Source organism: Phenylobacterium sp. (assembly GCF_035539035.1).
GTDB lineage: Bacteria > Pseudomonadota > Alphaproteobacteria > Caulobacterales > Caulobacteraceae > Phenylobacterium.
Genome location: NZ_DATLJI010000014.1, coordinates 56,441 through 165,759, shown reverse-complemented (window position 1 = coordinate 165,759; position 109,319 = coordinate 56,441). Strand labels below are relative to the sequence as shown.

Annotated in this window: 111 protein-coding genes (1 of these 111 cut by a window edge); 46 read left to right on the top strand and 65 right to left on the bottom strand. The window is 71.6% G+C overall.

What is annotated here, in order from left to right; translation table 11 throughout:
* The first annotated feature begins 69 nt into the window (after positions 1-69).
* Positions 70-471 (top strand): hypothetical protein, encoded by a 402-nt coding sequence (locus VM685_RS10380; protein WP_325460075.1) that lies wholly within the window; start codon positions 70-72, stop codon positions 469-471.
* A gap of 76 nt (positions 472-547) precedes the next feature.
* On the opposite strand, the gene VM685_RS10375 is transcribed toward VM685_RS10380, so the two are convergent.
* The 9 genes from VM685_RS10375 to VM685_RS10335 form a co-directional block, all read right to left on the bottom strand.
* A complete protein-coding gene (locus VM685_RS10375) occupies positions 548-1,051 on the bottom strand; it encodes a F0F1 ATP synthase subunit B (RefSeq protein ID WP_325460074.1) in 504 nt (167 codons plus the stop codon).
* Positions 1,051-1,674, bottom strand: coding sequence for a hypothetical protein (locus tag VM685_RS10370; RefSeq protein WP_325460073.1), 624 nt, complete (start codon positions 1,672-1,674; stop codon positions 1,051-1,053). The genes VM685_RS10375 and VM685_RS10370 overlap by 1 nt, the downstream gene beginning before the upstream one ends.
* Before the next feature lie 68 nt (positions 1,675-1,742).
* The gene (locus tag VM685_RS10365; RefSeq protein ID WP_257815053.1) at positions 1,743-1,970 is read right to left on the bottom strand and encodes a F0F1 ATP synthase subunit C; all 228 of its coding nucleotides are present in this window, start codon (positions 1,968-1,970) and stop codon (positions 1,743-1,745) included.
* A gap of 52 nt (positions 1,971-2,022) precedes the next feature.
* Positions 2,023-2,808 (bottom strand): F0F1 ATP synthase subunit A, encoded by a 786-nt coding sequence (locus tag VM685_RS10360; protein ID WP_325460072.1) that lies wholly within the window; start codon positions 2,806-2,808, stop codon positions 2,023-2,025.
* Positions 2,809-2,823: 15 nt separating this feature from the next.
* Complete coding sequence (locus VM685_RS10355) at positions 2,824-3,183, bottom strand: F0F1 ATP synthase assembly protein I (protein WP_325460071.1); 360 nt, start codon at positions 3,181-3,183, stop codon at positions 2,824-2,826.
* A 171-nt stretch (positions 3,184-3,354) separates the two neighbouring features.
* Positions 3,355-6,798: a chromosome segregation protein SMC gene (gene smc / locus VM685_RS10350; RefSeq protein WP_325460070.1), complete on the bottom strand. Its 3,444-nt coding sequence runs from the start codon at positions 6,796-6,798 to the stop codon at positions 3,355-3,357.
* Positions 6,799-6,815: 17 nt separating this feature from the next.
* Positions 6,816-7,430, bottom strand: a complete 615-nt coding sequence (locus tag VM685_RS10345) for a DsbA family protein (RefSeq protein ID WP_325460069.1) — start codon at positions 7,428-7,430, stop codon at positions 6,816-6,818.
* Entirely contained in the window at positions 7,430-8,050 is a 621-nt protein-coding gene (locus VM685_RS10340; RefSeq protein ID WP_325460068.1) for a DsbA family protein, read from the bottom strand. The genes VM685_RS10345 and VM685_RS10340 overlap by 1 nt, the downstream gene beginning before the upstream one ends.
* Before the next feature lie 104 nt (positions 8,051-8,154).
* Positions 8,155-8,706, bottom strand: coding sequence for a DUF721 domain-containing protein (locus tag VM685_RS10335; RefSeq protein ID WP_325460067.1), 552 nt, complete (start codon positions 8,704-8,706; stop codon positions 8,155-8,157).
* Positions 8,707-8,820: 114 nt separating this feature from the next.
* Here VM685_RS10335 and mutY point away from each other — a divergent pair, with 114 nt between their 5' ends.
* Positions 8,821-9,867, top strand: coding sequence for an A/G-specific adenine glycosylase (gene mutY, locus VM685_RS10330; protein ID WP_325460066.1), 1,047 nt, complete (start codon positions 8,821-8,823; stop codon positions 9,865-9,867).
* Here the strand turns inward: mutY and VM685_RS10325 are convergent.
* The 6 genes from VM685_RS10325 to VM685_RS10300 form a co-directional block, all read right to left on the bottom strand.
* Positions 9,851-11,008 carry an MFS transporter gene (locus VM685_RS10325; protein ID WP_325460065.1) on the bottom strand — a complete coding sequence of 386 codons (1,158 nt, stop codon included), beginning with the start codon at positions 11,006-11,008 and terminating at the stop codon, positions 9,851-9,853. The two genes, mutY and VM685_RS10325, sit on opposite strands and share 17 nt — an antisense overlap.
* 97 nt (positions 11,009-11,105) lie before the next feature.
* Positions 11,106-12,185: a site-specific DNA-methyltransferase gene (locus VM685_RS10320; protein ID WP_325460064.1), complete on the bottom strand. Its 1,080-nt coding sequence runs from the start codon at positions 12,183-12,185 to the stop codon at positions 11,106-11,108.
* Between the two features lie 17 nt (positions 12,186-12,202).
* Positions 12,203-12,472: a hypothetical protein gene (locus VM685_RS10315; protein WP_325460063.1), complete on the bottom strand. Its 270-nt coding sequence runs from the start codon at positions 12,470-12,472 to the stop codon at positions 12,203-12,205.
* Between the two features lie 882 nt (positions 12,473-13,354).
* Positions 13,355-14,032: a ribonuclease HII gene (locus tag VM685_RS10310; RefSeq protein ID WP_325460062.1), complete on the bottom strand. Its 678-nt coding sequence runs from the start codon at positions 14,030-14,032 to the stop codon at positions 13,355-13,357.
* Positions 14,025-14,618 carry a DNA-3-methyladenine glycosylase I gene (locus VM685_RS10305; protein ID WP_325460061.1) on the bottom strand — a complete coding sequence of 198 codons (594 nt, stop codon included), beginning with the start codon at positions 14,616-14,618 and terminating at the stop codon, positions 14,025-14,027. The genes VM685_RS10310 and VM685_RS10305 overlap by 8 nt, the downstream gene beginning before the upstream one ends.
* Positions 14,619-14,709: 91 nt before the next feature.
* Positions 14,710-15,555, bottom strand: a complete 846-nt coding sequence (locus tag VM685_RS10300; RefSeq protein ID WP_325460060.1) for a folate-binding protein YgfZ — start codon at positions 15,553-15,555, stop codon at positions 14,710-14,712.
* A 60-nt stretch (positions 15,556-15,615) separates the two neighbouring features.
* Between VM685_RS10300 and VM685_RS10295 the strand changes: the two genes are divergently transcribed.
* Positions 15,616-16,611 carry a glycosyltransferase family 9 protein gene (locus VM685_RS10295; RefSeq protein WP_325460059.1) on the top strand — a complete coding sequence of 332 codons (996 nt, stop codon included), beginning with the start codon at positions 15,616-15,618 and terminating at the stop codon, positions 16,609-16,611.
* Positions 16,604-17,938, top strand: coding sequence for a dihydroorotase (locus tag VM685_RS10290; protein ID WP_325460058.1), 1,335 nt, complete (start codon positions 16,604-16,606; stop codon positions 17,936-17,938). Before VM685_RS10295 ends, VM685_RS10290 begins: the two co-directional genes overlap by 8 nt.
* On the opposite strand, the gene VM685_RS10285 is transcribed toward VM685_RS10290, so the two are convergent.
* Positions 17,935-19,158 carry a serine hydrolase gene (locus VM685_RS10285; RefSeq protein WP_325460057.1) on the bottom strand — a complete coding sequence of 408 codons (1,224 nt, stop codon included), beginning with the start codon at positions 19,156-19,158 and terminating at the stop codon, positions 17,935-17,937. The genes VM685_RS10290 and VM685_RS10285 overlap by 4 nt on opposite strands.
* A 246-nt stretch (positions 19,159-19,404) precedes the next feature.
* On the opposite strand from VM685_RS10285, the gene VM685_RS10280 reads away from it, so the two are divergent.
* From VM685_RS10280 to VM685_RS10265, 4 genes are read left to right on the top strand one after another with little or no spacing between them, the layout of a single operon-like run.
* Positions 19,405-19,755, top strand: a complete 351-nt coding sequence (locus VM685_RS10280; RefSeq protein ID WP_325460056.1) for a YciI family protein — start codon at positions 19,405-19,407, stop codon at positions 19,753-19,755.
* 48 nt (positions 19,756-19,803) lie between these two features.
* Positions 19,804-20,970, top strand: coding sequence for an RNA polymerase sigma factor (locus VM685_RS10275; RefSeq protein WP_325460055.1), 1,167 nt, complete (start codon positions 19,804-19,806; stop codon positions 20,968-20,970).
* A gap of 53 nt (positions 20,971-21,023) precedes the next feature.
* Positions 21,024-22,805, top strand: coding sequence for a feruloyl-CoA synthase (locus VM685_RS10270; RefSeq protein WP_325460054.1), 1,782 nt, complete (start codon positions 21,024-21,026; stop codon positions 22,803-22,805).
* Positions 22,802-24,343: an acetolactate synthase large subunit gene (locus VM685_RS10265; RefSeq protein WP_325460053.1), complete on the top strand. Its 1,542-nt coding sequence runs from the start codon at positions 22,802-22,804 to the stop codon at positions 24,341-24,343. The genes VM685_RS10270 and VM685_RS10265 overlap by 4 nt, the downstream gene beginning before the upstream one ends.
* Before the next feature lie 3 nt (positions 24,344-24,346).
* On the opposite strand, the gene VM685_RS10260 is transcribed toward VM685_RS10265, so the two are convergent.
* The 6 genes from VM685_RS10260 to VM685_RS10235 all read right to left on the bottom strand — a co-directional run bounded on the left by VM685_RS10260 (position 24,347) and on the right by VM685_RS10235 (position 29,244).
* A complete protein-coding gene (locus VM685_RS10260) occupies positions 24,347-25,408 on the bottom strand; it encodes a sensor histidine kinase (RefSeq protein WP_325460052.1) in 1,062 nt (353 codons plus the stop codon).
* A 145-nt stretch (positions 25,409-25,553) separates the two neighbouring features.
* A complete protein-coding gene (locus tag VM685_RS10255; protein ID WP_325460051.1) occupies positions 25,554-26,861 on the bottom strand; it encodes a hypothetical protein in 1,308 nt (435 codons plus the stop codon).
* A gap of 156 nt (positions 26,862-27,017) precedes the next feature.
* Positions 27,018-27,485 (bottom strand): NfeD family protein, encoded by a 468-nt coding sequence (locus tag VM685_RS10250; protein WP_325460050.1) that lies wholly within the window; start codon positions 27,483-27,485, stop codon positions 27,018-27,020.
* A 2-nt stretch (positions 27,486-27,487) separates the two neighbouring features.
* On the bottom strand, positions 27,488-28,462 hold the full coding sequence (locus VM685_RS10245) for an SPFH domain-containing protein (RefSeq protein ID WP_325460049.1): 975 nt from the start codon (positions 28,460-28,462) through the stop codon (positions 27,488-27,490).
* A gap of 78 nt (positions 28,463-28,540) precedes the next feature.
* Positions 28,541-28,861 carry a hypothetical protein gene (locus VM685_RS10240; protein ID WP_325460048.1) on the bottom strand — a complete coding sequence of 107 codons (321 nt, stop codon included), beginning with the start codon at positions 28,859-28,861 and terminating at the stop codon, positions 28,541-28,543.
* Positions 28,862-28,890: 29 nt separating this feature from the next.
* A complete protein-coding gene (locus tag VM685_RS10235; protein WP_325460047.1) occupies positions 28,891-29,244 on the bottom strand; it encodes a hypothetical protein in 354 nt (117 codons plus the stop codon).
* Between the two features lie 117 nt (positions 29,245-29,361).
* Here VM685_RS10235 and VM685_RS10230 point away from each other — a divergent pair, with 117 nt between their 5' ends.
* Positions 29,362-29,940 carry a YbjN domain-containing protein gene (locus VM685_RS10230; protein ID WP_325460046.1) on the top strand — a complete coding sequence of 193 codons (579 nt, stop codon included), beginning with the start codon at positions 29,362-29,364 and terminating at the stop codon, positions 29,938-29,940.
* Here VM685_RS10230 and VM685_RS10225 read toward each other — a convergent pair.
* The 8 genes from VM685_RS10225 to VM685_RS10190 form a co-directional block, all read right to left on the bottom strand.
* Positions 29,937-30,920, bottom strand: coding sequence for a nitronate monooxygenase family protein (locus VM685_RS10225; RefSeq protein WP_325460045.1), 984 nt, complete (start codon positions 30,918-30,920; stop codon positions 29,937-29,939). The two genes, VM685_RS10230 and VM685_RS10225, sit on opposite strands and share 4 nt — an antisense overlap.
* Positions 30,921-31,001: 81 nt before the next feature.
* The gene (locus tag VM685_RS10220; protein ID WP_325460044.1) at positions 31,002-31,784 is read right to left on the bottom strand and encodes an SDR family NAD(P)-dependent oxidoreductase; all 783 of its coding nucleotides are present in this window, start codon (positions 31,782-31,784) and stop codon (positions 31,002-31,004) included.
* A 63-nt stretch (positions 31,785-31,847) separates the two neighbouring features.
* The gene (locus tag VM685_RS10215; protein WP_325460043.1) at positions 31,848-32,645 is read right to left on the bottom strand and encodes a 3-hydroxybutyrate dehydrogenase; all 798 of its coding nucleotides are present in this window, start codon (positions 32,643-32,645) and stop codon (positions 31,848-31,850) included.
* Positions 32,645-33,445 carry a peroxide stress protein YaaA gene (gene yaaA, locus VM685_RS10210; RefSeq protein WP_325460042.1) on the bottom strand — a complete coding sequence of 267 codons (801 nt, stop codon included), beginning with the start codon at positions 33,443-33,445 and terminating at the stop codon, positions 32,645-32,647. The genes VM685_RS10215 and yaaA overlap by 1 nt, the downstream gene beginning before the upstream one ends.
* Positions 33,446-33,494: 49 nt before the next feature.
* Positions 33,495-34,904 (bottom strand): FAD-binding oxidoreductase, encoded by a 1,410-nt coding sequence (locus VM685_RS10205; RefSeq protein WP_325460041.1) that lies wholly within the window; start codon positions 34,902-34,904, stop codon positions 33,495-33,497.
* 24 nt (positions 34,905-34,928) lie between these two features.
* The gene (locus VM685_RS10200; protein WP_325460374.1) at positions 34,929-35,810 is read right to left on the bottom strand and encodes an L-threonylcarbamoyladenylate synthase; all 882 of its coding nucleotides are present in this window, start codon (positions 35,808-35,810) and stop codon (positions 34,929-34,931) included.
* 17 nt (positions 35,811-35,827) lie between these two features.
* A complete protein-coding gene (locus tag VM685_RS10195) occupies positions 35,828-37,108 on the bottom strand; it encodes a cytochrome b/b6 domain-containing protein (RefSeq protein WP_325460040.1) in 1,281 nt (426 codons plus the stop codon).
* A 70-nt stretch (positions 37,109-37,178) separates the two neighbouring features.
* Positions 37,179-37,967 carry an SDR family NAD(P)-dependent oxidoreductase gene (locus VM685_RS10190; RefSeq protein ID WP_325460039.1) on the bottom strand — a complete coding sequence of 263 codons (789 nt, stop codon included), beginning with the start codon at positions 37,965-37,967 and terminating at the stop codon, positions 37,179-37,181.
* 144 nt (positions 37,968-38,111) lie between these two features.
* On the opposite strand from VM685_RS10190, the gene VM685_RS10185 reads away from it, so the two are divergent.
* Positions 38,112-39,854 (top strand): acyl-CoA dehydrogenase, encoded by a 1,743-nt coding sequence (locus VM685_RS10185; protein ID WP_325460038.1) that lies wholly within the window; start codon positions 38,112-38,114, stop codon positions 39,852-39,854.
* A gap of 87 nt (positions 39,855-39,941) precedes the next feature.
* Positions 39,942-41,771, top strand: coding sequence for an ATP-binding protein (locus VM685_RS10180; RefSeq protein WP_325460037.1), 1,830 nt, complete (start codon positions 39,942-39,944; stop codon positions 41,769-41,771).
* On the opposite strand, the gene VM685_RS10175 is transcribed toward VM685_RS10180, so the two are convergent.
* Positions 41,768-42,949, bottom strand: a complete 1,182-nt coding sequence (locus tag VM685_RS10175; RefSeq protein ID WP_325460036.1) for an amidohydrolase family protein — start codon at positions 42,947-42,949, stop codon at positions 41,768-41,770. The genes VM685_RS10180 and VM685_RS10175 overlap by 4 nt on opposite strands.
* Positions 42,950-43,045: 96 nt before the next feature.
* Between VM685_RS10175 and VM685_RS10170 the strand changes: the two genes are divergently transcribed.
* Complete coding sequence (locus tag VM685_RS10170) at positions 43,046-43,582, top strand: DNA-3-methyladenine glycosylase (RefSeq protein ID WP_325460035.1); 537 nt, start codon at positions 43,046-43,048, stop codon at positions 43,580-43,582.
* Here VM685_RS10170 and VM685_RS10165 read toward each other — a convergent pair.
* Positions 43,579-44,061 (bottom strand): peroxiredoxin, encoded by a 483-nt coding sequence (locus VM685_RS10165; RefSeq protein ID WP_325460034.1) that lies wholly within the window; start codon positions 44,059-44,061, stop codon positions 43,579-43,581. The genes VM685_RS10170 and VM685_RS10165 overlap by 4 nt on opposite strands.
* 119 nt (positions 44,062-44,180) lie before the next feature.
* Here VM685_RS10165 and VM685_RS10160 point away from each other — a divergent pair, with 119 nt between their 5' ends.
* Positions 44,181-44,744 carry a YqgE/AlgH family protein gene (locus tag VM685_RS10160; RefSeq protein WP_325460033.1) on the top strand — a complete coding sequence of 188 codons (564 nt, stop codon included), beginning with the start codon at positions 44,181-44,183 and terminating at the stop codon, positions 44,742-44,744.
* Here VM685_RS10160 and VM685_RS10155 read toward each other — a convergent pair.
* The 12 genes from VM685_RS10155 to coxB all read right to left on the bottom strand — a co-directional run bounded on the left by VM685_RS10155 (position 44,741) and on the right by coxB (position 56,373).
* Complete coding sequence (locus tag VM685_RS10155; RefSeq protein WP_325460032.1) at positions 44,741-46,408, bottom strand: bifunctional diguanylate cyclase/phosphodiesterase; 1,668 nt, start codon at positions 46,406-46,408, stop codon at positions 44,741-44,743. The genes VM685_RS10160 and VM685_RS10155 overlap by 4 nt on opposite strands.
* Positions 46,409-46,442: 34 nt before the next feature.
* Entirely contained in the window at positions 46,443-47,054 is a 612-nt protein-coding gene (locus VM685_RS10150; RefSeq protein WP_325460373.1) for a GNAT family protein, read from the bottom strand.
* A gap of 35 nt (positions 47,055-47,089) precedes the next feature.
* The gene (locus VM685_RS10145; RefSeq protein WP_325460031.1) at positions 47,090-48,415 is read right to left on the bottom strand and encodes a pitrilysin family protein; all 1,326 of its coding nucleotides are present in this window, start codon (positions 48,413-48,415) and stop codon (positions 47,090-47,092) included.
* The gene (gene thrC, locus VM685_RS10140; RefSeq protein WP_325460030.1) at positions 48,390-49,781 is read right to left on the bottom strand and encodes a threonine synthase; all 1,392 of its coding nucleotides are present in this window, start codon (positions 49,779-49,781) and stop codon (positions 48,390-48,392) included. The genes VM685_RS10145 and thrC overlap by 26 nt, the downstream gene beginning before the upstream one ends.
* On the bottom strand, positions 49,781-50,539 hold the full coding sequence (locus VM685_RS10135) for an SURF1 family protein (protein WP_325460029.1): 759 nt from the start codon (positions 50,537-50,539) through the stop codon (positions 49,781-49,783). The genes thrC and VM685_RS10135 overlap by 1 nt, the downstream gene beginning before the upstream one ends.
* A complete protein-coding gene (locus tag VM685_RS10130) occupies positions 50,532-50,891 on the bottom strand; it encodes a DUF983 domain-containing protein (protein WP_325460028.1) in 360 nt (119 codons plus the stop codon). Before VM685_RS10130 ends, VM685_RS10135 begins: the two co-directional genes overlap by 8 nt.
* A gap of 1 nt (position 50,892) precedes the next feature.
* Complete coding sequence (locus VM685_RS10125; RefSeq protein WP_325460027.1) at positions 50,893-51,762, bottom strand: cytochrome c oxidase subunit 3; 870 nt, start codon at positions 51,760-51,762, stop codon at positions 50,893-50,895.
* A gap of 109 nt (positions 51,763-51,871) precedes the next feature.
* Positions 51,872-52,483 carry a cytochrome c oxidase assembly protein gene (locus VM685_RS10120; protein WP_325460372.1) on the bottom strand — a complete coding sequence of 204 codons (612 nt, stop codon included), beginning with the start codon at positions 52,481-52,483 and terminating at the stop codon, positions 51,872-51,874.
* Complete coding sequence (locus VM685_RS10115) at positions 52,461-52,613, bottom strand: hypothetical protein (RefSeq protein WP_325460026.1); 153 nt, start codon at positions 52,611-52,613, stop codon at positions 52,461-52,463. The genes VM685_RS10120 and VM685_RS10115 overlap by 23 nt, the downstream gene beginning before the upstream one ends.
* Positions 52,614-53,594, bottom strand: coding sequence for a heme o synthase (gene cyoE / locus VM685_RS10110; protein ID WP_325460025.1), 981 nt, complete (start codon positions 53,592-53,594; stop codon positions 52,614-52,616). It lies immediately after the preceding gene.
* Between the two features lie 79 nt (positions 53,595-53,673).
* On the bottom strand, positions 53,674-55,332 hold the full coding sequence (gene ctaD / locus VM685_RS10105; RefSeq protein WP_325460024.1) for a cytochrome c oxidase subunit I: 1,659 nt from the start codon (positions 55,330-55,332) through the stop codon (positions 53,674-53,676).
* An 18-nt stretch (positions 55,333-55,350) separates the two neighbouring features.
* Positions 55,351-56,373, bottom strand: coding sequence for a cytochrome c oxidase subunit II (coxB, locus tag VM685_RS10100; protein ID WP_325460023.1), 1,023 nt, complete (start codon positions 56,371-56,373; stop codon positions 55,351-55,353).
* Positions 56,374-56,625: 252 nt separating this feature from the next.
* Here coxB and VM685_RS10095 point away from each other — a divergent pair, with 252 nt between their 5' ends.
* Positions 56,626-56,973: a DUF3140 domain-containing protein gene (locus VM685_RS10095; protein ID WP_325460022.1), complete on the top strand. Its 348-nt coding sequence runs from the start codon at positions 56,626-56,628 to the stop codon at positions 56,971-56,973.
* Here VM685_RS10095 and VM685_RS10090 read toward each other — a convergent pair.
* A complete protein-coding gene (locus VM685_RS10090; RefSeq protein ID WP_325460021.1) occupies positions 56,970-58,187 on the bottom strand; it encodes a serine hydrolase domain-containing protein in 1,218 nt (405 codons plus the stop codon). The genes VM685_RS10095 and VM685_RS10090 overlap by 4 nt on opposite strands.
* Before the next feature lie 72 nt (positions 58,188-58,259).
* On the opposite strand from VM685_RS10090, the gene VM685_RS10085 reads away from it, so the two are divergent.
* From VM685_RS10085 to VM685_RS10070, 4 genes are all read left to right on the top strand, one after another.
* Entirely contained in the window at positions 58,260-58,874 is a 615-nt protein-coding gene (locus VM685_RS10085) for a helix-turn-helix domain-containing protein (protein WP_325460020.1), read from the top strand.
* A gap of 59 nt (positions 58,875-58,933) precedes the next feature.
* Complete coding sequence (tldD, locus tag VM685_RS10080; protein WP_325460019.1) at positions 58,934-60,364, top strand: metalloprotease TldD; 1,431 nt, start codon at positions 58,934-58,936, stop codon at positions 60,362-60,364.
* 114 nt (positions 60,365-60,478) lie between these two features.
* On the top strand, positions 60,479-62,506 hold the full coding sequence (locus VM685_RS10075) for a TonB-dependent receptor plug domain-containing protein (protein ID WP_325460018.1): 2,028 nt from the start codon (positions 60,479-60,481) through the stop codon (positions 62,504-62,506).
* A 111-nt stretch (positions 62,507-62,617) separates the two neighbouring features.
* Entirely contained in the window at positions 62,618-64,669 is a 2,052-nt protein-coding gene (locus VM685_RS10070; RefSeq protein WP_325460017.1) for a TonB-dependent receptor plug domain-containing protein, read from the top strand.
* 98 nt (positions 64,670-64,767) lie between these two features.
* Here the strand turns inward: VM685_RS10070 and VM685_RS10065 are convergent, their stop codons facing one another.
* Complete coding sequence (locus tag VM685_RS10065) at positions 64,768-66,615, bottom strand: oligopeptide:H+ symporter (protein ID WP_325460016.1); 1,848 nt, start codon at positions 66,613-66,615, stop codon at positions 64,768-64,770.
* Between the two features lie 196 nt (positions 66,616-66,811).
* Here VM685_RS10065 and VM685_RS10060 point away from each other — a divergent pair, with 196 nt between their 5' ends.
* The gene (locus VM685_RS10060; RefSeq protein WP_325460015.1) at positions 66,812-67,333 is read left to right on the top strand and encodes a DUF427 domain-containing protein; all 522 of its coding nucleotides are present in this window, start codon (positions 66,812-66,814) and stop codon (positions 67,331-67,333) included.
* 189 nt (positions 67,334-67,522) lie between these two features.
* Positions 67,523-69,379 carry an Ig-like domain-containing protein gene (locus VM685_RS10055; protein WP_325460371.1) on the top strand — a complete coding sequence of 619 codons (1,857 nt, stop codon included), beginning with the start codon at positions 67,523-67,525 and terminating at the stop codon, positions 69,377-69,379.
* Here VM685_RS10055 and VM685_RS10050 read toward each other — a convergent pair.
* Positions 69,376-69,774 (bottom strand): GFA family protein, encoded by a 399-nt coding sequence (locus VM685_RS10050; RefSeq protein ID WP_325460014.1) that lies wholly within the window; start codon positions 69,772-69,774, stop codon positions 69,376-69,378. The two genes, VM685_RS10055 and VM685_RS10050, sit on opposite strands and share 4 nt — an antisense overlap.
* A gap of 1 nt (position 69,775) precedes the next feature.
* Entirely contained in the window at positions 69,776-71,131 is a 1,356-nt protein-coding gene (locus tag VM685_RS10045) for a glutamate--cysteine ligase (RefSeq protein WP_325460013.1), read from the bottom strand.
* 166 nt (positions 71,132-71,297) lie between these two features.
* On the opposite strand from VM685_RS10045, the gene VM685_RS10040 reads away from it, so the two are divergent.
* Positions 71,298-71,744 (top strand): VOC family protein, encoded by a 447-nt coding sequence (locus VM685_RS10040; RefSeq protein ID WP_325460012.1) that lies wholly within the window; start codon positions 71,298-71,300, stop codon positions 71,742-71,744.
* On the opposite strand, the gene VM685_RS10035 is transcribed toward VM685_RS10040, so the two are convergent.
* Positions 71,741-72,463 carry a 16S rRNA (uracil(1498)-N(3))-methyltransferase gene (locus VM685_RS10035; protein WP_325460011.1) on the bottom strand — a complete coding sequence of 241 codons (723 nt, stop codon included), beginning with the start codon at positions 72,461-72,463 and terminating at the stop codon, positions 71,741-71,743. The two genes, VM685_RS10040 and VM685_RS10035, sit on opposite strands and share 4 nt — an antisense overlap.
* A gap of 40 nt (positions 72,464-72,503) precedes the next feature.
* On the opposite strand from VM685_RS10035, the gene ppk2 reads away from it, so the two are divergent.
* Together ppk2 and VM685_RS10025 are read left to right on the top strand one after the other, a co-directional pair.
* Positions 72,504-73,265: a polyphosphate kinase 2 gene (gene ppk2, locus VM685_RS10030; protein WP_325460010.1), complete on the top strand. Its 762-nt coding sequence runs from the start codon at positions 72,504-72,506 to the stop codon at positions 73,263-73,265.
* 143 nt (positions 73,266-73,408) lie between these two features.
* Positions 73,409-74,608 carry a winged helix-turn-helix domain-containing protein gene (locus VM685_RS10025; RefSeq protein ID WP_325460009.1) on the top strand — a complete coding sequence of 400 codons (1,200 nt, stop codon included), beginning with the start codon at positions 73,409-73,411 and terminating at the stop codon, positions 74,606-74,608.
* Between the two features lie 34 nt (positions 74,609-74,642).
* Here the strand turns inward: VM685_RS10025 and VM685_RS10020 are convergent, their stop codons facing one another.
* Entirely contained in the window at positions 74,643-76,430 is a 1,788-nt protein-coding gene (locus VM685_RS10020; RefSeq protein ID WP_325460008.1) for an ABC transporter ATP-binding protein, read from the bottom strand.
* Between the two features lie 418 nt (positions 76,431-76,848).
* Here VM685_RS10020 and ubiA point away from each other — a divergent pair, with 418 nt between their 5' ends.
* Positions 76,849-77,781: a 4-hydroxybenzoate octaprenyltransferase gene (ubiA, locus tag VM685_RS10015; protein ID WP_325460007.1), complete on the top strand. Its 933-nt coding sequence runs from the start codon at positions 76,849-76,851 to the stop codon at positions 77,779-77,781.
* Here the strand turns inward: ubiA and VM685_RS10010 are convergent.
* The gene (locus VM685_RS10010) at positions 77,778-79,298 is read right to left on the bottom strand and encodes a sensor histidine kinase (protein WP_325460006.1); all 1,521 of its coding nucleotides are present in this window, start codon (positions 79,296-79,298) and stop codon (positions 77,778-77,780) included. The two genes, ubiA and VM685_RS10010, sit on opposite strands and share 4 nt — an antisense overlap.
* Before the next feature lie 164 nt (positions 79,299-79,462).
* Here VM685_RS10010 and VM685_RS10005 point away from each other — a divergent pair, with 164 nt between their 5' ends.
* Positions 79,463-80,404 carry a fatty acid desaturase family protein gene (locus tag VM685_RS10005; protein WP_414693361.1) on the top strand — a complete coding sequence of 314 codons (942 nt, stop codon included), beginning with the start codon at positions 79,463-79,465 and terminating at the stop codon, positions 80,402-80,404.
* Positions 80,405-80,658: 254 nt separating this feature from the next.
* Positions 80,659-81,321, top strand: coding sequence for a methyltransferase (locus VM685_RS10000; RefSeq protein WP_325460370.1), 663 nt, complete (start codon positions 80,659-80,661; stop codon positions 81,319-81,321).
* Between the two features lie 197 nt (positions 81,322-81,518).
* Here the strand turns inward: VM685_RS10000 and VM685_RS09995 are convergent, their stop codons facing one another.
* The gene (locus VM685_RS09995) at positions 81,519-81,986 is read right to left on the bottom strand and encodes an SgcJ/EcaC family oxidoreductase (protein WP_325460004.1); all 468 of its coding nucleotides are present in this window, start codon (positions 81,984-81,986) and stop codon (positions 81,519-81,521) included.
* A gap of 136 nt (positions 81,987-82,122) precedes the next feature.
* Positions 82,123-82,884, bottom strand: a complete 762-nt coding sequence (locus tag VM685_RS09990; RefSeq protein WP_325460003.1) for a LytTR family DNA-binding domain-containing protein — start codon at positions 82,882-82,884, stop codon at positions 82,123-82,125.
* A gap of 107 nt (positions 82,885-82,991) precedes the next feature.
* On the opposite strand from VM685_RS09990, the gene VM685_RS09985 reads away from it, so the two are divergent.
* The 3 genes from VM685_RS09985 (at position 82,992) to VM685_RS09975 (ending at position 85,346) form a co-directional block, all read left to right on the top strand.
* A complete protein-coding gene (locus VM685_RS09985; RefSeq protein ID WP_325460002.1) occupies positions 82,992-83,333 on the top strand; it encodes a VOC family protein in 342 nt (113 codons plus the stop codon).
* A 65-nt stretch (positions 83,334-83,398) separates the two neighbouring features.
* Positions 83,399-84,667, top strand: a complete 1,269-nt coding sequence (locus VM685_RS09980) for a S1C family serine protease (protein ID WP_325460001.1) — start codon at positions 83,399-83,401, stop codon at positions 84,665-84,667.
* A gap of 94 nt (positions 84,668-84,761) precedes the next feature.
* On the top strand, positions 84,762-85,346 hold the full coding sequence (locus tag VM685_RS09975) for a hypothetical protein (RefSeq protein ID WP_325460000.1): 585 nt from the start codon (positions 84,762-84,764) through the stop codon (positions 85,344-85,346).
* On the opposite strand, the gene VM685_RS09970 is transcribed toward VM685_RS09975, so the two are convergent.
* The 5 genes from VM685_RS09970 to VM685_RS09950 all read right to left on the bottom strand — a co-directional run bounded on the left by VM685_RS09970 (position 85,291) and on the right by VM685_RS09950 (position 88,884).
* Positions 85,291-87,213: a S9 family peptidase gene (locus tag VM685_RS09970; protein ID WP_325459999.1), complete on the bottom strand. Its 1,923-nt coding sequence runs from the start codon at positions 87,211-87,213 to the stop codon at positions 85,291-85,293. The genes VM685_RS09975 and VM685_RS09970 overlap by 56 nt on opposite strands.
* Before the next feature lie 68 nt (positions 87,214-87,281).
* Positions 87,282-87,725 carry a DUF1801 domain-containing protein gene (locus VM685_RS09965; RefSeq protein ID WP_325459998.1) on the bottom strand — a complete coding sequence of 148 codons (444 nt, stop codon included), beginning with the start codon at positions 87,723-87,725 and terminating at the stop codon, positions 87,282-87,284.
* Between the two features lie 18 nt (positions 87,726-87,743).
* The gene (locus VM685_RS09960) at positions 87,744-88,154 is read right to left on the bottom strand and encodes an SRPBCC domain-containing protein (RefSeq protein ID WP_325459997.1); all 411 of its coding nucleotides are present in this window, start codon (positions 88,152-88,154) and stop codon (positions 87,744-87,746) included.
* Positions 88,151-88,546: a DUF1801 domain-containing protein gene (locus tag VM685_RS09955; RefSeq protein WP_325459996.1), complete on the bottom strand. Its 396-nt coding sequence runs from the start codon at positions 88,544-88,546 to the stop codon at positions 88,151-88,153. The genes VM685_RS09960 and VM685_RS09955 overlap by 4 nt, the downstream gene beginning before the upstream one ends.
* Complete coding sequence (locus VM685_RS09950; RefSeq protein WP_325459995.1) at positions 88,543-88,884, bottom strand: metalloregulator ArsR/SmtB family transcription factor; 342 nt, start codon at positions 88,882-88,884, stop codon at positions 88,543-88,545. The genes VM685_RS09955 and VM685_RS09950 overlap by 4 nt, the downstream gene beginning before the upstream one ends.
* A gap of 128 nt (positions 88,885-89,012) precedes the next feature.
* Between VM685_RS09950 and VM685_RS09945 the strand changes: the two genes are divergently transcribed.
* Entirely contained in the window at positions 89,013-89,585 is a 573-nt protein-coding gene (locus VM685_RS09945) for a helix-turn-helix domain-containing protein (RefSeq protein ID WP_325459994.1), read from the top strand.
* Between the two features lie 27 nt (positions 89,586-89,612).
* Positions 89,613-90,017: a VOC family protein gene (locus tag VM685_RS09940; protein WP_325459993.1), complete on the top strand. Its 405-nt coding sequence runs from the start codon at positions 89,613-89,615 to the stop codon at positions 90,015-90,017.
* A 199-nt stretch (positions 90,018-90,216) separates the two neighbouring features.
* Here the strand turns inward: VM685_RS09940 and VM685_RS09935 are convergent, their stop codons facing one another.
* Positions 90,217-90,636, bottom strand: a complete 420-nt coding sequence (locus tag VM685_RS09935; RefSeq protein ID WP_325459992.1) for a DUF3597 domain-containing protein — start codon at positions 90,634-90,636, stop codon at positions 90,217-90,219.
* Between the two features lie 105 nt (positions 90,637-90,741).
* Here VM685_RS09935 and VM685_RS09930 point away from each other — a divergent pair, with 105 nt between their 5' ends.
* The 5 genes from VM685_RS09930 (at position 90,742) to VM685_RS09910 (ending at position 95,220) form a co-directional block, all read left to right on the top strand.
* Complete coding sequence (locus VM685_RS09930) at positions 90,742-91,029, top strand: DUF1330 domain-containing protein (protein ID WP_325459991.1); 288 nt, start codon at positions 90,742-90,744, stop codon at positions 91,027-91,029.
* Between the two features lie 32 nt (positions 91,030-91,061).
* Complete coding sequence (locus VM685_RS09925; protein ID WP_325459990.1) at positions 91,062-91,904, top strand: DUF6544 family protein; 843 nt, start codon at positions 91,062-91,064, stop codon at positions 91,902-91,904.
* 80 nt (positions 91,905-91,984) lie between these two features.
* Entirely contained in the window at positions 91,985-93,805 is a 1,821-nt protein-coding gene (locus tag VM685_RS09920) for a DUF885 domain-containing protein (RefSeq protein ID WP_325459989.1), read from the top strand.
* Positions 93,806-94,120: 315 nt separating this feature from the next.
* Positions 94,121-94,471, top strand: a complete 351-nt coding sequence (locus VM685_RS09915) for an MmcQ/YjbR family DNA-binding protein (protein ID WP_325459988.1) — start codon at positions 94,121-94,123, stop codon at positions 94,469-94,471.
* Positions 94,471-95,220 carry a VOC family protein gene (locus tag VM685_RS09910; protein ID WP_325459987.1) on the top strand — a complete coding sequence of 250 codons (750 nt, stop codon included), beginning with the start codon at positions 94,471-94,473 and terminating at the stop codon, positions 95,218-95,220. Before VM685_RS09915 ends, VM685_RS09910 begins: the two co-directional genes overlap by 1 nt.
* On the opposite strand, the gene VM685_RS09905 is transcribed toward VM685_RS09910, so the two are convergent.
* Positions 95,217-95,441, bottom strand: a complete 225-nt coding sequence (locus tag VM685_RS09905; RefSeq protein ID WP_325459986.1) for a hypothetical protein — start codon at positions 95,439-95,441, stop codon at positions 95,217-95,219. The genes VM685_RS09910 and VM685_RS09905 overlap by 4 nt on opposite strands.
* A gap of 46 nt (positions 95,442-95,487) precedes the next feature.
* Between VM685_RS09905 and VM685_RS09900 the strand changes: the two genes are divergently transcribed.
* Genes VM685_RS09900 through VM685_RS09880 form a run of 5 tightly spaced genes read left to right on the top strand, consistent with a single transcriptional unit; the run spans position 95,488 to position 99,904 of the window.
* On the top strand, positions 95,488-97,014 hold the full coding sequence (locus VM685_RS09900) for a UbiD family decarboxylase (RefSeq protein WP_325459985.1): 1,527 nt from the start codon (positions 95,488-95,490) through the stop codon (positions 97,012-97,014).
* A 55-nt stretch (positions 97,015-97,069) separates the two neighbouring features.
* The gene (locus VM685_RS09895; RefSeq protein ID WP_325459984.1) at positions 97,070-97,471 is read left to right on the top strand and encodes an MAPEG family protein; all 402 of its coding nucleotides are present in this window, start codon (positions 97,070-97,072) and stop codon (positions 97,469-97,471) included.
* A 37-nt stretch (positions 97,472-97,508) separates the two neighbouring features.
* Positions 97,509-98,840, top strand: coding sequence for a TldD/PmbA family protein (locus tag VM685_RS09890; protein ID WP_325459983.1), 1,332 nt, complete (start codon positions 97,509-97,511; stop codon positions 98,838-98,840).
* A complete protein-coding gene (locus VM685_RS09885; RefSeq protein ID WP_325459982.1) occupies positions 98,837-99,628 on the top strand; it encodes a 3'(2'),5'-bisphosphate nucleotidase CysQ in 792 nt (263 codons plus the stop codon). The genes VM685_RS09890 and VM685_RS09885 overlap by 4 nt, the downstream gene beginning before the upstream one ends.
* A 30-nt stretch (positions 99,629-99,658) precedes the next feature.
* Positions 99,659-99,904 carry a DUF4170 domain-containing protein gene (locus VM685_RS09880; RefSeq protein ID WP_325459981.1) on the top strand — a complete coding sequence of 82 codons (246 nt, stop codon included), beginning with the start codon at positions 99,659-99,661 and terminating at the stop codon, positions 99,902-99,904.
* Positions 99,905-99,925: 21 nt separating this feature from the next.
* Here VM685_RS09880 and VM685_RS09875 read toward each other — a convergent pair whose 3' ends face one another.
* Together VM685_RS09875 and VM685_RS09870 are read right to left on the bottom strand one after the other, a co-directional pair.
* A complete protein-coding gene (locus tag VM685_RS09875) occupies positions 99,926-100,144 on the bottom strand; it encodes a hypothetical protein (RefSeq protein ID WP_325459980.1) in 219 nt (72 codons plus the stop codon).
* A 59-nt stretch (positions 100,145-100,203) separates the two neighbouring features.
* Positions 100,204-100,887 (bottom strand): fused DSP-PTPase phosphatase/NAD kinase-like protein, encoded by a 684-nt coding sequence (locus VM685_RS09870; RefSeq protein WP_325459979.1) that lies wholly within the window; start codon positions 100,885-100,887, stop codon positions 100,204-100,206.
* Positions 100,888-101,012: 125 nt separating this feature from the next.
* Between VM685_RS09870 and VM685_RS09865 the strand changes: the two genes are divergently transcribed.
* The 5 genes from VM685_RS09865 to lpxK are packed head-to-tail and all read left to right on the top strand — an operon-like array spanning position 101,013 to position 106,756.
* A complete protein-coding gene (locus VM685_RS09865; protein ID WP_325459978.1) occupies positions 101,013-102,785 on the top strand; it encodes an ABC transporter ATP-binding protein in 1,773 nt (590 codons plus the stop codon).
* Positions 102,782-103,486 carry a lysophospholipid acyltransferase family protein gene (locus VM685_RS09860; protein ID WP_325459977.1) on the top strand — a complete coding sequence of 235 codons (705 nt, stop codon included), beginning with the start codon at positions 102,782-102,784 and terminating at the stop codon, positions 103,484-103,486. The genes VM685_RS09865 and VM685_RS09860 overlap by 4 nt, the downstream gene beginning before the upstream one ends.
* Before the next feature lie 32 nt (positions 103,487-103,518).
* The gene (locus VM685_RS09855) at positions 103,519-104,481 is read left to right on the top strand and encodes a cation diffusion facilitator family transporter (RefSeq protein WP_325459976.1); all 963 of its coding nucleotides are present in this window, start codon (positions 103,519-103,521) and stop codon (positions 104,479-104,481) included.
* The gene (locus VM685_RS09850; protein WP_325459975.1) at positions 104,478-105,752 is read left to right on the top strand and encodes a 3-deoxy-D-manno-octulosonic acid transferase; all 1,275 of its coding nucleotides are present in this window, start codon (positions 104,478-104,480) and stop codon (positions 105,750-105,752) included. Before VM685_RS09855 ends, VM685_RS09850 begins: the two co-directional genes overlap by 4 nt.
* Positions 105,749-106,756, top strand: a complete 1,008-nt coding sequence (gene lpxK, locus VM685_RS09845; protein ID WP_325459974.1) for a tetraacyldisaccharide 4'-kinase — start codon at positions 105,749-105,751, stop codon at positions 106,754-106,756. The genes VM685_RS09850 and lpxK overlap by 4 nt, the downstream gene beginning before the upstream one ends.
* On the opposite strand, the gene VM685_RS09840 is transcribed toward lpxK, so the two are convergent.
* From VM685_RS09840 to phoB, 3 genes are all read right to left on the bottom strand, one after another.
* Positions 106,753-107,838: a phosphotransferase family protein gene (locus VM685_RS09840; RefSeq protein WP_325459973.1), complete on the bottom strand. Its 1,086-nt coding sequence runs from the start codon at positions 107,836-107,838 to the stop codon at positions 106,753-106,755. The genes lpxK and VM685_RS09840 overlap by 4 nt on opposite strands.
* 67 nt (positions 107,839-107,905) lie before the next feature.
* Positions 107,906-109,177, bottom strand: a complete 1,272-nt coding sequence (gene purD, locus VM685_RS09835; RefSeq protein ID WP_325459972.1) for a phosphoribosylamine--glycine ligase — start codon at positions 109,175-109,177, stop codon at positions 107,906-107,908.
* Positions 109,178-109,217: 40 nt separating this feature from the next.
* Positions 109,218-109,319: the 3' end of a phosphate regulon transcriptional regulator PhoB gene (gene phoB, locus VM685_RS09830; protein WP_325459971.1), read on the bottom strand. Its footprint extends 588 nt past the window's final position; only the last 102 of its 690 coding nucleotides appear in the window; its start codon lies beyond the right edge, outside the window; it ends in the stop codon at positions 109,218-109,220.

Genomic DNA, 109,319 nt, shown 5'->3' with positions numbered 1-109,319 from the left:
GCGTTCGCATATCGAGAGGGCGTGACGGCGGGAACCTCCCCAAGCCCCCGTGCGCTCTCGGGTACCAACATGTCACTCGTCTTGCCCTCGCCGCGCGCCCGTCGCGCTACGGACGATCTCGCGCCCGAGATCGTGGGCCGCCTCGTGCGAGGCGCTCTGGTGACGCTTGGCGGCCTGATCGTCTTGACCGGCGTGGTCATCGCCCCGATCCCCGGTCCGGGCGGCATTCCGGTGATCGCCGTCGGCCTGATCGTGATCCTGCGCAATTCCTACAAGGCCAAGCGTGTGTTCGTGCGCGCCCACCGCCGCTGGCCCAAGGTCGTTCACCCCATCCGCCGGCTGATGCGCCGCGAGCCGGAGATCGCCTCGGTGTTCTGGCAGCAGTACCTGCGCGTCGAGCGCTTCGCCCTGCCGAAGCGCTACCGTCTCGGCGTCCGCGGCCGCCGCCATCTGAAGCGGCAGTTCCGCTAGGTCGGCGCCGCATGGCCAAAGAAAAAGCCCCGGAGCACGCTCCGGGGCTTTCGTCGTTTTGGGGCTTTGACCGCCGCTACTGCAGCTTCGACGCCAGCTGGCCGATCGCCCGGTCCACGAGCGGATCGCTCTTGGCGGCGGCGACCCGGCCGGAGAGCACCTGCTCGGCCATCTGCACCGCCAGGTCGGCGGCGGAGGCGCGGACCTCGTCCAGCGCGCGGCGCTCGGCGTCGGCGATCTTGCGCTCGGTCATCGCCTGGCGGCGCTTGAGGCTCTCCTCCAGCTTCGCCTTGGCCTCGGCCTCGTAGGCCCGGGCCTGCGCCTGGGCCTGCTCCAGCATGGCCTTGGCGTCGGCCTCGGCCTTGGCGCGCTCCGCGCGCAGGTCGGCCAGCAGGCGCTCGGCCTCCTCACGGATCCGGGCGGCCTCGTCGAGATCGGCCTGGATGGTCTGGGCCTTGGCGTCGAGCATGCCGGCGACGGCCTTCGGGGCCTTGGCCACGAAGATCACAATCGCCAGGAAGATCAGCAGACCGACGCCGACCCAGAATTCGGCCTCGGCCGGGTTCAGGAAGGCGGGCATCAGGCGGCTCCTTGGCGGGTGGCCATGGCCTTGGCCTTGGCCTCGGCGGCCGAGGGCGCGGCCCCGGTCAGCTTCTCGACGATGGCCAGGGCGGTGTCCGTGGCGATGCCCTGGACGTTGGTCATGGCCTGGTCGCGCGTAGCGCGGATCCGGGCCTCGGCCTCGTCCATCTGGGCCGCGAGACGCTGGTCCTCGGCGGCCTGGCGCGCCGCGAACTCGGCCGCGGCCTTCGCCTGGGCGTCGGCCGCCACGCGGCGAGACTCGGCCCGGCCCTGGGCGATCTCGGCCTGGGCGGCGGCGGCCTGGGCGTCAGCCTCGGCCTGCACGCGGCGGGCTTCCTCGAGGGCCCCGGCGATGGTCTCGGCGCGCGTGTCCACCACCTTGCGAAGCCGGGGCACGAAGACCCGGGCCAGCAGGACGTAGAGGATCGCGAACAGGACCAGCAGCCAGATGATCTGGCCGCCCCAGTACTCGAACCGGAACTGTGGCAGGCCGCCGCCTTCGCCGCCGTGTTGGGCGACTTCGGTCGTGCCGGCCGGAACCTCGTGGCCGTGGACCGCTTCCGCGGCCTCGGCGGCGGGGTTGCCGTCGTGGTCACCCGTGGGGGTGGGAGTCGTAGCCATCGGAGGCAAGTGTTCCTAGGCCGCTGGCGGGCGGCTCCAAAGGCGGAGCCGCCGTGGGCGGAGCTGTCTTAGGCGGCGAAGAGGATCAGCAGGCCGAGCACGAAGGCCAGAATGCCCAGGGCTTCGGTCAGAGCCGCGCCGAGGATCAGGTTCGTGAACTGGCCGCCGGCCGCCGACGGGTTGCGGGTGGCGCCCTGCAGGAACCCGCCGAAGATGGTGCCCACGCCGATGCCCGCGCCGATCATGCCGAGGGTCGCGAGGCCAGCGCCGATGAACTTAGCCGCTTCCGCTTCCATGGTGTCCTAGTCCTAGATCAAGGGTTGAAAGTTTGAGGGTTGGATCCGGCCGTCAGTGGTGATGGCCGAGGTTGACCACGTCGTTGAGGTAGACGCAGGTCAGAACCGCGAAGACGAAGGCCTGCAGGAAGGCCACGAGGAACTCCAGCGCCGTCAGGGCGACGACGCCCGCCAGCGACAGGCCGGCGGCCGGGATGGCCAGCAGGCCCAGGCCGCCGCCGGCCGCGAGCGCGCCCAGGGAGACCACGAAGCCGGCGAACACCTTCAGGGCCACGTGACCGCCCAGCATGTTGCCGAACAGACGAAGGGCCAGGGTGACCGGGCGCAGGGCGAAGGAGATGAACTCGATCGGGGTGACCAGGATCAGCATGTACCAGGGCACGCCCGCCGGAACGAACAGCTTGTACATGGCCGCGCCGTTGCGGACGAAGCCGACGATCAGCACCAGCAGGATGGTCATGATGCCGAGCGTGGCGGTCACGGCGAGCTGAGACGTCGACGTGAAGACCAGGAACATGCCCAGCAGGTTCATCACCAGGATGAACAGGAAGATGGTGAAGACGTAGGGGAAGAACCTACGCCCCTCGTGGCCGATGATGCTCTCGGTGAGGTTGTCGATATAGCTGAACACCCCCTCGCCGATCATCTGCAGGCGGCCCGGCACCACGGTCGGGCGCGCCGTCACGGCGGCGAAGAAGGCCACGATCAGGCCCGCCGCGAGCGTCATCGCCAGCGTCGAGTTGGTGAACGCCATGTCGATCGTCCCGAGACCGGGGATCGAGAAATCCGGGAGGTCGACGATCTTCGTGACCTCGAACTGGTGCATCGGGTCGGCCATGCCGCCTCGAACTCCTCAATCTTCGTCTTCGTCGTCGAAGGGCAGGTCCTTGGGGGGACCGAATTCCTTCGCGACCTCGGCGGACATCTGCTGCGCAGAGCGCACCGCCATCCAGATCGACACGCCGAAGCCCACGAGGACCCCGACGATCATGCCCCAGGGACGGATGCCGAGGACCACGTCGGCGATCGCGCCGAACGCCAGCCCCACGAACACCCCGCCGATCAGCACGCCGATCAGGCGGTACCCATACCCCGACACCTTGGCGGCCGCGGCGTCGTGAGACACCTGCCGCACCTGGCGCGCCTCCAGAGCCTTCGCCCGGGCGTTCAGGCGCTGTAGCGCCTCATCACGCGATTCGTCCGGGTTCGACATGGGCGGTGCGCCAACGGCCCGCCGTGTCGCCACGGCGGAGGGGGGCTTGAAAGTCGCGCGGAACCTATAGACCGCGCTGCGGTGCGTCAAGGCTGGCCGGCCTCTATTTAGATCTTTGATTTTGCTAGCGTTCTAGCGCCGCCGCGACATTGCCGCAGCGGGACCCGGGGGCTACTGGGCCGCCATCGCCTCGGCTTGCCGCAGATCGACGCTCACGAGCTGCGAGACGCCCCGCTCGGCCATGGTCACGCCGAACAGCCGGTCCATCCGCGACATGGTCACCGGGTTGTGGGTGATGGCGATGAACCGGGTCTGGGTCCTGCGCCGCATCTCGTTGATCATGTTGCAGAACCGGTCGACGTTGGCGTCGTCGAGCGGCGCGTCCACTTCGTCGAGCACGCAGATCGGCGCGGGCTGAGCGAGGAACACCGCGAAGATCAGGGCCGAGGCGGTCAGCGCCTGCTCGCCGCCGCTCATCAGGCTCATGGTCGCCAGCCGCTTGCCGGGCGGGCAGGCGTAGATCTCCAGGCCCGCCTCCAGCGGGTCATCGGATTCGACCAGCCGGAGCTCCGCCTGGCCGCCCTCGAAGAGGGCCGAGAACAGCGTCTTGAAGTGCTCGTTGATGACGTCGAAGGCCGCCACCAGCCGCTCGCGTCCCTCGTGGTTCAGCTCGTCGATCCCCTGGCGCAGGCGGGCGATGGCCCCGGTCAGGTCGGCCTTCTCGGTGAGCATGCCCTGAAGGCGGGCGGAGAGCTCGGCGGCCTCCTCCTCGGCGCGCAGGTTCACCGGCCCGATCTGCTCGCGCTGGCGCTCCAGGTTGTAGAGGTGCGCCTCCATGCCGCCGGCGTCGCCGGGGATCGCCACCGCCTCGTCGGCCAGTTTCTTCGCCAGCTCCGCGGGCTCGACCTGGGCGGTCTCGCGGATCTGGGTCGTGACCTCGGTCAGGCGCTGGACGGCGGCCTCGGCGTGGGCGGCGAGGCTCGCCCGGACCTCCCGCGCCTCGGACGCCTGGGCCTCCGCCGCGCGCAGGGCCCGCTCGGCCTCGGCGCGCTCGTGCTCGGCCGCGGCCAGCGCATCGGAGGACTTGGCCCGCCGCGCCTCCGCGGCGGAGAGCTCGTCCAGCAACGTCGCGCGGCGGTCGGCCAGGGTGTCGGGCTGGGCCTTCACCCGCTCCAGCTCGGCGTGGGCCTTGGCGCGCGCCTGCACGAGCTGCTCCAGGCGCTTGGCCGCGGCCTGGGCGCGGCGGCTCCAGTCGTCGCGCTCGCGGGTCAGCTGCTCCAGCCGGCTGGCGCGGCCGGCCCGCTCGCGCACCTCAATGTCCAGGGCCGCGCGCGCGGCCGCGGCGGCCTCGCGGGCGGGACCGGCCGCGGCGCGGGCGGCGGCCAGCCGATCGGCGAGGTCGCTGGCCTCCCCGTCTCCGGCGGCGGTCTCCAGCACTGCCTTCAGCGCCCCCTCGACCTCGGCGAGCTCGGCCTCAAAGCGGCGGATCACGTCGTCCAGGGAGGCGGCGTGCGCCTCGCGGCGAGCGGCCTCGCGCTCGAAACGCTCCAGGGCGGCGCGCGCCTGGGCGGCCTTCTGCTCCAGCGGCGGCGGCTCGCGGCGGGCGTTGCGCAGGCCCTCCTCAGCCGCCTTCAGCCGGGCGGCGGCGGCCTGAGCGGCTTCACGCGCAGCCTTGGCCCTCGGCTCCAGCTTCTCGATCTCAGCCTCGACCTCGGCCAAGCGCGTCTTCTGCTCCAGCCGCACGGCGGCGGGCTTGGGCGCCTCGGCGCGGGCCGTGAAGCCGTCCCAGCGCCAGAGATCGCCTTCCCTGGAGACCAGCCGGCCGCCCACGGGCAGCTCGCCCTGCAGGCGGTCGCCGTCGGCCCGGTCGACCAGGGCCGTGAACTTCAGCCGCGCCGCGAGCGCCGGCGGCGCCTTCACCAGCGGGCCGAGCGGGGTCGCGCCGGTCGGCCAGGCCGGGGCCTCGGCGTCGCGACCGCCCCAGAAGGCTGGCGCCTTCGGATCGAGGGCGGCGTCCAGGTCGTCGCCGAGCGCGGCGGCCAGGGCCTTCTCGTAGCCGCGCTCGGGGCTCACCGAGTCCAGCGCCGGGGCGAAGCCGCCGCGGCGGGCCTGGGCCACCAGGCCGGCCAGCGCCCGGGCCTCGGCGGTCAGGCGGCCGAGCTGCTCCTCCAGCTTGCGGCCGGCGTCGCGGGCGGCGGCCTCGGCCTCGATGGCCCTGGTCCGCTCGTCCTCGGCGGCGTCGAGGGCGGCCCGGGCGGCGGCGAGCGCGGCCTCCGCCTGCTCCAGCTCGGTCCTGGCCTGGGCGGCCTGCGGGTTGGTGGCGGGCCCCAGCGCTTCGCGCTCCTGGCGCGCGTGGTCCAGGGCGCGCTTCGTGCGGGCGACCCGGCCCTGCGCCTCCTCCACGCGCTGCGCAGCGGCGCGGCGGTGGGCCTGCTCGGCGGCGGCCTGGGCGGCGAGCGCCTCGACCTCGGCGTCGGCGTCGGCGCGGGCGGCCTCGGCGGCCCGGGCGGCGGCCTCCAGCTCCGGCGTGCGCTCCGGCGCGGCGGCGATCGCGCCCTCCAGAGCGGCGATGTCCTCGGCCAGCCGCTTCAGGGCCGCGTCCGCATCCTCGACGATGTGCGCCTCGCGGGCGTTGTCGGCGTCGATCCGGGCGAGGTCGTCGGTGAGCCGTTTCAGCTCGGCGGCGTGGGCCTCGTCCTCGCGGTCCAGCCGGTCCTTGTCGATAGCCAGCTTGTGCAGGATGGCCGCGGCGATGGTCTCGGCCTCGCGCAGCGGCTTGATCGCCTCCTCGGCCGTGGCGGCGCGGGTGGTGGCGGCGGCGGCGGCGCGGGCGGTCTCCTCCACGGCCCGGACGGCGGCGGCGGCCTCGGCGCGCAGCCGCTCGGCCGCCTCGCGGGCTTCGTTCCAGCGGGCCACCAGCACCGCGCCCTGCAGGGCGCGAATCTCGGCCGACAGCTTCTTGTAGCGCTCCGCCTGCCGGGCCTCGCGCTTCAGGCGGTTGAGGTTCGACTCCAGCTCGCCGGCGACGTCCTCCAGCCGATTGAGGTTGGTCTCCGCCGCGCGCAGGCGCAGCTCCGCCTCGTGCCGGCGGGTGTGCAGGCCCGAGACCCCCGCCGCCTCCTCCAGGATCATCCGCCGGTTCTGGGGCTTGGCGGCGATCAGCTCGGAGATCTGCCCCTGGCGCACCAGGGCCGGCGAATTGGAGCCCGTCGAGGCGTCGGCGAACAGCAGCTGGACGTCCCGGGCGCGGACCTCGCGGCCGTTGATCCTGTAGGTTGAGCCCTCGCCCCGGTCGATCCGCCGGACCACCTCGATCACCGGGTGGTCGTTGAAGGCCGGCGGCGCGCTGTGGTCCGAATTGTCGATGGTCAGCGACACCTCGGCGTGGTTGCGCGAGGGCCGCTTGTCGGCGCCGGCGAAGATCACGTCGTCCATGCCGCCGGCGCGCAGCGACTTGGCCGAGTTGGCGCCCATGACCCAGCGGAGCGCCTCCAGCAGGTTGGACTTGCCGCAGCCGTTCGGTCCCACGATGCCCGTGACGCCGGGCTCGATCCGGAACTCGGTCGGATCGACGAAGGACTTGAAGCCCGAAAGGCGCAGCCGCTGGAAGTGCACCGCCCCCGCGCCCCTCCCTACTTCTTCCCGGCCGCGGCGATCGCCGCGTCCAGGTCGGCCAGGGTGTGGACGTCCACCGCCTTGCCGTTGACGAAGAAGCTCGGCGTCGACTGGATGCCGTCCTCGGTGAGCACCCGGCGGACGCGCGCGTCCATCGCCTGGATCTGGGCCTCGTCGCGCAGGCAGGCGTCGAACTGGGCGTCGCTGACGCCGTTGGCGCGGCCGATCTCCTGAAGCACCGGCTTGATGTTGCCGGCGGTCCAGCGGGGCTGGCTGCGGAACACCTCGTCGACGACCTTGAAGTACTTCGCGGGCCCAGCCCCGTTGCAGCGCGCCAGCAGGAAACCCGCCACCGCCACCTGCTGCGGCGGAGTGGGCAGCTCCTTCAGGGTGTAGTGGACCCGTCCGGTGTCGATGTACTTGGCCTTGAAGGCCGGGAAGACGGTGGCGTTGAACTCGGCGCAGTGCGGGCAGGTGAGCGAGGCGTACTCGACCACCGTCACCCGCGCCTTCGGATTGCCCAGGCTCATGTCGCCGGGCGCGGCCACGCCGGGCGCAGCCGCCGCCGGCCCGACCGCCAGCGCGGCGGCCAGGACCGCGGCGGCGAGGGCTTCGCGGCGGCTCCAGGCCATTACTTCTGCGCCTCGGCCACGGCGGCCTCGAGCTGGGCCAGGGTGACCTCGCCGGAGGCGATCTGCTTGCCGTTGATCACGAAGGTCGGCGTGCCGGTGATCTTGTCCTCGCGGACCGCGCGGGTGACCCTGGCGTCGAGCGCCTTGATCTCTTCCTCGTTGGTCAGGCAGGCGTTGAACTGCTCCTCGGTCAGGCCCGCCGACTGGGCGATGCGCAGCAGGACGGTGCGCACGCCCGCGGCGTCGCCGGTCTGGAACATCTCGTTCTGGTTCTGGAAGATCGCGTCCACGACGCTGAAGTACTTGTCCTTGCCGGCGCAGCGCGCCAGCAGGAAGCCCGCGGTGGCCACCTGCTCGGGCGGGGTCAGGAACTCCTTGAGCGTGTAGTGCACCTTGCCGGTGTCGATGTACTTGGTCTTGAAGGCCGGGAAGACCTCGTTGTTGAACTGCGCGCAGTGGCTGCAGCTCATGGAGGCGTACTCGACCATCTTCACGGGCGCGTTCGGATCGCCCATGGACATGTCGCCCTCGGCCGGGCCGGAGGCGCCGCCCTTGGAGCAGCCCGCCAGCGCAAGGCCCGCGACGGCCGCGGCGGCGAGGAGGAGACGACGGCTCAGCATGTTCGAACGCCCTCTGAAAGTCCGAATAAAGGATTAAAGCGCGATTCCCCGCGCTGCGGCGAACTGCCCCTTAGGCGATGGGACGGTGGCGGTTTTTAGTCAACCTACCGCTGGCGCCGCAGCACGCCGCGGCCCAGCGACATCAGCGCCTGTTTCAGCTTGCCCTCCGGCGCGGCGGCCAGATCCCGGGCCAGTTCCGCCTCCTGCGCCGCGTCGAGCGGCGGCAGCCGGCGCTTGGGGGCCGGCGCCTCTCCCACGTGCCGCAGCGGGCCCTGTACGATCCGCAGCTTCTGCACCGCCTCGGGCCCGAGGAACAGGTTCACCCGGGCGAGGATCTCGTGCGCCTGGTGCTGGATGATCGCGGCAGATGGCCCGGCCACCCGGATCTCCAGCGAGGAGGGCCCGCCGTTGCGGCCCTTCACCAGCTTCACCGGCTCGGTTCGCCGCGCGATCTCCACGCCGACGACCTCGCGCCAGCGGGCCTGCAGGGCGCCTGCGCCCTGCCCGAACTTGGCGTCCATCTCGCGGACTAGCTTGTTGAGGCCGCGGCCGGCCGGCGGCGGCGGCCGGTGCTGCGGCCGCGTGCGCTTCTCCGCCAGGATGCGGAGCGCCTCTTGCGGGGATGGGAGCGGCCGGCGGCGCATGAGGCCCACCATAGACCGTGATCCCCCGCCAGGCGAAGCGGAGAGCCGGGGCGGACGGTGCGACGCACGGCCCCTGGGTTCGGGATAGCCGCTGCGCGGCGTCCGGGATGAAAGTATGAGGGTGGGGTGAGCCCTCCGCCTCTCCGCCCCGCCCTCCTCGCCTGGTACGACGCCAACGCCCGCGACCTGCCCTGGCGCGTGCGGCCGCAGCACCACGCCGCCGGCGTGCGGGCCGATCCCTATCGCGTCTGGCTCTCCGAGGTGATGCTGCAGCAGACCACCGTCCCGCACGCCACGCCCTATTTCCTGAAGTTCCTCGCCCGCTGGCCCACCGTCACCGATCTCGCCAGCGCCCCGGACGCCGACGTCATGGCCGCCTGGGCGGGGCTCGGCTACTACGCCCGCGCCCGCAATCTGCTGGCCTGCGCCCGGGCGGTGGCGAACGACCACGCCAGCGTCTTTCCGGACACCGAGGAGGGTTTGCGCGCCCTCCCCGGCCTCGGTCCGTACACGGCGGCCGCGGTGGCGGCGATCGCCTTCGACCGGCCGGCCAACGTCGTCGACGGCAACGTCGAGCGGGTGATGGCCCGCCTGTTCGCCGCCGAGCAGCCCCTGCCCGAAGCCAAGCCCGAGCTGAAGCGCCTCGCCGCCGCCCTGGTGCGCGACGACCGGCCCGGCGACTGGGCCCAGGCGCTGATGGACCTCGGGGCCACCGTCTGCCGGCCCAAGCAGCCGCTGTGCGACCGCTGTCCGGTGGCCGCCCACTGCGCGGCGCTCGCCACCGGCGCGCCGGAGACCTATCCGCGGCGCATCGCGAAGGCCGAGCGGCCGCACCGCTACGGCGTGGCCTATGTCCTGACGCGGGGGGACGAGGTGGCCCTGGTCCGCCGGCCGCCGAAGGGCCTGCTGGGCGGCATGCTGGCCCTGCCCACCTCGGAATGGCGCGCCGAGCGCTGGAGCGATGGCGAGGCGCTGTCCGCCGCCCCGGCCGACGCCGCCTGGCGCGGCGTCGGCGAGGTGGAGCATGGCTTCACCCACTTCACCCTCACGCTGCAGCTGCTCCGCGCCGAGGGCGACGCTCCGGACGTGATCTGGAGTCCCCGGCGCGACCTGGACGCCCTGCCGAGCGTCTTCCTCAAGGCCGCCCGGGCCGGGCTCACGAACCTGCTCTAGCCTTCGGGAAGACGAACACCAGGATCGTCAGGCCGGTGAGCGACATGACCAGCGCGGCCGCCGGGATGGCGGGCACGCCGAATCCCGCCAGCGCCGCCCCGCCGAGCGCCGAGCCCAGCGCCTGGCCCACCGAGATCACCGAGCCGTTGAGCGCGAGCGCCACCGGCGCGCCCTCCGTCATCCGGATCAGCCGGTTCTGGATCACCGGCGTGATCGAGAACAGCGCCGTGGCCGCCAGGAAGATGGCGAAGGCGACCAGCAACTGGCTGGGCAGGCCGGGCGGCGCGGCGTGGTGGGTGGCGGCGAAGTGGGTGCTCATGGCCGCCGCCTGGATCAGGAAGCCCTGGATGATCCAGGCCTTGCCCGCGTCGCGGTCGGCGGCCCGGCCGCCCAGCCACAGGCCGGCGATCGAGCCCACGCCGATCATCGCCTGGAAGGCCCCGACGCCCGCCCCGGTCACCCCGGCCCCCACCCGCACGATCGGGGCGATGTAGAGGTTGAGCGTCATGTTGGCGGCGAAGGTCAGGAAGGTCGTGGCGTAGAGCGGCCAGATCGCCGGGACGTCCAGCTTGCCGCCGGTCCGCTTCGGCGGCGCCGGGACGCGGGGCATGAACAGCAGCACGCCCGCCAGCGCCAGTCCGGACAGCAGGGCCGCGAACAGGAAGGTCGCCCGCCAGCCGAACACCGAGCCGACCACGCTGCCCATCGGGATGCCGAGCACGAAGGCCAGCGTCATGCCGCCCGAGACCATGGCGATGGCCGAGCCCCGCCGCTCCGGCGGCGCGAGCTGGGCGGCCGCCACGCTGGCCGACGGGCCCGAGATCGCACCCGCCAGTCCGGCCAGGGCGCGGAGCACGAAGAGCGTGCCGAAGTCCGGCGTGAAGGCGCAGGCCAGGTGCAGCGCCATCCCGAGGCTCAGGCCCATCACAATGGTGAGCTTGCGGTCGAGCCGGCCCAGCGCCCAGGCTACGAACGGGCCGAGCACGGCGGAGGTCAGCACGAAGGCGGTCTGCAGCTGGCCGGCCACGGCGGTCGTGACGCCCAGGTCCGCCGCCATCACCTCCAGCAGACCTGCGAAGATGAAGGCGCTCGACCCGAAGGCGAAGGTCACCATGGTCAGCACGAAGATGCGCGGGTTCACGATCCCCGTCCGGCCACGGCCCTGGTCCCTCCCCGATCCTCCCCTCAGGTTGAGGAGGATTCCGCGGCCGGTCCAGTTAGAAGAACTGGGATGGCGCTCAGGCCGGCAGCTGGCTGCGCACCTTGGCCCGCAGCACGTCGATCGGGGCGAGCCCCGCATCGGACTTGAAGTGCCAGTAGGTCCAGCCGTTGCAGGCGGGCGCGGACTGCACCATGGCGCCCACCTTGTGGATGGAGCCGGTCAGCTCGCCCACCGCCAGCGAGCCGTCGGCGCGCACCCGCGCGGCGTTGCGGCCCTTCGAGCAGTAGAGCACGTCGCCCGGCCGCAGCAGGCCCGCCTCGACGATCTGGCCGAACGGGATGCGCGGCTCGGACTTCTTGGAGCCGGTGACCATCACCTCCTCGGGGGAGGCGGGGATCACCCGGGCGATGCGCTCCTTGGCCAGCTTCGCGTACTGTTCCTCGCGCTCGATGCCCACGAACCTGCGGCCCAGCCGCTTGGCCGCCGCGCCCGTGGTGCCGGTGCCGAAGAAGGGGTCGAGGATCACGTCGCCCGGCCGGGTGGAGGCCAGGATCACCCGGTGCAGCAGGGCCTCGGGCTTCTGGGTCGGGTGGGCCTTGGCGCCCGTCTCGTCCTTCAGCCGCTCCTCGCCGGTGCACAGCGGCAGGCTCCAGTCGGAGCGCATCTGCAGCTCATCGTTGGCCATCTTCATGGCGTCGTAGTTGAAGGTGTAGCGCTTGCCGCCCCGGCTCTTGGTCGCCCAGATCAGAGTCTCGTGGGCGTTGGTGAAGCGCGTGCCCTTGAAGTTCGGCATCGGGTTGGCCTTGCGCCAGACGATGTCGTTCAGGATCCAGAAGCCCAGGTCCTGCAGGGTCGCGCCGACCCGGAAGATGTTGTGGTAGCTGCCGATCACCCACAGCGCCCCGTCGTCCTTCAGGACGCGGCGGCATTCCTTCAGCCAGGCCTTGGTGAAGTTGTCATAGGCCTCGAAGCTCTCGAAGCGGTCCCAGTCGTCATCGACCGCGTCCACCTTGGAATTGTCGGGGCGCAGCAGGTCGCCGCCGAGCTGCAGGTTGTACGGCGGGTCGGCGAAGACCAGGTCGACAGAGCGGTCGGGGAGCTTCTTCAGCTCCTCCAGGCAATCGCCCTGGATGATGGTGTCCGGCACGAGGCTCATGCTGCCGCCTGAGAGAGTCATTCCGAATCCTCTCCGCTTAGCGTTAACGGCGCCTGAAAAAATATCCTTACCGGGACGTTAACGGGGTTGACGTACCGACGTTCGATCCCATCTCCATGCTTTAGCTTGGAGAATGCAGCTTGAGCGATATCGGTACCGCGAGGAGAGAACTCCTCGCCCTGGCAGATCAGATGGATGCTGATGGATATCCCGCCGGTGACGAAGTAAGGCGGATTGTGAACAATCTCCTCTTCCGCGCTCGCCCCGCTCGGAAGATGCCTGCTCATTCGCGTCGAGTGACGCCAGGCATCCGCGAGAGGATTATCCACTTGGCGGACACGACGGATATGCACTCGTCAGAGATTGCTGCGGCCGTGGGGGTGAACCCCGGACGGGTCTCCGAGGTCCTCAACGGACGCTAGCCGCTGAGCAACGGCAGTCTCCTTCGGATGCGATGTCCTTACTCAAGCGGAAGGGCGGCTATAATCCCCCTCCCGCTCGAGATTCCGCCTACACGGTGGGACCCACATCAATTCGGGGTAACCAGTCGCGCCCTTCTCCCAAACTAGCCATGCGTAGCCGGTTGCGGTGCTCGCGCGCTCATCAAGACGTCCTTTTACCATTGGCACACGCTCGACGAATTGGGCGAACTTGCTAGGTGGACTCTTACTGAAAATCGCATTGTACCTACCGGCACTTTCGAGAAACACGGTGCGAGCTAGGATTGCGACGCCTTTGCGGGCCACCGTCATTCCGCGGAGAACGAACTCTTCAGCCAACCTAAACGGAGGGTTCGTAATCACCCAGTCGACTGCATCTGCTTCGAATGGATAGTTAAGGAAGTCCCTTACCGAGCCGTACCCATAAACGTAGGCATCTGAGGATCGGACTTCGCCGAAGTATTCCTTCAGAACCTTCGCCATGTGGCCGACACCACACGCTGGCTCCAGGCAAGATTGTCGTTTGAACTCCTCCCGACCATGGCCCTTTAGTACGTGCTCAATGAGCGCGCGCGTCGCCCATGGGGGGGTCGGAAAATCGTCCGGGCTATCTTTCGGCTCCACCCGCTGAGCCATCACAGCGTGAGACGTATTCTGCATTGAAGAGCCCTTAGACGGAGCGGACTCCTTGCAGGATTATGGTTAATTTTGTCAGAACCACGGTTGGACCTATTCCGCCGCGCCGAACGGGAGCTCGTCCTGCAGGGCGTCGCCGAAGGCCTGCAGCGGGTCCTTGCCCATCAGGGCCAGCTTCACCGGGCCCCAGGCCATGCGGTGGATCGGCGAGGGGCCGAGCTCCAGCAGCGCCTGGGCGTGGATCGGCGCGCGGTAGCCCTTGTGGCTGGCGAAGCCATAGCCCGGGTAGACCGTGTCCATCTCCGCCATCAGCCGGTCGCGGGCGACCTTGGCCAGGATGGAGGCCGCGGCGATGGACTTCGACTTGGCGTCGCCGCCCACCACCGTCTTCACCTCGCAGGGCAGCTTGAAGCGGTAATTGCCGTCCACCAGCGCATGCGTCGGCTGCACCGCCATGGCCTCGATCGCCCGGCACATGGCCAGGCCCGTGGCGTGCAGGATGTTGAGGCTCGCGATCTCCTCGACGCTCGCGAAGCCGACGCCCCAGGCCACCGCCCGGGCCTTGATCTCGACCTCCAGGCTCTCGCGCGTCCTGGCGTTGAGCTTCTTGGAGTCGTCCAGGCCCTTCGGGTGCTTGCGCGGATTGGGATCGAGGATCACCGCCCCGGCGCACACCGGCCCGGCCCAGGGCCCCCGCCCCGCCTCGTCGACGCCGCAGACGATGGCGTCCACGAACGCCTTCTCCAGGAGGAAGCTCGGCCCCTTAGCCATGCGCGCAGCCCTTCACTTCGTCGTGCCGGAAGCAGCAGGTGAGGTGGTCGTTGACGATGCCCACGGCCTGCATCCAGGCATACACGATCACCGGACCCACGAACTTGTAGCCCCGCGCCTTCAGCGCCTTGGACACCTCGACGGCGAGCGGCGTCTGGGCCGGCACCTGGCCGACGTCCGACCAGGCGTTCTGCACCACCTTGCCGTCCGTGAAGCCCCAGCAGAAGGCGGCGAAGTCCTCGCCCTTCTCGCGCATGTCCAGGTAGGTGCGCGCGCTGGCGATGGCCGCGTCGATCTTGGCGTTGGAGCGCACGATGCCGGCGTCGGCCATCAGCCGGGCGCGGTCCACGTCGCCGTAACGGGCCACCTTCTCCGGATCGAAGCCGTCGAAGGCCGCGCGGAAGGCGTCGCGCTTGCGCAGGATGGTGATCCAGGCGAGCCCGGCCTGGAAGCCGTCCAGCACCAGCTTCTCCCAGAGCGCGCGGGAATCGTACTCCGGCACGCCCCACTCGGTGTCGTGGTAGGCCTCGTAGAGCGGGTCGCCGGCCATGCCGCGCCAGCCGCATCTCTGAAGGGGTGCCGTCATCGCCGGCACTCTCAGCCGAGCGCGCCCCGAACCTCAAGGGGCGTTCGCGCCGCATCGGCGGTTTCCGGCCGGCTTATCCCCAGCGGAGTGCTCAGCCCGGCTCGGTCGCCGCTTCGCCCACGGCGTCGGCCATCCAGCCAGGGACCTCGGCCCGGGCGGGGCGGCCATCGACGGTCAGCCCCGCGCCCAGCGCCCGGTCGAGCCGCAGCAGGGCGAAGGCGCGGCCCTCGGCGCCCGACAGCACCTCGCCGGCCCGCCGGTCGCCGGCCAGCACCTCGGTCCCAGGGGCCGGCGCGGGGCCCTCGAACACGATCGGCAGGATGCGGGACTTGATCTGGCCGCGCCGCTTCATGCGCGAGGTGGTCTCCTGCCCGACGAAGCAGCCCTTCTTGAAGTCGATGCCGTGCATCAGGTCGAAGTTGGCCTCGATCGGATAGAGCCGGTCCGAGCCCCAGTCGCGCGGGGCGGGCACGCCGAGCGCCAGCTTCTGCGCCTCGCGCTCGGCCTCCTTGACCGGCGTGGCGCCGGCCGGCGCCTCGGCGCCGTAGCCCCGCCATCCCAGTCCTGGATGGCGCGGGTCCTTGACCCATCCGGCCCCGGGCTCTGCCACCGGGTCCGCATCCGTCGCGAACAGGACCGACACCGGCGTGTCGTCGGTCGCCAGCTCCACCTTCGCCCGCAGCCGGTACATGGTCAGACGCTGCAGGATGGCGTCGCGGTGCTCGGCCTCGACGTCCAGCCAGCAGCCGTCCTCCCGCCCGACCACGAACAGGTCCCACAGCAGCCGGCCCTGTGGCGTGAGCAGGGCCCCGAACCGCGCCTCGCCCGGCTGGAGGCTCTCCACGTCCTGGGTGATCAGCCCCTGCAGGAAGCTCCGCCAGTCGGGGCCGGCCACGGCGATCAGGGCGCGGGAGTTCAGGGGCGCAAAGCAGGTCATGACGGCAATTTGGGACCGCGGGCGGTGGAGCGCCAGCGGCCAGGGTCCTATAGATGTCCGATGACGCGCGGGTCCTTCCCGATTCTGTTCATCACCGCGACCCGGATCGGCGACGCGGTGCTCTCGTCCGGCCTCGTCAGGCGGCTCGCCGACGAGATCCCCAACGCACGCTTCACCATCGTAGCCGGCCCGGCGGCGGCTCCCCTGTTCGCCGAGGTCCCGAACCTCGACCAGGTGATCGTCTTCGAGAAGGCCAAGAACGGCCGCCACTGGTTCGACCTCTGGCGCAAGGTGCGCCGCCGCAAGTGGGGCCTGGTGGTGGACCTTCGCGGCTCCGGCCTCTCGCGGTTCCTCTCCACGCGCCGCCGCGCGGTCTTCCGCAAGATCCAGGGCGAACCGGTCCACAAGGTGGTGGAGGCGGCCCGCACCCTGCGCATCGAGGACGAGCCCGCCGCGCCCTTCCTCTACGTCTCCGAGGAGACCGACGCCCGCGCCGCCGAGCTGCTGGCCGGCTACGGCCCGATCCTCGCCGTGGCCCCGGCCGCCAACTGGATCGGCAAGACGTGGCCGGTGGAGCGCTTCTCGCAGGTGGCCATGCGCCTGCTCGGCCCCACCGGTCCCATGCGCGGCGGCCGGCTGCTGGTCCTGGGCGGGCCGGAAGACGCCAAGGTCGCCCACCAGCTGCGCGACGTCGTCATGCGCAAGCAGCTCATCGACCTCACCGGCAAGGCCGACTTGCTCACCTCCTACGCCGCCCTGAAGCGCGCCCGGCTCTATATCGGCAACGACTCCGGGACGACCCACCTGGCCGCCGCCGCCGGGACGCCGACGCTCGCCCTGTTCGGCCCCTCCGACGAGCGGCTCTACGCCCCCTGGGGCCCGAACACGCGGGTGGTCCGGGGCCCGCGCAGCTTCGAGCAGGTGAAGAACGCCGACCCGCAGCTTTCCCAGCAGGTCTGCCACATGATGGACCTGAGCGTCGACGCCGTGGCAAAGGCGGCGGAGGAGCTGCTGGCCTCCACCGAACCCGCCCGCCGCGAGACCCGCCATGGCTGAAACCTATGACCTGATCGTTCGCGGCGGCGAGGTGGTGAACCACGCCGGCCGCGGCTTCGCCGACGTCGGCGTGCGCGGCGGCAAGATCGCCGCCATCGGCGACCTCTCCCACGCCTCGGCGGGCGAGGTTTTCGACGCCACGGGGCTTACGGTCATGCCCGGCGTCATCGACACCCAGGTCCACTTCCGCGAGCCCGGGCTCGAGTGGAAGGAGGACCTCGAGACCGGCTCGCGCGCCGCCGTGCTGGGCGGCGTGGTCGCCGTGTTCGAGATGCCCAACACCGAGCCCACCACCACCGACCCCGACCAGCTCGCCGACAAGCTCGCCCGGGCGCGCGACCGGATGCACTGCGACCACGCCTTCTACGTCGGCGGCACCCACGAGAACACGCCCTGGCTCGGCGAGATGGAGCGCCTGCCGGGTTGCTGCGGGGTGAAGGTGTTCATGGGCGCCTCCACCGGCACCCTGCTGGTCAAGGACGACGCCGGCGTGGAGGCCGTGCTGCGCAGCATCAGCCGTCGAGCCGCCTTCCACTCCGAGGACGAGTACCGCCTGGCCGACCGCCGGCCGCTGGCTCGCGAAGGGGACTGGACCAGCCACTACGAGGTGCGCGACGCCCAGTCGGCGATCCAGTCCACCGAGCGCCTGATCCGCATCGCCAAGTCGCTCGGCAAGCGCATCCACATCCTGCACGTCACCACCCGCGAGGAGATCGCCTACCTCGCCGCCCACAAGGACGTGGCCTCGGTGGAGGTCACCCCGCAGCACCTCACCCTCGCCGGCCCGGAAGCCTACGAGCGGCTGAAGGGCTACGCCCAGATGAACCCGCCGATCCGGGGGGCCGAGCACCGCGAGGGCCTCTGGGTCGGCATCGCCAACGGCGTCGCCGATGTGATCGGCTCCGACCACGCCCCCCATACCGCCGAGGAGAAGGCCCGGCCCTACCCGGCCTCGCCCTCGGGCATGCCGGGCGTGCAGACCCTGCTGCCGGTGATGCTGACCCACGTGGCCGAGGGCCGGCTGAGCCTGGAGCGCCTCGTCGACCTGACCAGCCATGGCGCCAACCGCATCTTCGGCCTGGCGGACAAGGGCCGCCTGGCGGTGGGCTACGACGCCGACCTGACCATCGTCGACCTCAAGGCCCGCCGCACCTTCCGGCACGAGGACATGGCCAGCCGCGTCGGCTGGACGCCGTTCGTGGGCATGGAGGCCAAGGGCTGGCCGATCGCCACCATCATCCGCGGGACCGTGGTCATGCGCGACGACGAGATCGTCGCCCCGAGCCTCGGCCAGCCGGTGCGGTTCCAGGAGACCCTGGCGGGCTAGTCCAGCGCCGCCAGCACGTCCTTGGCGAACCTGGCCTCGTCGAACCGCTTGCCGGCCGGGTCGAAGCCGCGGCGGACGACCACCACCTTCTTCGACGGCACGATCAGCACGTACTGGCCGCGGTTGCCGTTCATTCCATAGGTCCCCTCCGGCAGGCCCTGGGCTGGGCCGTAGAGCCAGAAGAACGCGCCATAGCCCGGGCCGCTGGGCGGCTGGGCGGGCGCGGGGGTCGCCACGAACTTCGACCAGCCCTCCGGCAGCAGACGCTCGCCGTTCCACACCCCGTCGTTCTGGTAGAGCAGGCCGAGCCGCGCGAGGTCGCGCGCCGTCGTCCACACCTGGCTGGACAGGATGAAGGCGCCCTGCCAGTCAGTCTCCGGCGTGGTGTGGGTCATGCCGATCTTCCAGAGCAGCTCCTGGAAGGGGAAGGCCAGCGCCCGCTCGCCGTCGCCGAGCGCCGCGCGCACGCTGCGCGCCGCCAGCAGGGTGTCGTTGTTGGCATAGCGGAACCGGCTGCCGGGCGCGGCCTCCAGCGGCATCCGCGTCGCCCACTCGGCGACCAGGCCGCCGCCGACATAGACCTCGTCCGTCCGGTTGCCCGGCCCGTCGGTCCACAGGCCTGAGCCCATGTTCATCAGCTGGGCGAGCGTGATCTGCGTCCGCGGGTCTCCGGCCCTCCACTCGGGGATGTTCGCCGGCGCGTCGGCCTTGACCAGGCCAAGCTGCACGGCCCGGCCGACAACCGTCGCCGTCAGGCTCTTGGCCGCCGACCAGGTCCGCTGCGGCGTGTGCAGCGTGAAGTCGTCCCGGTAACGCTCGGCGACGATCCTGCCGTCCTTCAGCACCACCACCGCCGTCGTCTGCGAACCCGGGCCGTAGGTCGCGCTGTCGAAGGCGTCCTGCGCCACGGCCGCCAGCTTCGCCGGGGTGCGCACCTTCGGATGGACGTCGCCGTCCGGCCAGCGCCGGCCGTCGGCGTCTGGGGCCTTGGCGTCGAAGCGCGGCAGGTTCGCTGCGGCCTCGGACGGCGCGCCGATCGCCAGCTGCGCGCAGCCGAGGTTCGGTCGCCAGGCCGCGATCCTGGGCGGCAGCTTCGCATCGAAGGCCACGCTCACCGTCTTCCGCTCGCGGTCGACCTGCGCCGGCAGGGTGCGGACCAGGGCCTGGTACTCCGGATAGATGCCCTCCAGGTCGTCGGCCGCGATCTGGGCCTCGCTCATGCCGGCGTTGAACACGCCGCTGCACAGGAAGGCCGCCTTGTAGCCCGCCGCCAGCGCCCGGACGTGCGGGTCCTCTGCGACGGGGTCTGGGCCTGGACCGCCGCCGGAGCCAGGACGGCGAGCGCCGCCGCCACGAAAATCGCACGCATTGCAGAAGGCTCCTGTCGAATCCGGCTTGGCCGCCGCGTCTCCCCGGTGACGCACGCATCCGCGTCGCGCAGACTTCAACCCCGGAGGGGACACCCGATGCAATACATGCTGCTCATCTACGAACCGGAATCCGCCTACGAGGGCGAGGCCGGGCAGGGCCTCCTGCAGGAGATCGTCGCCAGGCACTATGCGCTGGCGGAAGAGCTGCGCCAGAAGGGCCAGTTCAAGGACGGCTCCGGCCTGCAGGAGACCGCGACCGCGACCACCGTGGCCACGACCGGCGGCGCCCAGACGGTGCACGACGGTCCCTTCGCCGAGACCCGCGAGCACCTGGGCGGCTACTACCTGATCGACGTGCCGGACCTGGACGCCGCCCTCGCGATCGCCCGGCGCGTGCCGGTGGCGGACGGCGGCAAGGTCGAGGTGCGCCCGCTGGTCACCTACTGAGCCATGCAGGCGGCGGCGAAAGCGATCGCGGAGGCCCGACCGCGGGTGGTGGCTGCGCTCGCCGCCCGCCTGCGCGACCTGGACCTCGCCGAGGACGCCTTCGCCGAGGCCTGCGCCGCGGCGCTCATCGCCTGGCCGCAGCAGGCGCCGCGCGATCCCGCCGCCTGGCTGTGGCGGGCCTCGCTCCGGCGAGGCATCGACGCGAAGCGCCGGGCCGCCGTGCGCGAGCGGGCGGTCCACGACGCGCCGGCCCCGCCGCCCACGCCGGAGGAGGTCCTGATGGCCGACCAGCCGATCCCCGACGAGCGCCTGCGCCTGATCTTCGTCTGCTGCCATCCGGCGATCGGAGCCGACGCGCGGGCGGCGCTGACACTGAAGGTGGTCTGCGGACTCTCGACCGAGCGCCTCGCCCGCGCCTTCCTGGTCGCCGAGCCGGCCATGCTGCAGCGGATCACCCGGGCCAAGCGCAAGATCGCCGCCGCCGGCGTGCCCTTCGAGGTTCCCGGCCCCGCCGCCTGGCCCGAGCGGCTGGAGGCGGTGCTGGCGACGCTGGAGATCGCCTACGCCCAGGCCTACGAGGACGCCGCCCTGGCCGGCGAGACCGCCGGCTTCGCCGCCGAGGTCCTGCGGCTGTCCGGCCTGCTGGCCGAGCTGGTCCCGGACGACCCCGAGGTCCTGGGCCTCGCCGCCCTCGTCCGCTTCACCGAGGCGCGCCGCCCCGCGCGCCTCGACGACGCCGGCGCCATGGTCCCGCCGGAGGCGCAGGACGTGCGCCTCTGGCGCCGTGACCTCATCGCCGAGGGCGCGGCCCTGATGGCCCGCGCGGCGGACCTCGGCCGCAGCGGCCCGCGCCAGATCCTCGCCGCCATCCACGGCGCCCACCTCTCCCGCATGGAGACCAGGGCCACGCCCTGGGCCGACATCGCGGCGCTCTACGACGTCCTCCTGACCGTGCGCCCGACGCCGGTCACGCGGGTGAACCGCGCCGTGGCCCTGGGCGAAGCGTTCGGCGGCGAGGCCGGTCTCGCGGCCCTGGCCGAGATCGATCCCGAGCGGCTAGAGGCCTGGCTCCCCTGGCACGCGGCCCGCGCCGGCCTCTTCGCCAAGGCGGGCGACAGCCTCCGCGCCCGCGAGGCGCTGAAGGCGGCCCTGGCGCTGAAACCCGCCCCGGCCGAGCGGCTGTTCCTGGAGCGCCGGCTCCGCGCGCTCGGCTGAACCGCGCCCTTTCGCCTTTCCTTCCCCCGCGGCGCTTGGAATAAGGGCGGTCCATGGACGCCGAGCTCCGCATCGCCAACGCGCCCTTCCGCGACCCGCGCTACGCCCCGCGCCGGCTGGAGGTGGACCGGCGCGCCGGCGGCGAGATGGTGCTGACCAATCCGACGCCCGTCTCCACCCGCTTCCTGACCACCACCGCCTCGCTGGACCACTGGGCGCAGGCCGCGCCGGACCGGGTGTGGCTGGCCGAGCGCTCCGGCGACGGCTGGCGCACGATCACCTTCGCCGAGGCGCGCGAGCGGGTGTCCGTCCTGGCCGGCGGCCTGCGCGAACTGGGCGTGGTCGGACCCCGGCCGCTGCTGATCCTCTCGGCCAACGCCATCGACCACGCCCTGATCAAGTACGCGGCCATGAGCCAGGGCATGCCCGTGGCGCCGGTTTCGCCGCAGTACGGCCTGAAGGGCGCGAACCTCGCCCGCCTCACGCACGCGGTGGAAGTCCTGAAGCCCGCGGCCGTTTACACCGAGGACGCCGCCCTGTTTGGCCACGGGCTCGGCGCCGACTGCCTGGCCGGCCTGCCGGTGATCGCCGGCCGAAACGCCCGGCCAACAGACGTGCCTCTGGAGCGCCTGTTCGCCGCCGCCCCCGCCGCTTTCACGGCTGCGCCCGACGACCACGCCAAGTACCTGCTGACCTCAGGCTCCACGGGCCTGCCCAAGGCGGTGATCTGCCTGCACCGTAGCGTCTCGATCAACGCCGCCCAGATCGAGGCCTGCTTCGACGATCCCGAGCCGCCGGTGATGCTGCACTCCGCGCCCTGGAGCCACAGCCTGGGCGCCAACGCCATCCTTCACATGGGCCTGCACCGCGGCGGCACGCTCTACATCGACCACGGCCAGCCCACCGCCGCCCGCTTCGGCGAGACGATCCGCAACCTCCACGACGTCTCGCCCACCTACCAGAACATGGTGCCGGCCGGCTGGATGCTGCTGGTCGACGAGCTGGAGAAGGACGCGGCCCTGGCCCGCAAGTTCTTCGCCCATGTCCGCCTGCTGCAGTACGGCGGCGCGGCGCTCGGCCAGGCCACCGCCGACCGCATCCAGGCGGTCGCCGTGCGGACCGTCGGCGAGCGGATCAGCTTCGGCTCCGGCTATGGGGCGACCGAGACCGGACCCACCGCCTGCAACGTCCACTGGCCCAACGCCCGCATGGGGATGATCGGCCTGCCGATCCCGGGGACCTCGGTGCGGCTGGTGCCGGAAGCCGGCAAGCTCGACTTCCGGGTGAAGGGCCCGCAGGTCACGCAGGGCTACCTCGGCCGTCCGGATCTGGCCTCCAGCATCTTCGACGAGGAAGGCTTCTACGTCCTGGGCGACGCCGCGCGGCTGGTGGACCCCGAGGACCCGCGCGAGGGCATGGTCTTCGACGGTCGGCTGTCGGAGAACTTCAAGCTGGCCAGCGGCACCTTCGTGGGCGTCGGCGACCTGCGCATCGGCGCCGTGGGCGCGATCGGCGGTGCCGTCACCGACGCGGTGGTCTGCGGCGAGGGCCGCGAGGCCGTGGGCCTGCTGCTCTACCCCAGCCCGACCCGCAGCCGCGCCGAGATCGAGGCGGCGGTCCGCGAGGGCCTTGCGCGGTTCAACGCCCACGCCAAGGGCGCCGGCGGCCGGGTCGCCCGCGCCCTCGTCCTGCCCGACGCCCCCGACCCCAACGCTGGCGAGATCACCGACAAGGGCTACATCGCCCAGAGCCTCGCCCGCGCCCGGCGCAGCGAGGCCATCGAGCGCCTCTTCGCCGATCCCCCTCCTCCTGACGTGATGGTGTTTTCCGCATGAACGGCGCCGACGCCCTGATCTCCACCCTGGTGGCCAACGAGGTCACCGCCTGCTTCGCCAACCCCGGCACCAGCGAGATGCAGTTCGTCGCCGCCCTCGACGGGGTGCCGCAGATGCGCCCCGTGCTCTGTCTGTTCGAGGGCGTGGCCACCGGGGCCGCCGACGGCTACGGCCGCATGGCCGACCGGCCGGCCTGCACCCTGCTGCACCTCGGTCCCGGCTACGGCAACGGCCTGGCCAACCTGCACAACGCCCGGCGCGCCTTCACCCCGGTGGTCAACGTGGTCGGCGACCACGCCACCTACCATCGGCAGTACGACGCGCCGCTGAACTCCGACATACCGACGATCGTGAAGCCCAACTCGATCTGGGTGAAGTCGGCCGACGCGCCGGACAGCGTCGCGGGCCTCGCCGCCGAGGCGGTGGCCGCCAGCTACGGGCCGCCCGGCGGTCCGGTGAGCCTGATCCTGCCCGCCGACTCCGCCTGGCTGGAGACCACCTCCGAGCCGGTGATCGCCCAGAAGCCGACCCGCCCCGCGCCGTCCGGCCAGGCGGTGGACGCCGCCGTCCGCGCCATCAAGGGCGCGAAGAAGCCGGTCGTGCTGCTGGGCGGCCAGGCCTGCCGGGCCGAGGCGCTGAAGGAGGCCGCCCGCCTCGAGGCCGCCGGCGTCACCGTCTATACGGACACCTTCGTGCCCCGCCAGCCGCGGGGCGCCGGCGTCTTCCTGCCGAAGAAGATGCCCTATTTCGGCGAGATGGCGCTGGGCGAGCTGGAAGGCGTCGACCTGATGGTCTTCGTCGGCACGGCCATGCCGGTCGCCTTCTTCGCCTACCCGGACCGGCCGAGCGTGCTGATCCCCGAGGGCTGCGAGACCCTGACGCTTGCCGAGCGGTCCGAGGACTCCGTCGCCGGCCTCGCCGCCCTGGCCGAGGCGCTCGGCGCCCCGTCCGCGGGCCCGACCCAGCCGCTGTCGATCCCGGACGCCGCGCCGAGTGGCGGGCTGAACGCCTACTTCGCCGGCGCGTCCGTCGCCCGCCACCTGCCCGAGAACGCCATCCTCTGCGACGACGCCGTGACCTCCGGGACCGGCGTGGCCGCGGGCACGGCGACCGCCAAGCCGCACGACGTCCTGGCGCTCACCGGCGGCGCCATCGGCGCGGGCCTGCCGTTGGCCGTCGGCGCGGCGGTGGCCTGCCCCGACCGCAAGGTGGTGTCGCTGAACGGCGACGGCGCGGCGATGTACACGGTCCAGGCGCTCTGGACGATGGCCCGCGAGAACCTCGACGTGACGGTCGTGGTCTTCGCCAACCACACCTACCGCATCCTCAACGTCGAGATGACCCGCACGGGCGCGGGCCAGGCCGGGCCGCAGGCGGCCAAGCTCCTCGACCTGGGCGACCCGAAGATCGACTGGGTCTCGGTGGCCAAGGGCCTGGGCCTGTCGGCCGTCCGCTGCGAGACCGCCGAGGCCTTCGACCAGGCCTTCGCCGCCGCCATGGCCCAGCGGGGCCCGGCCTTCATCGAAGCCGTGATCTGACCCCTAGTCGGCGGCAGGCCGGAGCCGCTCCGAGAGCGGCGCGCGGATGGTGCAGACCAGACCCTCGGCGGGGAAGTCGAGCACCACCGATCCGCCCAGCTCGCGCGCGACGCCGCGCTCGAGCAGCCGAGAGCCGAAACCCCGCGACTGGGGCGGGCTGATCCGCCGGCCCTGGCTCTCCCGCCAGACGATCAGGGCTTCGCCGTCGCCGGCCGCCACCTCGATGTCCACCCGGCCCGCGCCGGCCCAGGCGCCGTGCTTGAGCGCGTTGGTGGCCAACTCGTGCAGGGCCATGCCCAGGCTGACGGCGACATTGGCGTCGAGCGCCAGGTCGTCCCCCTGGTACCGGTACGGCCGCCCGAAGTGGTCGAGCGTCCCGTCCGTCAGCTCGCGCAGCGAGGCGCTGGTCCATTCCCGCTTCACGAGCAGGTTGTGGGTGCTGGACAGCGCCATCAGGCGCGAGACGAAGGTGTCGCGGAAGTCCTCCCGGTCGTTGGCGTGGTTCAGGGTCTGGACGGCGATCGACTGGACCGTGGCCAGGGTGTTCTTCACCCGGTGGTTCAGCTCGTCGAGCAGCAGCTTCTGGCGCTGCTCGTGCTCGCGCATCTCGACCATGGTGGCCATGGCCGCGCGCAGCTCGGCCAGGGCTTCGTCGCGTTCGGCGATCCGCGCCTGCAGGGCGTCCGACGACGGGAGGGCGATCGCCTTCGGCAGAAGCGGCCACAAGGCCAGGGCGGTGATCACGGAGGCCGCCGCGGTCGCGGCCTTCACCAGCGCCTCCACCCCGTAGTCGGCGTGCCACAGGGTCCAGACCATCATGAAGTGGGTCACCCCGCACAGCATGATGAAGGCCACGAACATCCAGATCGCCCAGCCGAAACGGACGTCGCGGCGGTGGTACAGGAAGACGCCCAGCGCCAGCGGGATGGAGAAATAGGCGATGCCGATGAGGACATCGGACACCGCGTGGGTCCAGATCAGTTCGGGCCGCCAGAGCAGGCAGATGCCGTGCGGGCTCAGGGTGTCGGAGGCGAGGAACTGGCGTACGGCGTCGAGAAAGTTCATCCGATCCTCTGCGCGGCTCGTCCGGCTACAAACGGACAGAGCCGCCGGAAGCTGCCGCCGGTAGCCGATTCCTCAACCTGACCGCGCAAAGAAAAAGGCCCGCGGGCGAACCCGCGGGCCTCGTTCATCCAGGCTGGTGAGAGCCCTAGCTGTTGCCGGGCAGCTTGCAGCCGCCAGTGAAGGCGCAGCCCGTCGCCCCGATCGCGGTCACGGTCGGCGCGGTGTTGTACTCGATCATGTAGCCCTTCAGGCCATCGGCGCAGGCGACTTCCACGAGCGTGGTGCCCTTCTGCGTCTTGGCGGCCAGGCGCGAGTTCGACACCACGCAGGACTGCACGTTGTTCTTCTTCAGGTCGGCGGTCAGGCCGGCGTAGTCCACCGGGCCCAGGCCGCACTTATAGCCGGCCACCAGCGCGCGGCCGCAGTCGAGCACCTGGCCCTTGCCGCTGGCCGGGAAGATGCCCACGGCGCCCTTGCCGTCCTTGCAGACCATCTCCACGACTTCCTCGTTCCCGCGCATCGGGAACAGGGCGTACTTGTCGACGTCGCAGGTGGAGCCGGCGGCCTTGGCCAGCCGGGTGTAGAGGCCGGCCTGTTCGTTCTGCGCCTGGCGGGCGTCCGTCAGGGTGCAGCCGCCGAGCACGCCGTTGGCCTTGGCGCAGTCCCAGCTCTGGGCGACCTGGCCGTTGGCGATCTTGTAGATGTAGCCCTTGCCGTCCTGGCAGGAGGCCTCGAAGAAGTTCGCGCCGTCCTTGGAGGCGCCGACGAAGCGCCGGTCCTTCACCGCGCACTGCGTCGTGGCCGCGTACTTGTCCACCACCGCCAGGCGCGAGGCCTTGTCGGTGAGGGTGCACTTGATGTTGCCCTCGCTGTCATCGAAATTCAGGCAGTTCTGGGCCTGGGCTTCCTTCGTCGGATCGAACGGCGCCGACGCCAGCACGATGTAGCCCTCGCCGCCCTGGCAGGCGACTTCGATGTAGGTCTGGGTCTTGCCCTGGCCGATGCCGCGGGTGCGCTCGGGGACGCAGGCCGCGCCGGCCTTCTGCAGCATGGGGGTCAGCACCGACTTCGGGTCGCTGTTCGCCGCCAGCTTGCACGGCAGGGAGGCCTCCTTGGCGCCTTCCGGCACGGTGTTGGCCTCGATGCAGGTGAAGGCGCTGGCTTGTCCGCCGGCCGGGGCCTGCAGCACGAAGCCCATCCCCTGCTGGCAGGCCACTTCGTAGAAGTTGGTCGAGGTCTTCGCCTTCTTGTCTTCCTGCTTGCCGACGAAGCGGGCGTCGGTCACCTGGCAGTTCAGGCCCAGCGACTGGACCACCGCCGGCGCCTCGGCCATGCCCTGCTTGCGCTGGGCCTCGGTGACCGCATCACCCTTCTTGGCCTGCGACATGGCGGCGGCCGGGACCAGCACGGCGGTGGCCAGGGCCGCGACCAGTCCAAATGCTCTGGGCCTCATCTCAGAAATCTCTCCTGGGGTTTTCCTTCGGCGCGCACATAAGCGCCCCATAGTCCTCAGGGTCAAGATGAGCGGCGAACCCGGCCGAAGTGTGGCGCGGTTCCAATGGCTTAGGCCTTCCGCAACGCCCTCTGGGCGCCGTCCGGAAGACCCGTGTTACGGCGAAGCCCGGGCCTCGCGGACCTGCAGCCGCGTCCCGCTCACGCCGACGACCTCGACGTGGGCGCCGTCCTTGAGCCGCTCGCCCTCGGCGAGCTCGGCCGCCCACTCCTTGCCGTCGATGAACACCCGGCCCGCGCGGTTCTCGAAGGCCCCGACCGCCTCGCCCCGGTGCCCCAGCAGCCGGGCGATGTTGTCGTTGATGTCCTGGCCGGCGCCGATCACGGACCGCGGCAGGTACCGCCGCGCCGCCAGCGTCGAGACGATGGTCAGCGCCGCATAGAGCAGCAGGGCGGCCGGCAGCGACAGGCCGGCGAGCGCGGCGAGCCCGACCACGCCGGCCGCCGCCGAGGCCCAGAGCAGCCAGCCCGAGCCGGTGAGGATCTCGATGGCCAGCAACGCCGCGCCCAGCGCCGCCCAGGCCCAGAAGGGGTGCGCCAGATAGAGGTCGAGCAGCCCGTCCATGGTCAGGCTCCGGTCGGGGGCACGGCCGAGCCGCGGGGCGGCCTCGGGCGAGGCGGCGGCGCGGGCGGGCCGTCGGCCTGCACGGCCTTCACCAGTTCGCCGATGCCGCCGATGGAGCCCACCAGGGCGCTCATCTCGGCCGGGACGATGACCGTCTTCTGCTGCGGGCTCTCGGCCAGCTTGGCGAAGGCCTCCACATACCGCTGGGCCACGAAATAGTTGATGGCGTTCACGTCACCGCGGGCGATGGCGTTGGACACCATCTCGGTCGCCTTGGCCTCGGCCTCGGCCTCGCGCTCGCGGGCCTCGGCGTCGCGGAAGGCGGCCTCGCGGCGGCCCTCGGCCTCCAGGATCGCCGCCTGCTTGGCGCCCTCGGCGCGGGCGATCGCGGCCGACTTCTCGCCGTCGGCCTCGGTGATCACCGCCCGCCGCTCCCGCTCGGCCTTCATCTGCCGGGCCATGGCGTTGGTGATGTCCGGCGGCGGCTGCAGGTCCTTGATCTCGATGCGCGCCACCTTCACGCCCCACGGGCTGGTGGCGGCGTCGATGACGTTGAGCAGCCGCGAGTTGATCGCGTCACGCTGGAACAGCACCTCGTCCAGCTCCATCGAGCCGACCACGGTGCGCAGGTTGGTCATCGCGAGCTGGGTGATGGCGTAGGTCAGGTTGTCGACGCGGTAGGCGGCCGCCGCGGCGTCCATCACCTGGATGAAGACGATGCCGTCCACCTGGACCACCGCGTTGTCCTTGGTGATCACCTCCTGGCGCGGCACATCCAGCACCTGCTCCATCATGTTCACCTTGCGCCCGACGGTCTCGACGAACGGGGTGAGGAAGCTGATGCCGGGGGCGAGCGTCCGGGTGTAGCGGCCGAACCGCTCCACCGTGTATTCGCGCCCCTGGGGCACGATCTTGATCGCGCTGATCGCGACAATCACCGCAAGCGCCAGGAAGACGAGCGCGACAGCCAGTTCCATGACATCCCTCCCGAAGACCGGGACAGATTATCGACGGTCAGAGCTGCACGATACGGGAATCGAGAGCTGCTGCGCGGGTCAGCCGCGCGCCTTGCAGACCTTCTCGACCTTGTCGGCCAGGGCGTGACGTCCCTCGCTGACAAGTATCGCACGCGCCTCGTCGCAGCGGCCAGCCGCCAGCAGCGGGTCGACGCGGGCCTTCAGCGCCTCCCAGTCGCGGCCGCGCTCGACAGCGGCGACGCTCATCCGGGGCGGGACGCCTGCGCGGAGCGACGGGCAGGCGAGGGCCTGGCCCACCCGGCAGCCGGCGGGGTCGCGGTCCGCCGGGGCCGGCTGTCCGCCGGCGAAGCCTGGAGCCGCCAGGAGGCCCAGACCGACGAGAGCAACGAGTACGCGCATCGAACAGACCTCCTTTGGGGGACGAAACCTCAGCTCTTGCGGCAGGCCCGGCGGATCTGGGCGGCCAGATCGTGCAGGCCTTCGTTGGTGGCCAGCTTGCGCGCGCCGTCGCAGTCGCCCTGCTGCAGCGCCGCGTCGATCTTGTCGCGGGTGGTCTCCCACTTGCGCTTGTCGTCGCCGCCGACCGCCGAGCCCTTCCGCTCGGTGACGTAGCTCTCGAGCTGGCCGCGGCCCGGGCGCAGCTTGTCGGCTTCCAGGCGCTCGCGGGCGGTGATCTCCGGCTTCTCGGCCGTCGCCGGCGCGGTGGGGGCCGGCGCAGGATCCTGCGCGAACGCCGGCGCCGACAGGACCGCCACAGCAAGGGCCAGGACAACAGAACGCATCACCATCGCTCCACGGCGGGAAGGGTTTCCGCGAGGCTACCCCAATCCCGCCGCCGCAACCAGAGCGCACGCCGCCGCGCCATGCTCGCGCCCAGGTCCTGGGTCTGCTAGCGCACCATGATGCTCAGGAACCTGTCCCTGCCCGTCTTGCTGGCCACGCTCGCGCTGGCCGGCCCCGTCGTCGCCCAGGGCCCCAAGGCGGCTCCGGCCAAGGCGTCCCCCGCGAAAGCCGCGCCGGCGAAACCCGCCCCGGTCGCCGCCGCCGCCGGCCCGTTCAACGCCCAGGACCCGGCCTCCCTGTCCGGCCTGCTGAACGCCGCCGGCGCCAGGGCCCAGGTGGGCCAGCGGGACGCCGATGCGGTGCTGGTGACCGTCACCTCGCCGGCCGCGGACTTCACGGTCCAGTTCGTCGGCTGCGATGGGCAAGGGCGGACCTGCAAGGCCGCCCTGTTCGACTTCGCGGCCAAGTCGTCGTCGCCGACGCTCGCCCACCTCAACGGCTTCAACCAGAGCTCCGCGCTCTGCCGCACGCACCAGGCGCGGGGCGGCGTGGCCCACGTGACCTATTCGGCCCTGTTGTTCCGCGGCGACACGCGCCAGGAGATGACCACCCACGTCGACGCCTGGCGGGGCTGCCTCGGCGACTTCGCGGCCTTCCTGAAGGATCCGCCGGGCTACCTGGCGGCCGCGCCCTAGGCCGGGACCTTCGTCCGTCCGCGCAGCGCCGCCACCTGGTCGATGGCGGCCTCTGCCTCGGCCATGATCCGCCGGACGATCTCGCCGGCCGGCAGCACCTCGCGCACCCCGCCCGCCGACTGGCCCATGGCGAAGCAGGACTTGTCCGGATCGAGTCCCTCGATCTGGCCGCCGATGCCGCCCATGACGCCGGCGTTGTGCGAGATCATCGCCTGCATCGGGAAGGGCTGGATGTCCTGCGGACGCTTCTCCCAGTCCTCGACATACGGGTTCTTCTTCACCCGCATCGGCTTGCCGGAGTAGCTGCGGGTGCGGATGGTGTCCTCGTCGGACGCCTCCAGGATGGTCTCGCGGTAGAGCTCGCCGGCGTGCGCCTCCTTCGAGGCGATGAACCGGGTGCCCATCCACACGCCCACCGCACCCAGGCTCAGCGCCGCGGCCAGGCCTCGGCCGTCGTAGAGGCCGCCGGCCGCCACCACCGGGACCTTCACCGCCTCCACCGCCTGGGCGACCAGCGGCATGGTGCCCACCAGGCCGGTGTGCCCGCCGCCCTCGCCGCCCTGGCAGATCACCGCGTCGCAGCCGGCCTGCTCGGCCTTCACCGCGTGCTTCACCGCGCCGCAGACGACCATCACCTTCAGGCCCGCCTTCTTCAGCTTCTCCATGATCGGCATCGGCACGCCGAGCCCGGCCACGAAGGACGAGGCGCCCTCCTCGATGATCACGTCCACCGAGGCCGTCAGGCTCTCCGGGCTGGCCGCCAGGAGGTCGACGCCGAACGGCCTGTCGGTGAGCGTCTTCACCAGGCGCATCTGGTCGCGGATGAAGTCGGGCCCGCGCCCGGCCATGCCCAGCACGCCGTAGCCGCCGGCGTTGGACACCGCGGCCACGAGCTCGGCGTAGGAGACGCCGCCCATGCCAGCCAGCATGATCGGGTGCTGCACGCCCAGCAGGTCGCAAAGCTTCGTGTGCAGGGTCATCGCCATCCTCCCGTTGTGTCGTTGCCGCGGAGGATGGCGCCGTAGGTTATCGTTGGAAACCGTGACCCGAGGTCAGGCGCCTCAGAAGATCGTATAGCCGCCGTCGATCACGAAGCTGTCGCCGGTGTGGAAGCGCGAGGCGTCGGAGGCCAGATAGACGGCGATGCCCGAGAAGTCCGCGCCGTCGCCCCAGCGGCGCATGGGCACGCGCTTCAGGATCACCTGCTCGTTGAACTTGTCGTTGTCCTGGGCGCCGGCGGTCATGTCGGTGGCGATCCAGCCGGGCAGGATCGAATTGGCCCGGATGCCGTAGCGCGCGTACTCCACCGCCAGGCCCCGCACCATCGAGAGCACGGCGCCCTTGGTCGAGGCATAGGCCTCGTTGCGCGGAGCCCCATGGATCGCCGAGGTCGAGGAGGTCACCGCCAGCGAGCCGCCCGGATCGCCGGACCGCGCCCGCTCGACCATGTGCCTGGCGGCCTCGCGGAAGGTCCAGAACACCGCGTCCAGGTTCACCGTGGTGACCCGCCGCCAGCGCTCGGTGGTCATCTCCTCGAACGGCCCGCCGCCGCCGATGCCGGCGTTGGCGACGCAGAAGTCGAGCCGGCCGAAGGTCTTCAGGACCTCGGCGACGCCGGCCACCACGGCCGCCTCGTCCGCCACGTCCACCTTCTGCACGAGGACCTCGACGCCATGCGCCTTCAACGTCGCCTCGGCGCGGGCGTTCTTCTCCGGGTTCTGGCCCCAGATCGCCACCTTGGCGCCGGCCGCGGCCAGGCCCTCGGCCATGCCCAGGCCGATCCCGCCATTGCCGCCGGTGACCAGGGCCACCTTGCCCGTCAGGTCGAAGGGATTGAACGCCATGGCCTCCCGCTCCTTTTTCAAACAGTCGTTGGGAGAGGAAAGGCCCCGGTTACCCCACGGTCGTCAAGCCGCCGTCCAGCCGCCGTCGACGGTGAGCGCCGCGCCGGTGGTCCCAGCGCCCATGTCGGAGACCAGGTAGAGCAGCAGGCCGGCCAGCTGTTCGTACTCGATGAAGCTCTTGTTCGGCTGGGCGGCGAGGATGACGTCCTCCACGACCCGGTCGACGGCAATGCCGCGCGCCTTGGCCTGGTCGGCGATCTGGGCCTCCACCAGCGGCGTCTTCACATAGCCCGGGCAGATGGCGTTCACGGTGATCCCCTGACGGGCGACCTCCAGGGCACAGGACTTGGTGAAGCCGACGATCCCGTGCTTGGCCGCCACATAGGCCGACTTGAACGGCGAGGCGACGAGGCCGTGCGCCGAGGCCAGGTTGACGATCCGGCCGCGCCCGGCGGCTTTCATCACCGGCAGGGCCGCGCGGGTGGCGTGGAAGGCGCTGGTCAGGTTGATGGCGATGATCGCGTCCCACTTCTCGGGCGGGAACTCGTCCACCGGGGCCACGTGCTGGATGCCGGCGTTGTTGACCAGGATGTCCAGCCGCCCGAGCTCGCGCCAGGCGGTGTCGATCAGGTCCGTGATCTCGCCGGGCCTGGTCATGTCGGCGCCGTGGTAGAGCACCTTCACGCCGGTCTCGGCCTCGATCCGGCGCCGGTCGGTCTCGATCTGCGCCGGGTCGCCGAAGCCGTTCAGCACCACGTTCACGCCCTGCCGCGCCAGCGCCTCGGCCATGGCCTGGCCGATGCCGCTGGTCGAGCCGGTGACCACCGCCACCTGGCCGTCGAGGTTGTAGGGCGCGGGCATCAGTCGGCCTCCTTGCGGGTCTGGGCGGCCGGCGGCGGCTGCGGCCGGGCGAAGGTGTACTCGCTCTCGCTGGAGAGCTCGGGGACGAAACGGTAGCCGGCGACGTCGAAGCCCTTCAGCGCCTCGTGCCGGTCCAGCCGGTTGTCGATCGCCCAGCGGGCGAGCATCCCCCGGGCGCGCTTCGCGTAGAAGGAGATGATGCGGGCCTCGCCATCCTTCTCCTCCAGGAAGCGGCAGGACAGCACCGGCAGCTTCAGGGCCGCGCGGTCCACCGCCCCGAAGTACTCGCCGCTGGCGCAGTTCACGAGGGTCTTGTCGTTGTGGCCCATGGCGTCGGCGTTCAGCGCCTCGGCGATCTTGCCGCCCCAGAAGTCGTAGAGGCTCTGGCCGCGCTTGGTCTTCAGCCGCGTCCCCATCTCCAGCCGGTAGGGCTGGATGGCGTCCAGCGGCCGCAGCACGCCGTAGAGGCCTGAGAGGATCCGCACATGATCCTGCGCCCAGGCCAGGCCCTTCTTGTCCAGGGTGCGCGCCTGCAGGCCCGCATAGACGTCGCCGTTGAAGGCGAAGGCCGCCTGCAGCCCCTCCTCCGACGCGGGATCGAAAGCCTGGAAGCGCTCTCGGTTCAGCTTGGCCAGGGCGTCCGACAGGCTCATCAGCCGCTTCAGGTCGGCGGCGCGGAGCTTCTTCGTCACCTTGGAGAGCTCGGCCGTCTCGCTCCCGAGCTGCGGCGTCGTTACGGGCGCAGAAACCGGCGGCGCGCTGAAGTCGAGCGCCTTGGCCGGGGAAAGCACGATGAGCATCGCCGCCTCATAGGCTTCACCGCGGCGAGCGCCAACCCCCGCCCCGCCTTTAGAACAGGACCCGCGGGTTCATAATGCGCTTCGGGTCGAGCGCCTGGCGGATCGCCCGCATGGCGGCCACTTCCACCGGGCTCTTGTAGCGCAGGGCCTCGGCGGTCTTCATCGCCCCGAGGCCGTGCTCGGCGCTGATCGAGCCGCCCAGCCTGGCCACGATGTCGTGCACCTTCCGGCTGCCCTCGTCGCGCTTGGCGGCGTGTTCGGCGTCGGAGCCGCCGTCGGGCCGCAGCACGTCGTAGTGGATGTTGCCGTCGCCGGCGTGGCCGAAGGCGGCGATGCGGCAGCCCGGCGCGAACGCCTGCATGGCGGCGGTGGCCTCGGCCAGGAAGACGGCGACCTGGCTCACCGGCACGGCGACGTCGTGCTTCCAGGTGGCGCCCTCGGGCTTCTGGGCCGGCGACTGGTTCTCGCGGATCGCCCACAGCGCCTTGGCCTGGACGTCGGACTGGGCCACCACGGCGTCGCGGATCAGGCCGTCTTCCACGCCCGAGGTCAGGAACCGCTCCATGGCCGCCTCCGCCGAGCCGGGCTCGCCGGACGCGAACTCGGCCAGCACGTACCAGGGGTGCGACTCGGCCAGCGGGTCGCGCGTGCCGGCGATGTTCCGGAGCGCGAAGTCGACGCCGATGCGGGCCATCAGCTCGAAGGCCTCCACCGCCCCGCCGGTCTCCTCCCGGGCCCGCGCCAGCAGGCGGATGGCGTCCTCCGGCGAGCCTACGCCCAGCATGGCGACCGCCCGGCTCGCCATCACCGGATGCAGTTTCAGCGCCGCGGCGGTGACCACGCCCAGCGTGCCCTCCGCGCCGATCAGCAGCTGCTTCAGGTCGTAGCCGGTGTTGTCCTTGCGCAGCCGCTTCAGACCGTTCCAGACCTCGCCGGTGGGGAGCACGGCCTCCAGCCCCAGCACCAGGTTGCGGGCCATGCCGTAGCGCAGCACCTGGGTGCCGCCGGCGTTGGTGGAGACGAAGCCGCCCACCGTGGCCGAGCCTTCGGAGGCGAGGCCCAGCGGGAAGCGCCGGTTGGCCCCGGCGGCCGCCTCGTGCACCGCCGCCAGCGTGACGCCCGCCTCGGCCACCAGCACGTCGTCGAAGGCGTCGAGGTCGCGGATCGCGCGCAGCCGCTCGGTGGAGAGCAGCACCTCGCCCTGCGGGATCTGGCCGCCCACCAGGCCGGTGTTGCCGCCCTGGGTGGTGATCGGCACGCCGGCCTCGAAGCAGATCCCCACCACCGCGGCGACGTCCTCGGTGGTCTTGGGCAGGGCCAGGAAGGGCGTGGTCCCCACCCAGCGGTCGCGCCACTCCACGAGCTTCGGCGCGATGCGGTCGGCATCGGTGCTCCAGCCGCCCTCCCCCAGCACGGCCTTCAGGCGTGAGAGCACGTCGGAGGGAACGGGAACGGTCATGACGATGACGATAGCTCCTGCGCCCTAGCCCACAAACCCCGCGGCCCGGCGCAGGCGGTCGTTGATCGCCTCGCCGAGTCCGGTCTCCGGGATCGGGGCCACCGCGATGGCGGCCGGCCGGGTCCGGTCGGCGGCGCGCAGGTAGGCGAAGAGGTTGGCGGCGGCCTCGGCGAGGTCCCCCGTCGGGCTGAGGTTCCAGGGCCCCTGCCCCTGCGGGCCAAAGGAGAGCCAGGCCTCCCCCGGCCGCGGCGCGGCCGCCTCCAGCCGCACGGGCGCGTTCGGCGCGTAGTGGCGCGCCAGCCTTCCCGGCGAGCGCTTCGCGTCGGCCTCGGCCTCCGACAGGGGGCCGACGACGGCCTCGATCTCCGCGCGGGTGACGGCGCCGGGCCTGAGCAGCCGCGGCGCGTCCAGCAGGGCGACGACGGTGGATTCCAGACCCACCCGGCAGGGGCCGCCGTCCAGGGCCGCGGCCGCGGCCTCGCCGGTCTCCTCCACGGCGTCTTCGAACGTCGTCGGACTGGGCCGCCCGGAGCGGTTGGCGGAGGGCGCCACCAGCGGGCCGCCGAAGGCCTGGAGCAGGGCGTGGGCGATCGGATGCGCGGGCGCCCGGACCGCCACCGTGTCCAGCCCCGCCCGGGCGAGGTCGCAGACCGCGTCGGTGTCCGCCGCCGGCAGCACCAGGGTCAGCGGCCCCGGCCAGAACCGTTCGGCGAGAGCCAGGGCGCGGGTGTCGAAGCGGGCGATCCTGCGCCCCATGGCGAGGTCCGCCACATGGGCGATCAGCGGGTTGAAGCTCGGCCGGCCCTTCGCCTCGTAGACCTTCGCCACCGCCCGCGCCTTGGCGGCGTCGGCAGCCAGGCCATAGACGGTCTCAGTAGGCATCAGCACCAAGCCGCCGGCCCGCAGCGCCGCGGCGGCCTGCGCTATCCGCGCGTCGCCTTGAGGTCCACGCGCACCGTCACCACGGCCGGTATCTGGTCGGTCTTCGCCCACTCGCCCTGTCCCACGCCGAACGCCGTCCGGTCGAGGGTGGTTACACCGTGCGCCTCCGCCTTGTCGCCCTCGACGTCGAGGGTGAACGGCAGCGCCAGCGGTCGCACGACGCCGCGCAGTTCCAGCGTCCCGCGGGCCACGTAGCGGTCGCCGCCCAGCGGCTCGAAGCCCGTGGCCCGGAACACCGCCTCGGGATGGCGCCCGGCGTCCAGCCAGTCGGCCGAGGGCAGCACCTGGTCCCGCTGGGCGTCGCCGGTGACTGCCGAGGAGACGTCGATGATCGCGGTGACGCCCGAGCGTTCCAGGTCGTCCGGTCCGTAGAGCAGGCCTGCGCGCCAGCGCGTGAACCGCCCCTCGATCGGCCGTCCGCCCCAGCTCGTCGTGAAGCGGATCTCCGAGCCCGGCGCCACGCGCCAGCGGGCGAGGCCCTCGGCGGACCCCAGTGTGGGCGCAGCCGCCCCCTCCAGCGGCCCCTGCGCCTCGGGGGGCTCGGCGGCCGGGACGGATTTCGTCGGCGGCGACATCCCCGGGTGCGGCGGGTCGAGCACGCGCCCGAACGCCACCACCGCCAGGAAGGCGGCCAGGATGATCAGGACCCGAGGCTCAAGCCACCGGCCGGCCCGCGCGCCCGGCGCCATGCGGGCCAGCACCGGCTCGTCGCGGCTGAACAGCTGGTGCTTGAGCGCGCCCGCCACGTGCAGGCCCACGAGGACATAGGTCGCCTTGGCCAGCGCCTTGTGGGCGAACTCGGCGGTCCCGTGCCAGGCCTCCTTCGCCGCCGGCTCCAGGCCTGCGAGGCCCGGGACGTTGGGCCAGGGGAGCAGGCCGTAGAGGATGGTGGGCAGGCCGAGCTTGCTCGCCGAGACCATCGCCCAGCCGGTCAGCGGCAGGCCGATCATCACCGCGTAGAGCAGCACGTGGGTCACGCCCGCCAGCGCCTTTTCCCAGCGCGCCATGGTGTCCGGCAGCGGCGCCGGCGGGTGCGTGAGCCGCCAGGCCAGCCGCAGGAGGCTCAGCAGCAGGACGGTGATCCCCACTGACTTGTGGAGCTGGGTCACCTCGAACCGCTCCGGCGAGGGCGGCGCGTCCATCCGCCCGGCCAGCACCACCTGCAGCACGATCAGCGCCGCGATCGTCCAGTGCAGGACGATGGCGACGGTCGAATAGCGGGCGCTGCCGACCGCGCGCGGCGCGTGGGCCGGATCGCTCATGGGAAACCTCGGGGTGCTTCGGGGCGGCAAGGACACCCGCAAGCCGCCCCCGAGGTCAACCGCTGGCGGACTATTTCTGGCCCGAGCCCGGCTCGGCCATGCCGCGGTGCATCTCGGCGAGCGCGCTCTGCGGCGTCACCGCCGACATGGCCGCCTGGACCTTGTTCTTGAGCCCGGCCACCACGTCGCCCTCGCCGTGCATCATGGCGCGGTAGCCGACGCGGGCGACCATGGCGGGATCGTCCTTCTTGTCCGTGCCCACCTTGGTGTCCTGCAGGCCGGCGCGCTCGAAGAAGTCGGTGTCGGTGGGTCCCGGCATCAGGCAGGTCACCGTGACGCCGGTGTCCTTCAGCTCGTTGCGCAGCGCGAAGGAGAAGCTGTCGATGAAGGCCTTGGAGCCGTTGTAGACCGCCTGGAAGGTTCCGGGCATCAGGCCCGCGATGGATCCCGTGAACAGGATCCGGCCGCGGCCGCGCTCCACCATGGCGGGCGCGAGCTTCTGCACGAGGTAGATCGTGCCGGTGATGTTGGTGTCGACGACGTGCATCCAGTCCTCGACCGGCTGTTCGAGGAAGGCGTGGCCCAGGCCGTGGCCGGCGTTGGCCATCAGCACGTCCACCGGCCGGCCGGCCACCAGGGCCACGAGGCGGTCGACGCCGTCGCGCTCGGAGAGGTCGACCTGCAGGTGCTCCACGTTCACGCCGGTGGCGCGGAACGCCTGGGCGGCCTCGACGATCTCGGGCCGGTCGGCGGCGATGATCAGGTCGTGGCCATCCTCGGCGGCGAGCCTGGCCAGTTCGTAGCCGATCCCGGACGAGGCGCCGGTGATCACGGCGAGCGGACGAAGGTCTTCTGACATGGCGCAATCCCTCTTTGGCGGCGGCCTGACGCCGCCGTCCCGTCAGCCGGCAAAGGCGCGACGATGGAACGGGTTCCTACGGCCGACCTTTGACCCGGCCGCGCCTTGGCCTAAACAGCGGCGGCAGTTCGGAGCCCTGTTCCCATGACCTTCCGCGCGCCCGTCCGCGACCTCGCCTTCGCCCTCTCCACCGTCGGACACGACGCCCTGGTCCGGCGCGCCTTCCCCGATCTCGACGCGGACACCATCGCCGCGGTCCTGGAGGCCGCTGGCGGCTTCACCACCGAGGTGCTCGCGCCGCTGAACCGCCGGGGCGACCTGGAAGGCGCCAAGTTCGAGAACGGCGTGGTGCGCGCCGCCCCGGGCTTCGGCGAGGCCTACCGCCAGTTCGCCGAGCAGGGCTGGAACTCGCTGGCGGCCGATCCGGAGTTCGGCGGCCAGGGCCTGCCCAAGGCCATGGAGCTCGCCGTCTTCGAGATGGTGCATGCGGCCAACATGTCCTTCGGCCTCTGCCCCATGCTGACCCAGGCCGCCGTCGAGGCCCTGACCCTGCACGGCACCGAGAAGCAGAAGCGCCTCGTCCTGCCGAAGCTCGTCTCCGGCGAATGGACCGGAGCCATGGTGCTCACCGAGCCGCAGGCCGGCACGGACCTGGCGGCGCTCACCGCCCGCGCGGAGCCCGACGGCCAGGGCGGCTATCGCCTCTACGGCCAGAAGATCTTCATCACCTGGGGCGACCACGACGCCACCGACAACATCTGCCACCTGGTGCTGGCCCGCCTGCCCGACGCCCCGCCCGGGGTGAAGGGCATCAGCCTCTTCCTGACCTCGAAATATCTCCTGGACGACGAGGGGAAGCCGGGCGCCCGCAACGATTTCCGGCCGGCGTCCATCGAGCACAAGCTCGGCATCCACGCCTCGCCCACCTGCGTCATGCTCTACGAGGGCGCCCAGGCCGAGCTGGTCGGCGAGCTGAACCAGGGCCTGGCCCACATGTTCGTGATGATGAACGCCGCCCGCCTGCAGGTGGGCGTGCAGGGCGTCGCCATCGCCGAGCGGGCGTTCCAGCAGGCCCTGGCCTTCGCCCAGGAGCGCCGCCAGGGCCGCGCCGCCTGGGCCGCCGACGGCGCGATCTGGGGCCACCCGGACGTGCGCCGGATGCTGATGCTCTCCAAGGCCAAGATCGAGGCGGCCCGCGGCATCTGCCTGACCACCGGCGTGCTGGCCGACCTCGCCCGGCTGGCCGAAAGCGAGCAGGAGCGCGCCGCCGCCAAGGCCCGCCAGGAGCTGCTCACCCCGATCGCCAAGGCCTGGTCCACCGACGTCGGCGTCGAGGTCGCCTCCCTGGGCGTCCAGGTGCACGGCGGCATGGGCTTCATCGAGGAGACCGGCGCGGCCCAGCACTACCGCGACGCCCGCATCGCCCCGATCTACGAGGGGACCAACGGCATCCAGGCCCTCGACCTCGTCGGCCGCAAGGTCCCGATGGCCGGCGGCGCGGTGATGCGCGAGCTCTGCGCCGAGATGCTGGTCACCGCCCAGACCCTGACCGACGCGCCGGAGCTGGCGCCCGTGGGCCGCCGCCTCGCGGCCGGGGTCGCGGCCCTGGAGCGCGCCACCGACTGGGTCCTCGCCAACGGCGGCCCCGCCGCCCAGGCTGCCGCCACCCCCTACCTGAAGCTGGCGGGCGATGTGATCGGCGGCTGGATCCTGGGCCGCCAGGCGCTCGCCGCTTCCGGCGCCTCCGACCCGTGGCTGCAGGCCAAGCCGGCGCTCGCGCGGCTGTTCGCGGCCCAGGTGCTCAGCGGCGCCCCAGGGCTCGCCGATAGCGTGTGCGACGGCGCGGGAGACCTCGAATCCGTGCCGGCGGAGGCCCTTGCCGGCTGAGCCGGCCCCGCCACCCCGGGTTGAGCTACCGTCGTTCTCTTACGGTTTACCATTCCACCCTAAGCCCGCTCACATAGAGGGGGCGAGATGGACGCACGAAGCCAGGTCGGGACCGTGGGCGCGGGCGGCGACGCCTCGGTGGAGCCGGGGCAGAGCACCTATCAGCTGACACTGGCGGGCCTGATCCTTCCCCTGCCGGCGCACCTCGGCTTCAACGCCATCTCGGCTGCCTGCGTACTGATGCTCGGCCACCCGCTCGCCGCGGCCGTCCTGTTCGCCGGCGCCAGCGCCTTCGACGTCGTCCTCCAGCTGGTCCTGCGCCGCTGGCTGGCGGCCGCCTCCGTCACCGCGCCGGCCCGCGGCTTCCGCCAGCTCGCCGCGCTCAGCGTCGTCCGCGTGTGCGTCTACCTGGCCCCCGTGCTCGCCATCGCGCTCAGCGGCGGCGCTGGTGAGCTGATCTTCTTCGCCTTCCAGCTCTGCGGCATGGTCGCCATCGCCCTGTCGGCCGGCGCGCTGTCGCGGCTGATCTTCTGGTCCTTCGTCGCGCCCGCGCTCCTCGCCGCCGCGGTGCTGGTCGTCTCGCTGCTGCCGCCGGCGGTGGCGCTCACGGCCATGCTCAGCCTGGCCAGCATGACCCTGATCCTCAACCTGATCTCCCGGGGCATGTGCTACGCCACCCAGACCTGGCATGCGGCCTTCACCACCAACGTCGCCATGATGGCCGACCTCGCCGCCGCGCGCGACGAGGCCCGCCGCGCCCACCGCGCCAAGTCCGCCTTCCTGGCCACCATGAGCCATGAGATTCGCACCCCCATGAACGGCGTGCTGGGCATGGCCCAGCTGCTCAAGCGCGACGAGTGCGACCCCAAGCAGGCCCAGCGCATCGACACCCTGATCGACAGCGGCAAGTACCTGATGGGGATCCTCAACGACGTCCTCGACATCTCGAAGATCGACGCGGGCAAGCTGGAGATCGTCCGCGGCGCCGAGGACCTGCAGCTGTTCCTGGACCGCCTCGTGGGTTTCTGGGGCGGCCGCGCCCAGGAGAAGGGCGTCCGCCTGGGCCTGCAGGCGCAGGAGGACCTGCCGGAGTTCGTGCTGATCGATGCGCTGCGCCTGCGACAGGTGCTGTTCAACCTGCTGGGCAATGCGCTGAAGTTCACCGAGAAGGGCGCAGTCGACGTGCTGGTCGAGGCCCGCCCCTACGGCCCCCGCGCCGTCTGGCTGCGCCTTTCCGTGCGCGACACCGGGCCCGGCATCCCGGCCGAGCACTTCGAGGCCCTGTTCGACCGCTTCACCCAGGCCGACGGCTCCGAGGCGCGCCGGTTCGGCGGCACCGGCCTGGGCCTGGCCATCGCCAAGCAGCTCACCGACCTGATGGGCGGCCGCATCTGGGTGGAGAGCGAGCTGGGCTGCGGCTCCACCTTCCACGTGGAGATCCCGGTGGAGGTGGCCTCGGGCCCCCGCCTGCCCGCCGGCGCCGTCGCGGACGAGCCGCCGCCCTCCGACGCCCTGACCTTCCTGGCCGTGGACGACAATGCGGTGAACCTGCAGGTCCTGGAGCAGCTGCTGGGCAGCTTCGGCCACACCGTGATCCGCGCCGCCAGCGGCGCCGAGGCCCTCGAGCGCCTCGCCGTCCAGGCCTTCGACCTGGTGCTGATGGACATCCAGATGCCCGGCATGACCGGCGTCGAGGCCCTGCAGCGCCTGCGCACCGCCGCGGGCCCCAACCGCCACGCCCCCGTGGTCGCCCTCACCGCCGACGTCACCTCGGGCGGCCGCCAGCGCTACCTCGATCTCGGCTTCACCGAGCACGCGTCGAAGCCCATCCAGGTGGAGGAGCTTCTGGAGGTGGTGCTCCGCGCCCTCACCGCCGCCGACGAGGGCCGCCTCGAGGACGAGGCCGTGGCCGGCTAGGCCGCCGCCAGCTCCGGCAGGTCGTGCAGCGCCGGATCCAGGCCCCTGCCCATCAGGTCGATGAAGTTGTCGCGGTAGAAGGCGCGCTTCGCCCGGTCGCTGACGCCTGCGAGGCTGTCGTTGAACCGCTTCAGCGGATTGCGGCCGCCCTCCACGTGCGGGAAGTCCGAGGAGAACAGGATCATCTCCTCGCCGGAGTTGGCGATGATCCAGGCCACGTCCTCGTGCGGATAGGGCGTGACGCGAAGCTGGCGGCGCAGGATCTCCGAGGGCCTGGCCGACAGCTTCTGCAGCCGCTCCTCGCGCCCGAAGGCGGCGACGCCGGAATCCAGGAACTTCATCAGACTGGGCAGCCAGGACGCGCCGAGCTCGATCGCGCCCCACTTCAGCCGCGGGAAGCGGTCGAACACCCCGTCGATGACCAGGGCCGACAGGGTCTGCCAGACCGAAAGCGGGATCGCCATGAAGGTCAGGGAGGTGAAGTTCTCGTCGCCGCCGTGGAAGTCCTTCACATAGGGCAGGCCGTTCTCCAGGTAGTCCCGGTGCATCTTCTCCTCGCCGCCCACGTGGAAGAGGATCGGCAGGCCCGCCTCCTGCGCCAGCGCCCACAGCGGGTCGAGCTCCAGGTGGCTGGGCGAGAAGCCCGGCGGGTGGCGGGACGGGATGACCAGCGCCTTGGCGCCAAGGGCGATGGCCTCGCGGGCGATCTCCGGCGCCCGGGCCCGGTCGATCAGCGGCACATAGCCGGTGGCCAGCAGCCGGCGGTCCACCGAGCAGAACTCGGTCATCATCCGGTTGTGGGCGCGGGCGGCCTCGAGCGCGAGCTCGACCTCGCCCATCTGCTCCAGGCCGAAATTGGACAGGCAGGCGGTGGTGAAGACCAGCTGGCTCGCGAACCCCAGATAGTCGAGCGTCTTCGGCCGGTCGTCGGCCCGGAAGGCGCCCAGGGCCTCGTAGTTCTTGCGCAAGAGGATGTTGGCCTCGGCCCCGGCCCGGAACTCCGGGTCCTCGTGCTTCGCCGCGGCGTTGGCGAACCACTCGGGCAGCACGTCCTTGCGGCCGGTCTTCTCCACGAAGGCGTCCCGGAACTTCGGATCCAGGTACCGGTTCACCGTGCCCGGCAGCTCCATGACGTGACTGTCCGCGTCATGGATGGTTTGGCCCTCGACATACGGCATGCCACATCCTCCCTGATGGTTTCTTCTTCTGCCGACATTCCGCCTCTTCGAACTTCCCCGCGTCAAGACGCGGCTCGGCAGGCGGACCTTTGGCGGATGCATCCCGCGGCGGCGGCGCAGGCCCTGGTCGGGTGGGAGGTGCTGGTGGGCGGCGTCGGCGGCCGCATCGTGGAGACCGAGGCCTACCACCACGAGGATCCCGCCTCGCACAGCTTCACCGGTCCGACCGCCCGCAACGCGGTGATGTTCGGGCCGGTGAGCCGGGCCTACGTCTACCGCTCCTACGGCATCCACTGGTGCCTGAACTTCGTCTGCGGCGAGAGCCCCGGCAGTGCGGTGCTGATCCGCGCGATCGAGCCGACCCACGGCCTGGAGATCATGCGCGAGCGGCGCGGCCTCGCCGACCCGCGCGCCCTCTGCTCGGGCCCAGGCAAGCTCTGCCAGGCGCTGGCGATCACCCGCGAGCACGACGGCCTGCCGCTCGACCGCGCGCCCTTCGAGCTGCGGCCGGGCCGCGCCGCGGGCCTCGTCGCCGGCCCGCGGATCGGCATCACCAAGGCCGCCGAGGTCCCCTGGCGCTTCGGCGAGGCCGGCTCGAGGTTCCTCAGCCGGCCGTTTCCACGCGCTCGCTAGAGCTGCGCCAGCAGGTAGTCCGCCGACGAGACCTTGAATTCGCCGGGCTCCTCGACGTTCAGCTCCTTTACCACGCCGTCGTCGACGATCATCGAATAGCGCTGCGAGCGCGTGCCCATGCCGAACTTCGAGGCGTCGAAGTCGAGGCCCAGCGCGCGGGTGAAGTCGCCGCCGCCGTCGGCCAGCATGACGATGTCCTCGCCCACCGCCTGGTCCTCGGCCCAGGCGCGCATGACGAAGGCGTCGTTCACCGACACGCAGGCGATGGTGTCCACGCCCTTGCCCCTGATCTCGCCGGCCATCTGCTTGAAGCCCGGCAGGTGCTTGGCCGAGCAGGTGGGGGTGAAGGCGCCCGGCACCGCGAACAGCGCCACCTTCTTGCCGCCGAAGACGTCCTTCACGGACACCGGCCGGGGTCCTTCGGCCGTGGCCTGGGTGAGGGTGGCGTCCGGCAGCTTGTCGCCGACTTTGATGGTCATGGGGGCGTCCTCCTGGGGAATGGTCGAGCTGGGGAGATAGCGACAACTCCGCGCGCTTCAACCAAGCACGTGCGAACGGACCTTGAAAGCGCCGCGATCCGGTTCGAATGTCGGAGCCGATGGATGAAGGGATCTTCGCAGGCCAGCTCCTGATCGCCATGCCGGGCATCTCCGATCCCCGCTTCGAGCGGGCCCTGATCCTGGTCTGCGCGCATGACGACCGCCACGCCATGGGGCTCGCCGTGAACCGCCCCGTGGAGGGGCTGACCGTGCCCGACCTGCTGGCGCGGCTGGACATCGCCTCCGAGATCAAGGCGCCGCCGGATCTGGTGCTCATGGGCGGCCCGGTGGAGCGCGAGCGCGGCTTCGTCCTGCACACCGACGACTATGCCTCCGAGCACAGCCTGGAGGTCGCCGAGGGCCTGGCCCTGACCCCCACCCGCGACGCCCTCGAGGCCATGGCCCAGGCCAGCGGCCATCCGCGCCGCTCGCTGCTGGCGCTCGGCTACGCCGGCTGGGGCGCGGGCCAGCTGGAAAACGAGATCAAGGAGAACGTCTGGCTCACCTGCGATCCGGACGAGTCCCTGATCTTCGGCGCCGACCACGACCAGAAATGGACCCGCGCGCTCGGCAAGCTCGGCGTCGATCCCGAGCGCCTCAGCTTCGTGGCCGGTCGGGCCTAGCCGCGGGTGCCGCGGGCCATCACCGGGGCGGCGCCGTCCACATAGCTTTCGTTGAGGTAGACCTCGGCTTCCTGGGGTGAGAGCGCCGGCGCATAGCCGAAGCCCTGGCCGTAGTCGCAGCCCAGGCTCTGCAGCTGCCGGGCCATGCCGGCGTTCTCGACGCCCTCGGCCACCACCTCCAGCGCCAGGTCGCCGCCCAGCTTCACCACCGAGGAGACGATCTTCGCCGAGCCGTCGTTGGTGGCCATGGTGCGCACGAAGTAGCGGTCGATCTTCAGGGTGTCGAAGGGCAGCCGCGTCAGGTAGCTCAGCGACGAGAAGCCGGTGCCGAAGTCGTCCAGCACGAGCGCCGCGCCGGCCTTGCGCAGGTCGCGCAGCACCACCGCCGCCTTCTCCGGGTTGCGCATCACGTCGCTCTCGGTGACCTCGAGCTTCAGCGCGCCCGGCGGCAGGCCGGTCTCCTCGCGGATCGCGGCCACGTCGGCCACCAGGCCCTTGCGGTCGATCTCGCCGGTGGAGAGGTTCACCGCCACGGTCAGCTCGCCCGCGGCGCTGTGCTTCAGCCGCCAGTCGGCGAGCTGCCGGGCCGCCTGGCGCATCATCAGGGCGCCGAGCTGGTCCATCAGCCCCATCTCCTCGAGCAGCGACAGGAACTGCTCGGGCATCAGCAGCCCGCGCCTCGGGTGGCGCCAGCGGACCAGGGCCTCGAACCCGGACAGCGCCCCGGTCGAGAGCCGCACGATCGGCTGGTAGAAGGGCGTCAGCTCGCCCCGGCCGAGCGCCCCCTTCAGGTCGCTCTCCAGCGCCAGGCGCGACAGGCCGTCGCTTTCCAGGGCGCGGCCGTAGGCCGCCGCCCCGCCGCGGCCGTGGCTCTTGGCCGCCTCCACCGCAAGCTCCGCCCGGCGCAGCAGTTCGGCCGCCTCCGGCGCGTCCTCCCCGCCCTGGGCCTCCACCGCGCCGATCGACAGGGTGGGATGGATGTCGAAGCCCGCGACCCTGAGCGGCTGCTCCAGGGCCCGGCGCAGCGCCGCCCCCCCGGGCGAGGCCTCCTTGGGGGCCAGAGCGGCGAACTCGTCCTCGCCGATCCGGGCGAGCAGGGCGCCCGGCGGGAAGGCGGCCGCCAGCCGCGAGCCCAGCGCCGCCAGCACCAGGTCGGCGCGTTCGTGGCCCAGCGCCTCGTTCAGCCGGCGCAGGCGGTCGAGGTCGGCGACCACCAGCTCATGGGCGCCGGGCTGCTGCAGCCGCTCGCGGGCGCGCAGGATGAAGCTGCGGCGGTCCAGCAGCCCCGTCAGGGTGTCCTTCTCGGAGGCGGCGAACTTGGTCTCGGGCGCCACCACGCCGGCGGCGCGTCGGCCCTCCTCGAGCCACACGCCGCGCCAGACGCAGACGCCGCCGCTCCGCATCCGCAGGCGCACGGAGATCTCGGTCCCCGGCTCCGAGGCGCGCAGCAGCTCGTCGGCCATGGCCCGGTCCTGCGGCAGGGCCAGCGCGCGCAGCGCGGCGGAGGAACAGTCGGGGGCCAGGGGCCCGAGCCCCAGGGCGCGCGACGCGCCGGTCAGCCGCAGGCGGTCGGCGTCGGGCTCCCAGAGCCACAGCGCCACGTCGGCCGCGCCCAACGCCTCGAGCGTCGTCGTCGCGTCCCACGTCCACCGGTCGCTCGACATGGATCTTCAGCCGCCTGGCAGAACAAAACGCCGGTCAGACCGACACACCCTCGTCCGGCCCCTCGGGCGCGCTGAATGGCGACGTCAGACCGAACAGGACATGGTCTCGCCACACGCCGTTAATTTTCAGATAAGCCTTGGCGTAACCCTCCTCCGCGTACCCCGCCTTGGCGAGCAGGGTGCGGGACGGTCCGTTCTCCGGGATGCACGCCGCCTCCAGCCGGTGCAGGCCCAGGGTTCGGAAGGCGAACTCCGAGACGGCCTTCACCGCCGCCAGCGTCAGCCCCTGCCGGGTGAAGGGCCTGCCGCACCAGTAGCCCACCGAGCCCATCTGGGCGACGCCGCGCCGGACGTTGGAGAGCGTGATGCCGCCGGTCAGCGCCCCGTCCTCGGCGCGGAACACGAAGAAGGGGTAGGCCGTGCCCTGGTCGCGGTCGCGCTGGTAGGCCGACAGCCGGCGGCGGAACGCGGCACGCGAAAGGTCGTCCGCCGGCCAGGTGGGCTCCCAGGGCTGCAGGAAGCTGCGGGAGACGGCGCGCAGCTCGCGCCATTCCGGATAGTCGGCCGCCCGCGGCGGTCGAAGCACCACACCCTCGCCTTCCACGCGAAGGCCGCTCTCCGGCGAAATCCAGTCCAGCAGGGCCATGGCGAGCGCAGCGTCGCGGAATTCGTGGCGCGCGGTCAATAGGTTGGCGAAAAGCCGATGGCGGCCATGCCGAACAGCGAGGCCTCGAACACCGGCGCGGCGCGCAGCGCCGGCTTCGGCCCCAGCACGGCCACGGCCGATTTGCGCTCCCGCAGGATCCATTCGACGAGGCGGGCGATGTCCTCGGCGGTGACGGAGTCCACCTCGCGCGCGACGATGTCCGGGTGAAGGGTGCGGCCGAACAGCAGCACCTGGCCGGCCGCCTGCTCGGCGCGGGCCAGCGCCCCTTCCCGGCCCATGAACATGGAGCCCTTCAGCTGGGCCTTGGCGCGGGCGAGCTCCGCCTCGCCCACCGGCTTCGTCAGCTCGCCGATCTCGCCGGCCGTCACCCGGGCCAGCTCCTCGGCGTCCGTCGCCGCGCAGCCGGCGAACACGCCCAGCACCCCGGTGTCGGCATAGGTCTCGGAATAGGCGTCGATGGCGTAGGCCAGGCCGCGCTTCTCGCGCGCCTCCTGGAACAGCCGCGAGGCCATGCCGCCGCCGAGGATCTCGGCCAGCAGGCGCAGGGTGAAATAATCGGGATCGAGCACGCCCACGGCCGGAAGCAGCAGGACGACATTGGCCTGCTCCAGCTTCTTGGCGACGGGCCGCACGCCGGCTTCGAAGTGCGCCGGCTCGGGCGGCGGCAGGGACGGCCCCTCGGCGTGGCCGAAGTCGCGCTCGGCGAAGCGCAGCAGTTCGTCCTCGTCCACGGCGCCGGCGGCGCTGACCACCAGGCTCTCCGGCGCGTAGAGCGCGGCGCGCCAGTCGGTGAGCGTCTCGGGCGTCGCCCGGCCGATGGAGGCCGTGGTGCCGAGGATCGGCCGGCCCAGCGGCTGGCCGGCGAAGGCCGCCTCCTGCGCCAGCTCGAACACCAGGTCGTCGGGCGCGTCGGCCGCCTCGGCGATCTCCTGGGCGACCACCTGCTTCTCGCGGGTCAGGTCCCCGGCGTCCATGGCCGGGCGCAGCACCAGATCGGCGATGACGCTGGAGCCCAGATCCAGCCCGTGCTTCAGCGCCCGCACCTGGAAGCTGGTGCGCTCGTAGCCGGTGGCGGCGTTGATGTGCCCGCCCTCGGCCTCGATCACCTCGACGATGCCGCGCGCGGAGCGGCCGCCCGCGCCCTTGAACACCATGTGCTCCAGGAGGTGCGACCAGCCCGACCGGGCCTCGTCCTCGTAGCGGGCGCCGCGGCCGGCGACCACCGACAGCGCCACCGTCTGCAGGCCGGGCATAGGGTCGCACACCACGCGCACGCCGTTCGACAGCGTGTGGACGCGCGGCGTGGCGTCGGGATCAGGCGTTGGCGAAGGCGCGGACATATTCCTTGATCGTCTCGGGTTCGGCGGGCAGCCGCTCGAAACGCTCGGGACGGTCCGCAAGGTCCAGGGCGCCGCGCGGCAGGGCGGGCGTCACGCCGGAGGCCTGGGCCACGTCCTGCGGGAACTTGGCCGCGTGCGCCGTGGACAGCACCACGACCGGCCCCGGCACGTCGGTCACGCGCTTCAGGGCCGCCACCGCCACGGCGGTGTGCGGGTCGATCAGCTCGCCGGTCTCGTTCAGCGTGGCCACGATGGTCCGCCGCGTCTCGTCCTCGCCGACCGCCACCCCGCGGAACATGCCTCGCATCGCCTGGAAGGCCTTGGGCGGGATGTCGATGGCGCCGGCGGTGGCGAAGGCCTCGAAGGCCCGCGCGGTCTCCACCGGCTCGCGCTCGACGCTCTCGAAGTAGAGCCGCTCGAAGTTCGACGCCGACTGGATGTCCATGGCCGGCGAGATGGTGGGCGTCACCTGGCCGCGCACGTAGCGGCCGTCCTCGAAGGCGTGGGCCAGAATGTCGTTGGAGTTGGTCGCCACCACGATGCGGCCGATCGGCAGGCCCATGCGGCTGGCCACATAGCCGGCGAAGGCGTCGCCGAAGTTGCCCGACGGCACGCAGAAGCTCACCGGCCGGTGCGGCGCGCCCAGCGCCACGGCGCTGGTGAAGTAGTAGACCGCCTGGGCGGCGATGCGGGCGAAGTTGATGGAGTTCACCCCCGACAGGTCCACCGCCTGGCGCAGGACCTGGTCCTGGAACGCCTGCTTCACGATCGCCTGGCAGTCGTCGAAGGTCCCGGCCACCGCCACGCAGGCCACGTTCGGCTCGGTCGCGGCGGTCATGAACCGGCGCTGGACCTCGCTGATCCGGCCTTCGGGGAAGAGGGCCACCACCTTGACGTTCTTGCGGCCGCGGAACGCCTCGACGGCCGCCCCGCCGGTGTCGCCGGAGGTGGCGCACAGGATGGTCTGGGTGCGGCTCTGCTTGCCCAGCACATGGTCGTAGAGCCGCGCCAGGATCTGCATCGCCACGTCCTTGAAGGCGAGGCTGGGGCCATGGAAGAGCTCGGCCAGGAAGGCGTTCGGCGACAGCTGCACCAGCGGCACGACCGCCGGATGGTTGAAGGTGGCGTAGGCCTCCCGGCACATCTCCAGGAGCTCGTCCTTCGGGATCTCGTCGCCCGCGAAGGCGCCGATCACCGCGGCGGCCACGTCGGCGTAGGGCTGGCCCGCGAAGGCCGCGATCTCGGCCTCGCTGAAGGTCGGCCAGGTCTCCGGCACATAGAGGCCGCCGTCGGGCGCCAAGCCCGCGAGCACCGCGTCGACGAAGCCCACGGGGGCCGCCTGTCCCCGGGTCGAGATGTAGCGCATCAGGATTTCCGCCTGCGGAAGAGCATGGCGGCATAGACGCCGGCCAGGGCGGCGGCAAGGCCGAACCAGGTGACCGCGTACTCCAGGTGGCGGTTGGGGATCTGCGCCGGCAGCGGCGCCGGGACCAGCGCCCGCCATTCCGGGTTGGAGGCGGTCTCGGCCATCAGGAAGGTCGGGGCCGGCGCCTCCGCCTTCAGGGCCGCGGCCATGGCGTCGACGTCGCGGGAGAACCAGCGGTCGGGGCGGTTTGGCGGGGTCACGAAGCTGGCCGGCTCCGGCGGCCGCAGCACGCCCGTCACCTGCACCGGCGCCCGGTTCGCGGCATCCACCGGCGGCCGGGCCGAGATGGTGTCGGCCACGAAGCCGCGGTCCACCAGGATGGTGCGGTAGCGGAGGGACGCCACCTCGCAGGCGGAGATCAGCCGCACCCCCGACTGTCCCTCGCGCAGGCCGTAGAGCTCCACATAGGGCGCCGTGGCGAGGCCCGGGCAGGTGGCGGTGACGCGGACGAAGCCCACGTCGCGACCTTGCGCCAGCCCGTCGAGGACCGGTCCGACCGGCTGCGCCGGTGCCGCCTGCAGCTTCTCGATGCGCGCCAGGACATCGCGCTTCCACGCCAGCCGCTGGAGCTGCCAGGCGCCCAGGCCGATGAGGATCGCCAGGGCCACGAGCGTGACGAGGGTCAGGCCGAGCGGGAAGCCGCGCTTGCCGCGGCGGCGGTCGCCGATCGGGACCTCCGGGTCCCAGGCCTCAGTCATGGCGCGCTTCGGAGGCCTTGTTCATGAACTGCGCGGCCAGCATGGCGCCCTTCATCGGACGCAGCAGGGCCAGCACCAGGACCAGCGTGCCGGGCAGCCAGAGGACCAGGTGGACCCAGACGGGCGGGCTGAGCGCCACCTCGGTGAACAGCGCCGCGAAGGCCACGAGGAAGCCGGCGATCAGGATCACGAACACCGCCGGCCCATCGCCGGAATCGGCCCTGGCGAGATCGAAGCCGCAGGCTTCGCAGCGGGGCGCCACCGTCAGGAAGCCCTCGAACAGGCGCCCCTCGCCGCAGTTGGGGCAGCGGCCCGCGATCCCCGCCAGCAGCGGGTTGCGGGCCTCCGCCACCTCAGTGGCCTCCGCCGCCGAAGACCACGTAGATGAAGGCGAACAGGAACAGCCACACCACGTCGACGAAGTGCCAGTACCAGGCCGCCGCCTCGAAGCCGAAGTGCTGCTTGGGCGTGAAGCCGCCGTTCATCAGCCGGATCAGGCAGACGATCAGGAAGATGGTCCCGATCAGCACGTGGAAGCCGTGGAAGCCGGTCGCCATGAAGAAGGTCGAGCCGTAGAGGCCGGAGTTCGCGGCTTCCTCGTTGAAGAAGTACTGGTGCTCGAGGATGTGGGCGTACTCGTACGCCTGGATCGCGGTGAACATGATCCCGAGCAGGACGGTCAGGAGCAGGCCGAGCTTGGCGCTCTTGCGGTCGCCCTGCTGCAGCGCGTGGTGGGCCCAGGTGACGGTCGTGCCGGAGAGCAGCAGGATCAGGGTGTTGACCAGCGGGAGCTCCCAGGCGGGCACGGTCTCGACGCCGTGCGGCGGCCAGGTCGCCCAGGCGGTGCGGACCTCCTCGATGGACGCCAGCGTCCGGTGCTCGTGGAAGAGCGCCATCTCGAAGAAGACCCAGAACCAGGCCACGAAGAACATCACCTCGGAGGCGATGAACAGGATCATGCCGTAGCGCAGGCCGATGCCGACCACTGGGGTGTGGTCGCCGGCGTTGGCTTCCTTCACCACGTCCCGCCACCAGCCGAACATGGTGTAGAGCACGCCCGCGAGGCCTGCGGCGAACAGCCACCAGGTGCCCTTTTCCAGGCCGAACAGGCCCTTCATCCAGGCCACGCCGCCGATGGCCATCACCGTGGCCGCGATCGAGCCGGTGAGCGGCCACGGGCTCGGGTTGACCAGGTGGTAGTCGTGTTTGACGCCTGCGGCCATTTCGGTCCTAACCCCTCGCAAGTCCCCCACGCGCCGGACAGAGTCGCGCGCAGTCAAAAGTCGCGCACGCTATAGCCTTGCGCCGCCGCCTCCGCCAAGGGGGAAAGGCTCAACCGGCGTTCGACGGCTTGTGCGCCTGCGCCGTCGCGGGCGCCGGCGGCGCCTCCACCGACGGGAAGAAGGTGTAGGAGAGCGTCACTTCCTGCTCTCCCTTGGTGTCGAAGTCCGAGGCGAACTTCGGGTCGACGAAGTACAGCACCGGCATGTCGACCGTCTGTCCGGGCGCGATCGTCTGGTCCGAGAAGCAGAAGCAGTCGAGCTTCTGGAAGTAGAGGCCGGCCTCCTCGGGAACGACGTTGAACACCGCCCGCCCGGTGATCGGCGTGGTCCCGTTGTTGGTCACCCGGAACAGCGCCAGCTTGGTCTCGCCGATCTTCGCCTCCTGCGAGGTCTGTTCGGCGGTGAAGGTCCACGGCAGGTTCCGGACGTTGGCGTCGAACCGGATGGTCAGGGTCTTGTCGAGCACCTCGCCCGGCGCGGCCTCGGCCTTGCGCACCGTGCCGTCGAAGCCGGTGAGTTCGCAGAAGGCGCGGTAGAGCGGCACCGAGGCGTAGGCCGCCCCCACCATCCCGAAGAAGGTCACGCCGCAGATCAGGCCGACGCGGCGGTTCCGCCGCTGCTGCGGGGTGAGCTCGCGCTTAGAACCGGGGTTCGAGGACACTTCCGCCAAGCCTCACGATGGTGACGACGAAGATCAGGATGACGAAGAGCACGAGGCCGAGGGCGAGCGCGATGTTGCGGCCGCGCCGCGCCTTCGTCTCGACTTCGCTCTCGCGGGCGGGATCGCTCATCTAGAGGAGCTCCAGGGCTTTCAGCCCCATCAGGTGTTCGACCAGCAGGGTGGCGAACAGCAGGGACAGGTACAGGATGGAGAAGGCGAACAGGTTGCGCGCGTCCTTGGCGCCGGCGCGAACGTCGTAGAGGCCCGCATGGCCTTCCGGGTCGTTGCGCTGGCCGCCCGCCTCGCCGGCATGGCTGCGGAAGAGCCGCCAGGCGAGCAGCAGGAAGACCAGGCCGCCCAGGGCCGAGACCGCCAGGTAGGCGACGCCGCCGAGGCCGGTGAAGGCCGGCGCGATCGCCACCGGCACGAACAGCAGGCTGTAGATCCAGATCTGCCGCCGCGTGGAGGCGGCGCCCGCCACCACCGGCATCATCGGCACCCCCGCCTTCTGGTAGTCCTCGCTGGTGTAGAGGCTCAGCGCCCAGAAGTGCGGCGGCGTCCACATGAAGATGATGGCGCACAGGAGCCAGGCGTTCAGCGGGGTGGACCCGGTGGCCGCGGCCCAGCCGATCACCGGCGGCAGCGCCCCGGCCAGGCCGCCGATGACGATGTTCTGGGCCGTCCAGCGCTTCAGCCACATGGTGTAGACGACGGCGTAGAAGAGGATCGTGAAGGCCAGGAGGCCCGCCGCCAGCCAGTTCAGCGCCATGCCCATCAGCATGACGGAGAACAGCGAGAGCACGACGCCCAGCGCGAGCGCGTCGGCGCCCTGCACACGGCCCGCCGGCACGGGCCGGCCGCGGGTTCGGCGCATCTTGGCGTCGATGTCGGCGTCGTACCACATGTTGAGCGCGCCGGACGCGCCCGCGCCCACGGCGATGCACAGGATGGCCACGGCCCCCAGCACCGGGTGCAGCGGCGTGTCGGCGGCAATCAGCCCGGTCAGGGCCGTGAACACCACCAGCGACATCACGCGCGGCTTCAGCAGCTGCAGGAAGTCCTGCCAGCGGGCGGGAGCGCGGACGGTGGGATGGGCCGTAGCCATGGCCATGGATGATACTCGTAATGTCCGAAGGGCGCGCCCCTTGCGGAGCGCGCCCCTCTAAGATGGTCCCGGAGGCGCCTGCGTCCTAGTGGACGTCGGGCTTCACCACCGGCAGTTCGTTGAACTGGTGGAACGGCGGCGGGGAGGACAGGGTCCACTCCAGCGTCGTCGCGCCCTCGCCCCACGGATTGGCTTCGGCCTTGCGGCGGAACACCATCGCGTCGAGCAGGACCACCAGGAACACGCCCACGCCGGCCAGGGTCACCGCGTAGCCGAACGAGGACACCTGGTTCCAGAGCGTGAAGGCGTCCGGATAGTCCACGTAGCGGCGCGGCATGCCCTGGAGGCCCAGGAAGTGCTGCGGGAAGAAGATCAGGTTCACGCCGATGAAGGTGACCCAGAAGTGCACGGCGGCGAGCCACTCGCGGTACTTCACGCCCCACATCTTCTCGAACCAGTAGTAGAAGCCGGCGAAGATCGCGAACACGGCCCCCAGGCTCAGCACGTAGTGGAAGTGGGCCACCACGTAGTAGGTGTCGTGCAGGCTGTAGTCGATGCCGGCGTTCGCCAGCACCACGCCGGTCACGCCGCCGACGGTGAACAGGAAGATGAAGCCGATCGCCCAGAGCATCGGCGCCTTGAAGTCGATCGAGCCGCCCCACATCGTTGCGATCCAGCTGAACACCTTCACGCCCGTGGGCACGGCGATGACCATGGTCGCGGCGGTGAAGTAGGCGCGCAGGTTCACGCTCATGCCGACCGTGAACATGTGGTGGGCCCACACGACGAAGCCGATGAAGCCGATCGCCACCATGGCGTAGGCCATGGCGAGGTAGCCGAACACCGGCTTGCGCGAGAACGTCGACACGATGTGGCTGATGATGCCGAAGCCCGGCAGGATCAGGATGTACACTTCCGGGTGCCCGAAGAACCAGAACAGGTGCTGGTACATGATCGGGTCGCCGCCGCCGGCGGCGTCGAAGAAGTGGGTGTTAAAGTTGCGGTCGGTCAGCAGCATGGTGATGGCGCCGGCCAGCACGGGCAGCGACAGCAGCAGCAGGAAGACCGTCACCAGCACCGACCACACGAACAGCGGCATCCGGTGCAGGGTCATGCCCGGGGCGCGCATGTTGAAGATGGTCGTGATGAAGTTGATGGAGCCCAGGATCGAGCTCGCGCCGGCCAGGTGGACGGACAGGATGGCGAGGTCCATCGACGCGCCCGCGTGACCCGAGGTCGAGAGCGGCGGGTACATGGTCCAGCCGCCGCCGAACCCGACGCCGGGCCCGCCGTCCACGAACATGGACGTGCAGAGCAGCACCCAGGCGGCGACCAGCAGCCAGAACGAGATGTTGTTCATCCGCGGGAAGGCCATGTCCGGCGCGCCGATCATCAGCGGCACGAACCAGTTGCCGAACCCGCCGATCATCGCCGGCATGACCATGAAGAAGATCATGATCAGGGCGTGGGCGGTGACCACCACGTTGTAGCCGTGCTTGGACGGCTCGATCAGGCCCATCTGGGCCAGCAGGCTGCCCTCCCGGAACACCTGGATGCCCGGTTCGGCCAGTTCCCAGCGGATCAGGCCGGACAGCGCGCCCCCCACCAGGCCCGCCATGATGGCGAACAGGATGTAGAGGGTGCCGATGTCCTTGTGGTTGGTGGAGAACAGCCAGCGCACCAGGAACGGCGGCTTGTGGTCGTGGCTGTCGTGGTGGGTGTCGTGAGCGGCGGCTTGGGCCATCGGTACGATATTCCTGGCTTACTTCGCAGCCGGCGCCTTGGGCGCGGGCTGGGCGTTGGTCGCGGGCGCGGTCGGCGAGGGCGTCGCCGGAGCCGGGGCCGCCGGGTTCACGGAGGCGGTCGCCGCGGCGGGCTGGGCCGCGGCGGCGGCGGCCGGAGCGGCTTCCGTGTTGACGGCGCCGGCGGCGTCGCCCGCGGCGTCCAGGGTGGTCGGCGTCGGCGCCGGGCCCTTGCCGCCCTTCGACGCCACCCAGGCGTCGAACTCGGCCTGCGTCACGACCCGCACCTCGATGGGCATGAAAGCGTGGTCGACCCCGCAGAGCTCACGGCAGTTGCCGTAGTAGGTGCCGACCTTCTCGGCCTTGAACCAGGTCTCGTTGACCCGGCCCGGCACGGCGTCGGTGATGACGCCGAAGGAGGGCACCGCGAAGGCGTGGATCACGTCGGCTCCGGTGACCAGCACGCGGACGGTCTTGTTGACCGGAACCACCATCGGCTCCGTCGCCGCCAGCAGGTAGGGGACCTTCCGGGCGACGGCGTCTTCCTTCGGCAGGACGTTCGAGACGAATTCCGAGACCTCCTGGTCCGGATACTCGTAGCCCCAGTACCACTGGTAGCCGGTCGCCTTCACCGTCAGGTCGGGCTTCGGCATGTCGTGGTAGGCGAACAGCAGCTTGAACGAGAAGATCGAGATGAACACCAGGATGAGGACCGGCACGAGGGTCCAGACCACCTCGATCACGGTGTTGTGGCTCCAGCGGGCCGGCACCGGGTTCGCGCGCTTGTTGTACTTGACGATCACCCACACCAGCAGCCCCAGCACGAACAGCGTGATCACCGTGATGATCGGCAGCAGGATCGCGTTGTGGAAGAAGATGGCGTCGTGCCTGAGCGGGGTCACCCCCGGCTGCAGGTCGATCGCGCCCGGCGTCGGCTGACCCGTCAAGTCCTCGGCCAGGGCCGAAGCGCCCCAGAAGGCCGACATCGCGCCCGCGACGACGCCTGTCGTCAGCGCTCGCATACCCTGAAACCTCGACTTCATGTCCCCTCGGTCTGGTTGGCCGGCCGCGTCTCGCAGAACTGACGATCGCCCCCGCCGACTGTCAGAAGGACGCGCACAGGCGCGCGAACGCACGCTGCCCGGCCCTTCGGGCGCGTGCATACGCGCATCGCTTTGGCTTGCCAAGGCGCAAGCGGCCCCTTGCGTCCGCACGGCAGGCGGGGCCGTAAGAATCAGGTCGGATCAGGCGGTTCCATGGCAACGGCCGCCGATCCTCGTTCCGGGAGATTCGCGATGCACCTCAGCCCTGACGACGAACGGCGCGTCCGCGCCGAGTTCGACCGGCTGACCAACCTCACCTCGGCCGAGCTCGCCGCCTGGTTGGAAACGCCGCAGAGCCGCAAGGTCGGTTTCGTCCGCCGCGGCGAGACCGAATCCGTGGGCCGCCAGTCGGCCAGGCGCATCCTCGCCATCCGCGCCACGCCGCCCGAGGATCTCACCGACGCCGACTACGCCCATATGAAGAAGGTGATCGGCTACTGCCGCCGCCATCTGGCGCAGCGCCCTTGGGGCGACGTCACCGACACCCGCTGGCGCTGGAGCCTGATGAACTGGGGCCACGATCCCCTGAAGGGCCGTTAGCCGGCCGAGGCCATGGCGTGGAATTCGCTGATCGCGCCGTAGACCCCCAGGCCGATTCCCCGCGCCAGCTGCTCGAGCTGCAGCTGGTTGTGCGCCAGGAAGATCATCACCGAGCCGTCGGTCGGATCGGCCTGCCACCAGCCGCCGAAGGCGCCGGGCCAGCCCACTGTGCCGACGCCACCGCGGCAGCGGACGACCGGCGCCTTGGCCGGATCGATGACCACCGCCACCCCCAGACCGAAGCCGTGGCCCTCGAACGGGTTCATGCCCAGCAGCCGAGCCTGGGCCCGCTGCTCGGCCGTCAGCCGATCGGCGGTCATCAGGGCGACCGTCTCGGGCCGCAGCAGGCGCGCGCCGCCCGGGGCGCCGGCCTCCACGAAGACCCGCGCGAAGACCAGGTAGTCGTCCAGTGTCGACCAGAGCCCCGCCCCGCCGGAGACATAGGTCATGCCCGCCGGACGGTCGGCCAGGAACGGCGCGCCCGGCGGCGGGACGTAGCGGACCAGGCGCCCCGCATCATCGAAGCCGTACATGCGGGCGGCGCGGTCCCGCTTCTCCGGCGGGACGACGAAGCCGGTGTCCGCCATGCCCAGCGGCCCGAGGACCCGCCGCTGCAGCACCTCCCCGAGCGGCGCCCCCTCGATCCGCGCGAGCAGGAAGCCCAGCAGGTCCGTGGCGCGGCCGTAGCGGAACGCCGTCCCCGGCTGGTCGGTGAGCGGAAGGCGGGCGAGGTTGGCGATCCAGGTCTCCGGCGGCACGGGGCTGTCGATGTCGGGGCCCAGCGCCTCTGCATAGGCGCGGGCGATGGGCCCCTGATGGAAGTCGCCGTAGGTCAGCCCCGACCGGTGGGTCAGCAGGTCCTCGAAGGTGATCGGCCGCTCGGCCGGCACGGTAGCGTCGAGCGGGCCCTCCACCGCGCGCAGCACCCGCATCCGCGCGAACTCCGGCGCCCAGCGGGTGATCGGCTCGTCGAGCGCGAAGCGGCCTTCCTCCAGCATCGTCAGCGCCGCCAGCGAGGTGACCGGCTTGGTCAACGAGGCGATCCGGAAGAGGGTGTCGCGCGCCACCGGCAGCCCGGCTTCCATGTCACGCCAGCCGGCGCAGGCGACGCGCGCCTCCCGGCCCGGGCGCCAGACGAGCGCCGCAGCCCCGGCGAGCTGGCCCGCCTCCACATAGGCCGCGAGCGCGTCTGCGATCCGGTCCGCCTGTCCCACCACCCCCTCCAGAAGATAAGACGACTATAAAATAGGCTTTCTATAAAATGGCAATCGCCTAGCTTGGGCCGCATGACGACCGCGGCGACGCCGGCCGGCCGCAAGGGCCGGCCGAAGGGGGACAAGCGCGAGCGCACCCGCGCCAGGCTGCTGGAGGCCGCCCGTGAGCTGATCCGCGAGGTGGGCTACGAGCGGACGACCATGGAGGCGGTGGCCCGCCGCGCGGGCATGACCAGCGGGGCGATCTACGGCAACTTCAGGAACCGCGACGAGCTGTTCATCGCGCTCGGCCAGACCTACTGGCCGGCGGTCAAGCCGCAGATCCCGCCCGACGCCGACCTGCCCGCGATCATGCGCGCCTTCGCCGCGGCGACGCTCGCGGCCCTCCCGGAGCGCGAGGCCGCCGCCGTCGGGCGGCTGACCGGCATGGCCTACGCCATGACCCACGAGGCCCAGCGCGCCGCCGTCCACGAAGCCACGGCCCGCAGCTACGCTTGGGGCGCGGAGTGGCTCGCCGGCGTGGGCGCGACGCGCGCCCTGCCCATGCCGCCACACGTGCTGGTGCGAGTGATGCACGCGCTCACCGAGGGCTTGGTCTTCCAGCGCCTGCTCACGCCCGACCTCGTGCCGGACGAGGTGTTCTACGCAGCCTTCGCCGCCCTCGCCGGCGCGCCCGCGAAAGAATAGAGCCGCCTGCGCGGTCGGGGCCGGGTGACGCCGCCCGCGCCGCTCCCTATCTTGGCCCCATGAACGCGCACACCCCCGCCCCCTCGATCCTGGACGCCGCCGGCGTCGACCCGCACCGCGCCGGCGAGATTCTCGGCGACGCCCTCGCCGGCGCCGACGACGGCGAGCTGTTCGTGGAACGGAGCGAGAGCGAGTCCTTCCTGTTCGACGACGGCCGCCTGAAGTCGGCGGCCTATGATTCCACCGAGGGCTTCGGCCTGCGGGTGGTGGCGGGCGAGACCGCCGGCTACGCGCACGCCAGCGAGATCTCCGAGGCCGCCATCCGCCGCGCCGCTGACTCCGCCAGCCTCGCCAAGCGTGGCTACGAAGGGATCGCGGCCGAGGGCCCGCGGCCCACCAACGCCCGCCTCTACGGCGAGGACGATCCGCTCGCCTCGCCCGGCTTCTCCGACAAGGTGGCCCTGCTGCAGGAGATCGACGCCTGGGCCCGCGCCCGCGACCCGCGCGTGGTGCAGGTGATGGCGTCCATGGCCGGCGAGCGCCGGACGGTGGAAATCCTGCGCGCCGACGGCCGGCTGATCCGCGATGTCCGCCCGCTGAGCCGCATCAACGTGCAGATCACCGTCGAGAAGGATGGCCGGCGCGAGAACGGCTACACCGGGGCCGGCGGCCGCGAAGGCTTCGAGACCTGGATCAGCCCCGAGAAGTGGCAGGCCCAGGTGGACGAGGCTCTGCGCCAGGCCCTGGTCAACCTGGAGGCCGTTCCCTGCCCGGCCGGCGAGATGGACGTGGTCCTGGGCCCCGGCTGGAACGGCGTCCTGCTGCACGAGGCGGTGGGCCACGGCCTGGAGGGCGACTTCAACCGCAAGGGCACCTCGGCCTTCTCCGGCAAGATCGGCGAGCGGGTGGCCGCGCCCGGCGTCACCGTCTTCGACGACGGCTCGATCCTCGGCCGCCGCGGCTCGCTGACCGTCGACGACGAGGGCACGCCCACCGAGCGCACCATCCTGATCGAGGACGGCATCCTGGTGGGCTACATGCACGACCGGATGAGCGCCCGGCTGATGGGCGAGAAGGCCACCGGCAACGGACGGCGCCAGTCCTACGCCCACATGCCCATGCCCCGGATGACCAACACCGGCATGCTGGGCGGCGACGCGTCGCGCGAGGAGATGATCGCCTCCACCAAGCGCGGCCTCTACTGCGCCAACTTCGGCGGCGGCCAGGTGGACATCACCAACGGCAAGTTCGTCTTCCAGTGCACCGAGGCCTACCTGATCGAGGACGGCCGCGTGACCACGCCGGTGAAGGGCGCGACCCTGATCGGCGACGGCCCCTCGGCGCTCACCCGCGTCACCATGATCGGCGACGACTTCGCCTTCGACCCCGGCATCGGCGTCTGCGGCAAGTCGGGCCAGAGCGTGCCCGTGGGCGTCGGCCAGCCGTCCCTGAAGCTCACCGGCCTGACGGTCGGCGGCACCAGCCTCTAGCGCCTGCGCCCCAGTCGCCGCCGGCAAGATTGCGGCGATTTAATACAGGTTACGGCCATTTAACTGGCCTGCGGTCCCCTGCGCCGGTCACCTGCCCGCCTTGGGGAGAGACCGATGTTGTTCATCCATGTGCTGGCGCAGGCCGCTGCGGCCGCCGTTCCGGAGGCCGTCGCCCAGCCGCAGCAGGGCGTCATCGCCTATCCGCCCGCCTTCTTCGAGAGCTTCCGGCCGACCAACGCGCTTGAGATGGTGGAGAGGGTCCCCGGCTTCACCTTCGACGAGGGCGACAGCGTCCGCGGCTTCGAGGGCGCCGCCGGCAACGTCCTGATCGACGGCCAGCGCCCGGCCGCCAAGAGCGACGGTCTCGACCAGATCCTCACCCGCCTGCCGGCGAGCCAGGTCGAGCGCATCGAGCTGATCCGCGGCGGCGCGCCGGGCATCGACATGCAGGGCAAGAGCGTCCTGGTGAACGTCGTCCGCAAGCAGGGCGCCGGCTTCCGCGGCCTGATCGCCGCCTCGACCAAATATGTCGCCGACGACGGGCGCAATACGCCGGCGTTCCGGCTGGAGGGCTCGGGTGAATCGAACGGACGGGCGTGGGAAGCCGGCATGCTGGTGGCCCAGGGCGTCGACGACGGCGCCGGCGACGGCCCCCGCATCCGCCTCGACGCCCAGGGCCGCCCGCTGATCCGCTCTTTCGTCGAGTCCGAGGGTACGGTGACGTTCCAGGGCGTCTTCACCGGCGCCTACGAGACGCCGCTGGCCGACGGCAAGCTGCGCCTGAACGCGCGGCTGTTCCTCAACGAATTCAATTACGACGAGCAGAACTACCTGCAGTTTCCGACGGTCGCGAAGGAGTTCGACCAGTGGGGCGAGGACGAGAAGGAGATCGAGCTCGGCGCGCGCTACACGCGCAGCTTCGGCCCGCGCACGTCCCTTGAGACGGTGCTCCTGCAGCGCAATGCGGACGAGCACTTCGGGGAGACCTTCCGATCCCCCGCGGACTCCGTCTTCTTCACCCTCGACCAGCAGACCGGCGAGAGCATCGCCCGCTCCGTGCTGAAGCACCGGCGCTCCGACAGCCTCTCGTTCGAGGCCGGCGCGGAGGGCGCGTTCAACTGGCTGGAGAGCGAGACCGACTATGCCCTGAACGGCCAGCCGCAGCCCGTGCCTGCCGCCAATGTGCGGGTGGAGGAGAAGCGCGGCGAGCTGTTCGGCAAGGCCACCTGGCAGGCGCGGCCCAGCCTGAGCTTCGAGGCCGGCGTGCGCCAGGAGGCGTCCCGGATCTCCTCGGACGGCGACGTGGAGCTCGAGAAGACGCTCTACTTCACCAAGCCCCGGTTCGCCGCCACCTGGGCCCCCGACGCCGCCACCCAGCTGCGGCTGCGCATCGAGCGCGAGGTGGGCCAGCTCGATTTCGACGACTTCGTCGCCAGCACCGAATTCAACACAGGCGGCGACGTGCAGGCCGGCAACCCGGACCTGGAGCCCGAGCAGGCCTGGGTGGCCGAGGCCGCCGCCGAGCGCCGCTTCTGGGGCTCGGGCGCCGTGGTGCTCACCCTGCGCCACTACGAGCTCAGCGACGTGATCGACCGCGCGCCGATCTTCACGAGCTCCGGGGCGGCCTTCGACGCGCCGGCCAACATCGGCTCGGGCGTGAAGCAGGAAGTGGCGGTCAGCCTCACCCTGCCGCTCGACGGATTCGGGCTGAAGCGCGCCCAGCTGCGCGGCCAGTCCACCTGGCGTCGGAGCGAGGTCACTGACCCCACCACCGGGGAGGAGCGCTCGATCTCCGGCTCGCGGCCCCTGGATTGGGAAGCCCACTTCTCGCACGACGTTCCCCAGTGGCGCCTGACCTGGGGCGTCGACGCCTACGGCGCCTGGCGCGAGACCTACTACCGGTTCAACGAGGTGAACGTCCGTAAGCTGAAGACCTTCGTCTCGCCGTTCGTGGACTGGAAGGCCCGGCCGGACATCACCGTGCGGGCGGAGATCCAGAACGCGACGGAGCGCGGCTTCCGCCGGACGCGCTACCGCTATGCCGGCCCGCGGGGATCCGCGCCGCTGGAGTACGTGGACGACCGCGACATCCAGTTCGGCCGGGTCTTCTACGTCCGCGTCCGCAAGACTTTCGGCGGCTAGGCCGGAACCGGGGCAAACCTGTCCCCGATTTAATCCACCTTACGGCCATTTAATTGGCCTCGGCCCCACGGCGCGGGTCACCTGCCCGCGATCGCTGGGAGGGAATGTTACATGCTGATCGTCCACATGCTCGCGCAGGCCGCCGCCGCCGCCACGCCGGAAGCCGTCGCCGCGCCGCAGGAAGGCGTCATCAGCTATCCGCCCGCCTTCTTCGCCGCCCAGCAGCCGGCCAACGCCCACGAGATGCTGCTGCGCCTGCCGGGCTTCGCCGTCGAGACCGGCGACAGCGTCCGCGGCTTCGAGGGCGCGGCGGGCAACGTCCTGATCGACGGCCGCCGGCCGACCAGCAAGACCGACGATCTGGAGGAGATGCTGCGCCGGATTCCGGCGGGCCAGGTGGAGCGCATCGATCTGATCCGCGGCGGCGCGCCGGGCATCGATATGCAGGGCAAGACCGTGCTCGCCAACGTCGTGCGCCGCTCGGGGGCCGGCCTGCGCGGCCTGATCGCCGTGGCCAACAACCACCTGTCCGACGGCCGCAACATGCACGGCGTGCGCCTGGAGCTGTCCGGCGGCTCGGGCGGCCGCGAATGGGAGGGCTCGGCCCGCTACGGCTACGGCAACGACGACGGCGGCAACATCGGTCCGCAGTTCCGCATCGGCCCGAACGGCGAGATCCTGCGCCGGTCCTTCGTCCAGAACGAGAGCGACGGCCTGCAGAAGACCGTCACCGCCGCCTTCCGCCAGCCGCTGGCCGGCGGCCGGCTCGGCCTCAACGCCCGCTACTTCAACGAGAAGTGGAAGTTCGAGGAGGACAACCGCTACCTCGAGCCCGCCGCCCTCGGCGTCGAGACCACCGACGATCTCTACCTCACCGACCAGACGGAGTTCGGGGCCCGGTGGGACCGCGACTTCGGCGCCCGCACCAAGCTCGAGCTGATCGGCCTGCGCCAGGACCGCGAGCGGGAGATCAACTCCATCTTCGGCGACCTCTCCGGAACCCAGGACTTCCGCCTGCAGCGCGACACCGCCGAAACCATCGGGCGCGGCGTCCTCAAGTACACGCTGAACGACCGCCTCTCCTTCGAGGCCGGCGGCGAGGCCGCCCTGAATGAGCTCGAGAGCCGCACCGCCCTCATGGTCAACAGCGCCGCGGTCGACCTGCCCGCCGCCAATGTGGACGTCGAGGAGAAGCGCGGCGAGGTGTTCGCCAAGGCCGTCTGGCGCCCGACCACCGCCTGGACGGTGGACGCCGGGGTCCGCTTCGAGGCCTCGCGCATCTCGTCCGAGGGCGACGTCGAGCTGGAGAAGACCCTCAAGTTCCTGAAGCCGCGCCTGGCCCTCACCTGGGCCCCCGCGCCGGCCACACAGGTCCGGATGCGCCTCGAGCGCGTCGTGGGCCAGCTCAACTTCGACGACTTCGTCGCCTCGTCCGACTTCAACACCGGCGCGGGTGTCAGCGCCGGCAACCCCGACCTCGACCCGGAGCAGGCCTGGGTCGCCGAGGCGGCCCTGGAGCAGCGCCTGTTCGGCGCGACGCTGGTGCTCACCTACCGCCACTCCGAGCTCACCGACGTCGTGGACCGCGGCCCGGTGGAAGGGCGCGAGGTCGATCCCGTCACCGGAGCGGTCACCGTCCGCTACTTCGACACGCCGATGAACATCGGCGACGGGACCAAGGACGAGGCGATCGTCAACCTCACCGCCCCGCTCGACCGCCTGGGCCTGAAGGGCGCCCTGCTGAAGGGCCAGTACACGCGCCGCTGGTCGGACGTCACCGACCCCACCACCTTCGAGAGCCGCCGGATCTCCAACCTCCGGCCCACCGAGTGGGAGATCAACTACAGCCAGGACCTGCCGCAGTGGCGGATGAGCTACGGCGTCGACGTCTATTCCGGCTGGACGGAGACCTCGTACCGCTTCGACTCCATCCGCGAGGTGAAGCTGCACAACGCCTATGTCCGCCCCTGGATCGAGAAGCGCTTCCAGCCCGACCTCGCCGTCCGCTTCGAGTTTCCCAACGTCACCAGCCGCGGCATCCGCTTCACCCGCCAGGTCTGGGACGGCCCCCGCGGCGCCTCGCCCCGCCTCTACACGGACGACCGCGACCTGGGCTTCGGCCGCATGTACTACGTCCGCGTGCGCAAGACCTTCGGGGCCTAGGCCAAAACGAAGAGGGGCCGCACGATCTCTCGTGCGACCCTCCTCCGACCCGCTGCGCGGGCCCCTTCTCCGCGAGGGAGAAGGGCGCCTCCCGTGACCTAGGCCTCCCGGTCCGCCCGGATCGCCGCCGGGCTCACCGCCTGACGCTCGCCGTCCAGCACGGGCGCGATCGGCTCCGGCTGCGGGTGGTTGGAGGGATCGTTCACCCCGTGCGCCCAGCCCTTGATGAAGAAGCTCAGCACGATGAAGCCGACGCCGATCCCGATCCCCCAGAGGCCCAGCATGTTGAACACCGTCAGCGAGGACTGCAGCGCGGCCGCCGGGTCGGTCACCTGGCCGCCCACCGTATGGGTGCCGGCGAGGCCGGCGATCCAGCCGCCCACGTACTGCGCCACCGACGACGACAGGAACCACACGGCCATCATGAAGGAGACCACCTTGGCCAGCGACAGCTTGGTGATCTCGGACAGGCCGACGGGCGACAGGAACAGCTCGCCGGTCGTGTGGAACAGGTAGAGCAGCGCCAGGAACACCATCGGCAGGCGGTACTGCTCGTCGGCGAATCCGGTGCCCCAGACCACCACCATGAAGCCGAGGCCCACCTGGATCAGGCCCAGGCCGAACTTCAGCGTCGGGTTCGGATCGCGCCCGCGGGCGGCGAGCCAGGCCCACGCCGCGGCGAAGATCGGGGCGAAGATCAGGATGTAGCCGGCGTTGAACGACTGCGTCTGGGCCGCCGTGACGCCCACCAGGTTCACGTTGCGCGCGGCGAACAGGTTGAGCGACGTGCCGGCCTGTTCGAAGAGGGTGAAGAACACCACCGCCCCCAGGATCAGCACGACCGCCAGCATCATCCGCTGGCGCTCCACCCAGGTCTTGCAGACCACGGCGATGATGTAGGCGATCGCCAGGAACGACAGGACGGTGGAGAGGCCCAGCGCCATGCCGACGACGGCGTTGCGCTGCACCAGCAGCCACACCGGCAGCACGCCGAGGATGGACAGGCCGTAGATCACCCACTCACGGTTGACGGGACCGGCCAGCGGCTTCTTCAGCAGTTCCGGATTCGGCGGTTCGCCCTTGCCCAGGAGGTGCTTCTTGCCGAGCACGAAGACCACGAAGCCGGCCAGCATGCCGATCCCGGCCAGGCCGAAGCCCGCCCACCAGCCGTAGGTGGCGCCGAGCAGGCCGCAGAGCACCGAGGCCCAGAACGCCCCGAGGTTGATGCCGTAGTAATAGAGCGTGAAGCCGGAGTCCCGGCGCGGGTCGCCCTGCGGATAGAGCTGTCCGACAATCGTCGAGATGTTCGGCTTGAGGAAGCCGACCCCCATGATGATCAGGGCCACCGCCAGGTAGAAGGCGTTCTTGCCGAGGGGATCGACGGTGTTCTCGAGCTCGTAGGAGCCCTCCGGCAGCACGGCCGGCAGCGGTCCGCCGGCCGGCAGGCCCTTCACCTCGAGGCCGCCGGCTTCGGCCGGGCCGAACGCATAGGGCTGGCCGCCGACCATCAGGCGCACCTGGCGCTCCTCCATGCGGCCCTCCGCGACGACCTCGTAGCTCTGGCCGGCGTAGGTCAGGGTTTGCCGCGCGGGCGAGCCCTCGACCGCCATGGTCAGGTGGCCGGCCACCAGCAACAGGGCGCCGAACGCCACCGCCTTGCGGGTGCCGAGATAGCGGTCGGCCAGGATGCCGCCCAGCAGCGGCAGCAGGTACACGAGCGAGGTGTAGGAGCCGTACTGCGCGTTCGCCGTGGCGTCGTCGAACAGCAGGTGCTGCGTCAGGTAGAAGATCAGGATCGAGCGCATGCCGTAGTAGGAGAAGCGCTCCCACATCTCGGCGAAGAACAGGACCATCAGGCCCCGGGGGTGGTTTCGCATCATCTGCAGCAGCACCGGTATGCCGGTGATGAGCGTGATCGCGATGCCGAGCAGCACGATGAGGTTCATGTAGACGTCCGTTTTCCCTATGGCTTCCAAGGCCTGGGACGTCTTTCGCCCCGGGCGCGCCGATTTGCGGGGAGAAAATCACGCGCCCTCCCCAAGCACAAGCAAGAGGGCGCCTCCTCGCGGAAGCGTGCCTTTACCCGCCCGGGACCCTGGCGCAACCCTCGGGCGTTGAGCCTGACGAGGAGGACCCCACGCCATGCTGACCCCAGGCCCCGACCATCCGATCACCGTCGAGCCCGCGAAGAAGCGCTGGCGCGCCTACTTCGCCGGCCACGTGATCGCCGACACCAACGATGCGCTGATCCTGCGCGAAGCGGACTACCCGCCGGTCGTCTATTTCCCGCGTCAGGACGTGGCCATGGAGTACATGAGCCGCACCGACCGCACGACCCACTGCCCCTACAAGGGCGACGCGGCCTACTACACAATCCTGATGGACGGGAAGTTCGCCGAGAACGCCGTCTGGACCTACGAGGACGCCGCCCCGTCGGTGGGCCAGATCGGCGAGCGGCTGGCCTTCTACACCGACCAGGTGGAGGTCTATGAGGTCGACGACGCCGCCGTGAACCCGCGCCATGTCGCCGAGGTCCACGACGGCCACGAGGTCGACGTGGACGAGATCGTCCAGCACACCGACGCCGGCGATGGCCGCTCCCAGCGCGAACACTGGCAGCCCAATGTCGAGACGCCGGGCGCGGAGGAGGGCGGACTCCGGTAGCGGCCCCGCCCATGATTATCCGCGTAACGACTTTTCTCCCCCCACCGCCCTGTAGTAGAGGCGAAGGGTGCCCAAGCTCGGCCTTGAGGGGCGCAGCTTAGAGTCGGCTGTGGTTCCCCAGCGTCCCCGGTCGAACGGGGGGACATGATGGCGAACGGGAACTTGGCCGGCCTCGGGGCCGTGGCTGCGATGACGGGCGACGGCTCGACCTTGGCCGCGCCGGCCCAACCCACCCTGAACCTGGCGCCCGCCTCCGACAGCGGGGTGGCCGAGGACGAGATCACGAGCGACGCCACGCCCACCCTGAACGGCGTCGCGGCGGCCGGAACCCAGGTGACCGTCTATGACGGCGCGACCCAGGTCGCCCAGACGACGGCGGCAGGGGGCGGCACCTGGACGGTCACCCTTCCCACGCTCGCCGAGGGCGCCCACGCCCTGACCGCGGTCGTCACCGACGGCGGGGAGGACAGCCCGCCCTCCGACGTCCTGAACCTCACGATCGACACCCGGGCCCCGACCTTCACCGCAGAAACCATCCGTCTCGACGAGGGCCGGCTGCGGATCACCCTCACCTTCGACGAGGCGCCGGTGGGGTTCTCGGCCGCCGACATCCAGCCGCCGCACCAGGCGACGGTGGAGAACTTCGCCGCAACGGCCAATCCGCGCGTCTTCACCCTTGAGGTGGTGATCGACCACGCCCGGGTCACGTTCACGACCCTCGATGTCCTGGCCGGCGCCTATACGGACGCGGCGGGCAACGCCTCGGCGGAGAGCTCCACGACGGTTCCGGGCTGGAGCGAAATGCCCGAGCCCGAGTTGACGGTGATCGACGGCGTGCTTGTCCAGCGGGTGCTGAGGGAGAACCCCGGTCCCCTGGAGCCGCGCGAGATCCTGGTGGTCCCGGTCATCGGGAACGGCGGTCCCGCGTCGGGCGGCAATCCCGATCACATCGACCTTCGCGTCGGTGGCGGGACCACCACTCTCAAGGTGCCGAAGGGCATGGGGAGCGAGCTCCACCTCACGGACGACCTGACGCGCGGCGAGCTGGTGACCGTGATCGTCCGAAGCATGGCGGAGATCGCCGCCGAGGAGGCGCTGCGGCGGGCGGTGGCGCAGTACCTCCAGGGGCTCACCGGCAGGCCCGACGATCTGTCCGTGCTCGTCGTGCAGCCCACGATGAACCCGCTCGGTCCCCTGCCGCAGCCGCTCGCGATCACCGGCAGCGCCCAGGCGTCGCCGGCCCTCCTGCTCGACGCTACCGGTCTGCGGCCCGGCGCCGCGGTCAACCTCGACAACATCGGCCTGACGGTGGTGTCCGGCCAGGTCATCATCGGCGGCGGCAAGGGCGCCCAGACCGTGTTCGCCGACAACCATCCGCAGGTCATCGTCCTGGGCGAGGGCGACGACGAGCTGCATGGCGGCGGCGGAAATGACACGGTCGGCAGCGCCGAGGGCGACGACCGCCTGTTCGGCGACGACGGCGACGACCGGGTGTTCGGCGGCGAAGGCGGCGACTACCTGCACGGCAACGCCGGGAACGACACCGTCTCGGGCGATGCGGGCCACGACGTGGCCCACGGCGGTCGCGGCGACGACCGGATGGACGGCGGCGAGGGTGACGACACCCTGCTTGGCGACCTCGGAAACGATCTCCTCGCCGGCGGCGCGGGCGGCGACTACCTGCACGGCGGCGCCGGGTCCGACACCGTCTCCGGGGACGCCGGGACCGACGTTCTGCAGGGCGGCAGGGACGCCGACCGCCTGGACGGCGGCGCGGGCGACGACGTGCTGATGGGCGATCTGGGCGACGACACCCTCACCGGCGGCGACGGCGCGGACCTGTTCGTCGCCCTGGCCGGCGGCGGCCGCGACCTGGTGCTGGATTTCGACGCCGCGGCCGGCGACCGCGTGCGGCTGGCCCCTGGGACCGGCTACCAGCTCCGCCAGGACGGCGCCGATGCGGTGCTCGACCTCGACGGCGGCGGCCAGCTGGTCCTTGTCGGCGTGCAGGCCACGTCCCTGTCCGCCGGCTGGCTCCTGGGCTAGGCCGGCGCGCGCGGCCCCGGCCACTCCGGGCGGGCGTCGGGCGCGGTCACGCTCATGCCGACGCCCTCGGTCGCCCGGTGCGGATAGGCGGAGGCGTCGAAGCCCTCCAGGCAGAAGATATTGACGCCGTAGTGGTCGGGCGCGGCCCGCTTGCGGTGGAAGACGTAGATCCCGCACCGGCTGCAGAAGAAGTGGCGCGCCACCCCTGTGTTCCAGCGGTACTCGCCGAGCGCCTCCTCGCCGGCCAGCAAGGTCAGCGCCGCTTCCGGGACCTTGATCATGCGGGCGTTGCGGCGGCTGCACAGCGAGCAGTCGCAGCTCGTCACCTCCTCGACCTCGGCCACGACGCGGAAGCGCACCGCGCCGCAGTGGCAGGAGCCGTCCCAGGCGCCCATGCTAGTAGGCGAAGGCCTCGAAGACCTTGCCTGCGTCGCCCTGCCACGGCCCGTTGTAGAGCTCCAGCAGGCGCTCGGCCGGGGTGACGCCGCTCTCGGCGATATCGATCAGCTCGCCCAGGTAGCCGCTCTCGTCGACCAGGCCGCCGGACAGGCGGTTGCGGCGCTTCAGGCCCTCGCGGGCGATGGCCAGCATGTCCTTGGCCACGTCCTGCACCGTGCGCCCGGCGACCTCGGCCTTCAGGCCCAGGCGGGCGACGTCCGCGCGCAGGCGCTCGTGGTCGAGGGTCTCCCAGTCCTTGCAGAGGTCCCAGGCCGCGGCCAGGGCGGCGCTGTCGTAGAGGACGCCCATCCACAGCGCCGGAAGCGCGCAGAGACGGCTCCACGGGCCGGAGTCCGCGCCGCGCATCTCCAGGTACTGCTTCAGCCGCACCTCGGGGAAGATGGTGGTGGTGTGGTCCGCCCAGTCCTTCAGCGTCGGCCGGTCGCCGGGCAGCTCCGGCAGCTTGCCGGCCATGAAGTCGCGGAACGAGCGGCCGGCGACGTCCACGTACTTGCCGTCGCGCTTGACGAAGTACATCGGCACGTCGAGCGCATAGTTGGCATAGGTCTCGTAGCCGAAGCCGTCCTCGAAGACGAAGTCGAGCATGCCGGTCCGGTCCGGGTCGGTGTCGGTCCACACGTTCGCCCGCGCCGACAGGAGGCCCGTGGGCTTGCCTTCCCGGAACGGCGAATTGGCGAACAGCGCCGTGGCGATCGGCTGCAGGGCCAGGCTGGTGCGGAACTTGGCGACCATGTCGGCTTCCGAGCCGAAATCGAGGTTCGCCTGCACCGTGCAGGTGCGGAACATCATGTCGAGCCCGAGCCCGCCCACCTTGGGCATGTACTCGCGCATGATCTTGTAGCGGCCCTTGGGCATCACCGGGACCTGCTCGCGGGTCCAGATCGGCGTGAAGCCCAGGCCCAGGAAGCCCAGGCCCAGCTCGTCGGCGACGACCTTCACCTCCTGCAGGTGGCCGCCGGTCTCCTCGCAGATGTCGTGGATGGTCTCCAGCGGCGCGCCGGAGAGCTCGAACTGGCCGCCGGGCTCGAGGCTGACGTTGGCCATGCCGCGCTCCAGCGCGATCACGTTCTCGCCCTCGTGGACCGGCTTCCAGCCGTACCGGGTCAGGCCTTCCAGCAGCGCCTTGATGCCGTTCGGCTCGTACGGAACCGGCGCATGCGTCCCAAGCTGGAACACGAACTTCTCGTGCTCGGCGCCGACCCGCCATTCATTGGCAGGCTTGGCGCCCACCTCGAACCAGCGAACCAGATCCTCGAACACGAGGGGCCGGTCGTCGCAAGCGACCTCTGCCATCGGATTAGCCTCCCCAGCCCAACCTTGGATCGCGTGGGCGAGGTCCCGCGCGGCCGCAATCTTTACGTCGTCAGGTCACATGGGTGCAATTGCCGCGCCGCTCAAGAGCCTTGCCGGACGGCGCGCGAAGGCGTCAGGTGCCGGGGCGTTTCCAGGGAGGCAACCCATGTCCCAGGCGTACGCGTCCCCCGCCCCCTCCGCCGACCTGCGCCAGGCGGTGCCCTTCTTCCATGTGGCGGACCTGCAGGCCTCGCTCGATTTCTATGTGGAGCGGCTCGGCTTCGAGAGGCGCAACTGGTGGCCCGAAGCGGGCGAGATCCGCTGGTGCTGGCTGCAGCGCGACGCGGTCGCCGTGATGCTGCAGCAGTTCACCACGGCCGACGGCGAGGTCCGACCGGTCCCCGCCGGGGCGGGCGCAGGCGTCACCATCTGCGTCATGTGCGGCGACGCCCTGGCCGTCTGGCGCGAGGCCCGCGCCGCGGGGCTGCCCGTCGAGCGGCCGGTCGTCGGCAACGGCCTGTGGGTCGTCTCGCTCCGGGATCCGGACGGCTACCGCCTCGACTTCGAGAGCCCCACCGACGCGCCCGAGGAAAGCGTCTACGAGGGCGACTAGCCGCGCCAGTCGCCGAGCGCGGCCTGCCACAGGGTCAGCGCCGCGATCGCCGCGGTGTCGGCGCGCAGGATCCGCGGGCCCAGGCTCGCCGCGGTGGCGCAGGCCAGGCCCCGCAGTCGCTCGCGCTCCCTCGGCGAGAAGCCGCCCTCCGGCCCGATCAGCACCGCCCAGGGCCCGGGCGCCTGCCCCGCGAGCGCCTCGGCGACCGGTTTGGCGTCCCCCGCCTCGTCGCAGAACAGCAGCCGCCGGCCGGCCTCCCAGTCGTCGATCAGCCTCTCCAGCTTCACCGGCTCCAGGATCTCCGGCACGTCCAGCCGCCCGGTCTGCTCGGCCGCCTCGGTGGCGATGGCCCGCAGGCGGTCCACGCGGGTGTGGTCGGCGTTGGTGCGCTCGGTGATCACCGGCCGGATGCGCCGGACCCCGAGCTCGGCGGCCTTCTCGACGATGGTCTCCAGCGGCCCGCGCTTGACCAGGGCGATCACCAGGTCGAGGTCCGACCCCTCGCCCTGCGGCCGGGCCGGGTCGATGACCTGCAGGACCACGGCGCGCTTGCCGACCTGGGCCACCAGCGCACGCCATTCGCCCTCGCGGCCGTTGAACACCCGCAGCTCGTCGCCCGGCTTGGCGCGCATCACCGAAGCCAGGTAGCGGCTCTGCCCCTCGTCCAGGCTAAGCTCGGCGCCGGGGGCGAGATCATCGGGAATGAACAGCCGGATCATCCAGCCGTTCTAGCGCCCACCAACGGATCGGGAAGAGCGCATGGCCAAGGACGACGACTACGACCGCGAGGTGGAGGCCCTGCAGGTCGCCCTGGTGCGCTTCCAGCAGTACGCCATCCAGGCCGGCGAGAAGGACCTGGTGATCTTCGAGGGCCGCGACGCCGCCGGCAAGGACGGGGCGATCAAGCGCGTCGTCGAGCACCTGTCGATCCGCTCGACCCGCGTCGTGGCGCTTCCCAAGCCCACCGAGCGCGAGCGCACCCAGTGGTACTTCCAGCGCTACGTGGGCCACCTCCCGGCGGCCGGCGAGCTCGTGATCTTCAACCGCTCCTGGTACAACCGCGCCGGCGTCGAGCGCGTCATGGGCTTCTCCGGAGCCGACGAGCAGGAAGCCTTCCTGCGCGACGTGGTCCCCTTCGAGGCCATGCTCACCGGCGAGGGCGTGCAGATCGTCAAGCTGTGGCTCGACATCTCGCGCAAGGAGCAGGCCAGGCGCCTGGAGGCGCGCACCACCGATCCGCTGAAGGCGCTCAAGATCAGCCCGCTGGACGCGCTCGCCCAAGAGAAGTGGGACGCCTACACCGCCGCGCGCGACGAGATGCTCCGCCGCACCCACACGCCCGAGGCGCCCTGGATCATCGTCCACACCGACAAGAAGAAGCAGGCCCGGCTCAACATCATGCGCCACCTGCTGAAGGTGCTGGCCCCGCCGGAGATCGCCGACGCCGTCGCCGATCCCGACCCGAAGGTGCTGTTCGCGTTCGAGCCCGCGGCGCTCTCCGACGGCCGGCTCGAACGCTAGGGAAACCAGGCCGGAATCCGCAAATGTTCCGCGCCCGCCGAGGGGAGAGGCTCCGCCGTTAACCATCTGTTTACGACGCTTGTTCTGAGTTTGTTCGATCGCTATCGTGCCATGGACGACTTAGCCGGCGGGGACGGGCGGCCTTGAAGAGAGACACCCTGACCGCGGGCGAGGCCCGCCGCATCGCGCTGGCCGCCCAGGGCTTCGCCACGCCCCGTCCGGCGGAGCCCGGCAAGCGCCACCTCCTGAAGGCCATCGAGCGGCTGGGCGTCGTCCAGATCGACTCGGTCAACGTGGTCTCGCGCACCCACTACCTGCCGGCCTTCTCCAGGCTGGGCGCCTATCCCCGGCCGCTGCTCGAGGAGCTCGCCTGGGCGAAGAAGCGGCCGCTGTTCGAATACTGGGCGCACGAGGCCTCCCTCCTGCCGCTCGCCGCCCATCCCCTGCTCCGCTGGCGCATGCAGGACGCCCACGACGGGGTGGGCACCTGGAAGGGCATCGCCCGCTTCCTGCGCGAGCGTCGCGACTTCGTGGACAAGGTGCTGGCCGAGATCGCCGCCCGCGGGCCGCTGTCGGCCTCCGAGCTCGAGCTCGGCCACAAGGGCCAGGGCGGCTGGTGGGGCTGGAGCGAGGCCAAGCGCGCCGTCGAGTGCCTGTTCTGGACCGGCGAGCTGACCACCGCCACCCGTCGCTCCACCTTCGAACGGGTCTACGGCCTGCCGGAGAAGGTGATCCCCCGGAAGATCCTCGACCTCCCCACCCCGCCCCGCGAGGAGGCCCAGCGCCAGCTGGTCATGACCGCCGCCCGGGCCATGGGCGTCGCCACCGAGCGGGACCTGCGCGACTACTTCCGTCTGGGCGTCGCCGAGGCCCGCGCCCGGATCGCCGAACTGGCGGACGCCGGGGCTCTGGTCCCCGTCACCGTGAAGGGCTGGCGCGAGCCCGCCTACCTCGACCCCGCCGCCCGCCGGCCGCGCCGGGTCGAGGCCCACGCCCTGCTCTCCCCGTTCGACAACCTGATCTGGTTCCGCGAGCGCACCGAGCGGATGTTCGGCGTCCGCTACCGGATCGAGATCTACACCCCGGCCGACAAGCGCCAGCACGGCTACTACGTCCTGCCGTTCCTGGAGGGCGACGCGCTCACCGCCCGCGTCGACCTGAAGGCCGACCGCAAGGCCCAGACCCTGCTCGTCCAGGCCAGCCACGCGGAGCCCTGGGCGACGGCCGAGACCCCGCAGCGCCTTGCCGCCGAGCTGCGCCTCATGGCCGGCTGGCTTGGCCTGGAGAAAGTCCACGTCCGCCCCAAGGGCGACCTGGCCAAGGCCCTCGCCGACGCGGTCTAACGCCTCTCCCGCCGCCGGCGGGAGAGGGGGCAGGTCACCCCACCCCCTCCGTCACCGCGTGCAGGCGGGCGTAGGCGCCGCCTCGGCGGACCAGCTCCGCGTGGCGGCCCTCCTCGACGATGCGGCCGTTCTCGAACACCAGGATCCGGTCGGCCCCGCGGATGGTCGACAGCCGGTGGGCGATGACGATGGTCGTGCGGCCGACCATCAGCTCCTCCATGGCCGCCTGCACCTGGCGCTCGGTCTCCACGTCCAGCGACGAGGTCGCCTCGTCCAGCACCAGGATCGGCGCATCGGCCAGGAAGGCCCGGGCGATCGCCACCCGCTGCCGCTCGCCGCCCGACAGCTTGACGCCCCGCTCGCCGACCAGGGTGTCGTAGCCCTTCGGCAGTCGGGCGATGAAGTCGTGGGCCCGCGCCCGCCTGGCGGCCAGCACGATCTCGTCCTCAGTCGCCCCCGGCCGGGCGTAGCTGATGTTCTCGGCGATCGTGCGGTGGAACAGCGCCGGGTCCTGCGGCACCACGGCGATGGCGCGCCGCAGAGAGCCCTGGGTCACCGCCGCCACGTCCTGGCCGTCGATCAGGATCCGTCCGCCCTCCACGTCGTAGAGCCGCTGGATCAGCTTGACGAAGGTGGACTTGCCCGCCCCCGTCGCGCCCACCAGCGCCACCCGCTCGCCCGGCGCGATGGCCAGGGAGAAGCCGTCGTAGAGCGGCGTCTCGGCCGACTTGTAGCGGAAGGTCACCCGATCGAAGACGATCTGCCCCAGTTGCGGGCGGAAGTCGCCGGCGCCGGCGGCGTCCATCACCTGCGGCGGCATGCGGGCGTAGCGGGCCACGTCCTCCACGTCGTCCATCCCGCGCTGGGCCATGCGGATGTTCTCGCCGATGTTGCGCAGGTAGCCGGTCATCAGCATGAAGGCGGTGATCGCGAACGCCAGGTCCCCGGTCCCCGCCCGGCCGCGCGACCACTCCCACACCAGGATGCCGGTCAGCCCCGCCTGCAGCGCCACCAGCATGAGGTTGTGCAGCAGCCAGAGGTCCGTGAACCGGTGCCAGCTGCGGATCGTCGCCCGGCGCCACATCTCGGTGACCTCGGCGATCCGCCCCTCCTCGCGCGGCTCGGCCCCGAAGGACTTCACCGTCGCGTTCGACGAGATCGAGTCCGCCAGCGCCCCGCCGATCCGCGAGTCCAGCGCCACCGACCGCTGGTTCGACGGCCGGGCGTAGATCGAGGTCAGCACGATGTTGGAGGCGATGTAGAGCGCCACCACCGCGAGCGCGAAGATCCCCACCGGCGGCCAGCGCAGCAGCATCATCCCGCACAGGCCGACCAGCAAGATGATCGACGGGCCGAACCAGATGAGGGCCGCGTCGGTCACCGTGTCGTAGCCCCACATGGCCCGGCTCAGCCGCCGCACCGTCGCGCCGGCGAAGGTGTCGGCGTGCCAGTCGGCGGAGAACGACTGCACGCGCCGGAAGGCGTCGTCGGTCATGTCCTTCATGTTGTTGGCCGACATCGGGATCAGGAACCGCATGGCGGTGTTCCGGATCACCGAGAAGGCCAGGTAGACGCCCACGAACAGCGCCCAGGCCCGCCAGGCGGGATCGGGGTCCGAAGGCCCGGCGGCCACGGCGTCCACCAGCCGCCCCGCCGCCCAGGGCAGGGCGAGGTCGAACCCGATGGCGACCAGGGTCAGTCCCACGGCCCCGGCCAGCAGCCAGGGCCGTCGTCGCCAGTAGCCGGAGATGAAGCCCAGCACCTGGCGGTTGGAGAGGAGCCGCTTGCGGTTCTCTTCCTCGTCCTCGTAGTGGTCCGTCATGACGAACGGTCTCGAACGGGGCGCCGGCGGGGCCGCGTCCGTCGACGGACGGGCGGCGCGCGCAGCCGGCGCGATGAACGGAAATGGGGGCGGATCGGGGTGTGAACACCCCGGAGGACCATGGGTTGGGAGGACCACGGGCGCGAGGACGCTCTCCGCGCGGACGGCCGCTTACGGCGTCAGGCGGAAGATCCCGGTGGAGTTAGCGCGGCGGCGGCCCGGCGAGCCGCAGGCGGGCGGAAGGTGAGAACGCGGTCGTTTTCATCGTCCCTCCTCGTCGGCGGCTGCAGAGGCCGCGGAAGCTAGGCGTGGTTAACGCAAGGGTCAAGCCGCCCGCCGAACATCGGTCGCTGCGCGGCTTTTGCGCCACACAGGGGGAGCGGATTGAGGGCGAGGCCCCGGCGCCCTACGAAGCCCCATGACCTCCGCCGCGCCCCTGCCCGACGCCGCGCCCTCCAACTGGGTGGACCGGTTCGCGCCCGCCTCGCTCCGGCCGTGGCTGAAGCTCGGACGGTTCGACCGGCCCACCGGCATCTGGCTGCTGATGCTGCCGGGCTGGCAGGGGGTCGCGCTCGCCGCCGCCGAGCAGGGCCGCCGGCCCGACCTCCAGCTGCTGGCCCTGTTCTTCGTCGGCGCGGCGCTCATGCGCGCGGCCGGCTGCGCCTACAACGACATCGTCGACCGCGACTTCGACGCCCAGGTGGCGCGCACCGCCGGCCGCCCGATCCCCTCGGGCCAGATCAGCGTCGCCCAGGCCTGGGGCTTCGTCGCCGCCTGCTGCCTGGTGTCGCTCGCCATCCTGCTCACCTTCCCGCCGGTCGCCATCGCGCTCGGCGCCGGCTCGCTGGCCCTGGTCGCCGCCTATCCGTTCATGAAGCGGATCACCTGGTGGCCGCAGGCCTGGCTGGGCCTGACCTTCAACTGGGGCGCGCTCCTGGGCTACGCCGCCGCCACCGGCGAGGTCGGCCTGCCGGCCCTGCTGCTCTACGCCGGCGGCCTGTTCTGGACGCTCGGCTACGACACGATCTACGCGATCCAGGACCTGGAGGACGACGCCCTGGCCGGCGTGAAGTCCTCGGCCCGCCGGCTCGGCGCCTCGGCCCCGCGCGCGGTGCTCGGCTTCTACGTCGCAGCCGTCGCCCTGGCGCTCGCCGCGGGCGTCACAGCCGACCTCGGCTGGGGCTTCTATGCGCTGACCGGCCTCTACGCCTTCCGCCTCGTGCGGCAGGCCACGAGGGTGCGGGTGGACCGCCCGGTGCTGGCGCTGCGCCTGTTCAAGGCCAACACCCACGCCGGCCTGATCCTCTTCGCCGCCCTGGTGGCGGGGAGCTTCGGCGCCGCGCTCCTCTAGGCCGCGCCGGCCTTCGCCAGCGCCGCCGCCGCGCGGCGCAGCGGCAGGCCCACGTGGAAGGTGCTGCCCCGCCCGGGCGAACTCTCCACCGTCAGCGCCCCGCCCATCAGGCTCACCAGGCTCCGGCAGATGGTCAGGCCCAGGCCCGCGCCGCCGGCCCGGCGGGTCGCCCCGCCGTCGCCCTGAACGAAGCTCTCGAACAGCCTCGGCAGCTCGTGCGCGGCGATGCCCGGCCCGGTGTCGGTCACCGCCAGCTCCAGCCCCCCGTCCGCGGCCAGCTCGGCGCGCACCGTCACCTCGCCGGCCTCGGTGAACTTCAGCGCGTTGGCGGTCAGGTGGAACAGCACCTGCCGGACGCGTTCGCCGTCGCCCACCCAGGCGCCGCGGGCGCCGGGCGCCACGTCGACCACCAGCGACACGCCGCCGGGCGAGGCGGCGCGGGCCGCCAGCACCGCCTCGGCGACGATCGCGTCGACGTCGAAGGGCTCGCGGGTCAGCCGCAGGCCGCCGCTCTCCATGGCCGAGAGGTCGAGGATGTCGCTGAGCACGCAGAGCAGGGTCTTGCCCGAGCTGTGGATCATCTCCACCCGCGCCCGCTGCGGCGTCGTCAGCTCGTCGAGCAGCAGGATCTGGGCCATGCCCAGCACCCCGTTCAGGGGCGTGCGCAGCTCGTGGCTCATGTTGGCCAGGATCTGCGACTTCAGCGCATTGGCCTGCTCCGCCGAGTCCCGGGCCGCGGTGGCCTCGGCGAGCGCGCCCTTCAGGCTGGCGTCGTAGGTCTCCAGCGCCTGCAGCAGGCGGTTGAAGTTGCGGGTCAGCTGGCCGACCTCGTCGGCCCGCCGCACCGGCACCCGGGCCGTGAAGTCGCGCGAGGCGGCCGCCGTTTCGATCGCCTCGTTGAGCTGCCGCAGAGGCGCCAGCGACCGGTGCGCCAGGCGCTGGGCCAGCACGCCGGCGCCGGCGACGCCGGCCGCCGAAAGCGCCAGGGCGATGGCGATGTTGCGCCAGCGGACGGCGACGATCTCATCGTCGTCCACCACCAGAACCACCTCGCCCACCCGCCGCCCGCCGACGAAGTGCGGCGCGCGCACCTCCACGCCGGGCGCGCGGAAGTCGTGCTGCGGGACCGTCGCGCCGGTGGCGCGCAGGCGGGCATGCTCGAGGGCGTCGGGGCCGAGATCCAGCCGGCGTCCGTCGGCGTGGAAATAGGTGGCGGCCTTCACGGCCGGCGCGCCGCGCAGCAGGGCCGCAGCGTCAGACGCGGCCGAGGCGTCGGCCTCCGCCAGGCCGCGGTGGGCCACGCCGGCCACCGCGTGGCCCAGGGTGACGGCGTTGGCGGCCAGGTCCTGGCGGTCCTTCGACCAGTTGCTCCACTGGTAGAGGCTGAAGGTCGTGACGAGGGCGGCCGCCGCGGCGCCCAACGCGGCCGCGACGAAGCGCGCCTCCAGGCTGCCCCGTCCGGCCGTCGGGCGATAGCGCCGCCGTGCCGGCGCGCTGACCCCTGCGATCGAGACCATTCCCCCTCCTGTTCGGGAGAGCTTCCCTCGCGCAAGCTTAAGATTGCCCAAACGACGTTCGGCAATCTCTAGTCAGATCAGATAGTTAGCCTGCTCACCATGTCGCCTGGGGACCGGCCGCCTCCGGCTGTTCTCGATACGCCTTACGACGTACAATGCCGGCCATGCCCGTGGCCGCCCGCGTCGATCCGAAGGTCTATTTCTCGCCGCCCGAGTGGAATCCGCTCGCGCGCCGCTCGCCCTGGAAGGGGCTGGCGCTGGTCGCCCACGCCTGGGCGGTCATCGGCCTGGCCATGGCCATGGCGGTCGTCTGGCCGCTCACCATCCCGCTGGCGATCGCCATCATCGGCGCACGGCAGCTCGGCCTGGCCATCCTGATGCACGATGCGGCCCACGCCGCGCTGCACCCGAACCTCAAGGTCAATGACTGGGTGGGGAACAACCTGACCACCGGCGACCTCAAGGCCTACCGGCCCTACCACCTGCAGCACCACAAGTTCGCCCAGCAGGCGGAGGACCCGGACCTCGTCCTCTCTGCGCCCTTCCCGATCACCCGCACCTCGCTGCGGCGGAAGATCCTCCGGGATCTGACCGGCCGGACCTATTACAAGCTCAAGTGGTCGGGGCTGGTGAACCGTATCCGCGAGCGGAGGCCCGGCGAGCCCCTGTGGCCGATCCTGAAGGACGCCGTCGTCCGCCGCCGCCGGTTCTTCACCGGCATGGTGGTCACCATCGCAGCGACCGCGCCGTTCGGCCTGTGGTGGGTCTGGCCGGTGCTGTGGCTGGTCCCGCAGGCCACCTGGCTGCCCATGGTCACGCGGCTGCGCAACATCGCCGAGCACGCCTGCGTGGCGAAGGACGAGCCCGACCCCCTGCGCCACGCCCGCACCACCCACGCCAACTGGCTGGAGCGGGCCTTCATCGCGCCCTACTGGGTCAACTACCACTGCGAGCACCACATGTTCATGCATGTGCCCTGCTACAACCTGCCCAAGGCCCACCGCATCCTGAGGGAGACCGGCACGCTCGACCGCATGCTCACCGCGCCCGGCTACCTCTCGGTCCTCAAGCTGGCCACCAGCCGCCCCGAGGTCCAGGCGGCCTAGAGCCTGGGAGGAAGCCCTCCTCCTCGATGGAGGAGGGTTGGGTGGTGGTGCGGTCGCTGAGGGGACGTGGGTGGCGCATGTGGGCGCCGGCGCCTGCCGCCGCGCGACAAGTCCAGGCCACCGGACGGCCTGCATCAGGCGCAGCATCCCCCGGATGCTGATCCGCCCTTAAGGCCTATGGACAGATTGCATAGCAAACTCGCCGCCATGGACTTAAGGACACGTCTCCAGCGGCCTGAGAGTTGACCGATCGAATGATCGCCCCCACGCCCGAGGCCCGCCGCGCCTTCATCGTCGAGAACACGCGCCGCCAGCACCCGCCGCACACGCCCGAGCTGGTCCTGCACCTGGCCGACGAGATCACCCCGATCTGGCGGCTCACCGAGGAGGCGCTGGAGGAAATGGGACTGCCGCCGCCGTTCTGGGCCTTCGCCTGGGCGGGCGGCCAGGCGCTGGCCCGCTACGTGCTCGACCACCCGGAGCTGGTGGCCGGCAAGCGGGTGATCGACTTCGCCTCCGGCTCCGGCATCGTGGGCATCGCCGCCCTGAAAGCCGGCGCGGCGTCCGTGCTCTGCGCCGACATCGACACCTTCTGCGGCGCGGCCCTGGCGCTCAACGCCGAGGCCAACGCCGTCGCCTGCGACTTCACCGACCAGGACCTGCTCGAGGCCCCGCCGCCCGCCTGGGCCGAGGTCATCCTGGCCGGCGACATCTGTTACGAGAAGCCGCTGGCCGACAGCGTCCTGGCCTGGCTCGGCGCGGCCCGGGCGGCGGGCGCGACGGTGCTGATCGGCGACCCCGGCCGCAGCTACTTCCCCCGCCAGGGATTGGACAAGCTCGCCGAATACCAGGTCCCCACCACCCGGGAGCTGGAGGATCTGGAGGTCAAGAAGACCGCCGTCTGGGCCCTGCCCTAGGGCGGATCGATATTCACCTCCTGCCCAGGAACCGCGCCCCTTCCTCCTCGATGGAGGAAGGGTAGGGATGGTGGTGTTCGCACCGCATGGACGGAACGGCGCGGTTGGGCTCTGCGCCCACACGAGCCATTTCGTCGCCGCCCTGGCCACACCACCACCCAACCCTCCTCCATCGAGGAGGAGGGCTGTCTCACGCCCTAACCGATCGGGTAGGCGCGCACGGCCTTCAGCTTCCACGCCCCGTCCTCGCGCACCGAGATCGAGACGTTGTTGAACCGGCGCATCAGCTTCCAGGTCCCGTCCGGTTGGCGCGCCTCCACCCGCACCGCCACGTCGCTGAGCGCCAGGTCGGGCCCCAGCATGTCGAGGTTCCGGATTTCGCTCACATGCCGCATCACCCCCTGCCGCGCGCCGAACGAGCGGGCGTAGTAGGCCTCCACCGCCGCCCGGCCCCGCTGGACCTGGCCGTCGGAGGCGCCCACCAGCATGTCGGCGTCGCGGGCGTAGTGGCCGGCCATGGCGGCGGGGTCCCTGGCGTTCCAGGCGGCGTCGGCCGCGGCGCCCAGGGCGCGGAGCGCAGCCTCGTCGGCGGCCGAGGGCGGCGCGGCCTGCGCCGCGGTGGTGACGGCGCAGGCGAGGCCGGCGGCCAGCAGGGTCTTCATCATGGTCGCAAGTCTCCAGGCGCCGGAGCCTTCGTCCGGCCGCCGCGCTCCTGGCCTTGCGAGGAGGCCCGCGGCAACGCCGCCTTCGCCGGATCGCCGGCGGTTTCGCGAACGCCGCTCGCGAAATCAGTCCCGAAGATCAGTCCTGCTCGGCGAGCAGTCCCGCCTGGCGGACCGCGAGGCTGAAGGTGCGGCTGACCGGCGCCCGCAGTCCGCCGGCCAGCACCAGCACGTGCCGGTCGCCCTGCCGCTCCGCCCGTTCCACCGCGCCCTTGGCCACCCACCAGGACCGGTGCGTCTGCACGCCCGCCTCGCCCAGCTCGCGCACGGCGTCGGAGAACCGGTGGTGGATCAGCGCCTGGCCGGCCTCTGTGTGGACGCGCAGGTAGTGGTCCTCGGCGGTGAGCGCGAGGATCGCGCCGCCCACGCCCGGCGGCAGGGCGCCCCGGAAGCTCGCGGCGGTCACCGGCGCCGGCTTCGGACGCCGGTCCCGCCGCGCCAGGACGAGCGGCAGGAAGAAGCCCACGGCGATCAGCGCCACGCTGCCGTAGGTCTCGACCAGGGACCGCGGCGTCAGCACCCCGCCGACGCGCAGGAGCCCCTCGGCCCAGGCGACCTCGAAGGTGGTGGGCACGGCCCCCAGCAGGCCCGCCGCGATCGCCCACAGCCAGTCCGGCCGCGCGGCCCAGCCGGGGACGCGCCTCAGCGCGGCGGCCACCGCCTCGGTCTGCAGCCACATGAGCACCGTGAGCCCGATCCAGTAGGCGTAGCGCTCGCCCGGGCTGAAGTCCGCCCCGGTCCCGAATGGCCCGAGCACCGCCAGGCCCGCGCCCACGGCCACCGCAGCCGCGGCCGAGCCCAGCCCCCGCCGCACGTCGCCCTCGGTCAGTCCCCCTCGCATCGCGGCGAGCCTAGCCGCCCGCCCGGTCCGCGCCAATCCGGCCGGCGCCGCTTCCCAAGCGCGCGGCGCTGGACTAGAACATTCCCGGAACAACGGGAGACGTGGCCATGCGCGAGGACGGCAAGATCGACTATGTGGAGTTCCCGGCGGCGGACCTCGTGCCGCTGAAGCGGTTCTACGGCGAGGCGTTCGGCTGGACCTTCACCGACTACGGCCCGGCCTATGCGGCCATGGACGAGGGCCTCGACGGCGGCTTCAACGCGGACGCCGCCGACCAGGTGAAGGCCCCGCTGGTCATCCTCTACGCCCACGACCTGGAGGCCATGGAGGCGAAGGTCCGGGCCGCCGGCGGCGCCATCACCCGGCCGATCTTCGACTTCCCCGGCGGCCGCCGCTTCCACTTCCGCGACCCCGCCGGCAACGAGCTCGCCGTCTGGAGCGAGGGGTAAGGGGGGCCGTTAGGCGCAGGTGAAGAATTCCGGCGAAGGATGCCGCGAGAGCGAGGGGGGATGAAATGAAGACGAAACTGATTTTCGCGGCGGTGCTGTCGCTGGCAATGGCTGGCGCTGCGCAGGCTCAGGCGCCGTCGGAGGCGAGACCGGCCACGAGCGTCAGTCAACCGATCAGCTTCACCCGGATCGCATTCCGCCTGCCCATGGGCACGCCCTGGGCCAGGCTGCAGTACGCGGACTTCCCCATGCCATGCCGGGAAATCGAGGTGATGACCTGGCAGCCGACTTCGGACCGCATCGTGCCCCAGGAGGATCTCGAGCGGATCTTCCGGGAGGAGATCGGCCGTTCGGGCTTCCAGGTGTCGGGAGACCCCTCCAACCTGTTCGAACAGGACCGGAAGGATTCGGATCTCCAGGTGGGCGCGCTGGTCACTGGCATCGACGCGACCTTCTGCGGCAAGACGCCCCTCACTCTGGCCACCACCGAGCGCATCATCATGTCGGGATCCGCAAGGATGACGATCGAGTGGCAGGTCTACTCCACCGTGCAGGCTCGCCTGCTCGCCCGGGTCCCCACCGTCGGCGCCTACACGACGAAAACGGCCCTCGACGCCGGGAACATCGTGATCCTGCAGCGGGCGTTCGCCGACAGCGTCCGGCAGCTCGCCGCGTCCGACGCGTTCCGCCAGGCGGCGTCCGGCCCGGCGGCGCACGCGGCGCCCGCCCAGGGCGCGGGTACGGAACTCGTGATCCGCACGGCCGGGCCCGCCGCGGCGGGGCGGCCGATCTCCGACGCCGCCGGCTCGGTGGCCACCCTCTTCGCGGGCAGCAGCATGGGCAGCGGCTTCCTCATCTCGCCCGACGGCTACCTGCTCACCAACCAGCACGTTGTCGGCGACGCGAGCCGGGTGCGGGTCCGCTGGGCCGACGGGCGGGAGGAGCCGGGCGACGTGCTGAGGACCGATCGCCGCCGCGACGTCGCCCTGGTCAAGGTGGGGGGCGCGGGCGCCCGCCAGCCGCTGGTGTTGCGCACGGCGCTCGCCCGGCCCGGCGAGACCACCTTCGCGGTCGGCACGCCGCTCGACAAGACGCTGGAGAACACCGTCACCCGGGGCGTCGTCTCCGCCCAGCGGACGATCGACGGCCAGGCCTTCATCCAGAGCGATGTGGGCGTCACCCGAGGGAACAGCGGCGGCCCCCTCCTCGATGAGAGAGGCGCGGTGATCGGCCTGACGGTGATGGGGCTCTATCCCGAGGAGTCGAAGAGCCTGAACCTGTTCATCCCCATCGCCGACGCCTTGCGGGCCCTGGCGGTCAAGCCCGCCCGCTGATTGACCTCCGCCCCCGCAGCGTCTCAATCTGCCGCCGAGCCGGCAGGGGGGACGAGGTGCGGCCAGCAAGATCTACGCCCGCGAGCCCGCGCGCATGAGCCTGTCGCCGGAGACTGCGACCCAGCTCAGCACCTACAGCCAGGTGGCCGTCGGCTTCGCGGGCTTCGCCGGCGTGATCGGCGCCTTCAGCCGCTTCCGCATGCACGCGCAGGCCACCGCCTTCCGGGTCAGGGCCATGGTGGCCGTGGCCCTGCTGGAGGTGATCTTCTCGCTCCTGCCGCCGCTCGTCTCGGGGTTCGGCGTAAGCGAGGCGCTGACCTGGCGGGTGTGCGCCGGCCTGCTGGCGGTGGTCACCACCGGCCTGCTGGCCGTCATGGTCCGGCAGGCGAGCATCCTCTATCGGGTCGGCCGGCTGATGCGGAACGCCGCCTACCTGCTCTCGGCCGTGGGCGTCGTGGTCATCGTCCCGCTCTACGCCACCGCCGCGGGCCTCACCGGGACGCACGCCCCGGCCACCTATTTCGCCATGCTGTTCTTCGGCATGGCGCTCTGCTCGTACCACTTCATCCTGCTGATGGTGGCCGTGCAGCTCGACGAGAGCGAGGAGGTCGCCGCCGCCGCCCCTAGCGGCCCCGCAGGTGACGATCCAGGAACTTCACATACGCCTCCGACGCCGTGACCCGGTTCTCGCGGCGCTGGAAGCCGTGGCCCTCGTCGGGGAAGACGATGTACTCCACGGGCACGCCGTTGGCCTTCACCGCCGCCACCAGCTCGTCGCTCTCCACCTGCAGCACGCGCGGGTCGTTCTTGCCCTGCACGACCAGCAGCGGCTTCCGGATGTTCTTGGCGTGGAAGAGCGGCGAGATCCGGCGCAGGCGCTCGGCGTCGGTCTTCGGGTCGCCCAGCTCGTCGTAGAGGCTGTCGCGCGCCTCGCCCCACCACGGCGGGATCGACTCCAGGGTGCGCACCCAGTTGGTCACCCCGAAGATGTTGATGCCGACGTCGAAGGCGTCGGGCTCGAAGGCCAGCGTCGCGGCGGTCATGTAGCCGCCGTAGGAGCCGCCCACCACCGCCACCTTGTCGTCGGCCACCCAGTCCAGCGACTTCAGCCAGCGGCCGGCGGCGGTGACGTCCTTCAGGTCCACGTCGCCGTGCTTCTTGTCGTCCAGGTGGTAGAAGGTCTTGCCGTAGCCGGACGAGCCGCGATTGTTGATCGCGTAGACCGCGTATCCCTTGTTCGCCAGGTTCTGCAGGTCGGCCGAATAGCCGCGCCGGCTCTGCCCGCCCGGCCCGCCGTGCACCCACACGATGGCGTGCGCCGGCTTAGCGGCGCTCGCCCCCTTCGGCCGATAGAGGATGCCCGGGATCTCCAGCCCGTCGTAGCTCTTGAACCGCGCGACCGAGGCTTCCACCAGGTCGCTCTCGGTGATCTGCGGGTTCAGCGCCTTGGTCAGCCGCCGGGCCTTCCCCGTCGCCACGTCGGCCACGAAGATGTCGGCCGGCGAGGTGTCCGAGGCCACCGTGAAGGCCAACTTCGTCTCGTCCCGGCTGAAGCGGGCGGAGTTGAGGTCGCCAGCCGGCACGCCGGTCAGCTTCAGCCGCCGGTTCGCCGACAGGTCGTGCAGGTTCAGCACCGTCGAGGCGTCGGCGTTGATGTAGTCGGCGCGGTAGCGGCCGCTCGGCGAGAACTTCAGGTTCGCCACGTCCCATTTCTCGGCCACCAGCGGCGTCTTGGCCCCGGTCGCCAGGTCGTGGCGCCAGGCCTGGGCGAACTCGCCCGGCTCGTCGGTGGAATAGACCAGGGCCTTGCCGTCCGGCGTGAACTCGAACACCCCGAACGCCACCGCGCCCTCGTGCGGCGTGATCAGCTTCGGCTCGGGCGTCGCCTGCGTCAGGTCGGCCAGGAAGATGTCGCTGTTGGCGCTCGTCCGCTCCTTGACCAGCGCCAGCCAGCGGCCGTCGTCCGACAGGTCGGCGATGGAGAGCCCGGAATTCTTGAACACCATCCGCCGCTCGTAGGTCGCGGAGTCAAAGGCGTAGAGGTCGAAGGTCTGCGGGTCGCGCTCGTTGGTGGCCACGTAGAAGGCCTTGCCGTCCTTCCGCCAGCCGGCGAACTGGGCCTTCAGCTTCTCGCCCGGCGTCAGGTCGCGCACCTGGCCGTCCAGGCCGCGGACATAGATGTGGTTCAGCTCGTTGCCGCCCTGGTCGGCGCTGAACAGGATCCGGTCATCACCCGGGAACCAGGAGATGGCGAAGGTCGCGTCCTTGGCGGACGTCGTCAGCGCCTGCGGCGTACCGCCGGCTGCCGGCAGGACATAGGCGTTGAACACCCCCGTCGCGTCGCTGGAGATCAGCAGCCGCTTCCCGTCGGCCGAGAAGGCATGGCCGTCCTGCGGCGGCAGCTGGTAGCGGGTGGTCTCGAAGAAGGCCCGGGTCGGATAGACCTTCGCCGCCTGAGCCTTGGCCGGCGCGCTCTGCGCCACCGCCGCCGGCGCGCCCGCGCCCAGCGCCAGAACCACCGCCGCCGCGATCCCCAGTTGCCGCATCCCGATCACTCCCCGAAAGCCCAGGGATCGACCTTACGCGGACCGACCGGGGTGACAAGCCGGCGGCGCTACAGCCGCTCGCCGGGCCGCGCGCTCGCCTGCTTCAGCCAGTCGGCGAGCTGCGCCTCGTCGATCGCCTCGCCCTCGTGGATATCGAGGTAGCGGACGTCCGGATGCTTGGAGGTCCCCGGCGGCAGCGGCGTGAGCTTCGCCCCGTTCAGGAAGGTCACCTTCACGTAGCGGGTGAAGCAGTGGAAGCTCAGGAACCAGCCCGCGTCCCCCGGCGCGCCGTAGAACGGCGAGTTCCACTTCACCGCCTTGCGCACGCCGGGCACGGCGGTCTCCACGAGGGCGTCGAGCCTGCGCCCCACGTCCGACTTCCAGCCGGGCATGGCCGCGATATAGGCCTGCACCGGCGCGTCGCCGTCACCCTTGGGGATCTGCGGATTGCCGCCGGAGAGCAGGACCGGCCCGTCGGCCGGCGGCGCCTTGGTCGTCGGGGTCTTGGCCATGGGGTCACCCCCTCCGCGTCAGTCCAGGCCCGCCAGCACCCGCTCCAGCCCCTCCAGGAACCTGGGCCAGCCGGCCGTGGCCCCACGATAGGCCAGCTGCTGGTCCGGCCGGAAGCCCGTCTGCTCCATGCGCAGCCGGGTCCCCGCGCCCGAGGGCGTCAGCGTCCAGGTGACGACGCTCTCCAGCCCCTTTCCCGCCCAGGTGTAGGCCAGCGTCCGGTTGGGCTCGATCTCCAGCACCTCGCCGTCCACCCCGCCCCATTCGGCGTCCATGTGGAAGGCCGCGCCCACCTCGGGCCGGAAGTCGGACTTCATCAGCCAGGCCTCGATCAGGTGGGGCTGGGTCAGCGCCCGCCAGACCTTCTCAGGAGGATGGGCGAGCTCGCGCTCGACCACCACGGACAGGGTCTCGGCTTGCGTCACGCTCATCGCTTCGCTCCCTTGGCGGTGTTCAGCGCCACGGCGGCGCGCACGAGCGCCTTCAGCGCCGCCGCGTCGATGGCCTCGCCCTCGCGGATGTCGATGGCCCGGCGGGTGTTTCCGTCCAGGCTCGAGTTGAACAGGCCCGCCGGGTCCGGCAGCGACGCCCCCTTGGCGAAGGTCATCTTGACCACCGCCTTGTAGGTCTCGCCCGTGCAGAGGATGCCGGCGTGCGACCAGACCGGCACGCCGCGCCACTTCCATTCCTCCACCACCTCCGGGTCGGCCTCGTGGATCAGGGCCCGGAGCCTGGCGAGCGTCTCGCCCCGCCAGTCGCCCAGCTCGGCGATCCGCGCGTCGATCAGCCGGGACGGCGCCTCGGCCGTGTCGGTTGCGCTCATTGGTCCATCCTCCTCAGAAGGTCCTCGAGGTCGTCGAGGCGCGCCTCCCAGAACTGGGTCATCTCGCTCGTCCAGTCGGCCAGCGGGGCCAACGAGCGGGGCCGGGCGCTGTAGTGGGTCTGCCGCCCCGCCTGGCGGTCGGCCACCAGGCCGGCCTGCTTCAGAACGCCGAGGTGCTTGGAGACCGCCGGCTGCGACACGCCGGCCTGCGCCGTCAGCGCTCCCACCGTCTGCTCGCCCTCCCGGCACAGCCGCTCGAACAGCGCCCGCCGCGTGGGGTCGGCGAGGGTTCGGAACAGGAGGTCCCGGGGATCGGAGGCGGCTTCGGCTTGGGACAAAACACATAACCCTCTGGCTATGAATTGACGTATAACCCTCTGGCTATGGATCGTCCAGGCCCAATTCACCTGCTTGACACTGACCGTCGGTCAGTAGCTAATGACTTCCGGTCATTAGGAGGCGTCCGATGCCGAAGCCGCTGCGCCGCCGCCTTGCTCCCGAGGCCCGCAGACGCGAGATCGTGGAGGCCGCCGAGCGCCTGCTGCAGGCCCACGGCTCCCGCGTCCGGGTGGAGGACGTGGTCCGCGAGGCCGGCGTCGCCAAGGGCACCTTCTTCCTCTACTTCCCGAGCTGGGACGACCTCCTGGAGACGCTCCGCGACCGGCTGGTGGCCGAGTTCGACACCCTCTATCCCCTGCCCACCGAGGTGGATGGCCCGGTGGACTGGCCGGCCGTCATCGACGCCCAGGCCGCCGCCTTCATCGACTTCGCCAGCGCCCGCGCCGGCATCGGCCAGGCCCTCTTCCACTCCGACTTCGCCGAGCGCCGGCCGCTCGCCGACCACGCCATCGTCCGCCTCGCCGCCATCGTGCGCGCGGGCCAGGAGGCGCAGGCGTTCGGCCCGGTCGACCCCGGCCCCACGGCGCGCCTGCTCTACGCCGCCATCGACGAGGCCGCCCACGCCGTCGCCGCCGGCGCCGACCGCGCCGCCATGGTCGCCGCCCTGCAGACCCTGCTCCGCCGCACCCTCGCGCCCTGACCGGCGCTCACCCGGGAGGATCCCGACATGACCGACGCCCCCAAGACGGACCCGATCGTCAACGTCCGCTACATGGTCGCCGACGTGCAGGCCTGCGTGGACTGGTACGTGGCCCACCTGGGCTTCGCCGTGCAGCTCAACGCCGCCCCGGCCTTCGCCTCCGTGGAGCGCGGGCCGCTTCGCCTGCTGCTTAGCGGCCGCGCCAGCTCCGCCGGCCGCCCGATGCCGGACGGCGCCCTGCCCGAGCCCGGCGGCTGGAACCGCTTCCAGCTCATCGTGGACGACATCGCCGCCGAGGCGGAGCGCCTGCGCGCCGCCGGCGTGGCCTTCCGCAACGACATCGTCGTCGGCCCCGGCGGCTCCCAGGTCCTCGTCCAGGACCCCTCCGGCAACCTCGTCGAACTCTTCCAGCCCGCCGCCCGGGCGTCGTAGGCGCTCATAGCCCTCCTCCTCGATGGAGGAGGGTTGGGTGGTGGTGTGGCCTCGGAGATGACGAAGGCGGCGCGAGTGGGCGCCGACGCCCACGAGCTCTCATCCCCGCGTCGCACTGCCCCCACCACCATCCCTGCCCTTCCTCCATCGAGGAGGAAGGGGCGCGAACTCGCTGAGCGGGAAGCTGAACCGCCCGCCCCTAGTCCCTCAGCGACGCCGGCACCTGGCCGCCGTTCTCGGCGAGCTTGCGCCACACCGCCTTCTGCAGGGCCATGTTCTGCTCGGCGCTGCCGTGCTCGCCGGCATGGACGCCCAGCTCCTCGGCCAGCTCCTTGCGGGCCGAGAGGCTGGAATCCAGGTCCAGCATCTTCAGCAGGTCGACGATCGAGGTGCGCCAGTTGCCGCCGCCGCCCTTCTCCGCCGCCAGCTCGGTCAGCACCGCCTCCACGTCCACCGGCTGGGCGGGCCTGGCCGGGGCGGGCGCGGCCTGGGCCGGCGCGGCGGGTTTCGGGGCCGCCGCCGGGGCCGCGGCCGGGGCCTGAGGCGCCGCCTGCGCCTGCGGCTTGGCCGCCGGCTTGCGGTTGAAGATCTTCGACATGATCGAACCGAACAGGCTCATGGCGTCCTCCGGGGATTGCGCAGGCCCCGCTAACGAACGCCCGCGGGCTCGGTTGCCCGGACGACGCGGCGGAAGGAGTATCAGCTCGACCCGGAGCCCGCCGCCATGACCGCCTACCTCGTCCTCGACTTCAGCGTGCGCGATCTCGAGGGCTTCCGGCCCTATGTGGCGGCGATCCCGGCGTTCATCGAGAAGCACGGCGGCCGCTACATCGTGCGGGGCGCGCAGCCGATGGTGATGGAGGGGGACTGGAGCCCCGAGCGCCTGGTGGTGCTGGAGTTCCCCGACCGCGCATCGGCCGAGGCCTTCCTCGCTGATCCGGACTGCCAGGACCTGTTCCGCATCCGGCACGCGACCACGACCAGCAAACTCATCCTGGTCGACGGGTGTTGACGGGGGCGATGCAAGCGAGCGGCGGGACGCGGATGGCGATGTGGCTGGGCCGGGTGGCGCTCGGTGTGCTGGTGCTCGTCCTGCTCGGGCTTCAGGCGTTGCGACTGGCCGACGGCCGCGCGGATCGCGGGAGCGCCGCCGCCCTGCGCCGGACGCCCGCGTCGCCGCCGGCTTTCGACCCGCAGCAGGTCGCCGATCTCCCCGACCCCGCCCGCCGCTACTTCCTCTATGCCATCCGCCCCGGCGCGCCGCTCCGGCAGGTGGCGGAGCTGGAGATGGAGGGCGAGCTCAGCCTGGGGAGCAAGGCCAGGCCGGACTACCTGCCGATGCGCGGCCGCCAGGTGCTGCGCCTGGACGGCTTCGTCTGGCGGGTGAGGGCCGGCACGCCGGCCATGTGGTTCTCCGGCTCGGACGGCTATGTGAACCGGCAGGGCTGGACGCGGTTCTGGCTATACGGCCTGCTCCCGATCGTCCGGGCCGGCGGCGGGGAGGACTTCGCCCGCTCCGCGGCGGGGCGGGCAGTCGCCGAGTCGGCGTTCTGGGCGCCCGCCGCCCTGCTGCCCTCGCCGCGGGTCCGCTGGGAGCCGGTGGACGCCGACACCGCCCGCGCCGTCGTCACCCTGCACGGCCACGAGCACCGGGTGGAGCTCACCGTCGGGCCGGACGGCCGCCCCGCCTCCGTGATGGTCATGCGCTGGAGCCGCGAGAACCCCGAACGGACCTGGCGGCTGCAGCCGTTCGGCGGGACGATCGGGGCCGTTCGCGAGGTCGACGGCTATCGCGTGGCGGCGGAGGTCGAGGGCGGCAACGGCTTCGGCACGCCCGACTACTTCCCCTTCTATCGGGCCCGCGTGGTGAGCATCCGCCTTCACTAGGCCCGGCGCCGCCCTTCCCACCTCCCGCCCGACCCGCTACGCCTCCGGAAACACCCAAGGCTTCCGGAGACACCATCCCCATGCGCCTTTCACGACGCGAGTTCGGCCTGGCGCTCGCGGGCGCAGCGGCCCTGCCGGCGCGGGCCCTGGCCCAGCCCGCCTCCGCCCTCGACCGCCAGCTCACGACCTACCTCGACGCCGAGTTCGAGAAGGAGCTGCAGATGGACCCGGAGTGGCTGACCAGCCTCGGGCGCAAGGAGCAGTACGGCAAGCTCACCGACCGCAGCGAGGCCGCCCAGGACGCCCGGCTGGCCTGGCGCCGCAAGAGCGTCGCCGACATGAAGGCCCGCTTCGATCCGGCGAAGCTCGGCGAGGACGCCCGCACCTCCTTCGAGATGTGGGCGCTCGAGCTCGACCGCGCCGAGGACGAGGCCCGCTGGCGCCGCCACGGCTACATCTTCGACCGCAGCGGCGCGCACACCCGCCTGCCCAACTTCCTGATCAACTCCCACCAGGTGGACACCCCGGCCGACATGGAGGCCTACGTCGCCCGCGTGGCGGCCATCGGCCCGACGCTCGACCAGCTGATGGTCCGCGCCCGCGCCGCCTCGGCCATGGGCGTGCGCATGCCGCGCTTCGCCCACGACCAGGCGCTGCAGGACATCGCCCGCGTCACCAAGGGCGCCCCGTTCACGGCCGACGGCGGCGACTCGCCGCTGTTCGCCGACGCCCGCGCCAAGGTCACGGCGCTGCGCGAGGGCGGGAAGCTCGATCAGGCCGCGGGCGACCGCCTGCTGGCCCGCACGGCGCAGGCCATGACCGGGACCATGCAGCCGGCCTATGCGCGGCTCGCCGCCTGGATCACGGCGGAGCGGGAGAAGACGCCGGCCGAGCCCACGGGCGCCGGCGCCCTGCCCGACGGCCGGGCCTACTACGACGCCATGCTGCGCCTGCAGACCACCACCGACATGACCGCCGACCAGATCCACGAGCTGGGCCTGTCCGAGGTGAAGCGCATCCGCGGCGAGATGGAGACGCTGAAGGCCAAGATCGGCTTCAAGGGCTCGCTGGAGGAGTTCTTCGCCCACCTGCGCACCGACGACCGCTTCTACGTCGCCAACACCGACGCCGGCCGCGCCGAATACCTCCGGGCCGCCGAGGGCTTCCTCGCCCGGATGAAGGCCCGCCTGCCCGAGGAGTTCGGCCGCCTCCCCAAGTCCGACCTGGTGGTCAAGCGCGTGGAGAGCTTCCGCGAGGAGCCGGGCGGCGCGGCCCACTACAACTCAGGCGCCCCCGACGGCTCGCGGCCGGGGACCTACTACGTCCACCTGGCCGACACCCGCGCCACGCCGATCTACGAGATCGAGGGCACCAGCTACCACGAGGGTTGGCCCGGGCATCACATGCAGATCTCGATCGCCCAGGAGCTCACCGGCATCCCGGTCTTCCGCACCCAGTACGGCTACGGCGCCTACATCGAGGGCTGGGGCCTCTATGTGGAGAAGCTGGCCAAGGAGATGGGCTTCTATCAGGACCCCTACAGCGACTTCGGCCGCCTGGGCCGCGAGATCTGGCGGGCCATCCGGCTGGTCCTCGACACCGGCCTGCACGCCAAGGGCTGGAGCGAGGCCAGGGCGCTGGAGTTCTACGCCGCCAACTCCCCGCAGCCCGAGGCCAAGATGCGCTCCGAGGTCCGCCGCTACCTGGTGAACCCCGGCCAGGCGACCTCCTACAAGGTCGGCATGGTCCGCATCCTGGGCTTGCGCGACAAGGCCCGCCGGGCGCTCGGCCCCCGCTACGACCAACGCGCCTTCCACGACATGGTGCTGAGCGCCGGCGCCCTGCCCCTCGGCGTCCTCGACACCCGCGTCGACCGCTGGATCGCCGCGCGGAAGGGGTAGCCCCACGGCGCCGGCTTCGCCCCCGCCCTCCTCCTCGATGGAGGAGGGTTGGGTGGTGGTGCGGGTGCTGAGGCGAGGCAGCTGGCCCGAGCGGGCGCCGACGCCCAACAGCGCCAACCGCCCGTCGCCCTGCGACCACCACCATCCCTCCCCTTCCTCCATCGAGGAGGAAGGGGCGCCCCTCTCTTCGCGACCGAGCGCGACGCTGCCCCCTCCCCTCGCCCCCACACCTCCGTGACCTGCCCCGGCGTCCGCATTGACGCCCCCGCGCCGGGGCGCAGAATTGCCCCACAAGGCACAGAAAGGCCCCGCCCGATGACACATGAGGAGATGGAGGCCATCGTCCTGGCCTTCCCCGGCGCGGAGAAGGGCGTGAGCTACGGCGCGCCGGCCTACAAGGTGGCGGGCAAGTTCTTCACCCGCCTGCGTCGCGACGACGCCAGCCTGGTCCTGATGGACGTCTCCTTCGACGAGCGCGAGATGCTGATGGAGGCCGAACCCGCCACCTTCCATCTGACGCCGCACTACAAGGACTACCCCTGCGTGCTCGCCCGCATGGAGAGCCTGCACCCGGGCTCCTTCCGCAACTTCCTGGAGCGCCGCTGGCTGAAGATCGCGCCCCGCAAGCTGGTGAAGGACCGCCAGAAGGCGGAGGTCGCGTCGTGATGCGCCTTCGCCAGATCGCCCTCGTCGCCCGCGACCTCGACCGCGCCTGCGCCCAGATCCGCGAGGTGCTGGGCCTCGACTACGCCTACGACGACCCCGGCGTCGGCAAGTTCGGCCTGAGGAACGCGGTCTTCCCGGTGGGCGACACCTTCCTGGAGGTGGTCTCGCCGAAGGAGGAGGGGACCACCGCCGGCCGGCTGCTGACAAAACGGGGGGGTGACGGGGGGTATATGGTGATCCTGCACGTGGACGACGGCCTGGCCGCCCGCGAGCAGGTCGGCCGGGCCGGGGCGCGGGTCATCGAGCAGGCCGACGTCGACGGCGTGGTCATGACCCACATCCATCCCAAGGACATCGGCGGCGCCATCCTGTCGGTGGACTCCATGCCGACCCGCGAGGACTGGAAGTGGGGCGGCCCGGTCTGGCGCGAGCACATGAAGACTGACGTTTGCGCGCGCATCGTCGGCGCCGAGCTGCAGGGCGAAAACCCCGAGCGGATGGCCGGGCGCTGGGGCGAGGTGCTGGCCCGCGAGCACGAGCGCTCCGGGCAGGGCTGGCGCATTCCCCTCGACGAGGGCGAGCTGCGCTTCGTGCCGATCCGCGACAGCCGCGGCGAGGGCCTGACGGTGTTCGACGTGGCGGTGCGCGATCCGGAGGCCGTGCGCGCTTCGGCGGCGGCCCGCGGCCTCCTCGACGGGGCCGGCCAGGTCGTCCTGTGCGGGACCCGCGTGCGCCTGGTGGCGGCCTAGAACTCCTCCTCGATCGCCGCGCGGAACTGCTCGAACACCTCCTGGGCGTGCTCTTCGGGCGAGGCCGGCGGGTCGGGCGCCTCGGCCCGTTGAGGTCCGCCCGCGGTCAGGCGGCCGACCACCACCCCGCCCTGCACCAGGACGATCTCCTCGCCCGCTTCGGCGCCCGTGAGCAGGGCCGCCACCTTCGGCGGCAGGTCGTCGAGGTCGATGCGTGTCATGGCGCCCAGTCTAGACCTGACCGACCCCGACCCGTAAACCGCCGCCATGGCGTACCGGTCCCTGCGGGAATTCATCGGCAAGTTGGAGGCGGCGGGCGAGCTGGTCCGCGTCTCCGAGCCCGTCTCCTCGGTCCTCGAGATGACCGAGATCCAGCGCCGGCTGCTCGCCACCGGCGGGCCGGCGGTGCTGTTCGAGAACGTCATCCGGGCCGACGGCGAGCGCTCGGCCATGCCGTGCCTGGTCAACCTGTTCGGCACGGTGAGGCGCGTGGCCATGGGCGTCACGCTCGAGGGCCGCGAACGCGCGACGGCGGCCGACCTGCGCGAGGTGGGCGAGCTCCTGGCCTTCCTCCGCTCCCCCGAGCCGCCGCGCGGCCTGAAGGACGCCTTCGACATGCTGCCGCTGGCGAAGACCGTCATGTCGATGCGGCCGAACGTCGTGAAGAAGGCCCCCGTCCAGGAGGTGGTCCTGAAGGGCGACGACGTCGACCTCTCCCGGCTGCCGATCCAGACCTGCTGGCCGGGCGAGCCCGCGCCGCTGATCACCTGGCCGCTGGTGGTCACCAAGGGACCGTCCGACGCCCGCGAGGACGACTACAACCTCGGCATCTACCGCATGCAGGTGCTGGGGAAGAACCGCACCGTCATGCGCTGGCTCGCCCACCGCGGCGGCGCCCAGCACCACCGCCGCTGGAAGGCGGCCGGCAAGCCCGACGCCCTGCCCGCCTGCGCGGTCATCGGCGCCGATCCCGGCACGATCCTGGCCGCCGTCACGCCGGTCCCGGACACCCTGTCGGAATACCAGTTCGCCGGCCTCATGCGCGGCGCCAAGCTCGATCTCGTGCCGGCCAAGACGGTCCCGCTGATGGTCCCCGCCCAGGCCGAGATCGTCCTGGAGGGCCACGTCCACCTGGACGAGTACGCCGACGAAGGTCCCTACGGCGACCACACCGGCTACTACAACAGCGTCGAGAAGTTCCCGGTCTTCGAGATCAGCGCCATCACCATGCGGCGCGACCCGATCTACCTGACCACCTTCACCGGCCGTCCGCCGGACGAGCCCAGCGTGCTCGGCGAGGCCCTGAACGAGGTCTTCATCCCGCTGATCCGCCAGCAGTTCCCGGAGATCACCGACTTCTGGCTGCCGCCGGAGGGCTGCAGCTACCGCATCGCCGTGGTCTCCATGAAGAAGGCCTACCCCGGCCACGCCAAGCGCGTGATGATGGGCGTCTGGAGCTACCTTCGGCAGTTCATGTACACCAAGTGGGTGATCGTCGTGGACGACGACATCGACGCCCGCGACTGGAAGGACGTCATGTGGGCGATCTCCACCCGCATGGACCCGGCCCGCGACATCACCGTCGTGGAGAACACCCCGATCGACTACCTGGACTTCGCCTCGCCCGAGAGCGGCCTGGGCTCCAAGATCGGCCTCGACGCCACCAACAAATGGCCCCCCGAGACGAAGCGCGAGTGGGGCGAGAAGCTCGGCATGGACCGCGCGGTGATCGACGCCGTCACCGAGAAGTGGTCCCGGCTCGGCCTGCCCGGCGACGGCCGGCCGGTGGACTGAGCTTGCGCGGGGGCTCGAAGCGCGCGCAACTGCCGCTCCTTTGGGGAGGATCGGCATGGACGTGATGGCGTCGGCGCAGGCCGCTGCGCTCTGGGTCGGGCTGCACCTCATCCTGCTGCTCGTTCTGTCGGTGCTGGTGGTGCGCCAGCGCAGGCTGCACGGCGTGGTGTTCGGCGACGGCGACGCGCCCTCGCTCATCCAGGCGATCCGCGCCTTCGGCAACGCCACCGAATACGTTCCCGCCGGCCTGATCGGGCTTGCGGTGCTGGCCGTGGCGGGCGCGCCGCCGATGGTGGTGCACATCGTGGGCGTGACCCTGTTCCTGGGCCGCGTGGCCCACGCCGTGGGCCTCTCCCGCAGCGGCGAGGCGTCCATGCCGCGCAGCGTCGGCGTCACCCTGACCTGGATCGCCTACCTGAGTGCGGCCGTGGCGCTCGTCTTCTACGCCATCCCCTAGCCTTGCCGGGGCCGGCGCGGTCCGCCATATGGCCGGCATGGACGAAAACCTGTTGCGAGATGTGGTCGACGCCGCGCTGAAGGCCGGCGCCGATGCGGCCGAGGCCGTCGGCGCCGAACGGCGCGCCCTGTCGATCTCCGTGCGCCTCGGCGACCTGGAGGAGGTGGAGCGCGAGGAATCCCGCGACCTGGGCCTGCGGGTGTTCGTCGGCCGCCGCCAGGCCACCGTCTCCGGCTCCGACGTCAGCCCCGAGGCCCGGGCCAAGCTCGTGGAGCGCGCCGTCGCCATGGCCCGCCTGGCGCCCGAGGACCCCTACGCCGGCCTCGCCGACCCCGACCGCCTGGCCCGCGGCGAGCTGCCCGACCTCGACATCTACGACCCCGCCGAGCCCTCGCCCGAGACGCTGGAGGAACGCGCCCGCATCGCCGAGGCCGCCGCCCGCGCGACGCCCAGGGTGACCAATTCCGACGGCGCCTCGGCCTCCTGGTCGAGTTCGCAGTGGCGCATGGTGACCTCCGGCGGCTTCACCGGCCTGCACCGGGCCTCCGGCTTCTCCCTCGGCGCCAGCGCCATCGCCGCCGACGAGGCCGGCATGGAGAACGGCTACGAGGGCCGCTCCGTCCGCTGGCAGTCGGACCTGCCCGCGCCCGAGGCGATCGGCGCGGAAGCCGGCCGCCGGGCCGCGGCCCGGCTCGGCGCGCGCAAGATCGATTCCACCACCGCCCCGGTGATCTTCGAGAACCGGCTCGCCGCCTCCCTGCTCGGCCCGCTGATCGGCGCCATCTCCGGCCCGTCCATCGCCCGCGGCACCTCCTTCCTGAAGGACCGGCTCGGCCAGCCGGTGTTCGCCAAGGGCGTCTCGGTCGTGGACGACCCGCACCGGCCCCGCGGCCTGGGCTCGGCGCCCTTCGACGACGAGGGCGTGGCCAACCAGCGCCGGGCGATCATCGACGACGGCGTGCTGACCACCTGGCTGCTGAACTCCGCCTCGGCCCGCCAGCTCGGCCTTGCGACCACCGGCCACGCCTCGCGCGGGCTGGCCGGCCCGCCGGGCGTGGCCCCCGCCAACCTCACCCTCACCCCCGGCGACCGGGACCAGGCGGGCCTGATGCGGGATGCGGGACGCGGCCTGATCGTCACCTCCATGTTCGGCCCGTCGCTCAACGGCAACACCGGCGACTGGTCGGTCGGCTGCTCGGGCTTCTGGTTCGAGGGCGGCGAGCTCGCCTATCCGGTCACCGAGATCACCGTCGCCGGCAACCTGATCGACATCTACGGCCGCCTCGTGCCGGGCTCCGACCTGGAGATCCGCGGCGCCACCAACGCCCCCTCGCTGCTCATCGACGGGCTCGCCATCGCCGGCCGATGACGGCGGCCCTGGACCTCGCCCTGATCCTGGAGGCGGCCCGCGAGGCCGGCGAGCTGGCCCACGACCTGCGGGCCCGCGGGCTGGAGGTGACGTACAAGGCCGGCAATTCGCCGGTCACCAACGCCGACCTCGCCGCCGACGCCCTGCTGCGCGAGCGCCTGGGCGCCGCCCGTCCCGGCTACGGCTGGCTCTCCGAGGAGACGGCGGACGATCCCGCGAGGCTCGCCTGCCGCCGGCTGTTCGTGGTCGACCCCATCGACGGCACGCGGGCCTTCCTCAACGACCGGCCGTGGTGGGCGGTGTCCATCGCCGTCGTGGAGGACGAGCGGCCGATCGCCGGCGTCGTCTTCGCGCCGGAGGTGGGCGAGACCTACGCCGCCGAGGCCGGCCAGGGCGCGACCCTCAACGGCCGGCCGATCTCCACCAGCGCCACGTCGGCCCTCGAGGACTGCGCCATGGCCGGCGACCCGCGCCTGTTCCCCCACCCGAGCTGGCCGATCCCCTGGCCGCAGATGCGGGTGGAGCAGCGCAACTCCACGGCCTACCGCATGTGCCTGGTGGCCTCCGGCGCCTTCGACGCGGCCGTGGCGCCGGTGCCCAAGCACGACTGGGACGTGGCCGCCGCCGACCTGATCGCCAGCGAGGCGGGGTGTTTCGTGGGCGACCACACCGGCCGCGGCTTCCGCTACAACGCGCCCGCGCCCGTGCAGCCCAGCCTCATCTGCGCCACCCCGGGGCTCGCCCCATTGATCCTGGAGCGCGTCCGGCATATCGCGACGGCAAGCTGATCCAGCATTCCCGTTTCCAAGGTCCCCCAGATGCCCGACAAGCAGCTTCTGCACCTCGTCATCGGCGGCGAGCTCAAGTCCCTCGAAGGCGTGCCCGAGTTCCGCGACCTCACCAAGGTCGATCTCGTCGGCGCGTTTCCCAGCTACCAGGACGCCATGCGCGCCTGGCGGGCGAAGGCCCAGGAGACCGTCGACAACGCCCTGATGCGCTACTTCATCATCCACGCGCACCGGCTGCTGGACCCCGGCGCGGAGGCCGAGGACCACGAGCACTAGGCCAAGTGGGCCAGGGCGGCGTCAGGCGCGGTCGAGCTCCTCGACCAGCGCCCCGTCGCGCCAGACCTCGACCTTGCGGGAGCTCAGGTGCTCGCGGAGCAGGGCCGCCGCATGGCTGCGCACCATGGCCAGGTCGTCGGCGGCGTAGACGTCGACGAACGAGGCCACGCCGTCCGCCCGCACGCAGAGCAGGGTGTAGAAGTCTTCCGAGCTCTCGAGAGTCGCCGCGCCGTCGTCCATGGGGCTTATGCTCGCATGGAGACTATCGCCAGTCTGTCGGCTCTCCGACTTTTGATCGGTCATTCGCGGCGGAGCAGCTTCTCGGTCAGCACGCTGCCCAGCATGCCGGCCCGGAATTTCGCCTTCATGCCGGCGGGATCGTACATCGGGCTCTGCACCCACTCGAGGAAGCTCATCCCGGCGGGATCGCCCTCCTCCAGGTAGCGCTCGAAGGTGTAGTCCAGCACGCCCGTCTTGCCCTGCTTCACGTGCAGGTAGCGCAGGTGGAGCTGCTCCATGGCCTCGCGGATCGTCCTGCCCTTCCGGAAGTGCATGTAGAGCACGCTCATGATGCCCGCCCGGTCCGCGCCGGACTTGCAGTGCATCAGCGCCGGGTACTGGATGGTCTCGAACAGCCGCTTGGCGCCCAGCACCCGCTCGCGGCTCGGCACCTCGCGCGAGGTGATGGTGAAGTCCACCATGTCGAGGCCCAGCTTGGCGCAGGCGTCCTTCTCCAGCGCATGGAAGCTCGCGTCGAAGCCGCCGCGCAGGTTGATCACCGTCTTGATGCCGCGGTCCTTCCAGGCCTTCAGCTGGTGCGGCCAGGGCTGGTTCGCCCGCACCAGCTCCTCGCTGATCCAGTGGGCGTTGGAGAAGCCCAGCCGCAGGTAGGCGTGGTCGCGCCACAGGTAGTCGGCATAGGCCCGGATCCGGCCGCCGGCGGAGGAGAGGTCGAAGCCGTTGGGGACGGGATCGGAGGTCATGGGCGCTTAACTAGGCGTTCGCGGGCCGCTGCGGAAGCACTCCTCCCCCGATCTCGGGGAGGGGGACGGCGCCGCGCCGCCCCGCCCCGCTTGACTTCGATCCCGCATCGGCCGACCCCTCGGCCATGAGCGCGCCCGCCCCGCCCGAGCTTCCCGCCCGCGCCCTGGTGGGACGTGTGTGGCGCGTCTACATGGCGCCGCGCTGGAAGGGCTGGCTCACCGCCCTGGTCGCCGCCATCGCCGTGGCCGTGTTCTCCGCCGAGCTGATCCGGGTGCTGGAGCCGGCCGTCAACGACCTGATGGTCAACCACAAGCCCGGCGCCCTCGTGGCCCTGCCCCTCACCATCGCGCTCCTGGCGCTCGGCCGCGCCGTCGCCCAGATGATCCAGGCCTCCCTGGTCAACCGCATCGGCAACGGGGTGGTGGGCGACATCCAGGTGCAGCTGTTCGGCAAGCTGGTCCGCGCCGACCTGGCCCGCCTGCGCAGCCAGCATTCCGGCGCCTACGTCTCCTCGGTGCTCTACGACGCCGGCCTGATCCGCGAGGCGGCCACCGCCGGGGTCATCAACTACACCCAGCACCTGCTCACCGTGATCGGCGCGATCACCGTCATGGTCTCCAACGACATGACCCTGTCGCTGGTGCTGATCGCCGCCCTGCCGCTCTCCGGCTGGATCATGCGCCGGTTCTCCAAGCGCACGACGAAGGCGGCCAAGGGCGCCATGGCCGAGACCTCGGCGCTGTCCACGGCGATCATGGAGAGCCTGGACGGCATCCGGGTGGTGAAGATCGAGAACCGCGAGGCCTACGAGGAGCAGCGGGTCGCCGAGGTGGTCCGCCGCCGGCAGAACCACCTGGTGAAGGGCGCCAACGCCCGGGCCCGCGCCGCCCCGTCCACCGAGCTGGTCATGACCCTGATCACCGCCGCGGTGATCGCCTACGCCGGCTGGCGCTCCCAGGCCGGCGGCATGACGGTGGGCGCCTTCGTGGCCTTCATCGGCGCGCTGGGCCTGGCCTCCCAGTCCCTGCGCCAGCTCGCCAACCTGCAGACGGTGATGGCCGAGGGCATGTCCGCCGGCCGGCGCCTGTTCGCGGCCCTGGACGTGGAGCCGGAGGTCCGCGAACAACCCGGCGCGAGCCCGCTGCCCCGCTCGGAAGGGACCATCCGCTTTGAGGACGTGGGCTTCTCCTATGGCGGCGGGCCGCCCGCGCTCTCCGGGATCAGCTTCGAGGTGCGCCGCGGCGAGACCGTCGCCCTGGTCGGCCCGTCCGGCGGCGGCAAGACCACCATCCTCAACCTGATCCCGCGCTTCTACGACCCCACCGAGGGACGGGTGCTGATCGACGGCCGCGACCTGCGGGACGTGAAGCTGTCCTCCCTGCGCGGCCAGATCGCCCTGGTCACCCAGGAGCCCTTCCTGTTCGACGACACCATCCGCGCCAACATCTGCTACGCCCGGCCCGAGGCCAGCGCGGCGGAGGTCGAGCAGGCCGCCCGCGCCGCCGCGGCCCATGAGTTCATCGAGGCCCTGCCGCACGGCTACGACACCACCGTGGGCGAGGCCGGCGCCCGGCTCTCCGGCGGCCAGCGCCAGCGGATCGCCATCGCCCGCGCCTTCCTCAAGGACGCCCCGATCCTGCTGCTCGACGAGGCCACCAGCGCGCTGGACACCGAGAGCGAGGCCCAGGTGCAGGCGGCGCTCCGGCGGCTCATGGCCGGGCGCACCACCCTCCTGATCGCGCACCGGCTCTCCACCGTCCGCGGCGCCGACCGGATCTACGTCATTGACCGCGGCCGGATCGTCGAGACCGGCGACCACGACGCCCTGATGAAGAAGCGCGGCCTCTACGCGCGCCTGGCCAAGACCCAGGACCTGGAGGCGGAGACCGCCGCTTGAAGACGCTGCTGCGGAGCGACGGCGTCCAGGCCTTCCTGGGCTGGGTGCTGGGGACCTACCTGCGGATCGTGCTCGCGACCGTGCGCTGGCGGCACGAGAACCTGGGCTGCGTGGAGCCCGTGCTGGCCGGCGACAGCGGGGCCATCGCCCTCTTCTGGCACGGCCGTATCCCGCTCAGCCTGGCCACCGCGCCGCAATGGTGGCGCAAGCGCACGCGGGCCCTGGTCTCGCCCTCGGCCGACGGCGAATTCGTCGCCAAGGCCCTGGCCATGTCGGGCTTCCCCGCCATCCGCGCCTCCTCGGCCAAGAAGGGCGACTCGGCCAAGGCCAGGCAGGCCGTGGCCGCCATCCGCGAGGCGGTGGCCTGGGTTTCGGGCGGCGGCGCCCTGGTGGTCACGCCCGACGGGCCGCGGGGCCCCAACGAGGTGATCGCGCCGGGCGCCCTGCAGATCGCGCGACGCTCGGGCCAGCCGGTGTTCCTGATGGGCATCGCCGCCAACCCCGCCTGGCAGCTCAAGAACGCCTGGGACAAGGTGATGTTCGCCGCGCCCTTCGGCCGGGGCGCGGTGGTCTGGGAGGGGCCGCTGTTCGTGCCGGCCGACGCCGACGAGGCCCTCATCCAGGCGCTGATCGCCGACTGGTCCGCCCGCCTCTCCGCCGCCACCCGGCGGGCCGAGGCGCTGGTGGGCCGCGCGCATTGATCGCCGCGCTCGCGGGTGAGACATAGGCCCCGATGGCGCAGGCGCACGACCACCACGATCACCATGACCACGGGCCCGGCCATTCGCACGGCCACGGGCACGGACACCATCACCACCACGCGCCCGCCGACATGGGCCGCGCGTTCGCCATCGGCGTCGTGCTCAACACCGTCTTCGTCGTCGCCGAGGCGGGGGCCGGGATCTGGGCCGGCTCCATGGCCCTGTTGGCGGACGCCGGCCACAATCTCTCCGACGTCCTGTCGCTGATCCTGGCGTGGGGCGCGGCGGTGCTGGCCAGGCGCGCCCCGGCCGGCCGGCGCACCTACGGCCTGCGCAAGGCGACCATCCTGGCCTCGCTGGCCAACGCCGTCCTGCTGCTCGTCGCGGTGGGCGCCATCGTCTCCGAGGCCATCCACCGCCTGCGCGAGCCGGCCGACATCCAGACGGGCGTGGTCATGGCGACGGCGGCGCTGGGCGTGGTGATCAACACCGCCACCGCGCTCCTCTTCCTGCGCGGCCACGAGGACCTCAACGTCCGCGGCGCCTTCCTGCACATGGCGGCCGACGCCGCGGTCTCGCTCGCCGTGGTGGTGGGGGCGCTGGCGATCATGTGGACCGGCCGCCTGTGGATCGACCCGGCGCTCAGCCTGCTGATCGTGGCGGTCATCCTGCTGGGCACCTGGGGCCTGCTGCGCGATTCCGTCGACCTGGCGCTCGACGCCGCGCCCAAGGGCATCGACGTCGGCGCCGTGCGCGACTGGCTGGCCGCCCTGCCGGGCGTCGAGGAGGTCCACGACCTGCACATCTGGGCCATGAGCACGACCGAGACGGCGCTCACCGCCCATGTCGTCAGGCCGGCGAACGGCGACAACGACGCCTTCCTGCACCACGCGTGCGAGGGGCTCCACGAGCGCTTCAACATCGGCCACGCCACCCTGCAGGTGGAGACCGACGCGGACCATACCTGCCGGCTCGCGCCCGCCGAGGTGGTGTGACGAGCGTCCGCCCCACCCTGCCGCTGGCCCTTTACCGGGCCGCGACGAGCCTCCTCCAGCCGCTCGCGCCGGCCGTGCTCCGCCGCCGCGCGGCGCTGGGCAAGGAGGACCCCGGCCGCCTCGGCGAGCGGCTGGGCCGCGCCGGACGCCCTCGGCCCGACGGCCCGCTCGTCTGGCTGCACGGGGTGAGCGTCGGCGAAACCCAGTCGCTGCTTCCCCTGGTGGACGCGCTGCGCGCCCGCCGGCCCAGCGTCACCCTGCTGGTCACCTCAGGCACGGTGACCTCCGCCGCCCTGCTGGCGCGGCGGCTGCCGGAAGGGGTGATCCATCAGTTCGCGCCGGTCGACACCCCCGCGGCCGTTCGCCGGTTCCTGGACCATTGGCGGCCGGATCTCGGCCTGCTGGTCGAGAGCGAGCTGTGGCCCAACCTGATCACCGCCGCCCGGGCCCGCGGCGCGCCGCTGGCCCTGCTCTCCGCGCGCATCACGGAGGCGAGCGCCAGGAACTGGGCCCGCGCGCCGGCCACGGCGCGCGTCCTGCTCGGCGCCTTCGATCTGGTGCTGCCGCAGGACGAGGCGACGGAGACCCGGCTGGCCCGGCTCGGCGCCCCGCTCGGCCCGCGCCTGAACCTCAAGCTGGTGGGCGAGCCCCTGCCCTTCGATCCGGCCGAGCTCGCCCGGCTGCGGGCCGCCGTGGCCGGTCGCCAGGTGGTGCTCGCGGCCAGCACCCATCCCGGCGAGGAGGCCCCGATCGCCGACGCGGTCGTCCGCGCCGGGACGGAGCACGCGCCGCTGCTGGTTCTGGCGCCCCGGCATCCCGACCGCGCGGAGGAGATCGCCCGCGACCTCGCGGGTCGCCGGCTGGCCCGCCGCTCGCTGGGCCAGTCCATAGCCGTCGACACCGAGATCTATCTCGCCGACACCCTGGGCGAGCTCGGCCTCCTGTTCGAACTCGCCGACGTGGTGGTGATGGGCGGCAGCTTCGCGCCGGGGATCGGCGGCCACAATCCGCTGGAGCCCGCCCGCCATGGCAAGCCCATCCTCACCGGCCCGCACGCCTTCAACGCCGCCGACGTCTACCGGGAGATGTTCGAGGAGGTCGCCGCCATCGAGGCGGCCGACTTCGACGCCCTGGCGCGCCATGTTGGCGGCCTGCTGACCTATCCCGCCATCGCCCGGCGCGTGGGCGAGGCGGCGCTCGCCTACGCCGAACGGCAGGGCCAGGCGCTCGACGGGGCGATGGCCCGCCTCGAACCCCTGCTGCCGGCATGAAGCTGGAGACGCCCCGCTGGTGGTATGCGCGCGACCGGCAGGTCATGCCGGTGACGCGGGCCCTGCTGACGCCGCTTTCCTGGATCTGGGCGGCGGCCACGGCGCGTCGCATCGCCCGCGCCGAGCCGGCCGACCCCGGCGTTCCGGTGATCTGCGTCGGCAACGTCACCATGGGCGGCGCGGGCAAGACGCCGGTGGTGCGCGAGGTGGCCCGCCGCCTCGCCGCACGCGGCCGCGCCGTCCACCTGCTGTCGCGGGGCTACGGGGGCCGGCTCACGGGTCCGGTGCGCGTCGACCCCGAGGTCCACACCGCCGCCGACGTGGGCGACGAGCCGCTGATGCTGGCCCGCGACTTCCCGGTCTGGGTCGCGCGCGACCGGGCGGCGGGCGCCGCGGCTGCAGCGGCGGCCGGCGCGCAAGCCGTCGTCATGGACGACGGCCACCAGAACCCGTCGGTGCGGAAGGCCCTCTCCCTCGTGGTGGTGGACGGCGAGACCCGCGGCGAGGAGTGGCCGTTCGGCGACGGACGGGTGTTCCCCGCCGGCCCCATGCGCGAGCCGCTGGCCCGGGGGCTTTCCCGCGCCGACGCCGCCGTGATCCTGCTGCCGGCCGACCTGCCGCTGGCCGAGCCCGACCTCGTCCGCGCCCTGAAGGCGGTTCCGGTGCTCGCCGCCCACTTGCAGGCGGCCGTCGCGCCGCCGACCGGGCCGCAGGTGGGCTTCGCCGGCGTGGGCAAGCCCTGGAAAGTGGAGCGGGCCCTGAAGGCCGCCGGCTGCGAACTCGCCGACTTCGCGCCGTTTCCAGACCACTTCGCCTATGACGAGGCGACCCTGCAGCGCCTGGCCGACCGCGCCGCCCAGTTCGGCGCGGGGCTCGTCACCACCGAGAAGGACTGGGTCCGCCTGCCGCCCGCCTGGCGCGCCCGCGTCACCGCCTGGCCCGTCCGCGCCGCCTTCGACAACGAAGCCGCCCTCGACGCCCTGCTGGCGAGGATCGGCCTCTAGGCGGTCGCGCCGGCCTTTTCGGCGTAGGCCCAGCTCATCTTCGCCAGCGCCTCGACCCGCGGGGCCATGTTGGCCGCGTCCGGGTGATTGGCGGTGCCGTCGCGGACCCGTCCGAGGATGCCCTGCAGGATGCCCACCAGACGGAAGGCGTTGTACGAGAAGAACCAGTTGAGGTCGTGGATCCCGGTGCGGCCGGTCAGGCTGCAGTAGTAGTCCACCGCCTGGTCCAGGGTCGGGATGCCGTGGGCCTTGAGGTCCGGGATCGTCGAGATGGTCCCGTTGATCCAGTTCATCAGCACATAGGTGAAGTCGGCCAGCGGCTCGCCCAGCGTGCCGAGCTCCCAGTCCAGCACCGCCACCACCCTGGGCTCGGTCGGGTGGAAGATCATGTTGTCGAGGCGATAGTCGCCGTGGACGATCGAGGTCCGCTCCTGGGCCGGAACGGTCTTCGGCAGCCACTCGATGAGCCGTTCGACCTCAGGAATGTGGACCGTCTCGGAGGCCTTGTACTGCTTGGTCCAGCGGTCGACCTGGCGGGCCATGTAGTTGCCCGGCTTGCCGTAGTCCTCGAGGCCGACGGCCACGTAGTCGGTGTTGTGCAGGTCGGCCAGCGTCTTAATCTTCGCCTTGAAGATCGCGTTGCGCTCCGCCGGCTGGCACTGCGGCAGGCTCTGGTCCCAGAGCACCCGCCCCTCGACCATGTCCATCACGTAGAACCAGGTGCCGATGACGCTGTCGTCGGTGCACAGGCCGTAGGGCTTGGCCACGGGGAAGCCGGTGGGATGCAGCGCGCTGATCACCCGGAACTCGCGGTCCACGGCGTGCGCCGACGGCAGCAGCTTGCCCGGCGGCTTGCGGCGCAGGACGTACTTCTTGCCGGGCGTGATCAGCTGGTAGGTCGGGTTGGACTGGCCGCCCTTGAACTGGCGGACCTCCAGGGGTCCGGCGTAGCCCTCGACGTTGGCGTGCATCCAGCGCTCGAGCGAGGCCTCGTCGAAGCGGTGGGACTCGGCGACCGGCTTCGTGCCGGTGTTGGCCTGCTCCCGCGCCTGTTCGGCGGCGATGTCCGTGGCGACGGCCATGGCGCTCCCTCTCTCTTACGCTTGTTTGAATCCACCTTACCGGCCGGCCGGCAAGGGCGGCAAGGCGCTACCGCGCCAGGGCGCGCCAGCCGATGTCGGTGCGGTGGAAGCCTTCGGGCCAATCGATGGACGCCACGGCGCCGTAGGCCTTCTCCCGCGCCTCGGCGAGGTCGGCGCCCACCGCGCAGACGTTGAGCGCCCGGCCGGATCCGGCCCTGAGCAGCCCGTCCTCGCCCGTCGAGGTGCCGGCGTGGAACACCACCACGTCGGGCCCGAAGTCCGCATCGGCGCCGCGGATCACGCTGCCGGCCTCGGCCTTCCCCGGATAGCCCTGCGTCGCCAGCACCACGCACACGGCGTGTTCGTCCCGCCAGCGCGGGGCCGGCATCTCGTGCAGCCGGCCGGTGGCGCAGGCCATCAGGTAGGGGACGATGTCGCTCTCCAGGCGCAGCATCAGCACCTGGCATTCCGGGTCGCCGAAGCGGGCGTTGAACTCCACGAGCTTCGGCCCGTCGCGGGTCGCCATCAGCTCCACGAACAGCACGCCGCGGTAGGGCGCGCCCTCCCGCGCGATGCCCTTGAACGCCGGCTCCACCAGCCGCTCGCGGACCTCCTCCACCAGGTCCCAGGTGAACACCGGCGCCGGCGAATAGGTGCCCATGCCGCCGGTGTTGGGGCCCTCCTCGCCGTCGAAGGCGCGCTTGTGGTCCTGCGCCCAGCCGAACACCATCGAGGAGCGCCCGTCGCCGAGCGCGAACAGCGAGCCGATCTCGCCCTCAAGGTACTCCTCCAGCACGATGGTCTGGCCGGCCGAGCCGAAGCCCCCGCCGAAGGCGTCGTCGATCGCCGCCTCCGCCGCCGCCCGGTCCTGGGCGATCACCACGCCCTTGCCCGCCGCCAGGCCGTCGGCCTTGACCACATAGGGCGGCTCGAAGTCGTCCAGCGCCGCCTTCGCCGCGGGCGCGTCCTCGCAGATCCGGTACCGGGCCGTCGGGATGTGGTGGCGCTCGGCGAAGGCCTTGGTGAAGGCCTTGGAGGATTCCAGCCGCCCCGCCGCCGCCGTCGGCCCGAAGCAGGGGATCCCGGCCTCTTCCAGCGCGTCGGCCAGGCCCGCCTCGATCGCCAGCTCGGGGCCGATCACCACCAGGTCGGCGGCCATCTCCTTGGCCAGCTGGACCAGCCGCGCCACCTCGGTGGGTTTCCACTCCGCCAGCTCGCACACCTTGGCCATGCCCGGATTGCCCGGCGAGGCCACCAGCCGCTTCACCAGCGGCGACTGCGCGATCTTCCACGCGAGCGCATGTTCGCGCCCGCCCGAGCCCACGAGGAGGATGTTCATGGACCGGCGCTTTCGCCCGCGCCGGGCCCGCGGTCAAGGATCAGGCGTCGACGTCCAGCGAATAGCCCGCCGAGCGCACCGTGCGGATCGGGTCGCCGCCGTCCGACGCGCCCAGCGCCTTGCGCAGCCGGCCGATGTGCAC

Excerpts from the sequence above, each read along its gene's own strand:
- VM685_RS10380 (WP_325460075.1), top strand. The coding sequence starts at position 70 with ATGTCACTCGTCTTGCCCTCGCCGCGCGCCCGTCGCGCTACGGACGAT.
- VM685_RS10375 (WP_325460074.1), bottom strand. The coding sequence starts at position 1,051 with ATGCCCGCCTTCCTGAACCCGGCCGAGGCCGAATTCTGGGTCGGCGTC.
- VM685_RS10370 (WP_325460073.1), bottom strand. The coding sequence starts at position 1,674 with ATGGCTACGACTCCCACCCCCACGGGTGACCACGACGGCAACCCCGCC.
- VM685_RS10365 (WP_257815053.1), bottom strand. The coding sequence starts at position 1,970 with ATGGAAGCGGAAGCGGCTAAGTTCATCGGCGCTGGCCTCGCGACCCTC.
- VM685_RS10360 (WP_325460072.1), bottom strand. The coding sequence starts at position 2,808 with ATGGCCGACCCGATGCACCAGTTCGAGGTCACGAAGATCGTCGACCTC.
- VM685_RS10355 (WP_325460071.1), bottom strand. The coding sequence starts at position 3,183 with ATGTCGAACCCGGACGAATCGCGTGATGAGGCGCTACAGCGCCTGAAC.
- VM685_RS10345 (WP_325460069.1), bottom strand. The coding sequence starts at position 7,430 with ATGGCCTGGAGCCGCCGCGAAGCCCTCGCCGCCGCGGTCCTGGCCGCC.
- VM685_RS10340 (WP_325460068.1), bottom strand. The coding sequence starts at position 8,050 with ATGCTGAGCCGTCGTCTCCTCCTCGCCGCCGCGGCCGTCGCGGGCCTT.
- VM685_RS10335 (WP_325460067.1), bottom strand. The coding sequence starts at position 8,706 with ATGGTGGGCCTCATGCGCCGCCGGCCGCTCCCATCCCCGCAAGAGGCG.
- VM685_RS10320 (WP_325460064.1), bottom strand. The coding sequence starts at position 12,185 with ATGAGCCTCGTGCCGGACACCATCATCCAGGGCGATTGCCTGGAGGAG.
- VM685_RS10315 (WP_325460063.1), bottom strand. The coding sequence starts at position 12,472 with ATGAGCAGGCATCTTCCGAGCGGGGCGAGCGCGGAAGAGGAGATTGTT.
- VM685_RS10310 (WP_325460062.1), bottom strand. The coding sequence starts at position 14,032 with ATGGCTAAGGGGCCGAGCTTCCTCCTGGAGAAGGCGTTCGTGGACGCC.
- VM685_RS10305 (WP_325460061.1), bottom strand. The coding sequence starts at position 14,618 with ATGACGGCACCCCTTCAGAGATGCGGCTGGCGCGGCATGGCCGGCGAC.
- VM685_RS10300 (WP_325460060.1), bottom strand. The coding sequence starts at position 15,555 with ATGACCTGCTTTGCGCCCCTGAACTCCCGCGCCCTGATCGCCGTGGCC.
- VM685_RS10295 (WP_325460059.1), top strand. The coding sequence starts at position 15,616 with ATGACGCGCGGGTCCTTCCCGATTCTGTTCATCACCGCGACCCGGATC.
- VM685_RS10290 (WP_325460058.1), top strand. The coding sequence starts at position 16,604 with ATGGCTGAAACCTATGACCTGATCGTTCGCGGCGGCGAGGTGGTGAAC.
- VM685_RS10285 (WP_325460057.1), bottom strand. The coding sequence starts at position 19,158 with ATGAGCGAGGCCCAGATCGCGGCCGACGACCTGGAGGGCATCTATCCG.
- VM685_RS10280 (WP_325460056.1), top strand. The coding sequence starts at position 19,405 with ATGCAATACATGCTGCTCATCTACGAACCGGAATCCGCCTACGAGGGC.
- VM685_RS10270 (WP_325460054.1), top strand. The coding sequence starts at position 21,024 with ATGGACGCCGAGCTCCGCATCGCCAACGCGCCCTTCCGCGACCCGCGC.
- VM685_RS10265 (WP_325460053.1), top strand. The coding sequence starts at position 22,802 with ATGAACGGCGCCGACGCCCTGATCTCCACCCTGGTGGCCAACGAGGTC.
- VM685_RS10260 (WP_325460052.1), bottom strand. The coding sequence starts at position 25,408 with ATGAACTTTCTCGACGCCGTACGCCAGTTCCTCGCCTCCGACACCCTG.
- VM685_RS10255 (WP_325460051.1), bottom strand. The coding sequence starts at position 26,861 with ATGAGGCCCAGAGCATTTGGACTGGTCGCGGCCCTGGCCACCGCCGTG.
- VM685_RS10250 (WP_325460050.1), bottom strand. The coding sequence starts at position 27,485 with ATGGACGGGCTGCTCGACCTCTATCTGGCGCACCCCTTCTGGGCCTGG.
- VM685_RS10245 (WP_325460049.1), bottom strand. The coding sequence starts at position 28,462 with ATGGAACTGGCTGTCGCGCTCGTCTTCCTGGCGCTTGCGGTGATTGTC.
- VM685_RS10240 (WP_325460048.1), bottom strand. The coding sequence starts at position 28,861 with ATGCGCGTACTCGTTGCTCTCGTCGGTCTGGGCCTCCTGGCGGCTCCA.
- VM685_RS10235 (WP_325460047.1), bottom strand. The coding sequence starts at position 29,244 with ATGCGTTCTGTTGTCCTGGCCCTTGCTGTGGCGGTCCTGTCGGCGCCG.
- VM685_RS10230 (WP_325460046.1), top strand. The coding sequence starts at position 29,362 with ATGATGCTCAGGAACCTGTCCCTGCCCGTCTTGCTGGCCACGCTCGCG.
- VM685_RS10225 (WP_325460045.1), bottom strand. The coding sequence starts at position 30,920 with ATGACCCTGCACACGAAGCTTTGCGACCTGCTGGGCGTGCAGCACCCG.
- VM685_RS10220 (WP_325460044.1), bottom strand. The coding sequence starts at position 31,784 with ATGGCGTTCAATCCCTTCGACCTGACGGGCAAGGTGGCCCTGGTCACC.
- VM685_RS10215 (WP_325460043.1), bottom strand. The coding sequence starts at position 32,645 with ATGCCCGCGCCCTACAACCTCGACGGCCAGGTGGCGGTGGTCACCGGC.
- yaaA (WP_325460042.1), bottom strand. The coding sequence starts at position 33,445 with ATGCTCATCGTGCTTTCCCCGGCCAAGGCGCTCGACTTCAGCGCGCCG.
- VM685_RS10205 (WP_325460041.1), bottom strand. The coding sequence starts at position 34,904 with ATGACCGTTCCCGTTCCCTCCGACGTGCTCTCACGCCTGAAGGCCGTG.
- VM685_RS10195 (WP_325460040.1), bottom strand. The coding sequence starts at position 37,108 with ATGAGCGATCCGGCCCACGCGCCGCGCGCGGTCGGCAGCGCCCGCTAT.
- VM685_RS10190 (WP_325460039.1), bottom strand. The coding sequence starts at position 37,967 with ATGTCAGAAGACCTTCGTCCGCTCGCCGTGATCACCGGCGCCTCGTCC.
- VM685_RS10185 (WP_325460038.1), top strand. The coding sequence starts at position 38,112 with ATGACCTTCCGCGCGCCCGTCCGCGACCTCGCCTTCGCCCTCTCCACC.
- VM685_RS10180 (WP_325460037.1), top strand. The coding sequence starts at position 39,942 with ATGGACGCACGAAGCCAGGTCGGGACCGTGGGCGCGGGCGGCGACGCC.
- VM685_RS10175 (WP_325460036.1), bottom strand. The coding sequence starts at position 42,949 with ATGCCGTATGTCGAGGGCCAAACCATCCATGACGCGGACAGTCACGTC.
- VM685_RS10170 (WP_325460035.1), top strand. The coding sequence starts at position 43,046 with ATGCATCCCGCGGCGGCGGCGCAGGCCCTGGTCGGGTGGGAGGTGCTG.
- VM685_RS10165 (WP_325460034.1), bottom strand. The coding sequence starts at position 44,061 with ATGACCATCAAAGTCGGCGACAAGCTGCCGGACGCCACCCTCACCCAG.
- VM685_RS10160 (WP_325460033.1), top strand. The coding sequence starts at position 44,181 with ATGGATGAAGGGATCTTCGCAGGCCAGCTCCTGATCGCCATGCCGGGC.
- VM685_RS10155 (WP_325460032.1), bottom strand. The coding sequence starts at position 46,408 with ATGTCGAGCGACCGGTGGACGTGGGACGCGACGACGACGCTCGAGGCG.
- VM685_RS10150 (WP_325460373.1), bottom strand. The coding sequence starts at position 47,054 with ATGGCCCTGCTGGACTGGATTTCGCCGGAGAGCGGCCTTCGCGTGGAA.
- VM685_RS10145 (WP_325460031.1), bottom strand. The coding sequence starts at position 48,415 with ATGTCCGCGCCTTCGCCAACGCCTGATCCCGACGCCACGCCGCGCGTC.
- thrC (WP_325460030.1), bottom strand. The coding sequence starts at position 49,781 with ATGCGCTACATCTCGACCCGGGGACAGGCGGCCCCCGTGGGCTTCGTC.
- VM685_RS10135 (WP_325460029.1), bottom strand. The coding sequence starts at position 50,539 with ATGACTGAGGCCTGGGACCCGGAGGTCCCGATCGGCGACCGCCGCCGC.
- VM685_RS10125 (WP_325460027.1), bottom strand. The coding sequence starts at position 51,762 with ATGGCCGCAGGCGTCAAACACGACTACCACCTGGTCAACCCGAGCCCG.
- VM685_RS10115 (WP_325460026.1), bottom strand. The coding sequence starts at position 52,613 with ATGAGCGATCCCGCCCGCGAGAGCGAAGTCGAGACGAAGGCGCGGCGC.
- cyoE (WP_325460025.1), bottom strand. The coding sequence starts at position 53,594 with ATGGCCATGGCTACGGCCCATCCCACCGTCCGCGCTCCCGCCCGCTGG.
- ctaD (WP_325460024.1), bottom strand. The coding sequence starts at position 55,332 with ATGGCCCAAGCCGCCGCTCACGACACCCACCACGACAGCCACGACCAC.
- coxB (WP_325460023.1), bottom strand. The coding sequence starts at position 56,373 with ATGAAGTCGAGGTTTCAGGGTATGCGAGCGCTGACGACAGGCGTCGTC.
- VM685_RS10095 (WP_325460022.1), top strand. The coding sequence starts at position 56,626 with ATGCACCTCAGCCCTGACGACGAACGGCGCGTCCGCGCCGAGTTCGAC.
- VM685_RS10085 (WP_325460020.1), top strand. The coding sequence starts at position 58,260 with ATGACGACCGCGGCGACGCCGGCCGGCCGCAAGGGCCGGCCGAAGGGG.
- tldD (WP_325460019.1), top strand. The coding sequence starts at position 58,934 with ATGAACGCGCACACCCCCGCCCCCTCGATCCTGGACGCCGCCGGCGTC.
- VM685_RS10075 (WP_325460018.1), top strand. The coding sequence starts at position 60,479 with ATGTTGTTCATCCATGTGCTGGCGCAGGCCGCTGCGGCCGCCGTTCCG.
- VM685_RS10070 (WP_325460017.1), top strand. The coding sequence starts at position 62,618 with ATGCTGATCGTCCACATGCTCGCGCAGGCCGCCGCCGCCGCCACGCCG.
- VM685_RS10065 (WP_325460016.1), bottom strand. The coding sequence starts at position 66,615 with ATGAACCTCATCGTGCTGCTCGGCATCGCGATCACGCTCATCACCGGC.
- VM685_RS10060 (WP_325460015.1), top strand. The coding sequence starts at position 66,812 with ATGCTGACCCCAGGCCCCGACCATCCGATCACCGTCGAGCCCGCGAAG.
- VM685_RS10055 (WP_325460371.1), top strand. The coding sequence starts at position 67,523 with ATGACGGGCGACGGCTCGACCTTGGCCGCGCCGGCCCAACCCACCCTG.
- VM685_RS10050 (WP_325460014.1), bottom strand. The coding sequence starts at position 69,774 with ATGGGCGCCTGGGACGGCTCCTGCCACTGCGGCGCGGTGCGCTTCCGC.
- VM685_RS10045 (WP_325460013.1), bottom strand. The coding sequence starts at position 71,131 with ATGGCAGAGGTCGCTTGCGACGACCGGCCCCTCGTGTTCGAGGATCTG.
- VM685_RS10040 (WP_325460012.1), top strand. The coding sequence starts at position 71,298 with ATGTCCCAGGCGTACGCGTCCCCCGCCCCCTCCGCCGACCTGCGCCAG.
- VM685_RS10035 (WP_325460011.1), bottom strand. The coding sequence starts at position 72,463 with ATGATCCGGCTGTTCATTCCCGATGATCTCGCCCCCGGCGCCGAGCTT.
- ppk2 (WP_325460010.1), top strand. The coding sequence starts at position 72,504 with ATGGCCAAGGACGACGACTACGACCGCGAGGTGGAGGCCCTGCAGGTC.
- VM685_RS10020 (WP_325460008.1), bottom strand. The coding sequence starts at position 76,430 with ATGACGGACCACTACGAGGACGAGGAAGAGAACCGCAAGCGGCTCCTC.
- ubiA (WP_325460007.1), top strand. The coding sequence starts at position 76,849 with ATGACCTCCGCCGCGCCCCTGCCCGACGCCGCGCCCTCCAACTGGGTG.
- VM685_RS10010 (WP_325460006.1), bottom strand. The coding sequence starts at position 79,298 with ATGGTCTCGATCGCAGGGGTCAGCGCGCCGGCACGGCGGCGCTATCGC.
- VM685_RS10005 (WP_414693361.1), top strand. The coding sequence starts at position 79,463 with ATGCCCGTGGCCGCCCGCGTCGATCCGAAGGTCTATTTCTCGCCGCCC.
- VM685_RS10000 (WP_325460370.1), top strand. The coding sequence starts at position 80,659 with ATGATCGCCCCCACGCCCGAGGCCCGCCGCGCCTTCATCGTCGAGAAC.
- VM685_RS09995 (WP_325460004.1), bottom strand. The coding sequence starts at position 81,986 with ATGATGAAGACCCTGCTGGCCGCCGGCCTCGCCTGCGCCGTCACCACC.
- VM685_RS09990 (WP_325460003.1), bottom strand. The coding sequence starts at position 82,884 with ATGCGAGGGGGACTGACCGAGGGCGACGTGCGGCGGGGGCTGGGCTCG.
- VM685_RS09985 (WP_325460002.1), top strand. The coding sequence starts at position 82,992 with ATGCGCGAGGACGGCAAGATCGACTATGTGGAGTTCCCGGCGGCGGAC.
- VM685_RS09980 (WP_325460001.1), top strand. The coding sequence starts at position 83,399 with ATGAAGACGAAACTGATTTTCGCGGCGGTGCTGTCGCTGGCAATGGCT.
- VM685_RS09975 (WP_325460000.1), top strand. The coding sequence starts at position 84,762 with ATGAGCCTGTCGCCGGAGACTGCGACCCAGCTCAGCACCTACAGCCAG.
- VM685_RS09970 (WP_325459999.1), bottom strand. The coding sequence starts at position 87,213 with ATGCGGCAACTGGGGATCGCGGCGGCGGTGGTTCTGGCGCTGGGCGCG.
- VM685_RS09965 (WP_325459998.1), bottom strand. The coding sequence starts at position 87,725 with ATGGCCAAGACCCCGACGACCAAGGCGCCGCCGGCCGACGGGCCGGTC.
- VM685_RS09960 (WP_325459997.1), bottom strand. The coding sequence starts at position 88,154 with ATGAGCGTGACGCAAGCCGAGACCCTGTCCGTGGTGGTCGAGCGCGAG.
- VM685_RS09955 (WP_325459996.1), bottom strand. The coding sequence starts at position 88,546 with ATGAGCGCAACCGACACGGCCGAGGCGCCGTCCCGGCTGATCGACGCG.
- VM685_RS09945 (WP_325459994.1), top strand. The coding sequence starts at position 89,013 with ATGCCGAAGCCGCTGCGCCGCCGCCTTGCTCCCGAGGCCCGCAGACGC.
- VM685_RS09940 (WP_325459993.1), top strand. The coding sequence starts at position 89,613 with ATGACCGACGCCCCCAAGACGGACCCGATCGTCAACGTCCGCTACATG.
- VM685_RS09935 (WP_325459992.1), bottom strand. The coding sequence starts at position 90,636 with ATGAGCCTGTTCGGTTCGATCATGTCGAAGATCTTCAACCGCAAGCCG.
- VM685_RS09930 (WP_325459991.1), top strand. The coding sequence starts at position 90,742 with ATGACCGCCTACCTCGTCCTCGACTTCAGCGTGCGCGATCTCGAGGGC.
- VM685_RS09925 (WP_325459990.1), top strand. The coding sequence starts at position 91,062 with ATGGCGATGTGGCTGGGCCGGGTGGCGCTCGGTGTGCTGGTGCTCGTC.
- VM685_RS09920 (WP_325459989.1), top strand. The coding sequence starts at position 91,985 with ATGCGCCTTTCACGACGCGAGTTCGGCCTGGCGCTCGCGGGCGCAGCG.
- VM685_RS09915 (WP_325459988.1), top strand. The coding sequence starts at position 94,121 with ATGACACATGAGGAGATGGAGGCCATCGTCCTGGCCTTCCCCGGCGCG.
- VM685_RS09910 (WP_325459987.1), top strand. The coding sequence starts at position 94,471 with ATGCGCCTTCGCCAGATCGCCCTCGTCGCCCGCGACCTCGACCGCGCC.
- VM685_RS09905 (WP_325459986.1), bottom strand. The coding sequence starts at position 95,441 with ATGACACGCATCGACCTCGACGACCTGCCGCCGAAGGTGGCGGCCCTG.
- VM685_RS09900 (WP_325459985.1), top strand. The coding sequence starts at position 95,488 with ATGGCGTACCGGTCCCTGCGGGAATTCATCGGCAAGTTGGAGGCGGCG.
- VM685_RS09895 (WP_325459984.1), top strand. The coding sequence starts at position 97,070 with ATGGACGTGATGGCGTCGGCGCAGGCCGCTGCGCTCTGGGTCGGGCTG.
- VM685_RS09890 (WP_325459983.1), top strand. The coding sequence starts at position 97,509 with ATGGACGAAAACCTGTTGCGAGATGTGGTCGACGCCGCGCTGAAGGCC.
- VM685_RS09885 (WP_325459982.1), top strand. The coding sequence starts at position 98,837 with ATGACGGCGGCCCTGGACCTCGCCCTGATCCTGGAGGCGGCCCGCGAG.
- VM685_RS09880 (WP_325459981.1), top strand. The coding sequence starts at position 99,659 with ATGCCCGACAAGCAGCTTCTGCACCTCGTCATCGGCGGCGAGCTCAAG.
- VM685_RS09875 (WP_325459980.1), bottom strand. The coding sequence starts at position 100,144 with ATGGACGACGGCGCGGCGACTCTCGAGAGCTCGGAAGACTTCTACACC.
- VM685_RS09870 (WP_325459979.1), bottom strand. The coding sequence starts at position 100,887 with ATGACCTCCGATCCCGTCCCCAACGGCTTCGACCTCTCCTCCGCCGGC.
- VM685_RS09865 (WP_325459978.1), top strand. The coding sequence starts at position 101,013 with ATGAGCGCGCCCGCCCCGCCCGAGCTTCCCGCCCGCGCCCTGGTGGGA.
- VM685_RS09855 (WP_325459976.1), top strand. The coding sequence starts at position 103,519 with ATGGCGCAGGCGCACGACCACCACGATCACCATGACCACGGGCCCGGC.
- lpxK (WP_325459974.1), top strand. The coding sequence starts at position 105,749 with ATGAAGCTGGAGACGCCCCGCTGGTGGTATGCGCGCGACCGGCAGGTC.
- VM685_RS09840 (WP_325459973.1), bottom strand. The coding sequence starts at position 107,838 with ATGGCCGTCGCCACGGACATCGCCGCCGAACAGGCGCGGGAGCAGGCC.
- purD (WP_325459972.1), bottom strand. The coding sequence starts at position 109,177 with ATGAACATCCTCCTCGTGGGCTCGGGCGGGCGCGAACATGCGCTCGCG.